The organism is Streptomyces sp. ISL-87, assembly GCF_018614095.1.
Lineage (GTDB): Bacteria > Actinomycetota > Actinomycetes > Streptomycetales > Streptomycetaceae > Streptomyces.
On the sequence record NZ_JAGGOY010000028.1, the window covers coordinates 57672 to 141548 of the forward strand.

An 83877-nucleotide genomic window follows, 5' to 3' on the forward strand; every position below is an offset into this window, starting at 1 on the left:
CCAGCGCGGCGTCGGTCGCGGCCTGCTCACGCTCCAGGTCGAAGTACGCGGCGTCGACCACGGCCTGCTCGGCGACAGCTCCGTAGAAGTCCGAGTCACGCTCGCCGTACAGCTTCGGCAGCGGGTCACCGTCGCTGATCCAGTTTCGCCAGTCCCGTTCCACCTCGGCGAGGTGCCGAACCAGGCCGAGCAGCGACATCGTCGACGGCGGAACCGACTGACGGGCCAGTTGCTCCGCATCCAGGCCCTCGCACTTCATCCGCAGGGTCATGCGGTAGCTCGCCAGGAAGTCCTGCAGCGTCGCAAGCTCGCCGTCCGGACTGACTCCTTCGCTGTTGCGGGGGTCGTCGTCCGGATCGGCCCACATGTCGGGGTAGACGGTTGCCTGAGTCCATCGCGCGGGTTGGTCACTCATGCGCCGCATGTTCGCCTGTGACGGCCCGAGTTCGCCACTGAGTTATCGCTTCGAGGCGACGCCACGGTGGTGCCGCCAGGTGATCCGCCGGACAGGATCGGACGCGACAGGACCGGACGCGAAAGGACCGGACGGGACAGGACCGGACGGGACAGGACCGGATACGACCGGACCGGACCTAGTCCGTGATCCGCTCCAGCAGCCGGACCGTTACGGGGTCGCCCTCCTCCTTGCCGATCGCCTTGCGGGTGTCGGCTGTCACCGGCAGCTTGTGCCTTCCGTCGCCCAGGGCCATGAAGGAGCTCCGGAAGGGATGGCCGTCGATCGTGCCGCGGACCTTGACCAGGCCTCGCGTGCCGAAGAACTCGGTCGACTCGGGCCAGATGACATAGGTCCAGCCGCCCTTCTCCGGGCTCTTCTGCAGGATCGCTGTGAACTGCTCGTCCATGACGGATCGCCTCCGGCGTCACGGGGGCCTGATGCCTCCTCTCCACGGTAGACGGCGACGGGCGCCGGAAATCATCGCGTATCCCCGTGATCCATCGATCGGGAGCTCAGGGGGAGCCGGCCGTCCGGACGCCGAGGCGGCAGCCACAGGCGGGCCGACGGATCGCGGACCAGCTGCTTCGACTAGGGTCGGGGACCGCACACCATGAGCCACCATCGACCACGAGGAGCAGCCGTGAGCCGGCCGGCGTCCACCGTTCTGCAGCAGGAGATCGCCCGGGAACTCCAGGTGTCGGAGACTTTCGACGCACAGCGGGAGATCGAGCGCCGGGTGGCCTTCCTGGCGGAACGGCTCACCTCCACCGGCCTGCGCTCCCTGGTGCTCGGGATCAGCGGCGGGGTGGACTCCACCACGGCCGGACGGCTCTGCCAGCTCGCCGTGGAGCGGGCCCGCGAGGGCGGTCACGAGGCGACCTTCTACGCGATGCGGCTGCCCTACGGCGTCCAGGCCGATGAGAAGGACGCCCAGCTCGCCCTCGGCTTCATCAACGCGGACCGGGTGCTGACGGTGGACGTCAAGCCCGCCAGCGACGCCGCGCTGGAGGCCGCCCTCGCCGGCGGTACCGTCTTCCGGGACGCCCACCACCAGGACTTCGTGCAGGGCAACATCAAGGCCCGCCAGCGCATGATTGCCCAGTACGCGGTGGCCGGTGCCCACGACGGTCTGGTCGTCGGCACCGACCACGCGGCGGAGGCGGTCTCCGGCTTCTTCACCAAGTTCGGCGACGGCGCGGCCGACCTGGTCCCCCTGACCGGCCTGACCAAGCGCCGGGTACGCGCCGTGGCCGACCTCCTGGGCGCCCCGACGGAGCTGGTCTGGAAGACCCCCACGGCGGACCTGGAGACCCTGGACCCGGGCAAGGCCGATGAGGACGCCCTCGGTGTCACGTACGACGACATCGACGATTTCCTGGAGGGCAAGCCCGTCGACGAGCGCGCCTTCGACACGATCGTCCGCCGCTACCGCCTCACCGAGCACAAGCGCCAGCTCCCGGTCGCGCCGTAACGGATCCATCCCGCTCACGCAGGCATGGGGCGGCGGCCTGGTCGCCCCCGTGGACGGCCTGCGGTTCGTCGTCCCCGTCCCCAGCGTGTACGCCCGGCCGAACCCGAAGTACTCCGGGCGCCGGGGCGGGGCCACCTGGCTCAACATGATCAATGACCAGGCGGCGGGGCTGGGCGGGAAGGTGGTGGCGGGCACCGTCCGTGACGAGGACGTGGCCCGCCTCTCGCCGTTCGTGCGGCACCACATCAACATGCTCGGCCGGTACTCCTTCCAGCTCCCCGACCTGCCCGGCGGCCTGCGTCCGCTGCGCGACCCGGAGTCGGCCGAAGACGTGTGACCCCGGTGCGGGCGGCCGTCACCGCCCGGGGCTATCCCCGCGGTGACGCTTGCACTGGTCACCGGCGCGCCGAGCGTGGCGGCGGGTGAGAGCTCCGGGCTGCTGCTGGGCCGACGCTGGGGTGCGCGCGGCCGCCACACCGGTGGCTGCGACGGCCATGGATGGCATCGGCTCGTGGTTCGAGTCAGTCAGCCCGGAGCAGGGCGTGCAGCTCGGCGGTGTCGACGATGTGGGCCCGTGAGGGGAAAACTCGATGGAGCAGGACGTTGTGGACTTCGGTGTCCGGGTCGGCGACGCCGTCGGACAGGACGTATAGCTGGTAGTCGCGGTCGGCCGCGTCCATAACGGTAGACAGGACGACGCCGCTGGTACTGATGCCGGAGACGACCAGAGTGGTGATGCCGCGCTCACGCAGCTGCTGGTCGAGGTCGGTGGTGGACATACCGCCGTGGCGGATCTTGCGCACGACAATGTCGCCGTCCTGGGGAGCCAGGCGCTCGTGGATGGCGGTGGCAGGGTCTTCGTGGTGCATGACGCGGTGTTGGGCCAGCGGGGCGAAAGACTTGTTGATGGCCGGGATCGCGTCCCAGTCGGCCTCGGTGAAGCCGACGCGTACGTAGGCGATGGTGCCGCCGTTTGCGCGAATGTCGGCGATGGCCCCTTCCACGCGACCGAGCAGGGCTTTGGAGTCCCCGCCTTCGGGCAAAAGGGCCAGGATCGCGGGTTGGCAGTCCATGACGAGAAGAGCGGTGTGCGCGGGGTCAAGTGCGGGGGCAGTACTCACGCGAGTGTTCTCCTTGCTTGTGGTGTGCGCATGGTCGACGCGGACGTGCATCGGCGGACCAGCTGCGGGCTTCAGCGGCGAGTGCGGTGTGTCATGAGTGGCTACGGGCCGGTTCCGGCTCGTGCTGCGACGTCTGGTCGTGTCGGGGAAGCAGGAGCGGGGTGGTCAGGATGAGCAGTCCCGCGACCGTGAGAGCGGTGCGTGGGCTGGTGGCGTCGGCGAGCAGCCCGCCGAGCGCGGTGAAGATGGCGATGGACGCCTGCTGGCCGATTGACCAGGCCGACAGGGTGCGGGCGACGAGGTGCTTGGGGGTGTGTTCGAGCCGGTAGGTGGCGAGCACCGGGGTGTACAGGCTCATGTTGGTGATGATTGCCAGCTCGACAGCTATCACGGTGACGAGGCCGACGACGCCGGGGCGGACGAAGGCCAGGCCGATCAGCCAGATGGCGCGCAGGGTGCCGACGGTCCGGAAGACCCTGTGCTGGCCGTAGCGGGCCACGACACGGCGGGCTAGCCGGGAGCCGATGAGTCCGCCGGCACAGGGGGCGGCGAAGGCGAGGCCGTACTGCCAGGGTGGGAACCCGAGCTGGCGAAGGAGGAGCACGGCCAGCAGCGGTTCGGTGGCCATGATCAGACCGGCGACGAGCATGTTGTTGAGGTAGAGCGCCCGCAAACCGGGATGGCCCATGATGTGTCGCCAGCCGTCAATCAATGCGCCTGCCCGGACTGGGCCTTTGTTGGTTGTTTGCGGCGCTTCTTCTCGGCCGTGAATCGCGGTGATGCCCAGCGCAGAGAACAGGTAGCTGAGCGCGTCGGCCACCACGGTGGTGACCGGCCCGAACAGGCCGATCGCCGCCCCGCCCAGCGGTGGGCCGACCGCGATGGAGCTCCAGTTCGTGGACTCGAACCGTGCGTTGGCCACGAGCAGGTCATCCGGCCGGACGAGGGCCTTGAGGTAGGCGCCGCTGGCCGCGTTGAAGGCGATCTTGGCTGCGGCGACCACGGCCGAGGTCACGAGCAGCTGGACGAAACTGAGCCAACCGAAGGCGTAGGCGACCGGGATCGTCGCCATGACCGCAAACCGGGTCAGGTCCATCGCGATCATGACTGGGCGCTTGCGCCGAAACTCCACCCACGGCGCGAGTGGCACCGCGATCAGCGCGCCCACCGCAGGCCCCACCGCGGACAGCGCGGACACCTCAGCGGGGCTGGCATGCAACGCCAGCACGGCGATCAGCGGGAATGCCCCGAACCCCAGCCCGGACCCGTAGGCGCTCACCGCATATGCCGCCCACAGCCAGCCGAACTGCCGGCCCAACCGTCTCCTGCTCACCATGTTCAGCGCGCCCCTTGATGTCCCACCCGAACAAACTGACGTTGACCGGTGAGAGCTAAGCGAGCTGCACAGCAACAGGTCAAACAACTGCCCAGCCAGCAATTCACAACCATCCGTTGTTCACTAAGGTGGGCGGGGTGGATCTCGAAGCCGTACGTACCTTCGTCGCCGTCGTGGAAGCGGGCCAGTTCCAGAAAGCCGCCGCCGACTTGGCGGTCACCCAGCAGGCTGTCTCCAAGCGCGTCGCGACGCTGGAGCGCGACCTCGGCGTGCGGCTGTTCACCCGCACGCCGCGCGGCGCCGAGCTCACCATCGACGGGCAGGCGTTCCTGCCTCACGCGCGGGAGCTGCTGCGCGCCGCCGAGCGTGCGGTCGCGTCCGTTCGCACCGGCCGCCGTCCGCTGCGCGTCGACGTGATCAACTCGCGCGGCGCGGCGTCGGGCCTGATGCGCGGATTCCACCGCGCCCACCCCGAGATCGAGCTCGACGTGCTGATGCTGTTCGACATCGAGCCGACCGTCACCACCATCCGCTCCGGCACGATCGACGCCTCCTTCCGCGCCGTCGCCGCGCCCGGCCGTCCCCTTCCTGAGGACGTGGAGTCCGTCCGGGTGCTCGACGAGCCGCTCCAGCTCCTCACCGGCCCCGCCCACGCGCTGGCGGGCGCCCGGTCGGTGACCCTCGCCCAGCTCGCCGGGCACCGGATCTGGATTCCCGGCATCGTCCCCGGCACCGAGTGGGCCGCCTACTACGACGACCTCGTCGCCGAGTTCGGCCTCACCATCGAGTCGACCGGCCCCAACTTCGGCTCCGACGCCCTCCTCGACACCGTCGCCGACACCCCGGCCCTGGCCACCTTCATGGGCGAGCACACCCGCCTCATCTGGCCCGCCGGCCACGGCCTGCGCCGCATCCCGGTGACCGACCCGACCCCCGTCTACCCGCACTCGCTCCTCTGGCACCGCGACAACCCCCACCCAGCGCTGGCCACCCTGCGCGCCCACCTCGCCGCCACAGCGGCCGGCCACGACGCCGCCGGGACCTGGACGCCGGGCTGGGTGATTCCGCGCTGAACGGCTCCGCGCATTCGATCATCGTGGCCGGATCGACGGACGGTAACCCGGGGGCACACGTGGCCATCGGCACACTCCCGCTCTCCCCCACCGCGAGTTATACGGGAGTTCCACGTGTTCACCGCCGCGGTGCCCCACAGCAGTTCAAGAGCCTCACCGATCTCATCGTCCGCGACCGACGCCAGCGACCGAGCCTCGCCGATGCGGCTGACCAGCGGCGTCGGACTTTGCAACACCATCCGGAGCTTCCTGTTGTGGTGTTCGGCCAGCAAGCTCACCCGGCCCTTCCGACTGCCTCCAGTGCAGATCAGCCGGGCCACAGCGATGCCGCAAAGCGAGCGCCTGGAGCTGATCGGCCGCCTTCTCACGGACCCGAGCCTGCCCCTACGAGCCCGGGTCGCGGGGACCATCGTCCTGCTTTACGCCCAGCCGCTCAGCCGTGTCGTCCGCCTCACGCTGGACGACATCACGCGCGCCCAACAGCAGACCCTTCTCCGGCTCGGCGAGCCGCCGTCCCCAGTTCCCGAACCGCTCGCGGAACTCCTGTTCCGCTGGCTCGACAGCCGGGACAAGGCGAGCCCACCGGTCTCAACCCCCGCCTCCCGCACGACACACACATCAGCCGACGCGATCAGGGCGAGCGCTGCGGAACGTGCGCCGGTAAGCATCCGGAGGCACGCCCACGCTGCGGCTGAAGTGCCGGCGCAAGGTCGTGGCGGTGCCCATGCCGGTGGCCGCGGCGATCGCATCGACGGTGTCGCCCGTGGTTTCGAGGAGTTCCTGGGCCCGGTGGATGCGCTGGGTCAGCAGCCAGCGCAGGGGAGTGGTTCCGGTGATGGCGGTGAAGTGGCGGGCCAAATTACGTGAGCTCATGTTCGCCTGGCGGGCCAGCTGCTCCACGGTGAGCGGCTGGTCGAGGCGCTGCATCACCCAGGACAGCAGGGCGGCGAGGGAGTGGTCGCGGGGTTCGGGCAGCGGGGTGGCGACGAACTGGGCCTGGCCACCGGCCCGGTGGGGCGGGACGACCAGGCGGCGGGCGACCTGGTTGGCGATGGCCGAGCCGTGGTCGAGGCGGATCAGGTGCAGGCACAGGTCCATGGCGGCGGCCTTGCCGGCGGAGGTGAGCACGCGGCCGTTGTCGACGTAGAGGACGTCCGGGTCCACCTGCACGCGAGGGTACTTCGCGGCCAGCGCCGCGGCATGTATCCAGTGGGTGGTGGCGCGCTGCCCGTCCAGGAGGCCGGCGGCGGCCAGCACGAACGCGCCCGTGCACAGGGACGCCACACGTGCGCCGGCTTCGTGCGCGGCGCGTACGGCGTCGACCAGCTCGGCGGGCGGTTCCTCGTCGGGGTCGGCGCACGCCGGGACGATCACCGTATCGGCGCGTGCGAGGTGGTCGAGTCCGTGGTCGGGTTCGAGGCTGAACCGGCCCCCGACCGCCACGGTGGCCGGGCCGCAGACGGTGAAGTCGTACCAGGGATCGACCAGGTCGGAGCGGTCGACGCCGAACACGTCGCAGGCGGCGGCGAGTTCGAAGTGCGGGACGCCGGTTGTGACGGCCAGCGCGACAGTTCTCATGTCCGAAAGTGTACGGGCGATGGCAGTGCTGCCACTCGCTGCCGAAGGCCGGTGCGAGCACGATGGCCTCAGTGGATCATTCGCACAACACAGGGGGATCTGATGGGATCGACTCAGACGGTGGCGGTCTTCGGTGCCTACGGGCACACCGCGCGCTTCGTGGTGGCAGAACTGCTGGAGCGGGGGTTCACCCCGATCCTCTCCGGGCGTGACACCGACAAGCTCCGTGCGCTCGGGGAATCGTTCCCCGGCCTGGAGGTGCGGCCGGCGTCGGTGGACGATGCGGCCTCGCTCGATCGTGCGCTGTCCGGCGCAGCAGCCCTGATCAACTGCGCCGGACCCTTCGCCGCGACGACCGCGCCGGTGATCGAGGCTGCGCTGCGGGCACGGATTCCCTACGTCGACATCGCGGCGGAGGTGGAAGCGGTCGCCGACACGTTCGCGCACTTCGACGAGCGGGCCCGCGACGCCGGGATCGTCGTCGTCCCCGCGATGGCGTTCTACGGCGGCCTGGGCGACCTGCTGGCCACCGCGGCGATGGGCGCATGGGCGCAGGCCGACGAGGTGTCGCTCGCCTTTGCCCTGAGCAGCTGGCATCCCACTGCCGGGACCCGGAAGGCGACCCAGGTCTCACGGCGGCGGCGCGACAACCAGCGCCTCGTCTTCACGGACGGCCGCCTGGAGCTGCGCACCGACCAGGCCCCCACCGGCCGATGGTCCTTCCCGGCACCGGTGGGCGAGCAGGCCGTACTGGAGGAGTTCACCACGGCGGACAGTGTGACCATCCCGCGTCACCTGAAGACCTCAACGCTCCACACGCGCATGACGGTTGAGGCGATCAAGGACGTGTTGGCTCCGGATGCCGCGCCGCCGGTGCCGGTCGACGAGCGCGGGCGCTCCGACCAGACCTTCCTCGTCGATGTCGTCGTACGCTCGGGCGACACGCACCGCCGTGCCGTGGCCCGCGGCCGGGACATCTACGCGATCAGCGCACCCCTCGCCGTCGAAGCGGTCAGCCGCGTCCTTGCCGGACAGGTCAAGAGGGTCGGGGCGGCCACAGCGGGGGAGATCTTCGACGCGCCCGGGTTCCTGGACTCGCTGTCCCCGCACCTGTTGTTCGAGCTGGGCGAGGTCGAATCCGGCGGCGCCGTGCGGGGATCGGCATCAGCGACGCTGCGGCCTGCGGCCGGGTGAGGGCCGGGGGAGACGCACGTCACATTCATTCCTGTCACATCTTGCCCGGCCATTCCGTCAAAGGTGTGTAACCACTAGCAATGGCAGGGGAGATCACCATGGATGCTCGCTTGAACCTCTTCGGTAACCCGGTCGCAGGCCAGTTCCTGCGGTACATCAACTCGGCGGGCAAGGTCCTGGCGGACTCGACGCTGCCGGCCGCGACGCAGGAGCTGGTGAAGCTCCGCGCCAGCCAGATCAACGGCTGCGGTTTCTGCACGGACATGCACAGCAAGGACGCCGCGCACGCCGGGGAGACCTCGGTGCGGCTCAACCTGCTCGCGGCCTGGCGGGAAGCCAACGTCTTCACCGATGCCGAGCGCGCCGCCCTGGAGCTGACGGAGCAGGGCACCCGCATCGCGGATGCGGCCGGTGGAGTCACGGCCGAGGCCTGGGAGAACGCCGCAAAGCACTATGACGAGGACCAGCTCGCCGCGCTGGTGTCCCTGATCGCACTCATCAACGCCTACAACCGAGTGAACGTAATCGTCCAGCAGCCGGCCGGCGACTACCAGCCCGGCCAGTTCGGATAACCAGGAGTCACTCGGCCACGGCGACCCGCCCCGGTCATCACGGCGCACGCCACAGTGCGGCGGTCTGGCTGGATGCCTTCCACACCTCCGGACCTCCGGCCGGGGCGCGCCACACCTGGATCAAGTACTCCTCGACGGGATCGCTCGCGCCGCGCGGATCGCCGCCGTCGCGGTTCCTGCCGTGGACGCGGATGCGGTAGTCGCCGGGGCCGGGAAGGTCCAGCCGGGCCGACGGGTCCACTTCGGTGCCGGTCGTGGCGAAGTCGATGAACGCGGAGGACCATGAGACGGGCACCTCGGCGACGTCCTGCCACCTCTCGGCGTCCAGAGGCGGGGCCTCGTCCCAGAGCTGGGCGGTGACAGCGATCTGGCCGGTCTCCTGCCCGCACAGGATCCGGGCGCTACCGTCGTCCGGGTCGGCCTCGACGAGGCCGTTCAGCGACCACTCGGGCTCGAACTCGGCTACGAGATCCTCCCCCGTGAGGTCGATCGTGCCGGCGTCGACGTGGACGGTGCTGGTGGTGGCGTGCTGCAGGGCGGGCATGTGGGGTCTTCCCCTCGGTTTCGAATCGGAACGGGGCCGCACCCATGGTGGGTGCGGCCCCTGCTCTTTGGGTGCCGGTTCAGCCGAAATGCCGGCGCAACGGTGGGTCAGTCGCTGCCGCAGCCGACCGGCCCCATCGCCTGAGGCGGCGCCACCGCACCCGCGGACTTGAGGACACGGACGTAGAACGCGTCGCCCTCCAGGACCCGCTGACCGTTCAGCGACGCCTTGCGCAGGCTGCCCTCACGGGAGTTGTCGCGCCCGTCGAGGAAGTGGCAGGAGTAGTCCGGATTCCGGCTGGCCCCTTCCAGCGACTGGGCGAACGGGTACTCGTCACAGGCCAGCCCGCTGCCCGGCGGAGGCCGGGGCACATTGCGGCCGCAGGCCACGTCACGGTTCGCGTCGGTGATCGTGTCGTCGAACGTGCGGTGCAGCGGGTACCGGGTACCCGGTTTCCCCCACGGCTGCTGAAGGTTGCGCTGCGCCCAGTCGACGTGCCAGGCCACCGCGTCGACCCGCGGGTTGGCGGTGTCCAGCTCCCACACCGCCGCGATCTCGGGGTACACGCAGCCGCCGTACTGGACGGGAGTGATGCGCGGGGTGCTGTCGCAGCGCGGCCGGAACGTCTCTCCGATGACGGCGCTGCCCTCGTCGTGACGGGGCGCGTCCAGGGTGGCGTACGGGCGGACGCTGTCGTTGACCAGAGCCTTGCCCGGCGACGACACGGTGAACTCGTACGTCCGCGTCTGGTTCGGGAACAGGAACTGTTCACCCGACTCGTTCACGTCGCAGTGGTTGCAGTCTAACCCGACCCGGGCGTTGGTCAGCCAACCCGCCCACGAGGACGGGTCGGTCAGCCGCAGCTCCACCTTGTACTTCGACTCGTACCGGTTGCGGGGGTTCAGGGTGGAGGTGACCTTGGAATGCAGGGTCGCCTTCCCAGCGGGTGCTCCGTTGATCGTGTAGATCACCGGGATCTTCAGGTTCGAGCACGACTCGGTACGGCTGAGCCGGATGAACCCTTCGGCACAGTCGAGTGCCTGGGCGCCCATGTCGCCGTCGGGGGTCGTGAGGGTGGTTGCCTTCTCCGGCGTGCCGAGCTCGATCGCGAGCTGACCCGATCCGGAGTCGTTCGGTCCGGGCGCGGCACCGGCAGGCGTGGCCACTGCCAGCGGTATCAGCAGGGCTGCGCCGATCGCAGCGACTGCCGCGCGTATCTTGCCTAACGATCCTTTACCCATGCGGGTGAGTCCTCCGTAGGTCGAACGGATTGACCCGTGCATGCTGAAACGTTCACTGATGCTCGGTCAACAGGCCGTTGAGATGTACCGAACGTCCTCACGCGAACCCCCCGACGTGCATGCAAAACCCCCACACCGGCAACCCGCTCCTCCGGGGCCGGCAAAGGGGCTTGAGTCTCCACCGGCTGGAGGGTTGAGGATTGACCTCGTGAGCGCCCACACCGAGTTGTTGACCATCGGCCGGCTCGCCCGCCGCACCGGACTTTCGGTGCGCACGATCCGCTTCTGGTCCGACAGCGGCGTCGTCGCGCCGGCCGGCCGCTCGGCGGGTGGCTATCGGCTCTACGACGCCGAGGCCGTCGCCCGCCTCGACCTGGTCCGCAGCCTGCGTGAGCTGGGATTCGACCTGGACACGGTGCGCCGGGTGCTGGCCAGGCAGGTGACGGTGCACGACGTGGCCAGGACGCAGCTGCGGGCGCTGAACGCGGAGATCCGCATGCTGCAGGTGCGGCGCGCTGTGCTGCAGCGGGTCGCTCGACATGGCAGTACGACCGAGGAGATGGGACTCATGCACGAGCTGGCCCGGATGTCCGCCGACGAGCGGCAGCGGATCACCGACGACTTCGTCCACGAGACCTTTGACGGCGTTGACCCCGACGCGCCCGGCGGACACATCGCGCAGACCATGCGCACCATGCCGGCGGAACTGCCCGCCGACCCCACTCCCGAGCAGGTGGACGCTTGGGTTGAGCTGGCCGAGTTGGTCGGGGACGAGGGATTCCGGAATCGGGTACACGAGATGGCCGTGGCCGGTGCGCAGGCAGGGCAGGAGCCCCACGGCCCCGCCCCGACCCGGCGCAGGTCGCGGAGCACGCCGCCGGGCGGTGCTCGAGGGCATTGCTACGGAGTCGGACGAGGGCAAGCAGATCCTGGACCGGATCGTCGACGCGGACCTGCCCTCGGCGGAACGCATTCGGCCGCACCGGCCGGCTCGTCACCAGCGCCGCCCTGATCCTCTTCCTCGCCTTCGCCGCGCTCGCCTCCGGCCCCGGCACCGACCTCAAGACCCTGGCGACCGGCCTCGGCATCGGCATCCTCCTGGACGCGACCATCGTGCGGATGCTGCTCGTTCCATCCCTCGTCTCGCTGTTCGGCTCGTGGAACTGGTACCTGCCGGGCTGGGCGGCCCGTCCGCTGCGCGTACAGCTGTCCTACCCGCACCCGGAGCGGGCGGAGCCCGCTCCGAGGGGACCGGCGGGCTGAATCATCGGCCGCTCCACTTGGTCCCCGACATCCGGACAGGACCGGCACCGTCACGCCGTACGCGTCGGTCGACGGCGAGGAGCAGTGCGGTCGGCAGAGCGCGTCGCAGACGACCGCCCAACGAAGGGATTCCGGCCAGGTCACGGACCTTGGCGCTGGGCTAGCCGGGCGAGTGGCAGGACGACACGGAGATCCAGGCGCGGGCCGATTCGCCCACGGGGACCGGAGTCGGGGCCCGCAGAACGGCATGGTCCGCACGTATCCGCCGAGGTTCTCGTCAAGCCACAGGGCCGGGAGCCGCCTGCGGCGAGCCGGCGCGTCGTCGAAGGCGCGGCTGACGGCCTTGGCGGTAACGTTCATGGGGATCGAGCTCACTACTCGAAAGTCCTGTCCGATGAGTGGCACCACCGAACCAGACGGGGTCGAACCCGGCAGGGTCACGGCCGACGGCTCGAATCCCTTCCCACGGCGCTGGGTGGCGCTGGTGTTCATCTCTCTGGCGCAGCTGATGGTGGCGCTGGACGCCACGATCGTGAACATCGCACTGCCCTCCGCCCAGTCCGAGCTGGGCTTCTCCGACGCCAACCGGCAGTGGGTGATCACCGCCTACACACTCGCCTTCGCCGGCCTGGTCCTGCTGGGCGGCCGCATCGCGGACTACGTTGGCCGCAAGCGCACGTTTATGGTCGGCCTGATCGGCTTCGCCGCCGCCTCCGCCGCGGCCGGCGCAGCGGTCAACTTCGGGATGCTCACCGGCGCCCGCGCACTGCAAGGGCTCTTCGCCGCCGTGCTGGCCCCCACCGTTCTGTCCCTGCTGACCGTGACGTTCACCGAAACCCGCGAACGCGCCAAGGCCTTCGCGGTCTTCGGCGCGATCGCCGGAAGCGGTGCGGCCGTGGGACTGCTGCTCGGCGGGGTGCTCGCGCAATACCTGAGCTGGCGCTGGTGCCTGTACGTCAACGTGCCGGTCTCGGCCGTCGCGGCCTGCGGCGGATGGCTGGTACTGCCCGGCATCCGGCCGGCGGCCAGACAGCACTTCGACGTGCCGGGCGCGCTACTGGCGGCCGGCGGGCTGGTGGCGCTCGTATTCGCGTGCACCGAGGCGATCGGCCAGGGCTGGAGTTCCGGGCTGGTGATCGGGCTACTGGTGGCGGCCGCAGTGCTGCTCGCCCTGTTCGTGCTGCTGCAATCCCGGGTGGAGCATCCCCTGCTGCCGCTGCGGATCGTGCGGGACCGCAACCGCGGCGGTTCGTATCTGTCCATGGCGCTGGCGCTGGCCGGGATGCTCGGGCTGTTCCTCTTCCTGACGTACTACTTCCAGGTCGTCCAGCACTACTCGCCGGTCAAGACGGGATTGGCCTTCCTGCCGCTGATGGCGGCCGTGCAGGTGGGCGCCGGCGGGATCGCCGGCCGACTGCTTCCCCGGGTGCCGCCCCGTGTGCTGGTCGTGCCCGGACTGCTCACGGCGGCCGCGGCCATGGCGCTGCTCACCCGGCTCGACGTCGGCAGCGGCTACGCGGCCCACGTCCTGCCCGCCGAGATCCTGCTCGGCGTCGGCATGGGCTGCACCTTCGTACCGGCCATCAGCACCGCCACCTTCGGCGTCGACCCGCGCGACGCCGGGATCGCCTCGGCCGTGGTCAACGCCGCGCAGCAGGCGGGTGGCTCGATCGGCACGGCACTGCTCAACACCATCGCGGCCAGCGCGACGGCCGCCTACCTCGGCGGGCTACCGCACGGCAGCCCGCCGTCGGCGGCGGCCCTGGTCCACGGCTATTCCGTCGCCGCCGCCTGGGGCGCCGGCATCCTCGCCACCGCCGCGGTGCTCGCCCTCGCGCTGATCAACGCCCCGGCTCCGCACCGGCCGTAAGGCATCATCCGCTTCGAGCTGGCGCCGCTGCGAGGCCGGGTCCAGGGCCGGATCAGGCGCTGCCGATGATGGGGCCCTGCAGCGGGATCGATGCCATGAACGGTAACGCTCACGCCGGACGGGTCATGGTGCTCGACCGACGGCACAGCTGACGCCTCACCCCGGCGACCGAGGGCCGGATGGGGGCGTAGGCTTCGAGCTCGGCGTTCACGGTCACGACGGGCAATCCCTTCGGGCCCCCAGGGGTGCGTTGAGCGTCCCCGGATTGTTGAGGTTCTAGAAGGGTGTCAGTCGTGTTCCTCGACCTCACATGTCTCGGCACCGGCCACCTATGAGCATGCCCATCGGCACCGGGCACGCAAGGGAGCGGCACGCCGACGCTCGGGCGGCCGTGAACCGGACGAAGCCGTCCGAGAGCCCGTGGGGGATCGTCGACCTTCGCGGTCATGCCGAGTCGGACATAAGCCTGTCCTACCCGCACGATGCTGTCGTCATCGTCGCCGGGCTTCCGGGCAGCGGGAAAAGCACCCTGTTGCACAGGTGGTCCCCGGCCGCCGCCATAGTCGACCCGCGTACCACCCGCACCGCCTGTGAGGCGCTGATGCCTTCCTGGCTTCCCTACGCCGTGTACCGGCCGTGGGCACGGCTGAGGCACATGCGCTGGATGCGAGCGGAAATGCGGCGCACGCGTCCGCTGCTCATCCATGACTGCGGCAGCAGGGCCTGGATGCGCCGGTGGCTCGCCCACAACGCCCGTCGTGCCGCGCGGCCCCTGCACATGGTGGTAATCGACGTTGGCCCCCGAGAGGCACTGTCCGGCCAACACGCCCGCAGGCGGCTGACCTCGCGCCGCGTGTTCTCCACCCATCAACGGGGCTTGGCGAGAATGCTGTCCGGTCTCGAACAGGACGGTCTGCCCACGAGCATGGGTCTGAGCTCCGTGGTCCTGCTCGACCGTGCCTCGCGAGAGCGCGCCACGCGGGTGCGATTCAGCCGCGGGCCCTCCAGCGCTGCCGGCAACTGACGTACCACGTAGGTGTGGTGGGACCGGCAGCCCCGCTACCGCGTCGTGGCTGCCGGACCGGCAGGAGATCCGGGTGCGGCCCGTGTCCGGGACCTGCATGCGGACCGCATACGTGCCAGCAGGGGTAGGGGCGTACAAGGGCTACTCATCCCTACCCCCAACTGTGCGCACGGAGCTCCGTCCAGACCTTCCAGCGAGGCCTGCCCGTACTGGTGGCTACGCCTGCTCGCCGCGCCGCGAAGAGCGGCGGATCGCGAAGGTGATCGCGACGACGACCAGGAGAACGATCAGGAGGAAGACGATGACAGCGGCGAAGCCAAACTTCTTGAAGAAGCCACCCTTTTTCTTCTTCTTCTCGCCCTTCTTCTTCGAATCAGAGACGGCGTTCGCGGCCGCGAGCGGGCGAGTGTCCGTGACCGGCGCCGCCACGCTGAGAGATCCGGCCTGAGCCGCCGCGCCGACTGCATGGGTGCTGACGGTTGTTGCCTGCGCAGTCGTCTGGGGGCCCATGAGCAGACCCGCCAGCACGAGAGCCGAGACGGCTCCCACTATTCTGCCTGTCTTCATTCCTTCTCCTGTCGTCAATGGTCTGGCGGAGCGCTTCGCGACCGACCAGATCCTGTTGGACCGTACCCCCGGATACCCCGCGGAGGCTTCGCCGACCCCTCGTGCTGTTCGGCGGCCCGCCCGGCGTAGGTAAGACCATGTCGACTGTCGCACTCGCCCGGTACCGCCCAAACTTCCTGGTCAGCACCCGCGAGGAGGTCCTCACCGCGGGCGACTACCCCGGCGGCCCGCTGTACGCGCGCTACCGTGGCGCTGCGGGCTCAGCGCCGTCGCCCGTGATGCGGCGCCGGACCTGATCCTCCTGGGCGAGACGCCGCAGCAGCTCGAACACCGGCGCGCAGATCGCGAAGACGATGACCGCCCGCTCGGCCAGGGCCACCGGGTCGTCGAGGCCGGCCGCGCGCTCCAGGTCCAGCCGGGCCACCGACTCGGCCAGCCTCGCGTAGGCGGCGAGCTCGCCCGGGGCGTACTCCGCGTCCAGCCGCCGTAGTTCCTTCAGGGCCGCCGTCAGCCCCTTTACATGCGGTGAGGTGCCGGGCGCCTGCCAGTCCAGGGCCGCGAGCAACTCCGCCACCTCGGCCCCAGCAGCCGCGTCGGCCGCGTCGGCCTCGGCCTCCTCCTCGGGGCCCGCGGCGCGCTGGGCCGCCACCGGCACCGGAAGGGCGTAGCTGACAGCTCCGAGGGCGCCCTCGGAGCTGTCGGCCTGGTCGACGGCCCCGAGCACGTCACGGGTGGCGGCGATGGACAGGCCGCCGAGCGTGGTCAGCGCCTTGATCAGCCGCAGCCGCTCCGCGTGCTCCTCCCCGTACTCGGCCAGGGTCGCGGCGGTCGCCCGCCCTGCGGGCAACAGACCCTGCCGCCGGAAGTACTTGATGCTGGCGACCGGCACGCCGGTCCGCCGGCTGAGCTCCGAGATCTTCATACGGCTTCCCTGCTGGTCATGCGGTCAGGTATCCGTCATCGGCGATTGGACACCACAACAAGATACTGCCACTATCCAGTAGTAGCTGGATACCTTCAGTATCCAGTCAAGGAACGCAGCCGCCGCACCGGAGAATCGATGCCTCACCCCACGCCCCCCTCCGTGCTCCGCCGACCCCAGCTGTGGATCGGAACCGGACTCATCGCCGCAGTGGTCTCGATGCTGTTCGCCCTGCTCTACGTCGGTGGCAACGTCAACCCCAGGGGCAACCTGCGCGACCTGCCCGTGGCCCTGGTCAACACCGACAGCGGCGCCGACGTCAACGGCCGCCGCGTCAACCTGGGCGAGCAGGTCGTCTCGGGCATCCAGAAGGCCGCCAAGGGCGCCAAGAGCATCGACTGGCAGATCGTCAGCCGCGAGGAGGCCGACAAGCGGCTGGGCCGGGGCAAGGTCTTCGGCGCCCTCGTCATCCCCAAGGACTTCACCACCACGGTGAACGGGCTCGCCGCCCCGCAGCCCGCACCCCAGGGCAAGGCCGCCCCGCCGACCCTGACCGTGCTGACCAACCAGGCCGCCGGCAGCATCGGCTCCTCCATGTCCTCCCAGGCCGCCCAGAAGGCCGCCCACGCCGCATCCGCCCAGCTCGGCCAGGAACTCCTGAAGCGGGCCGACGCCCAGAAGACCCCGCTCCCGCCGGCCGCCCAGCTCAAGCTGGCCGACCCGGTGACCGTGAACGTCGCCGACGGCCACCCCGTCGGATCCCGCAGCGCCATGGGTCTGAGCGCCTTCTACTACGCGCTGGTCCTGGTCGTCTGCGGCATGCTCGGCGCCAACGTGGTCAACTCCCAGGTCGATACCGCGCTCGGCTACCTGCACACCGACTTCGGCCCCTTCCGCAAGCGCGAACCCGTCCAGCACACCAGCCGCGTACGCACCCTGGCCATCGGCATGGCGCTCATGCTCGGCCTGTCACTGGTCATGGGTACCCTGGTCGAGGTCGCCACGGTCGGCATCCTCGACATGGATGCCTCTCACCTCGGCCTGCTGTGGCTCTACTCGGTCGCCACCATCGCGGTCGTCGGCATCGGGAGCCTGGCCCTGTTCGCCGCATTCGGCACCCCCGGCATGCTGCTGGCCACCATCGTCTTCGTCGCGATGGCCGTCCCCTCCTCCGGCGCCACCGTGCCCGTTCAGGCGCTGCCCGGGTTCTTCCGCGCCCTGGCCGAGTTCGAGCCGCTTCGGCAGATCACCGAGGGCCTGCGCTCCCTGCTCTACTACGGAGCCCAGGCCGACGCGGGCCTGACCCGGGCGTGGGCCTCGATGGGTGTCGCCCTCGTCGCCGCGCTGGTCTTCGGCTTCGCCGTCACCCGCCTCTACGACCGCCGGGGGCTGCACCGCATCCCACGGCCCGATACCGAGACCGGGACCGCGGCCCCCGCCGAGACCCCTGAGCCCCCCGCGTCTCCGGAGGCCGCAGCGCCCGCCACGGCCTGAGACGGCCGCCACGCCCGGATGCTGAACGGACCGCGGTCCCCGTATCCCCTTCACGGGGCGACGGGGACCGCGGTCCGTTTCCCCTTCAGCTTCCCCTTCAGCTTCCCCTTCAGCTTCCCCTCCAGCGCCGCGCCGGGCGGGGCCGCGCAGATGGCGCGGTACGGTCGCCACGGGCTCGGCGCGCAGGGGAGCTGTCAGTGCCCGCCGCTGAAGTTCCACGCTTCGATGTCGCGGTAGTGGATCGGTCCCGGGCCACGGCCGACGTTGCTGCCGACCAAGTGCAGGCGTTCGGCGTGCCATCGGCGACCGCTGAACGCAGCGAGTTCGGTGGCCGCTTTCACCACGCTGGAGGGATCGTCGCGGCGGGATCGGGCCAGCGTCAGATGGGGGCGCAGCGGCCGCTCCTCAAAGGGGACACCGCATTCCTTGACCACGCGGCGGACCTCGGCGGTGAGCAGGTGCAGCCCTTCGAGGTCCCCCTCGATCCCGGTCCACAGCACCCGCTCGTCGAAGTGCCCGCCGCCGCGCAGTGCCAGCTGGAGGGGCCGGCGTGTTGCCACGAGATCCGCGAGCGGCGGCCGAAGGAGTGGAACGGTTGCCACGGGGAGCTCGCCGAGGAACGCCAGGGTGATGTGCCAGTCCTCGATGCGGTTCCACCGCATGCGCGGGTACGCGTCATAGGCGGGCCGCAGCGCCGGCGCCAGCTCTTCCTTCGCGTCGTCGGGCGGGGCAAGCGCTATGAACACGCGGATGGTCGAGGCCTGAATCTGTTCGTTCACGAAGGCCTTAGTACACCACCGGTTGCCGGGACGGTTACAGGCCCCACCTGCATGCGCGCCAGGCGCCCCGGCTGCGTCGGCCGAGCTCACGCTCGCGGTCGGCCGCCAGATCTTTCCGCCGCCGGGCCGGGGCGGGAAGGCCGTCGTCCGCTGACGCGCCGGCCCGGGTGGTCGTCGTCGTGGCTGTCGATCAGGGCCAGGCCGGCCCAGCCGCGGGAGACGAGTACGCGGCGGCCCTGCGCGCGGGCCGCCGCCTCCCCGTCCACCCGGGCGACGTCCCGCGAGGCACGCATCGGCAGGCTGCCGAAGCCCAGCTGGGCGTTCCTCCGGCCGACGTCAGGAGCTCGTGAGGATGACGAGCTGCTGGGTCGCACGGGTCATCGCGACATAGCGGTCGACCGCTCCTTCGACGCCCTTGCCGAACTCCTCGGGGTCGATGAGGACGACCAGGTCGAACTCGAGCCCCTTCGACAGCTCCGGGGTCAGCGACCGGACGCGGGACGTCGCCCGGAATCCGCCAACTCCGGTGTCACCAGTGCTGATGACGCAGGCGATCCCGTCGTCATGTGAGGCGAGCCAGGTGTCGAGGACCGAGCTCAGATCCGACGCGGATCCGTGTACGACGGGGACGCCGCTGCTGCGGATGGAAGTCGGCACGTTGGCGTCCGGGAGCACGGCCCGGATGACCGGCTCGGCTTCCGCCATGACCTCTTCCGGGGTCCGGTAGTTGATGCTCAGGGAGGCCAGGTTGATCCGGTCGAGCCCGATCCGCTCGAGCCGTTCCTGCCAGGACTCCGCGAACCCGTCCCTCGCCTGGGCGCGATCCCCGACGATGGTGAAGCTCCGGGACGGACACCGGAGCAGCAGCATCTGCCACTCCGCGTCGGTGAGTTCCTGAGCCTCGTCCACGACGATGTGGGCGAACGGGCCGGCGAGCCGGTCCGGGTCGGCGCTGGGCAAAGCGGTCCCGTCGATCAGGCTGTCCTGCAGGTCCTGCCCGCGCAGCATCGTCACCGCACCCTCGCCATCGTCATCGGCCTTGAGCAGGTCGTCGATGACGTCGGCCATGCGCGCGCGTTCGGCGGCGACAGCGGCGTTGTGCCGACGCTTTCGTCGTGCGGCCTCCGGGTCGCCGAGCCGCTGCCGTGCTGCGTCCAGGAGCGGCAGGTCGGACACCGTCCAGGCCTGAGCGTCCTTCCGCTGCAGCTTCGAGACGTCATCGCGGCTGAGCCAGGGAGCGCACATCCGTAGGTAGGCGGGTACCGACCACAGGTCTCCGACGAGGTCGGCGGCTTCGAGCATCGGCCACGCGCGGTTGAGGGTCGTGAGCAGATCCGTGTTCTGCCGCAGCGATCGTCGGAACAGCTCAGGCGGGACGTCGTCCCCGCCGTTCTTGTCCAGCAGGATCGTGACCAGCTCCTCCCAGATCTGTTCGCGCGCTTCGTTGTGCGGAGTACCTGGTTCTGCCGCTTCGAACGCCTCGGCCCAATCGTCGGCGCTCAGCCAGATGTCGTCCCAGTGGGTCGATACCGTCATTCCTTCGGTGGGTGGCTCCTCGTAGAACCTGACGGCCGTCTCGACCGCCTTCACCATGTCCGCCGACGACTTCAGCAGGGCCACGCCCCGGTCGGTCTCGATCGCCGCTGTGGCTCCCTCGGCAACGAGGTCCCGCAGGATGCAGGTCTGCACCCCCTCCTCTCCGAGGCTGGGGAGGACGTCGGCGACGTAGGCCAGGTAGGGCCGGTGCGGACCCACGAACAGCACGCCGCCCCGACGGTGACCCAGGCGAGGATCGGAGTAGAGGAGGTGGGCGGAGCGGTGCAGAGCGACGACGGTCTTTCCCGTACCCGGACCGCCGTCGACGACGAGAGCGCCGCGGGACCCCGCGCGGATGATGGCGTCCTGGTCGGCCTGGATGGTGCCGAGTACGTCTCGCATCCGGGACGACCGGTTGCTGCCCAGACTGGCGATGAAAGCGGACTGGTCGTCGAGCGCGGCGTGCCCTTCAAACCCGTCCGCGGTGAATACCTCGTCCCAGTAGTCGCTGATCCGGCCACGCGTCCAACGATATCTGCGGCGGCTTGCCAGACCCATCGGGTTGGCGTGGGTTGCGGCGAAGAACGGCTCGGCCGCGGGGGAGCGCCAGTCGATCAGCAGCCGACGGCCCGCGCCGTCGGTGAGGCCAAGTCGTCCGATGTACACGGGCTCGGGGTTGTCCGCGCTGACGATGCGTCCCAGGCACAGGTCCAAACCGAAGCGACTCAGGGCGCGCAGGCGAGCGGTCAGCCGGTGGATCTCCACGTCCCGGTCCATGGCCTCCCGGCCTTTGCCGCCGGGCGCCTTGCGCAAGTTGTCGAGCCGGTCGGACAGTTCGGCGATCGACTGCTCAAGGCTCTCCGCGATGGCCGCGAAGTGCTGCTCGTCGCCCGCGATCAGCGTCGGGTCGGCCTTGGAGGAGAGGCGGTCTGGAAGGTCGAACGCCTCAGTGGTCAGGAGGTTCATGTCATCGGCTCCCTTCTGGCATGGCTCCGGCGCAGTCCGGCGGCGTACACACCGTCGGCGTACACACCCGCACCTCGGCGCCCGGTGCCCACAACCGCAGGGGAGGTTCCACCACCGGCGTGATGTCACCGCACCACCCATAGACCGACCACAACAAACGCACTTGGTGAATCTCCCATTTCTGCAGGTTCTGGGCCTAGGCCTGCGATTTTGCGGCATGCCCGGGGCCTTGCCGCAAGCCCCCCGGTGCGCTATAAGTTGAGAGTGGCAAGGGATGGGTACTCTCCCTTGTGTCCATCGTCCGCTTGGACGGACACCCTCCTCGCGAAGCCGCGGCACGCGGCGTACGGCGGTACCGCCGGCCCAGGAGGATCTCCCATGCGCCGCAGGAACTCGGCCCCGGCTCGGGCCTGACCTGCTGGCGACGCCTGGCCGAGCCGAGTGCACCGAGGCTGGAGTGACCGCGGTGGCGCCGTGCCCGCCATGCAGCAGCGACAGCACACCGATCGCCCCCCTCCGGATCCGGGCCGGCCCTGGCCTGCCCCGCGGCAAGTTGTGCTTCGGCCACGTCGCCGGCGGCGACAGCACGCACCTTCGACCCGGCTTTGAGGATCTGGCGGAGTGCTTCTCCACCCTGGCACCGCCGTCGCACTCGGCCGTGTCCTCGGTGGATCCCTGGCGCTGGGAACGGGCGTGCACGCGACTGGTCACCGTGGTGGCTGACCGCACCCAGGCCGAGAGCGGCTGGTACAGCCACTGCAAGCATGTCCTCGAATGGTTCCTCGCCTACAACGGCATCGAGGAGGAACGAGCCCGGGAGATCGTGGAGAGCGCGGTCGGCGGCCGGTTCGGCAGCTGGATCGAACCGGACGTCGCCGTGGTCGACGTGGTGAGCTCGCGGTTCGCCCGGACCGTGGGCGGAAACCGATGACCCCCGGGCCCGACCACCAGAAGGACGCCCTCGCTGGTGCAACCGCTGCAGGCCACCCGCTGGGCCGATGACACCGAGGGCGCAACCGACTTGGCGGTGCTGCTCGGAATCCTGATCACCGCAGCAGAGCGCCGCCTGTCCATCGGGAGGCAGCCCTCCGGCGGATGCGGTCACTGGTGGCACAGGCTGTCCGTCGCTGACTGATTGCTGTCGACCGGAAACGCAGACGGACGGGATTGATTCCCACCTGCGAAGGCCCGTGGCCGGACTGTCAGTGGGACCGTTGGCCGGATTGTCAGTGGGGCCGTGCATGATCGGACTCATGACGAACGGCTCCATCGACGCTCTGCGTTCCCTCGCCCTCGAACACCTGTCGCCCGACATGGGCGAGCAGTGGCTCGCTCTCTTGCGCCCGGGGGCGCGCCTTGCCGTGGCGGGCGACTCGGACTACGTGGTTGGCCGGCTCGGTGGCCTGCCGATGTTGCCGGTCGATACGGAATGGCCGGTGTGGGAGGGGCATGGTCCGCTGTCGTTCATCGCGTCGTTCGATTGCGCGGCACTGCCCGTCGGCGCCCTGGACATCGCCCTGCCGGATGCGGGCACGTTGTTGTTCTTCTACTTCGACGGCCAAGTGGACGACGGCGACGCTCTCGTGCTGCCCGAGGACCATGAGAGTTGGGCCGGTGCCCGGGTGCTCTACGTACAGCCCGGGCTGGAGGTGTCCGCCCGGGACGTGCCTGAGGGCCTTGAGGCGTACCCGTCGGTGCCGCTGACCGCGCGGGTGGAGATGACGGCGGCGGAGGCGTGGCATCCGCGGATCCGCGACGCCTTCGCGCCGGATGCCCCGCTGGGACAGCGGTACGACCACCCGGTCTGTTCTCAGGACTTCCTTGATGCCCTGTGGGAGTTCGGTGGTGAGGTGGGCCACCAGATAGGCGGGCATGCCCAGCCGGTGCAGAACCCGGTGGAGATCGAGGTCGCCGTTGCGGTCTTGGACCGTGAGGTGTCTTGGGAGGACCCCCGTCTTTCCGACGAGGTGGGCGGCTGGGTACTGCTGGCCCAGATCGACAGCGAGAACGCTGCGGACATGATGTGGGGAGACTGCGGTGCCCTGTACTGGCTGATACGGCCGCAGGACCTGGCAGAGCGGCGCTTCGACCGAGCCATGTTCACCTGGCAGTGCGGCTGATGACAACCGCACCCCCAGCACTGGCCGTTCAGACGCGCTGTGTCTGCCGACCGAGACGGCCGCGGGGACGGCCGCGGCGGTGGTGGCCAACCTCGGACACTGCCTGACAGCCGGAAACCCCGGGCTGCCGGTGACCGGCACCGGCAGCCCGCGGCCCATGTACGCCTCGGTGCGGACTACGGCAGCGGGTAGCCGCCGGCGCCCGCGTACACCGAGTCACCGACCGGGCGTTCCTGTTCGGTGCCGTCCGAAGGGTGGTTGACGACGGCGTTCTGCCACACCAGCGTGGTGGAACCGCCGCCGTCCATGTTGAGGGCGTCCACCGCTCCGAGGTCCTTCAGGAGCGTGGCCAGCTCCAGCCGGGTGGCGCCCTTGCTGACTTCGGTGTGCCTGCCGTCGACCGTCACCAGGAGGGTGCGGCCGTACCCGTCGGTGCCGACCGCCGTACGGGGCGCCGCGTCGGGGACGTACGGGGAGCCGTCGGCGTTCGTCGGCTGCGTGTAGGCGATCACGCCGTCCCGCATCAGCAGGTCCCCGCCCGCCGTGACGTACATCGAGGGGTCGAGAGCCACCGTGTCACCGAACCGGGTGTCGGTCACGGTCTCGGGGAGCTCCAGCTCGGTGCCGGCCGACGCGTTGGCGCGCAGCCAGCTCGCGCCCTCGCCGATGCCCTGGAGGATCCGGCCGCCAGACGGCACGGTGCGCCCGCCCCGGTTGCCGCTCCGGCAGGTGGAGGCGGCGACGGGGGCCGAGTCGTAGCAGGCGGTGACCTTGTCGTGTGTGTCGAGCACGACCTCGATGCCCTCGTCCGTGCTGATCACTCCCTCCCCGCTCGGGGCGTCGGGGTCGTTGGAGGTGGTGACGAACGAGGTGGTCGGCGTGGACGCGCCGTACTCCGGCGTGAAGGAGACGATCTCGGAGGTGTCCCAGCAGACGCCGTTGCCGTCGATGGTCTCGCCCGAATCCCGGCCCTCGCAGTGGGCGATGCGCCCGGGCAGCCGGTTGATGCCGTCCAACTGACGTGCGGCGACGGTCGAGTTCTTCGGCTTGACCGTCAGAGCGGTGCTCAGCTCGGTGATGTAGGCGCGGCCGTGCTGGAGCACCAGCGCGGAGCCGACCGGCTTGCTGCCCTTGCCCTTGACCGCCTCGCTGACCAGCTTGCCGCCGCGCACCAGGATGCCGCTCACGTCACCGTCGTAGGTGTTGTCCGAGGGGTTCTTGACGTTTCCGTCGAAGAAGGAGCCGTTGACGCCGGCCCGGGGCTGGCGCACCGCGTTGACGGACACGGCCTGCAACATCGAGGAGGTGGTCTGGGAGGTGGACAGTCCGCTGCCGAAGGTGCCCTTGAGGGTCAGGGGTGCCTTGTCCGGGTCGATCACCACTACGTTGACGTTCCACGGTCCGGTGCCGCCCGAGTACGTGGTGCGGGTGACGCCCGGGACACTGGTGTCGACCGTCTTCGTGGAGCCGGACTCCAACAGGGCCAGGGTCAGGCCCGTCTCCGCGGCGGCCACGCCCGGGACGGAGTAGGGGGTGGCCATGACCGAGGCGGCCATGACGAGCGCCACGGCGCTTCTCTTGACGGTGCGCTGCATGCTGCTATTCACGGTCGATTCCTCGGTGGTCAGCACTGGCTCGTCCCGGTGACCAGCTTGTGGGAGGTGAAACCGGCCGCGAACGGCTGCGGGATGACCGTGCTGTCCGACCTGAGCACCACGTACTTGCCGTAGGTCTTGCCGCCGTCGCTCCACGAGCCCGTGAAATTGGCGTCGCGGTAGAAGCAGGCGTGCTTGTCGGTGTAGTTGGCGACCGAGACCACCCGCTCGTTCCACGCCTCGTTGTACACGGCGATGTCGTTCTGCGTCGCGGTCATCGCGCCGCGACCGCCGGGCTCGGTGAACAGGCAGAGGTAGCCGTTGCCGCACCGCTCGAAGCCGGTGAAGCAGCCCGCCTTGGACTTGGCCATCTTGTGGGAGGTGACCTGGTCGTTCAGGTTCGTGCTGGTGTCGGCCAGATTGCCGCGGTAGCCAGGGCGCAGCGCCTGCACAGTGCCGCCGTAGTAGCCGTCCCGGTAGACGCAGGACCAGTACGGGGAGTTGTTGTGCACCGAGGTGACCTTGTCGTCCCACTCGGCGGAGTAGAGCTGGACCGGAGCATCCGGGCCGAAGGACAGCGTCGTGCCCTGGCCGTCGGCGTCGGTGTAGACGCAGAAACGGCCGGTGTCACAGCCCTGCCATTCGGCGGCACTGGCCCGGGAGATGGCCAGCGAGGAGAGCACGAGCGTCACGAGCGAGATGCCCATGACGGCCCATGCCAGAGAGCGTTTCATCGAAAGAACCCCAAAAAATCGCGTGCCAGTTCGACTGACGAGATGGCGTGATCATATCGATCACCGCGGGCGGCCCAGCAGCCCTCGGCCCAGGTGCGCAGGCAGGCGCTCCGTCGACGCCCAGGACCATGCCCGCGGACCAAGTGGCCGTCGGGGACGCGAGGTAGAGGACGACGAAGGCGATCTCAGCCGATTCCGCGACCCGCCCGAGAGGGCTCTGCGAAGCGGTGCATCGCAGCCATAGGGGAGCGGCCGGTCGGCATGACCGGGAAGCGGCTGACCACGCCGGGGTTCGCGCCGTTGGGGTGCCTACCCACGGGCCTGGCCGGCCGGGCATCGCGCCGATGTTCCCGGCGGGTCAAGGTGTAAGGGGCGCGAGCACCTGGTTGTGGGTGTGCTGGTAGATCACAGAGGTACGGAATCCGACGACTTCGCGGCGCTCGGTGAACTTGTCCATGAGGAAGCCATGGAGGTAGTCCACGCTGGGCACGGAGACGTGCACGATCACGTCGTCGTCGCCGCCGGTGACGACGTAGACCGTGCTTACCTCGGGCAGGGCGGCGGCATAGGTCTTGAACGCCTGCACCTCGACGTCGCAGTCGACGAAATCGACCAGGGCATCGCCCAGGTCATCGCCCTCGGCGGCCGGTTCACCGGCGAACGGCACGACTACGACGAGGGCGTGGTCGTCGTGATGGCCGATCCCGAAGGGCACGAATTCTGCCTGGTCCAGTACTACTGACCCGCCGCCAGGCCGCGCGCGGGCCGCGGCGTCGTCATCCTTTGCCAATCGGTCGACCCATCACCAGCGCAGGCCACGTAGGTTCGCGGCATCCAATGATCTTGTCGAAGGCGGCTGGTGGATCTTGCGCCGGCCGGTAGGGGAAGTGCGTCGTGAGCCTGATCAACCTGATGAACACCGCAGCAGACCTCCCGGAAGGGTGGCGCTCCCTCGTGCTGGGGGAGGTGGGTACCGCTTGTGTGAAGGTGCTGAGGATGGACGAAATGCCTGTCGGGGCGGAGAGGCACGAGGCCCCCGAGGCCCTTCTCGTCCTTGAGGGGCAGCTCCAACTCGACGTCAGCGGCCGACCCGTCTCGGTAGGGACGGGCGAGCTCTACATGGTTCCGGCAGGGACAACCCATGCGGTTCGCCCCGGAAGCCGGGGCACCCTCGTGATCGTGGAACTCCGAGAAGATGCCGCCTCGGCCTGACCGCTCACGAGCGCCCGGACAGACCCGACGGCTGTGTGGCGAAGCAGTCCGGGCAACGCCGGAGTCTGCCCGGCGCATGAAGCCGACGGGCGGGCGCCTCGCCGGCCCCGGTCCCGGCCCCGCATACCCTGGTCCCCGTGCCGCCCTCCCGCCTCCATCGCGTCGCCGTCCTCGTCCTCGAGGGCGCGAAGCCCCTCGACGTCGGCATCCCCGCGCAGGTGTTCACGACCCGCGCGAGCATGCCGTACGAGGTGCGGGTGTGCGGCGCGGCGCCCGGCCTCGTGACCGGCGGCGACGGCCTGTCGTACCACGTGACCCACGGGCTCGAGGCGCTCGCGTGGGCCGACATCGTCTTCGTCCCCGGCTACCGCTTCCCGGACCGCGACGACCCGCCGCGGGCCGTCATCGAGGCGCTCATCGCCGCCCACGAGCGGGGCGCGCGGCTCGCCGCCATCTCCACGGGCGCGTTCGCACTCGCCGCCACGGGCCTGCTCGACGGCAAGCGCGCCACGACCCACTGGCACTACGCACGGGCGTTCATGGCGAGGCATCCGCTCGTCCGGCTCGACGAGAACGTCCTGTTCGTCGACGAGGGCAGCGTGCTGACGTCGGCAGGCGCCGCCTCGGGCATCGACCTGTGCCTGCACATCCTGCGCGGCGACCTCGGCGTGGCCGCCTCGAACCACGCGGCCCGGCGCCTGGTCGCAGCCCCGTACCGCAGCGGCGGCCAGGCGCAGTACGTGCCGCGCAGCGTGCCCGAGCCGCTCGGCGAGCGGTTCGCCGCCACCCGCGAGTGGGCGCTGCACCGGCTGGGCGAGCCCCTCACGCTCGACGCGCTCGCCCAGCACGCGGGGGTCTCGCCCCGCACGTTCTCGCGACGCTTCGCCGAGGACACCGGGTACACACCGATGCAGTGGGTCATGCGCGCCCGGATCGACGTGGCCCGCGAGTTGCTGGAGCGTTCGGAGCGGAGTGTCGAACAGATCGCCGACGATGTCGGTCTCGGCACCGGGGCGAACCTGCGGCTGCACTTCCACCGCATCCTCGGCACCACCCCGACCGAGTACAGGCGCACCTTTACCCGGGGCGAATAGCCCGCCATAACCTTCCATCGCCCGCCATCGCCCGCCATCGCCCGCCATCGCCCGCCACTGAGTGGCGAGATCCTTGCGAACCATGGCGATCTCGCCGCTGTCGCGGGCGTGCGCCGGGCGCGAACCTGATGACGAACGAAAGGGACATCGCTCATGACTCGCATCGCCATCAACGGATTCGGCCGCATCGGACGCAACGTGCTCCGCGCGCTCCTCGAACGCGACAGCGACCTCGAAGTCGTCGCCGTCAACGACCTCACCGAGCCCGCCACCCTCGCGCGGCTGCTCGCCTACGACACCACGGCCGGCCGTCTCGGCCGCCCGGTGACCGTCGACGGGAACGTCCTCGTCGTCGACGGCCGCCGCATCGCGGTGCTCGCCGAGCGGGAACCGCAGCAGCTGCCGTGGGGCGAGCTCGGCGTCGACATCGTGCTCGAGGCGACCGGCCGCTTCACCTCGGCCGAGGCAGCCCGCGGCCACCTCAAGGCGGGCGCGCGGAAGGTACTCGTCAGCGCGCCGTCGGATGGCGCCGACGTCACGCTCGCGTACGGGGTCAACACCGACGCCTACGACCCGGCCCTGCACACGATCGTCTCGAACGCCTCGTGCACGACCAACGCGCTCGCCCCGCTGGCGGCCGTACTGGACGACCTCGCCGGCATCGAGCACGGCTTCATGACCACGGTGCACGCCTACACGCAGGAGCAGAACCTGCAGGACGGCCCGCACCGTGACGCCCGGCGCGCCCGCGCGGCTGCCGTCAACATCGTGCCGACCACGACGGGCGCCGCCAAGGCGATCGGTCTCGTGCTGCCGAATCTCGAAGGCAAGCTGTCGGGCGACTCGATCCGCGTTCCGGTCCCGGTGGGCTCGATCGTCGAACTCAACACCACCGTCGCCCGCGACGTGACGCGCGAGGAGGTCCTGGAGGCCTATCGCGCCGCGGCGCAGGGACCGCTGGCCGGCGTCCTCGAGTACTCCGACGACCCGCTCGTGTCCTCCGACATCACGGGCAACCCCGCCTCGTCGATCTTCGACTCGGAGCTCACCCGCGTCGACGGCCGCCACGTCAAGGTGGTCGCCTGGTACGACAACGAGTGGGGCTTCTCGAACCGCGTGATCGATACGCTGACGCTCCTCGCCGCCGGCTGACTCAGAGGTCGTCGAACAGCCTGCGCCAGAAGTCGGCGCGCACGTCGCTGATCCCGTGGCCGGTGTCGCAGTGCAGCTTGCGGCAGTGCCGGGAAGGGCTGCGTCACGGGGCCCGCGCGCGGGCGCCCGGTGCTTCGCACTCATACGGCTCAGCGCATGCGGGGCAGGCGCAGGCTGAGGAGGGTGGTCAGGGCGATCAGGGCGAGCTGCACCAGCAGGGTGGTGGACACCGCCTCGCGCAGGCCTGCCGTCGGGGCCAGGGCGAGGAAGAGGCTGCCGAGCGTGGCGACGCCGAGCGCCAGGGAGGACTGCTGGGCGGTGATCATGACGCCGCTGCCCACCCCCGCGCGGTCGGCGGGGACGTCCGAGAGCATCAGGCGCATCAGCACCGGCAGTTGGAGGCCCTGGCCGAGGCCCGCCAGGGCCACGCCCGGAGCAAGCGCGGCCAGGCCGAGGTCCGGCCAGCCGGACCGGAGCGTGGCCAGCAGGAGGGCGATGCCGGCCGCCTGGAGGACGCCGCCGGCGGTGACGACCCGGCTGCCGAAGCGGGTGACCAGGCGCGGGCCGGCCAGGGAGGCTGCGAAGAAGGCCAGGGCCATCGGTACCAGCGCCAGACCTGCCGTCACCGGGCCCATGCCCAGGCCCTGCTGGAAGGCCACGGCGAGGACGAACATGAAGCCGCTGAACCCGACCGAGAACGGCAGCAGGAGGACCAGGCCGCGCCGCAGCGACTCCAGCCTCAGCAGGCTCGGCGGCACCAGCGGGGTGCGGCCGCGACGGTCGGCCCGGCGCTCGGTGAGGTAGAACGCCGCGGCGGCGACGGGGAACACGCCGAGCGAGAGCCAGGTCCACAGTGGCCAGCCGGCGGCCCGCCCCTCGGTCAGCGGCAGCAGCAGCGAGACCAGCGACAGGGCGAGCAGCACGGTGCCCGGCACGTCCACGGATGCGGGCCGGCCGGCGCGGGTGTCCGGGACGGTGCGCACGGCCAGGACCAGCCCCAGCAGCACCACGGGCACGTTGACCAGGAACACCGCGCGCCAGCCGGTTCCGGCGAGGTCCGCCGCGACCAGGACGCCGCCGAGGATCTGCCCGGCGACCATGGACAGCCCGGCGGTGGCCCCGTACAGGCTCATGGCGCGGGCCCGGCGCGGGCCCTCGGTGGTGGCCTGGATGGTGGCGAGCACCTGCGGCACCATGAGCGCGGAGGCCGCGCCCTGGGCGACGCGGGCGGCGACGAGGCTCCAGGCGTTCGGGGCGAGGCCGCAGGCGAGCGAGGTGACGCCGAAGGCCGCCATGCCGGCGAGGAAGAGCCGGCGGCGGCCGAGGCTGTCGCCGATGCGCCCGCCGAGGACCAGCAGGACGGCGTAGGCGACGCCATACCCGCCGACGACGAGTTCGAGCAGGGCGGGGCCGGCGGAGAGGTCGTGCTCGATGGACGGCAGCGCGACGTTGACGATGAAGAAGTCGATCAGGGGCAGGGCCGCTCCCAGGAGCACGGTGAACAGGCCCGGGCCGCCCAGGTGGGGGGCGGCGGGGCCGGCCGCGGTGGCGGGGGGTGCGGCGGCGGTTCGTACGGGCATGTTGCGTACGGGAGTACCCCGTACAGGCGTGTTGCGTGCGGGAGTGCTGCGTACGGGCGTATTGCGTACGGGGATCTCGGTCACCCCTTGACGGTGCCGCAGCTGCCAGACGGGTACCAGAGTGTCCTTATCCGGGTACCAGGAGTACCTGGCAACAGGATGGGTGGTGCGGCAGGCTGGCAGTATGACCACCGTGGACCCTGGAAACGACGTCCGCCGGCACGAGCTGGCCGAGTTCCTGCGCAGCCGCCGCGAGCGGATCGCCCCCGAGCAGGTCGGACTGGTGCGCGGGCCGCGCCGGCGGACCCCGGGGCTGCGCCGCGAGGAGGTCGCGCAGCTGTCGTCGGTGGGCGTGACCTGGTACACGTGGCTGGAGCAGGCGCGCGACATCCAGGTGTCGGCGCAGGTACTGGACGCGGTCGCGCGGGCGTTGCTGCTCGACGTGAGCGAACGCGTGCACTTGTTCGCGCTGGCCGGGAGCCTGGATCCGGCGCCGCCCGCGGTCTGCCCCAGCGTGACGCCGGCCGTGCGGGCCATGCTCGACCAGCTGGGCCCCATCCCGGCGTGCGTCCAGAACAGCCGGTACGACATCCTCGCGCACAACGCCACGTACGGGCAGCTGCTCGGGGATCTGGACAGCGTGCGGCCGGAGGACCGCAACTGCATGTGGCTCGCCTTCACGGATTCCGAGTGGCGGGCGGCGGTGGTGGACCTGCCGGGTACGCACCGGCTGATGGCGGCGAAGTTCCGGGCGGCGATGGCCGAGCACCTGGCGGAGCCCGCGTGGACGACGCTCCTGGCGCGGATGGAGGGGGCGTCGGCGGAGTTCCGGGAGGTGTGGGCCCGGCACGAGGTGGTGGGGCAGGGTACGAAGGCGAGGCACATCCGCAACGCACACGTGGGCCTGCTGCACCTGGAGCACACCAACCTGTGGCTCGGACCGGGGAACGGGCCGAGGCTCGTGTCGTACGTACCGCTGGACGGGGAGACGCGGGAGCGGCTGGAACGGCTCGAGCGGCTGGCGCGGCCCGAACCGCTCGAGGAATCGGCCCGGGCGGCCGGGGTTCCTGTCGCCGTCTGAGGGGTGGGGCGCCGCGCATCGGAGTGACAAGCTGCCGGGGTCGCCCGGGGGTGCGGCCGTGGCGCGTTGAACCGGTCCGAGGGGGATGGTTGGGTATGCGCGTGCAGCCGAGCGAGATCACCGAGGTCCTGAACCGTCCGATCAGCCAGAAGCTCCTGGCCCGTGACCTGGCCCGGCTGGCCTACATCGCCCAGGACGGCACCCCGCGCGCCATCCCGATCGCGTGCACGTGGAACGGGTCGGCGGTCGTCATGTGCACCGCGAAGAACGCCCCGAAGGTCGCGGCTCTGCGGCACAACCCGGCGGTCGCCCTGACCATCGACACCGAGGTCCACCCGCCGCAGATCCTGCTCATCCGCGGACGGGCCGAGCTGGACGTCGTCGAGGGCATCCCGGACGAGTACCTTGAGGCGTCCGGCACTTACAGGATGACGCCCGAGCAACGGGTCGCGTGGGAGGCCGATGTGCGGTCGCTGTACGACGGCATGGTCCGGATCGCCGTCGTGCCGACGTGGGCGAAGCTGATCGACTTCGAGACGACGCTCCCGAGTGCGGTGGAGGAGCTGGCCCGGCAGCGGGACGAACGCCGACGGCGCTGAGCCCGGCCAGCGGCCCGCAGGAGACCCCGGGTTCTGCCCGCCCGGATGAAATCGGCGGTGAGGTGGACGTCTTGTCCGCGAGGACGGCGGCCGAGGTGTTCCGGGGCCCGCGGAACAGCAGGCCACCTGGCGCCGATTGGCCCGTGGGCCGCCGCGCGCGGCGGTGAAAGACTCAACGTCCGACGCCGCAACCGAGGAGTTCCGATGCAGGTAGCCGTGGTCACCTTCGACGGATTCAATGAACTCGACAGCTTCATCGCCTCTGCACTGATCAACCGCTGCCGCAAGGACGGCCTGGAGGCCTTCATCACCACGCCGACGCCCGTGGTCACATCGATGAATGGCGTCGACGTGAGAGGGCAGCGCCCGATGGACTTCATTCCCGAGGCCGACGTCGTCCTGATCGGGAGCGGGGTGAAGACCCGTGACGTGATCGCCGATGACCGGCTGCTCGCCATGCTGCCCCTGGATCCGGCGCGTCAGCTGATCGGTTCGCAGTGCTCCGGCGCACTGGTGCTCGCGCGGCTCGGGCTGCTGGGCGGCATGCCGGTCTGCGCGGACATGACGAGCCGGCCGTTCGTCGAAGACCTCGGCGTCACCGTGCTGGACTCGCCGTTCCACGCCGAGGGCAACATCGCGTCGGCCGGTGGCTGTCTGGCTTCGCAGTATCTCGCCGCATGGGTGATGACCCGGGTGCTCGGCGAGAGCGCCGCGCGCGGCGCCATCGGCTACGCGGCCCCGGTCGGAGAACAGCAGGAGACCGTCGAGCGCGTGATGAGCGCCGTCCGGGCAGGCGAGCCCGCCCTGCGCTGACACCGGGCACTCCTGGTTGGCCCGGGTGACGCATTAGGTGGCCCGAAGCCGGCTGACACAGCGCGAGGGTCCGACGAGGGCGTGTGCATGCCGACCAAGCCGGATCGCGGTGTTTCACTTCGTGAGCTCTGATGCCAAGGACGTCACCTGTAGGCAGCGAAGGAGACAAGCCGATGGGCAGACACCAGGCGGCGTTCGCGATGAGGGTGCGGCGGTCGGGGCTGGACATGCCCTCACCCTCCAGTTGTAGAGTGAGGGCTCTACAGCTGTAGAGGGTGCCCGAACCGAACCGAGAGGTGTTCCATGCCGAAACGTCACGCGGTGGTGGCCGGGGCCGGAATCGGCGGCCTCACGGCCGCCATCGCACTGCACCGCCGCGGCTGGCACGTCACCGTCTGCGAACGCGCCCCCGAACCCCCCGCCACCGGCGCCGGCATCGGCCTCGCCCCCAACGCCCTGCGCGCACTCGACACCATCGGAGTTGACGCCGCCCGGGCCGCCGGCAGCGCCGTACCCACAACGATGGGCCTGCGCCGCTCCGACGGCCAGTGGCTCACCCGGGCCGGCACCGCGGACATGGCGGCCCGCTACGGCATGCCCCCGATAGCCGTCCCGCGACCGGCCTTCACCGCCGCCCTGGCCGCTGTCCTGCCGCCGGAGGCCCTTCGCTACGGCACCGCTGTGACCGCCGTAGACGACGCCGCGGGCCGCCCGACCATCCGTACGGCGGTCGGCCAGGACTTTCCCGCCGATCTGGTCGTCGCCGCCGACGGCATCCACAGCCCGCTGCGCCGCGCGTACTTCCCCGCCCACCCCGGCCTGCACTACATCGGCGAGACCGCCTGGCGGACCATCGTGGACGCCCCGGACCTCCGGATACCGGCCATGAGTGAGACTTGGGGGCGAGGCGAGCGGTTCGGCGTGACCCCGCTCTCCGACGGCCGGTTCTACCTCTACGCCACCGCAGTCGTCCCGGCCGGCACCCGGTCGGCCGACCCCCGCGCCGAACTCCGGCATCGCTTCGGCTCGTGGCACGACCCGATTCCGGCCCTGCTGGACCGCGTCCGCCGCCTCGACCCCACCGACGTCCTCCAGAACGACCTCTACGACCTGGCCGCCCCGCTCCCCAGCCTGCACCACGGCCGGATCGCCTGGCTCGGCGACGCCGCCCACGCCATGACCCCCAACCTCGGCCAGGGCGGCTGCCAGGCCATCGAGGACGCGGTGGTCCTCGCCCACCTGCTTCCCGCCGGAGACAGCGCAGACAGCACGGACTCCGTCCCGGCCGCCCTCGCCGCGTACACCGCCGCCCGCCGCGACCGCACCGACGCCGTACGCGTCCGCGCCCGCCGGGTCGGCCGCCTGGGCGCTCTCCGCAACCCGCTCGCGGTGGCTGCCCGCGACCTCGCGGTCCGTGCCACCCCTGCACGCCTTGCCCTGCGTGGCATGGACGACCTCTTCAACGGCTTCCGCCTCCCCGCTTAGCAGGGACCCGCTAGGTGACGTGCCGCGTCATCGTCAGCCAGGCCATGCCTCCTGGAACTTGGATTCTGGCGACGGGCCGGACTTCTCGATTCTTGAGATGGCTGTTCAGGGTGTGGCGTGCCGTGGCTGGTTGCCGCGGCACGCCACGTGGGGTGGTGGCAGCTCACAGTCCCCGTCGGTGTGGCTGCCGACCTGGGTCAGCCGCCGTGGCGGTGTCCTCGGTGGCCCCAGGATTCGGTGTCGATGACGTTGCCGCGGTTGTCGCGCAGGGTGGCGGTGTCGCGCTCGTCCCAGATCTGGTGGTTGCGGTCCTGGTAGAGGTCGCGGTGGGGTGTCGCGGCCACGGCCGGTGTGGACCTTGACGCTGGATCGGCCTTCAAGGCGGAAGCCGTGGAAGCGGTAGCGGTTGCCCTGCTGGTCGGTGAGGGTGAAGCCGCTCAGGTCCACGCTGCGACGGCCGGGGTTCTTGATCTCCACCCACTCGGCGTTCAGGGCGCGCTGGGAGGCCCGGGGTTCAGGGGCCTGTAACAGCCGGTTCTACTGATCCCTCGCACGCGTTTGCGTGGACGGTCCTGGCGTGCGAATCCGTGGAGGGCTCAGGCGGGGCGCGGAGTCGGTTGGGGCTGGTGCGGCTCTGCCGTACTCGGCGCGGTGGTGCTGGCGGAGAAGGCGCGGGGGCAGGTTTCGTTGGCGCGTTGGCGGATTGTGGCGTCCTCGAGAACGATTTGGCCAAGGGCCGGCCCCCCCCAGCCGGGCGGACCTTGGTGTTCAGCCCGCCACAGGGCCGCACCCCCGGCGCCGACATGACCGGCACATGGCCGGAGTGGAAAAAGTTTTCCGCAAACGCCTATCGAAAGGCCGTTCGCTGGGAATGCTGCGTGTAATCTCCCGCCTCTGCTCGACGCTCCGTCACCGCGTCGTCCGGGCGGGCCTTCCGTTCTGAGCTCTCGGGAGGTACACGCCATGCAGTCAACCCCCACCCCGCAGCTGGCCCCCAGCCGCCGCGATCTCCTCGCCGGCCTCGGTCTGGCCGCTGCCGCCCCGCTCCTCCTCGGCGTCACCGCCGGCTCGGTATCCCGTAACCGCCCCGCCGACCAGCCCGTCCCGGTCGGCCGTACGGTCCTGCTCCGGGGGGCCGCCCTCGTGCTCACCATGGACCCCGCCTTAGGCAGCGGCCCCCTCGGCTCGGTGGAGAACGCCGACGTCCTGATGCGGAACGGAACCATCGCCGCCGTCGGCACGGCCCTCCAGACGCCGCCTGGCGCCTGGGTGGTGGACGCCTCGGGCAAGCTGGTCATGCCGGGCTTCGTCGACACCCACAACCACCTCTGGCAGGCGGTGATCCGCGGAGGCTGTACCGACGGCAACCTGTTCGGCTGGTTCCAGCGATGCGCCGACCCGCAGCGCGGCCGGCTGACACCCGCGGCGCTCCACAGCTTCGTACGCCTCGCAGCCCTCGACGCCGTCCAGTCGGGCGTGACCACGCTCGTGGACTGGGTGGACATCTTCGCGTACGACCTCATCGAGAGCTACGTACGGGCCCTGGCCGGCACCGGGGTGCGGTTCACCTACGCGATGTTCCCGCCCAAGCCCGACGCGGCGCTGGTCACGAAGGTGAAGAAGGACCTCGTCGACCCGGTCCCGCTCGGCTCCTTCCAGATCGCCACGCACGCGGCGCGGGCACTCCAGGACCTCAACCGCGCACACTGGGAGGCCGCCCAGGACCTGGGAGTCATGCTCAACTCCCATGTCCTGGAACGCCCCGAGCAGCGCGCCGACGATCCCATCGGGGTCCTTACTGACATAGGCGCGCTGGGGCCGCGGCTCCTGATCAACCACGCGATCCACCTGACCGACGACGAGATCGCCGCCGTCGCCGACCACGACGCGCGTGCGGCCCACTGCCCGCTGAGCAACATGCGGCTGGCCTCCGGCGTCATGCGGCTGCCCGAGTTCAGACGACGGGGCGTCAAGGTCGGGCTCGGGCTGGACGGCGGCACCAACGACACCTCGGACTTCCACGCGCTGATGAAGACGGCCATCGGCCTGCAACGCGCCCGCACGACGGACGCCGGGGTCTTCCCGCAGGTGCACGACGTCCTGCGGATGGCCACGCTGGGCGGCGCCGAGGCCCTCGGAATCGCCGACCGGGTGGGCTCCCTGACCCCCGGCAAGCGGGCCGACCTCGTCGTCATCGACCCGGCCGCCCTGAACTTTGCGCCGCGCTTCGACTGGGTCGGCCAGATCGTCTTCAACGGGCGGCCCGAGAACATCGACTCCGTGTTCGTGGACGGACGGGCGCTGAAGTTCGGCGGCCGGCTGGTCGACATCGACACGAACCGAGTCGTACGGGAGGCCGAGGCGGCGGCCACCCGCCTCCGCGCAGCCGGATAGGCCGCCACCAGGAACCTGAACCGCGAAGAACGGCGCAAGCGCCGGATCCTGCCCGTTGTCTCCTTCAAGGGGAGCCCGAACCGCAAGGATTGCAGCCTGGTCTGCTGGCGCCGAGCCGCATCCTGGTTTCCCGCCTTTCCGCCTTCCCGCCTTGGCTTCGTATGCGAGGCCGGAGAGCGGATATCGGTGATTTCTGGCATCGCTTCTTGAGCGAGGTGCTCAGAAATGTTGATGAGGCCTGGCAGCACGTGCAGGTCTCTGCGTCGGCGTCAGCGGACATAATTCGGGCTGTGGACTTGAGACCGGAGCTGTTGCCCCCGCCTGTGAGCCGGCAGCGGCTGGAAGAGCTGAGTTGCGAGATCGACCGGATCGCTGATCTGGTAACCGACCGTCCCGAGGAGGCTGACGAGGCGATCCGGTCCTTCAACGATGCGACTGGTCATTGAATACGTTGCCCTGGACTTCGCCGAGTACTGGGGAAGCAGGGATGTGGAGGAGTCCGCCAGAGAGGCGGCCCGGCCGGCTTGCCCCCGGGTTGCGGACGTCAGCAGGGCAGAGCTCGTCGAGATCGTCCGCAGGGTGCTTGTGGCCGCCCCCGAGTGCGCCTACTACCTGCGGCTGCTCGAAGCGAATGTGGCCCATCCCCGAATCGGTGACCTGATCTTTCATCCATCGGACGCTCTCCAGGATGTGTCTGCGGAGGAGGTCGTCGAGGCGGCGCTGAAGTACCGGCCGATCGCGCTGTGAGCCGCCGGGCCGAGTCAGCCGGCCGCTGCCTGTTGTTCGGCTCGGGCTCGGTTGTGGCGACGGCAGGAGTCGGTGCCGGTTTCGATGATGCTGCCGCCGAAGGCGAGGCGGTCGACGATGGCCGCGCAGAGTCCGGGGGGTCGGTGAAGGCTTTGGACTGGATGCCGGAATGGCCCACGGTCCACGCCCTCGTGGCGGACGACGGCTGAGGTCGCGGAGGAGAGCGGTCGGATGCTGACGACAGCGGCTTCGCTTAGAGGCGGCTCAGGCCGAGGTGAAGACGTCTTCGTGTGCTTCGTCGAGGATGAACCCGTTGTCGAAGCGGACGCGCACCGTCACGCGTGGCCCCTGCTTCTGGAAGGCGATCCACTGGGGCTCCAGGGAGCCGACTTTCTCTTCCAGCTGCTTCCTGCTTTCTGTGGGCATCTCGCGGCCGAAGGCATCGAGCAGAGACTTGAGCCGCTCGTACTCGCGGACGTCGTCGCTCTCATGGTGGTGCTCGACCACCCGCTCGACGGTCCCCTCAGTGCCCGCAGCCAGGGACAGGAACCCGGCGACGAGCCCCGACATCTCAACCGAATCGGTCAGTCTGGTGTCCGCCGCCAGCTTCACCCGCTGGCCTTCCTTCAAAGTCATCGACTTTCCACTCCTCATCTCGTTGTTCGCTGGGTCTCGGGCCCGAAGCGAAACGGGTGCTTGCTGACGATAACCCGGTATCAGGTGACTGCCTGTTCATCCATGTACAGCAGGTAGGCCCCCCAGGGCCCGTACTTTTTCCCAGGGAACGAGGTACTTGCCCACAGGGGGGAGTACGTCCCTCGTGTGGTCTCGGAGTCCGGCCCGTGTCGCCGCCTGTGGTACCGGCTGATGCCGGCGAGGCCCGGCCTCCCTCATGAGCTGCGCGATGCGTTTGCGGCCGACGTGGACGCCTTCTGCGTCTGAGGACGGCGCGCTCGCCGGGTGAGCCGTAGATCCCGCCGGAGTCCTCGTGGACCTGTCGGATCATTCGCGGCCCGGCTCGGCGTCCTGGCGGCGTCGTTCGCACGGACGTGTCTCGGCGTGACGCCACCAGTAGTAGGTGGGGGAGGGGATGTGCAGTTCCCGGAGTACGGGCTCGACCCCCAGATGGGGGGCTCGTCGAGGAGCGCGGTCACTTGGGTCGGGTCGAGCTGCGCGGCGAAAAGGCCGAGGCCGTCCGCACAGGGCCTCGGCAAAGTCACATGATGTCGGTTTGGTGAGCGTCGAGGTCGGCCGCTGCTGGCTGTGATCAGGTTTGCTGGCGAGAGGCGGTCAGTCGGGCGCCGAGTCTGTCCTTGATGTCGGGCCATTCGGGGGCGGTGATGCTAAAGAGGACGGAGTCCCGGATCCAGCCGTCGCGCATCACCATGTGGCTGCGCAGTATGCCTTCCTGGGTCATGTCCCCTGGTGTGGTGTAGCGGCGGGCAGCTGTTCTCTGCCCTGGGTGGTCAGCAACCTGTCGCGGTGCCCGTCGCGTCAAGTGGTGACGGCATGGACCGTCGCGTGCGCCGGGCCAAGAAGCGGTTCGCGAAGAAGGTGATCGTGAAGTGTGGCCGCCGACAACTACGACTTGAACGTGTTCAAACTCTGTGCCAGGGTGCGTCATGCGTTCTTGAGCACCGGTCGCGCACGCGGCCTGCGGAACCCGCTAGGGGTGGAGTGTGTTGCGTTCCTGTCGTACTGCGCTGATCTTGCTCGCCATGGCCCTCGCCCTGACGGCCTGCGGCAGGTTCACCGTCATGCCGCCGCCCGAGGGCGAACCGGTCGTTCTGAAGCCTGCCGAACTTGCGACCACGTGGACCGATGCCGAAGGCGGCACCCTCACGCTGAAGCAGGACGGGACGTTCATCGCCGATAAAGTCTGCATCGCCGTCGGCTGGTACGACGATTTGGCCCTGTCCGGAACAGGCACCTGGAAGCAAGGCTCCAACAAGAAGCAAAGCTTCGTCGGTGTCTCCTTCGACGCCGATCACCCCGAAATGCATGAGCGGCGGCCCGACGCCTACGCCGCCTTGAGGCAAGGCAAGGTCCTGAAGCTCTGGGCCGCCATCGGCGATCCGGACAACGATTATCCGAACTGCGTCCTGACCAGCCCGGCGAGTTGACCCGGCTGCCGCGCGGCCGGGTGACCTGCACATGGTCCGGCATCGCACATGAGCGGTTTTAGTCGATCGTGTCCCCCTGCCGTGATGGAGGGGATCAGCCCTCGGTAGTGCCGGGGAGGGCCTCGGTGTCGACGGTGGCGTAGACGGTGGCCATGCTCTCTTCGGAGAGGTAGCGGCGCGGGAAGGCGATCCATTCATCGTGCATTTCGGCCAGCACTGCGGTGGCCAGTCGTAGGACGGCCTCGGGGTTGGGGAAGACCTGGACGACGTCGGTGCGGCGTTTGATCTCGCGGTTGATCCGTTCCAGCGGGTTGGTGGACTGGATCCTTTTCCAGTGCTGCTGGGGGAAGTCGGCGAAGGCGGTGAGGTCCTCTTTCGCCTCCAGCAGCATGGTTTTGACCTTGGGGAACTGTCTGCCGAGCATGTCGGCGACAGCATCCAGCTGGGCCCGGACTGCCTCAGCGGTGGGCTGGGCGAAGATGGTACGGATGGTCGCGGCGACCATCTCCCCGGTGCCCTTTTCGATCACCGAGAAGACGTTGCGCACGAAATGAACCCGGCAGCGCTGCCAGCCGGCACCGAACATGACCTTGCGGATGGCCTCGACCAGCCCCGAATGGCTGTCGGAAACCACCAACCGCACCCCGCAAAGCCCCCGCTCGCGCAAGCTGCGTAAGCTGGAGCCGGCTCAGGCGATCGGCCTGTTCCGCTACATACTGATCAGGGAAGCCGCCGATCCGACGCTCTCGCGCCGCCAGCGCGGTGCGACGGTCCGGCAGTTGGCGGCGATGCCGCATGTCGATCCGGACGGGCGGTCGGTGCGGATCACCCGGTGGACTCTGGACCGGTGGATCTATGAGTGGAGGCGGGCCGGCTTCGAGGCCGTGGTCCCTCTCCGCGGCAGTCCCGTCCGCGAACCCCACAAGAGTTCACGGACCTGGCGGCTTGGCCTTGAAGAAGGAGACCCCGTAGCGGTCGGCGGCTCAGATCCGCCGGATCATCGGTGCCCAGCGGGGCTGGGCACCGGACCCTCGAACAACGGACCGCGCTTCGCTACACGATGCCCGGCGTGACCGCGACCGAGACCGCCAGCTACATCAAGCACCACCTCGGGCTCGCCGGCCGCAGCGACCAACTGTTCACCGACGACGCCGTCACCCTCATCCACACCACATCCCGCGGCTTCCCCCCCCGCGGTCAACAACCTCTGCCTGCAATCCCTCGTCGCCACGTTCGCCGCCGGCAAGTCCCTCGTCGACGAGAAAGCCGCCCAGTACGCCGTCACCGAAGTCCTCGACTGAGCTACGACTGAGTGTTCCACAAGCGGATGGGCACGTCAGACCCGACGACATCGATGCGTATCTCAGGATGCGGTGTGATCCCGCAATGATGGCTGACCTCGGCGGACCGCTGCCACGCGAAGGCATGGAGGGCAAAGTCCAGCGAGACGTCCACAAGGCGACAGCAGATCTCGACTGGATCAAGATGATCATTCCAGACGCAACCACACCTGAAGTGGTGGCAGGAACCGTGACCATCTGGTCCCACGAAACCGAGGACGGGCCCATTTCAGAGATCGGATGGATGGTCCTGCCCGAATTCCAGGGACGCGGACTTGGCAAACTGGCCGTCCGCACTCTGCTTGAACAGGCCCGAGACGAGGACCGCTGGGGCCTCGTGCACGCATTTCCAGCGACGAGCAACGGCGCCTCGAACGGCATCTGCCGCTCGCTCCACTTTCGGTTCATTGCCGAACGCGATGTGACGTTCGCGGACCGGGTTCTGCGAACCAACCACTGGACAACCAACCCCCTCACCGTCGCCCAACAGAGCCTGGGTCAGCGACCGTCCGCACTGGAAAGGGGCAGTGAAGGGGCAGCTCGCCCGGTCACGCCAGGGTGACCTGCAACCTGCCGCTGGCCAAGACATCGACCACCTCGGTGAACAGGTCGTACGGCTGTCCGCCCGGCGTCAGGACCCGGGACAGTTGCTCGCGCGCGGTGGCGGCATCCCGCCAGAGGAGGGTTGCGGGGGCGGCGTAGCCGAAGGTGCCGCCCAGGCAGTCGGCGAGGGCATTCAGGTTGGCGCCGAAGTAGCCGCCCGGCCCGTTGACCGCCTCGCCGAGTGCCAGGTAGAGGCCTGGGAGATCCGTGATGTGTCGGCCGTCGAGTTCGTACGTGTGGCTGGACGGCCGGTCATGGTGCGCGCGCAGGCAGGCCCTCTCCCGGACGTGGTCCAGCCAGGCCCAGCGCTGCCGGGTGTCGAGGTGGGCCCAGGCGCCGGGCGTCTGCGGCGGTCCGGCGAGCCAACGCTCCCAAAGCGCCCGGGCATGCTCCGGAACGGGAGGGGAGAGTTTGCCTTCCAGTTCGAGGTCGATCAGCTCCGCGCCGTATGCGGACGGACGCCAGGCACTGACGGTGACCCACAGCAGCAGCTCGGAAAACGACTCGCCCCGGTCATCCCGTATCTCCAGGACGGCTTCCCCGAGATCCAGCGACCGCCGGGTGCCCGTCATCAGTGCCCGCCGCAGCTCTTCACCCGGGGCGAGCCCTCGCATGACGAGTGGGGGGTCCACTCGCTTGGGCGGCAGAACACGGGCGAATTCCTTGCAGGTGCCCAGCCACCGCTGTTCGTCGTGCAGTCGGACACGGCCTCGGTGGGCCGTGGGCGGGCCCTCGTAGTCATCCAATCCAGTGAGGACGAGGCTGTCCGTCCCGGGGTGCTGTCCGAGGCTCACGGCATCTTCCAGAAGCCAGGGATCGAGCATCCCGTCCTCCGGCACCAACCACACCCTGCTGCCGACCCAGCCGTGCACCTCGGCTCCTTCCGGAACCCAGCCGAACAGTTCGTATGTCTCCCGCGAGGGTTCCCCGAACAGCCCCTCGACCTCGGCGCAGGCGCCCCAGCCGTGGCCGTGCTCCGTATCGGTCAGCGTGTACCGCGTTCTCCCACCGTGGTCCTCGTTCTCATGCACGGTGGAAATCATGCCCTGGGCCAGGAGAAGACAGCGAAGCCTATTTCTCGCGGTCAGGCGAGGGGGCCGGAACAGCGGAGAGGCCGGAAGCACGCTGGGTCGAGCTCCGCCCGGCAGGTGGCTTGCTGGATGGCATCATCGGCCCCGGCCTGCGACCCCAGCAGCCGGTGCGCGACCGCCTACAGCGGGGGCCCGGTAATCCTCAAAGCCGTCGGTCGGCAAGATTCTCCGTCCATCCGTCACATTCTCCCGTCGGGGTCCGTCAGTGAAGTGACGAAGACCGACAGATGGAAGGACAACACGATGCTGACCAACGTCATGTATGTGACGCTCTATGTGACCGACCAGGACCGCGCGCTCAGGTTCTACACGGAGCAGCTCGGCCTGGAGAAGCGCATCGACTTCCCGAATCCCGGCGGACGCTTCCTCACCGTGGGCGTCCCCGGCAGTCCGGTCGAGATCCTCCTGTGGACGCACGCCGCGGCTGCGGGGCAGCCGGCCGAGGTGCTGCTGGGTGCCACGCCCGGTCCGGTCATCCTTGAGTCGGACGACCTGCGGGAGGACTTCAAGGTGTTCCGCGACCGCGGTGTGACTTTCGACAAGCTGGAGCCGGAGGACTACGGGTTCGGAATTGGCATCGAGGCGGTGGATCCGGACGGCAACTGCATCTCGCTGCGCGAGCGCAGCCGGGCAAGCCGTGGCGATGGCTGACCGTTCGTAGGCCCGGCGTGGCTGGCGCCGGACGGCGCCGGCCACGCCGGGCTCGAAGCGATGATTGCGATGAGCATGACGGTGTTGAACGCACGCCTTAACCCTGACGAGGTGTCCAGCATGCCGATGAAGATCGACTCGATGATCCACGACAGCTGACCGCTGCCGTCGAGGAAGGGGTTGCGGCCGGTGCCACCGTGGTGATGCCGGCGCTACCGGCCGCTGGCTGCGCCTTACGGCCGCCAGTCAGCCTCCAGGTCGTGGGAGTCGGTCTTGGTGAGCTGGGTCAGTGCGGTGCCGTCGGCCCGTACCAGGTAGAGGTGTTCGGGGTCGGCGTCGTCGCCGCCGCCTCTGGTGAAGACCAGGCGGCTGCCGTCCGGGGACCAGGAGGGGTTCTTGTCGTTGAAGCGGGTCGCGGTGATGCGGTGAAGTCCGGTGCCGTCGGGGCGGACGACGTAGAGGTGGGCGAAGCCGGAGGAGTCCACGCGGCTGAAGGCGATCCGGTCGCTGTGCGACCAGTCGGGCGTCCAGTCGTGGGAGCCGGGCCCGGTGACCGCCGTCTGGGCCAGGGTGGACAGCCGGATCCGCATCACCCTGCTGTGGCCGCCCGCGTCCGCGCGGTTGAACGCCAGGTACTTGCCGTCTGGGGACCACGTCGGATGGAGGTCGTCCGCCGCGGTGTGGGTGAGTCGGGTGGCGGGAGTGCCGTCGATGTCGGCCACATAGATCTCGTGCTGGGCGCCGACCGGCTTGGCGTAGGCGATCCGCTTGCCGTCCGGGGACCACGCCGGGTCGGAGGAGCCCTTGGTGCCGGGGACGGCCTTCAGGTCGCCGCCTGTGGTCTTCATCGTCCAGATGCCGTCGATGGCGCCACCGGATCCGTAGCGGACGAAGGCCACCCGCTTGCCGTCCGGGGACCAGCTGGGCATCACGTCGCTGACGGTGGAGGTGTGGGTGAGTTTGACGGGCGTGCCGCCACTGGGGGAGATCGCGTAGAGGTCCTCCGTGGGCGCTGCCGCGGTGTGGCGGGCGAAGACGATCGGGTGGTCCCCCGCCGCCCCCGCGTCTCCTGCGGCGCCGAGGGTCAGTGGTGCGGCCATGGCGATCGCCGTGGCGGTCACCGCCGCCCAGCGGCGCCGCGTTGTGCCGTTTGCGCCGGTCCTGCCGATTCTCCGAGGTTTTCCGGCGGTTCTGCCTTCGCCGGTGCGGTGTTGTTGGCGTGTCAAGGTGTCCACCCCGATTTCTCCCTGCGGCCTGCTGCGGGCCGCTCCGGCCCGTAAACATCCCACCGATGGGGCTCTGGGGGAAGCAACGGCACCTGGCGATACGAGCCCTGTGACATGTTCCGTACATTGCTGTCACATGCGCTGTACGTGCGAGTCGGTCGGGACGTGGCCCGCCGGTGCGGAAGAGCCGGCCGCAGGTCACGTCATCCCAGGAACCGCCCTGTGGCCCGTGTGTCCGTTCGGCGGGGCCTGGCTCACTCGGCGCCGGCGGGCTGGCGGGTGTCGAAGTCCGAGAAGAGGGCCGCGGCCACGTGCTGGGTGTCGGCGTATTCGATGACGGAGGTGATCTTTCCATCGCGGACGGTGTAGATGCCGATGCAGCGGTTGTCGTAGGTGCCGCCGTGGACGGTCTTGGCCCTGGAGGTCCATTCGGCGACCACGCGGTCGCCTTCGGCGATCGTGCTGACCAGTTCGACCTCCAAGGTGCCGGGGACGAGGATCGGCCCCATGCCGCCGAGGAAGTCGTTGATGATCGCGTCGCGGCCGTGCCACACCTTGGAGATGGGCAGGTCGCCCGGGTAGTGCCAGGTCGCGTCCTCGGCGAAGCTGTCGTGGATGACGTCGGCGTCGCCGTCGCGGACGGCCTCGACGTAGCGGATGACGACGGCCCTGGGGCCGGTGCTGTTAATGGTGGTGCTCCTTCGGCGGTTGTTGTTTCCGGTCGTTCGGATGTGATTCAGGACAGAGTGAGGACGGCTTTGCCGCGGATGCGGCGGTCGCGCAGGTCAGTGAGGGTGGTCGCGGTGTCGGCCCAGCCCGCGACACGGCCGATCTCGGGGTGCAGGCGGCCTTCCGCGGTCAGCCGGACGAGCGCCGCCAGGTCCTCGTCGAGGCTGGTGTCGGCGTCGAGGTAGTGGAAGTGGCGGATGACGGCCGACTCGGGCCCGGTGAAGAAGTCGAAGAAGTCGAGCGTCGCGGGGGTACGGCTGGCCTGCCCGAACCAGATGAGCGTGCCGCGCTTGGCGAGCCGCGCCAGAGCGAGGGGGAGGGCCGGGCCGCCGGTCGACTCCAGCACGACGTCGTAGGGGCCACGGGCGTCGGCGACGTCGTGGACGATGTCGGCAGCGCCGAGTTCGGCAAGCCGGGTGCCGCGTTCGGTGTTTCGGGTCACGGCGGTGACCACGCCCCCAGCTGCGGCCGCGAGCTCGGTGACGTAGTGGCCCACGCCTCCGGACGCACCGGTCAGCAGGACGCGCCGTCCCAGCACCGGCCCCGCGGCCCGCAGCAGCCGCAACGCGGTGAGCCCGGCCAGCGGCAGCGCCGCGCCTGCGAGCGCGCAGACGGCGTCCGGCAGCACCGCGAGCGCGTCGGTCGGCACCGCCACGTACTCCGCCCAGCCGCCCGCCATGGGGTGGCCGACGACCCGCGTGATCCCGGCCGGTCCGCTGCCGTCGGCGGCCGGCTGCACCACCAGCCCCGCGATGTCCTTGCCGGGGCGCTCGCCGGGGACGGGCTTTTCCAGCTTGAACGTCTCACCCCGGTTGACCGAGAACGCCTCGACCTTCACCAGCGCCTCGTTCGGGCGCGGTGTCGGCTCGGGGACGTCGGCGAACACCACCGGCTCGGCGGGATCCCCGGTCGGTATGAGGGCTTTCATCGTTGTCATCTCCTCGGCGGGCTTCTGGGGTCACGCGCTGGTGTGGCGTCTGGGACCATCCGACCGGGCGGGGTGGTGGCTCGGCCAACAACGAATCCGCCCGGCCGACAACGGGCGGTTGTCGCATAGGGTCAGCGGCATGGATCTCGACCTCGCCCTGGTCCGCGCGTTCGCCACGACCGCCGGGACGCTGCACTTCGGGCGGGCCGCCGAAGAGCTGAACACCAGCCAGCAGGCGTTGTCCAAGCGCATCGCGCGGCTGGAGGAGCTGCTGGCCGTCCGCCTGTTCGAGCGTGAGGGCGGCACCCGGCTGACCGAAGCGGGCGAGCGGTTCCTGCCGGCCGCGCGCGAGGCGCTTGCGGCGGGCGAGCGCGCGATCGCGTCGGTCACCGGCGCCGGGCCGGTCGTACGCATCGACACGTGGGGACACCTGTACGCGCCGTTGCGCACCGTCGCCCAGGCGGTGCAGGCGCTCGGCCCGGTGCGGCTGGAGCCCGGCCCCGGACGCGACTGGCCCTCAGTCGCGCAAGCACTGCTGCGCGGCGACACCGACCTGGGCTTCGGCCGGGTGCATCCGCTGCCGGGCGGCCGCGAAACGGAACTCACCCAGCGGCTCGTGCGGCTGGAACCCGTCGACGCGGTGGTCGGCCCGTCTCACCCGCTTGCCGACGCCGACGCACTGCGCCCGGCCGACCTGCGCGACAGCACCCTGTGGTGCCCGGCCGAACTGACCCGCCTGGACTTCCTCCGCCGCTTCGCCGACGAATTCCGGATCACTCGGCGACAGGACGGCCCCAACCTGGGCCTGGACCACCTCGCCGAGCACATCCGTACCGACGCCGCGTGCTTCACCCTCTTTCCCGCCGACGCGCCGCTGCCCGACCACGCCGGTCTGCGCTCCATCCCGCTCGTCGAGCCGACCCCGCTGTACGCGTGGTCGCTGGCCTGGCGCGAGTCCTACCGTCACCCGCTGCTCGACACCTTGCTGCGCGGCTTCACCGAAGCCGGCCGCACCCGGCGCTGGCTGGACTACACACCGCAGCGCGACTGGCTCCCCGACACCGACCACGCGAAACTGACGGTTCGCTCCGGGCCGGGGCTCAGCGTGGCTTACAACGGCTGACCCGCCCGACCAAGACGTCCTCGCCGCACCCGACGCCATGCGATTCGGGGAACCCGGCGTTCCCGCAACGACATGCGACGGCCCATCCCACCCGGCGGGGGCGAAAAAAGGGTGAACCGCCGGAGCATATCCGGTGATCACTCGCTGAAAGATCGAAATTTACGGGCGAGCTTCAACTGTGTTGGGTACAGTGCCTTTGCTGCGGGACAGTTGGATGGCATGCTTCAACTGCGGGGGGCTGGGACAGATATGGGCTTATCCACCCTTGATCGTTTTGACTTGAACGCTACGGAGATCGATCAGCTCGAAGAGCTGGTAGGACGTCTGTGTGCCGAATACGACGAGGCGAACGGCATCGAATTCGTGCGACGGGCCGCGGAGCTCTCGGTGCAGCTGCCCGAGCGACTGGTGGGCTTCCTTGAGGGATTCCGTCGCGAGAGCCTGACGGCGGCTGTCGTCGTGTCCGGGTTCACGGTCAGTGACGAGGCGATCGGTACGACACCGCCCCACTGGCGTGAACGCTCTCGGGCGACACCGAGGGAAGATGCGTACCTGACCCTGCTCACTTCGCGCCTCGGTGACCTGTTCTGCTGGAAGTCGCTGCAGGACGCACGCCTGCTCAACGACGTCGTGCCGATCGCGGGCGACGAGAGCAGCCAGACCGGTCACGGGAGCAGAGTCGAGTTCGACGTCCACTGCGAGGACGGCTTCAACGACTTCCGGTGCGACTTCCTGGGCCTCATGTGCTTCCGCAACCAGGAGCGCATCCCCACGACGGTCTCGCTGATGGACGACATTCGGCTCGGCGCGGCGGACGAGAAGGTCCTGCGCCAGGAGCGGTTCGTCCTCTCGCCCGACTCGGAGAACGTCAGGAACGCCTCCAGCCTCGGTCAGACCGGTCCGCGGCTAGTGTCCCTGTTGAACGGGGATGCCGACTCGCCCTACGTACGTGTCGACTGCCGCGAGTACATGAAGACCGTCGACGGCGACGACGAGGCGAACCTCGCCATGACGAACCTGCTCGGCGAGTTCCGCCGGGTCCAGCAGGCGATCGACCTCGATCAGGGAGACGTCTGCCTGATCGACAACTTCCGCTGCGTACACGGCCGGCAGCCGTTCCAGCCCAAGTACGACGGATTCGACCGCTGGTACCGCAAGGCGCTGGTCACGCGTGATCTGAGGAAGTCCCGCACGCTCCGCTCGTCGGCTGCCGGATACATCATCGATATGACGAGGTATGCGTAGTGGCATAGCCCACGCGTGCGACGGGACTCCGTCCCCGGCGCGCATGCCCCTGGGACAGGACTCACCGAGCCGCATCGCACGCTGGAGGAAACATGGCTGAACTTCGAACCGGCGGAACGCACGTACTGCTAGTGACCCCGTTCCTGCCCAACCGCGAGCGGGATCGCGAGTCGCTCGCGTCGCTGATCGAGCACGTCCTCGACGCAGGCGCCGACGGTGTCATCGCGTTGGGGACGACCGGCGAATTCTTCACGATGTCGGCGGCCGAGCGCGCCGACGCGATAGACGACGTCGTCGAACTGGTGCGCGGGCGGGTGGCGGTCACGATCGGTGTCGGATCCGACAGCACCGCCGAGGCGGTGAAGCTCGCCCGGCATGCGCAGTCCGCCGGCGCCGACTGCGTGATGGTGTTGCCGCCGTTCTACTTCGCGAAGTCCGCGGAAGCCCAACTGGCGCACTTCGCCGCCATCGCGGAAGCCGTCGACATCCACGTGATGATCTACGACGGGGCCGACGGCATCGAGGTCGACGCGGCAACCATCGCCACCCTCGCGCAGGAACTGGACAACGTCAGGTACGTGAAGATGGCGCTCCCGGCGCCGCAGCGGATCGCGGCGCTGCGCCGCCTCGCGCCGCAGGTCACGGTGTTCGCCGGTGACGACGCGACGCTCGTTCCCGCGCTCCGTCTCGGTGCCGCCGGCAGTGCCATCGCCACCGGCAACTTCCTGCCCCGAGAAGTGATCACGATTCACACGGCGGCAAACTCCGGCGACTGGGAAAAGGCGTCCGAGGTGTTCGCGAGCAATCTGCTGCACGGCGTTGCCGCCACCGCGAACCCGAAAGTCCAGTTCATCGCCCGGATCAAGGAGGTGCTGGTGGCGCAAGGCGTCATCGCGCATGCGACCGTCCGGCCACCGCTCGCACAGCTGGGACCCCACGACAAGGCGGACCTGCTCGCCTCGGTCCGAGTAGCGGGGATCCTGTAGCCGAATGCGGAATGTGACAACGGAGACGACATCGTTGCGTAAGTTAGTGATATTCGATCTGGACGGCACTCTGATCGATTCGCGGCGCGTCATGACGAGTTCATTCCGTCTTGCGTACGCGCAAACCGTCGGACCGGGCGAGGCGCCGGTCGGGGAATTCCTCAAGCGGCTGGGGCAACCGTTCCCGGACATCCTCAACGAGCTCGGACTACCCGGCGAGATGTACGAGGTCTTCCGCCAACTGTCCTCGGCGCGCGTGGCTGACGTCGTCACCATTCCCGAGGCGATCGAGGCATGCCACCGGTTACGGGCCATTGGTGTCGACTCGGCCGTGATCACGGGCAAGGACCGGCGCCGTACCGAGGAGATCCTGGCCCACCTCGCGATAGGCGACCTGTTCTCAGGTCTCGTAGCCGGCGACGACGACATGCCGGGCAAGCCGGCGCCCGACGGCGTCCTGGCACTGTGTGAGCGTCAAGGCGTGGCCCCCGGCCAGACCGTCGTCGTGGGAGACTCGTGGGTCGACATCGCCGCCGGTTTCGCCGCCGGTGCCCGCACCGTGGCGTGCGGTTGGGGGATGGGAACCAAGGCCGAACTGCGCGGGGCCCAACCGGACGTGTACATCGCGCATCCGACGGAACTCTTCGGGTGTCTGCACGGCATGTTGGCGCAGCGCAACGTACCGACCACAAGTGACTTCGCGTCGTGAGGCCAACGTCTCCTTCCGGCGAAGTGCCCTCGGCCGCCGGACCCCACCACGAGGCGAGCGCGCTGATCGATGTCGCGCCGGCAGGTGTCGCGGAACCACGGCTCTCCCTGACCCCTGTACAGCACGGCGTCCTGTTCGACACGGCCCGCGACCCGGATGCGGGCCTGGGCGTCGTCCAACACGTGTTCCGGGTCACCGGCGCGCTCGACCGTGATGCGCTCGGCGCTGCCTGGCAGGCATTGGTCGACGAGCACGAGGTCCTCCGCAGCGAGTTCGGCTGGGACGAGTCCGGCAAGCCCTACCGGACGATCCGGGCCGAGGTGATCGCCCGGCTGGAGTGGTACGACTGGCCGCAGGCAATCGAGGTCGAGGCAGAGCTGGAACGCACTCTCCAGCACCACCGGGAGGCCGGCGCCGGTCTCGACACCGCTCCCGGGGCGCGCCTGTTCGCCGCCCGCCTCGGCTCCGAGAGCCACCTGCTGGTCTGGACCTCGTCACAGGCCCATCTCGACGGCCGCAGCCGCGGCCTGCTGGTGGCGCGGCTGCTCGCCGGATACGCGGCCCGGACCCTCGCCGAACCGCCTGCCGCGGCATCGGAGGCGGTCCCAGCACAACCCCGGCAGCGCGTGGGCGGACAACTCGCCGACGACGGGTTCTGGCGAGAGCAGTTGGCGCAATCGGACGAGACGAACCCGTTTCCGACCATCACCGAACCGCACGGGGCTCGTTCCGCGGAAACAGCGGAGAGTGCCGGTATCGCCGAGCACGCCGTCGCGCTGGGCGCGGCCGAGATCGCCGCATTGGAGACCTTGGGCCGAGTACACGGCAGCCACGCCGTCGTCCACGCGGTGTGGGCCTTCGTGCTGAGCCGCTACACCCGCAGCCGGACCGTCCTGTTCGGATCCACCCGCCCGAACGGCGCCGCCGAAGGCGTCGCGGCGGGCATGGCACTGGCCACGCTTCCAGCGCTCCTTCAGGTCGAGCCGGACGACACGGTCATCGGCTTGGTGACCCGCGCCGCGGAGCACCTTCGCACGATCGACGAGCACGGCATGACACCGCTTTCCACGGTGCAGGCACTCGTCGGACGCCCCGGCGTCCCGCTGTTCGACACGGTTGTGGTGTGCGACAGCGGAACTGCCGCACGCACGGCCGTCGCCGGCATCGAGGTCGTACTGCACAGCACCTCGCGGCGCATCGGGTTCCCGGTCGTGCTCACCTTCGACGACGCCGCGTCGCCGGTCGTCCACGTCGAGTACGACCTCAGCCGACTCGACGGCGCGGCCGCGGCAGACCTGGCCACGGCCTTCTGTACGGTGCTGCGCGCGTTCGCACTGGATTCGGCCGCGCGCCTCCACACCATCGGTCTGCTCGACCCGTCGGCGAGTCAGGAACTCGTCGAGGGCACTAATCCGCCGCCCATCCCGCCGTGCGAGACGACCGTGGTGGCGACGTTCCTGTCCGAGGCAGCGCGTCGGCAGGCACACACTGCGATCGTGTGTGGCGACGAACGCGTCGGGTATGCCGATCTCGCCGCGCAGGTGGAGGCGCTCGCGCGCCGGCTGGTCGCAGCCGGGGTCGGTCCTGAGACCGTCGTCGGCGTCTTTCTCGAACGCAGCCCCCGGCTCGTCGTCGGACTGCTGGCCGTGTTGCGTGCGGGCGGGGCCTTCCTGCCGCTGGACCCGGTACTCCCCGATCGCCGGACCGCATTCGCTCTGCGCGATTCAGGCGCCCGCGTCCTGCTCACCGAGGACCTGCTCGCCGCTCGCGGCGCCGCGCTGGTGCCCCCGAGACGCGGCATGCGGACGGTCAACCTGGATATCAGCGAAGGCGATTGGGCGACGCTCGCGTATACCTCGGCCGTCGCCCCGATGCCGGACGCGGCCGATCTGGCGTACGTGACTTACACGTCGGGGTCGACGGGGGTGCCCAAAGGCGTCGCGATCGATCACCGCTCGCTGGCGACCAACACGCGCAGTGTCGCGCAGTCCTACGCGATCGGCTCCGACGACGTCGTCGCCCAGTTCTCCTCGGTCAACTTCGACGCCGCGCTGGAACAGATGTTGCTGCCGCTGACGACCGGGGCAACCCTCCTGCTGCGCGGACCCGACCTGTGGGACCCCGTCGAGCTGCTCGGCATCCTGCAGACCGAGGGCGTCACAGTTCTGGAACTCACCCCTCAGTACGGCTACGAGCTCGCACTGTCGCTCTCGCGCGAAGTCTCGCTCGCACCGGACAAGCTGCGGCTGCTGATCCTCGGCGGCGAGGCCGTCGCCACGGCCGAGCTCGCGCGCTGGCGACAACTCGTACCCGATCTGCGTCTGGTGGTCGGTTACGGGCCGACCGAGGTCACGATCACGACCAGCGGGTGGACCTATGAGCCCGCGCAATGGGCAGGGGAGGTGGCGCTGCTCGGTCGATTGCTCGCGCATCTGCGTGCGTACGTGGTGGACGAGGAGCTGCATCCCGTTCCGCTTCGCGTGCCCGGCGAGATCTGCCTCGGCGGGATCGGTGTGGCCCGCGGCTATGCCGGGCAGCCGGGCATGACCGCCGCGAGCTTCGTTCCCGATCCCTTCGTGGATTCGCCGGGCGTCCGCATGTACCGCAGCGGCGACATCGGCGCATGGCGCCCGGACGGCAACCTTGTCTTCACCGGCCGCGCGGACGAACAGGTCAAGATCCGTGGCACCCGCGTCGAGCCGGGTGAGACCGCTGCGGCACTGCGCCGCCAAACCGGCGTCGCCGCTGCCGCAGTGCTCGTCGTCCCGGGTAGGGACACGCGCGAGCCGTCCCGGCTGGTCGGCTACGTCACACCGGCTGATCCGGCTGCACCACCGGACCCCGAGAAGCTGCGGGTCGAGCTGACCGCCGAGCTGTCCGCGGCTGCCGTCCCGTCGAGCATCGTCGTGCTGCCCGCGCTGCCGCTCACAGCCAACGGAAAGCTCGACCGCGCTGCGCTGCCGCTGCCGATGGCCCAACCGTCGTCCGCTCGCCCCGCGTCGGCCGGATCGGCTTTCGAGCGCTTACTGCGCGAGGTCTGGGCGGCGGTGCTCGGCGTGCCGGAGGTCGGGCCCGATGACGACTTCTTCGCCCTCGGCGGGAACTCGCTGGCGATGCTGCAGGTCTCGGCGCGGGTCAAGCAGCGCGCCGGGTACGAGATACCGTTGCGCCAGTTCTTCCGGCACACCACGGTGTCGTCCCTGGCCCAGGCACTCGACGGTGGGCACGGGCGCAAATGACCGAATCATTGGCGCCGAATGCCCTGCCGCGCGTCGGCGCAGAGTACGACGACTTCCCTGCCTCGCCGGCTCAGGCACGGCTGTGGGCGCTGCAGCGGTTCTTCCCGCAGATGGCGGTCTACAACTTCTCCATCGTGCTGCGATTCGACGACGACCTCGATGTGCCGGCGCTCCAACAGGCCGTGGACGCGTTGATCGAGCGGCACGAGTCGCTGCGGACGGTGTTCGTCTCGGCCGGCGGACTGGTGCAGCGGGTCCGACGCCCCGGGTCGGCGCGAACGCGGTGCGCGGTCGAGGTCGTGGACGTGAAACCGGACGAGTCCGGAGAAGTGCTGCAGTCGGTGCTGGACGCCGCCGATGCGGTGTGCCGCAGGCAGTTCGATCTCGGGGACGGTCCGCTCGTGCGTGCGGCGGTGCTGCGCGCATCCGGCATCAACGTGCTCGCGCTGATCGTCCACCACAGTGTCATCGACGGCTGGTCGGGGCCGATCGTGATCGACGAGCTCGCGGCGTTCTACCGCGCGGCGTTGACCGGCGAGCCGGTGAGTCTCGATCCGCTTCCCGTGCAGGCGGCCGACATCGCGATGTGGGAGCACGGCCGGCTCGACGCGGCACGCCGCTCCCGGCTCGTCGGCTTCTGGCGGCAGCGGCTCGCGGGGCTGCCGGGGCTGAACCTGGTCAGCGACCGGCCGCGGCCGGCGACTTCGGCCTTCACCGGCACGCGGCACACCGCGACGGTGCCCGCGGCGACGGTGCGCGCCCTGCACGCTCTGTGCCAGGAGCACCACGTCACCACCTACATGGCGTTGCTCGCCGCCACGTCGGTCGTGGTGGGCCGCTGGGCGCGCCAGGACGACGTGCCCTTGCTGGCGCAGGTCGCTCAGCGCCCGCTGCCGGCGGCGCAGTCGGTGGTCGGCTTCTTCGTCAACGGTGTCGTCGTCCGCACCGGTCTGGACGGGCAGCCCACCTTCCGCGAGCTGCTCGACCGGGTGTGTGACGAGTTCCTCGACGCGCTCGAACATGCGGACCTGCCCTTCGACGAGGTCGTACAGGCGCTGAATCCGCAGCGCGAGATGAACCGGAACCCGTTGGCACAGGTCGCGGTGAGCTTGGAGCGGGCGGACCGCCCGGCCGAGTTCGCCGGATTGCGGGCGACACCGGTCGACGTACACCTGGGCACCTCGGTGGATCTCGACATCCTGTTCGAGGAGAACGGTGCCGACAGCCTGAGCGTGACGGTGCTGGCCGACAGCGAACTGTTCGACGCGCAGACCGCCGCCGAGCTAACGGCTTCCTTGACCACCGCGCTGACCGGACTCGTCGAGCAGCCGGACCGCCCGGCGCTCGACGTCGAGCTCGTCGACCCCGCCCGGGCCACCCTCGCCGCCGATGAGACGAGCAGCGACTACCCGTACTCGTCCGTGCAGGCGTTGTTCGAGCAGCAGGTCGCACGTACGCCCGAGGCGCCCGCGGTGTACCACCCGGACGGCGTCATGACGTACGGCGAGCTCAACGCACAGGTCAACCGGCTGAGCCGAACTCTGCGTGCCCACGGCATCGAGCTCGAGACCCCGGTCGGCTTGTGCATGCAACGCTCGCTCGACCGCATCGTCGCGGTGCTGGCGATCCTCAAGGCCGGCGGTTGCTACGTGCCGATGCCGGCGGGCGACCCGGCCGAGCGGCTGCGCGTGCTGGTCGCCGACAGCGGTGTCGAACTGGTGCTCACCGACGACACGAGCGCCGCGGCGTTCGAGTGGTGCGACCGGGCGGTCCCGTGGGCGGACCTGACCGAGCGGGCCGGGCACGACGTGGCCGACCCCGAACCGCTGGCCGGCGGCGCCAGCCTCGCGCACATCATCTACACGTCCGGCTCGACGGGTCGGCCGAACGCCGTTGCGGTCGCCCAGCACTCGCTGGCGCGTCTGGTCCGTGGTTCGCTCTACCACGAGTTCGGACCGGCGGACGTGTGCCTGGAGCTGTCGCCGCTGACCTTCGACGCGTCACTCGTCGAGCTGTGGGGTCCGCTGCTCAACGGCGGCGCGATCGCCGTCGTGCCGGAGGACAACGGCCGCCTGGGCCTGCTCGACCAGCTGCGCGCCGGACTGCACGCCTATCCGGTCACCATGGTCCAGCTGATCTCGCCGCAGCTGGGGCTCGTCGTAGAGAACGCGCCGGAACTGCTGAGCCGGCTCGACACCGTGTTCGTCGGCGGTGACGTCCTGTCGCCGCAGACAGCGGCCCGGGCCCGTGCGCTGCAGGGCGGCAACGCGACCCTGCTCCACATGTACGGGCCGACCGAGAGCACGCTGTTCGCCACCTACGAGGAGATTCGCGAGGTCTCCGCCCCGCACGGGCGGCTGCCCATCGGCCGCCCGATCGGCAACACCACCGCCTACGTCGTCGACGAGGGCGGCAATCTGGTACCGCCGTGCGCGCCGGGCGAGTTGCTACTCGGGGGCGCCGGCCTGGCGCGCGGCTACGCGGGGCAGCCGGCACTCACCGCGAAACGCTTCGTGCCCGACCCGTTCTCCGGCTCGCCCGGTGCGCGGCTGTACCGCACCGGCGACCTCGTACGACGCCTGCCGGACGGGCGGATCGAGTTCCTCGGCCGGGTAGACCACCAGGTGAAGGTCCGAGGGCACCGGATCGAGACCGGAGAAGTGGCCACAGCCCTGCGCTCACATCCGCAGGTCGCCGACGCCGTCGTGGTCGTGCGTGCGGATCTGCCGGGCGGACCGGACCTCGTCGCCTACGTGGTCGCAGAGCCGGCCGGTGCTGCGACCACCGAGCAGTTGCGGGCACATCTGCGCCAGATCCTGCCGCAGTACATGATCCCGGCCGCCTTCGTCCCGCTTCCCGCCCTGCCGCTCACGCGGCATGCCAAGCTCGATCTCGCCGCCCTGCCCGCGGTCGTCCCCGCCGCCGCCTCCGCCGAGGCGCCGCGCTCGGACACCGAACGCGAGGTCGCCTCGCTGTGGCACCGCCTGCTCGGCGTCGAGGAGCTCGATCGGTCGCGGACGTTCTTCGACTCCGGCGGCAATTCGCTGCTGCTCATCCAGCTCGCGGAAGCGATTGCCGCACGGTACCCGGAGTGTGGGCTCAAGATCGGCGACCTGTTCGAGTACACGACAATTGCCCGTCTCGGCAAGGTCCTGGACGAACGACGAGAAGCAGGGAGGCGGTCCCAGTGACCCCGAGGGAACCCATTGCCATCGTAGGAGCGGCGTTACGACTGCCCGACGCCGATTCGCTGGACGAGCTGGCGGCCAATCTCGGTGCCGGTCGCGACAGCGTCCGCCCCGTGCCGGCCGACCGGCTCGCGCTCAGCGGTGAGGAACCGGGTGCCGAACGACAGCCGCTCGCGCCGCTGGCCGGGATCGAGCACTTCGACCACGAATTCTTCCGGATCTCGCTTCGCGAGGCCCAGCTCATGGCACCGGAGCAGCGCATCGCGCTGCAGCTCGCCTGCGCTGCCATCGAGGACGCCGGCTACGCGCTCGGCAGCTTCCGCGGCACCAAGACCGCCGTCGTGCTCGCCGGCGGTCCGTCCGACTACCCGGATCTGATTCCGGAGGGCGACGACGAGCTGCTGACACTGCTCGGCACGGGCACGCCGTCACTGTGCGGCCGGATCGCATACCTGCTCGGTCTGTGCGGGCCGGCCATCGTGCTGGACACGGGTTGCTCGGCCGGGCTGGTCGCCGTCGACCACGCCGCGAAGCTGCTGCGCGACGGGGATTGCGAACAGGCACTGGTCGGCGCCGTGAGTGTGCACAGCACCTTCCCGCCGGCGGGCGATCGCGACCGCTACGCCGAGGTCGTGGCCACGGGCGGGCGCAGCCGCGCCTTCGACGCCGGTGCCGATGGCGCCGGTGACGGCGAAGGCGGGGCCGTCTTCGTGCTCAAGCTCCTCTCGGCGGCGCAGCGCGACGGCGACGACATCCGGGCGCTGATCGTCGGCAGCGCCGTCAACCACAACGGCGACCGGTCGAACGGGCTGAGCGCGCCGAGCGCGGCAGCCCAGTCCGAGCTCATCACCTCCGCCTGGGAGCGGGCCGGGCTGAAGCCGGCTCAGGCCGGTTACATGGAGGCGCACGGTTCCGGCACCCGCCTCGGTGACATGATCGAAATCGACGGGTTGCGCCGTGCGCTGGGCCCGCTCGACGCCCAGCCGGTGCCCGTGGGTTCGATCAAGACCAACATCGGACACCTTGACCGCGCGGCCGGGCTGGCCGGGCTCGCGAAGGTCGTCGCGCAGTTGCGGCACGAGACGATCTACCCCTCGCTGCACTTCGAGTCCCCGAGTCCGGTGATCGACTTCGCGACCGCGCCGGTGAAGGTGGCCACGAGCTCGACACCCTGGCCGGCGACGCAGTCGCGCTACGCGGGGGTCAGCTCGTTCAGCATGTCGGGCACGAACGCACACGTCGTGCTCACCGGGGCGCCACAGCCGCCCGCCGACCCGGCGTCGTCGGCCGGCCGCGGGGTGGCGACGCTGTCGGCCCGTTCGTGGCCGGCCCTCGCCCGGTACTGCGAGGCCCTCGCGGAACACCTCGGCCAGCCGCAACGCGGGACCCCCGGCGACCTGGACGACGTACTGCACGTACTCAACCGCGGCCGCGACCACCTGGCGTGTCGGGTGGGGCTGGCCGTCGACAGCCGGGCCGAGCTGATCGCAGGGCTGCGCGCGGCGGCCGGCCGGCTGGCGGACCGGACGAACGAGCCTCCTGCGCCGGTTCGCCGCGTGGTGTGGACCTGCCCGGACGCCGACACCATCGACGCCGGCACCGCGCAGGCGGCGGCGAGCTGGCCCGCGTTCGCGCACGCCGTCGCCGAGTGCAACGAGAAGGCGCCGACAGACCTGGACGCCGCCGACCTCGAGTGGTTCGGGCGGCAGTACGCAGCCGCGCGGCTGACCGCCTCCCTCGGAGTCCCGTTCGCACACGCCATCGGGACCGGTCGTGGCGCGCTCGTCGCGCTCGCGGTCAACGGCGATATCGAGCCGGCCGACGCGCTGCGCCGACTCGCGGACGGCGATGTGCCGGACTCGGCCGAACCGGCTGTCCCGGCGTGGTTGCGGTTCGAGCAGCTCGTTCTTGCCGGGCCCGGCCCGGCAAAGCCGATCTTCGACGAGCCGGCCGGGTCCGTCACGGTTGCGTGGGCCGGAGCGAACGTGCTCGACACTGTCGCCGCTCTCTACGAGGCCGGTGTGGACATCGTGTGGGACGAGTCGTACGCCGGGCACCACCGCCGACGGGTCGCGCTGCCCACCTATCCGTTCGAACCGACTCGTGTGTGGATCCGCGAGCCGGCCGCCGCCACCGAGACGTCGCCGGACGCAGGTGAGACGTGCGACGTCGCTGCGGCGTCCTGTGCGCTCGAGGTCGAGCAGTGCGCCCTCGACACCGGCGAGATCGACCCCGTCGCGGCCGAGGAAGGACCTCTCAAGGCCGACGAGTACGAACGCGCGGTGCGCGCCGTATGGGGCGAGATCCTCGGAGTGGCCGACGTCGCCGCCGAGGCCGACTACTTCGATCTGGGTGGGACCTCTGCGATGGCCCTCCAGATGCTGACCACCATGCGCCGTCGCTTCGGCGTCCGGATGAAGCTCATCGACCTGTACGAGACCCGCACGGCCCGCGACTTCGCCGCTCGAGTGGCCGGTCTGCGCGACGAGGCGACCGCACAGGCAGGGAGTCAGGGATGACGGAGCGGATGTTCCACGTGGTCGTCAACGCCGAGGAACAGCACTCCCTGTGGCCGGTCGGGCGTGACCTTCCGGCCGGGTGGTCGGCGGTCTCGGGACCGGACACCGAGTCGGAGTGCCTCGCCTACATCGAGGCGGTGTGGACGGACATCACTCCCCGCAGCGTGCGTGACAGGCTGGCCGAACAGAGGGGGCGACGGTGACCGCAGCGACCCGACCCGGACAGGGGCCGCGGGTAGGGGTGATCGGCGCCGGGGTGATGGGCACCGGCGTGGCTGAGGACTGCGCACGCGCCGGATACACCGTGGCTCTCGTCGACGTGTCCGACGAGCGGCTGCAGGCCGCCCGTGACGCCCTGCGCCGTGCGGGACTGGTGGACCGGCTGCGCAGCCCGCAGGCCGAGCACGACAACTGGCTGGAGCGGATCGGCTTCGGTACCGACGACGCGCAGCTGGCCGGCTGCGAACTCGTCGTGGAGAACGTCACCGAGGACCCCGATACCAAGACGGCGGTGCACCGCCGCCTCGACGACCTGTGTCCCGGAGTCCCGGTCATCGTGAACACCTCGGTCATCCCGATCACCTGGCTCGCCGGACGCACCAGTTCCCCTGAGCGCTTCGTCGGCGTGCACTTCATGAACCCGGTGCCGGCCAAGCCGCTGGTCGAGGTGATCCGCGGTGAGCAGACGTCGGACGCAAGCGCCGAGGCCGTGCTGGATTTCCTGCGCTCGATCGGCAAGGACTGGGTTCCGGTCGCCGACTCACCGGGTTTCGTCTCGAACGCCATCTTCATGACGGTGATCAACTCCGCCGCCGAGCTGGTCGAGAAGGGGGTCTCGGACGTCGCGGGGGTCGACCGCGTGTTCCGCGAGTGCTTCGGCCACCCGATGGGCCCGCTGGAGTCCGCCGACCTGATCGGCATCGACACCGTCGTGCGATCCCTGCGGATGCTGCAGAAGTTCGTCGACGTCGAACGCTACGAGCCGAGCTGCGGCCTCACCCGGCTCGTCGAGGCAGGTCGGGTCGGACGCCGGGTCGGTGACGGTTTCTATCAATACGCGAGTGGACGAGCGGGAGCACGATCGTGAGCATTAACCTCAGCCCCGACGGCGTCAGCCAAGAGCTGTGCGACTTCCTGCACGACACACTGCGCCAGCCGGTGCAGGTCGACGACGACATCTTCGCCCTCGGCATGGCGAACTCGATGTTCGCTCTCGAACTGATCGTCTACATCGAGAGCAGGTACGGCCTCACACTGGAGGGCGAGGACCTCACCCGCGACAACTTCCGCTCGGCACAGGCGATGTCACAGCTGGTGATGAGGCGTTCGGCGGCGGTGGGCGACGAATGACGAACGCCTACCAGCAGGAGGCGGACCTCGTCCGGTTCGCGTCCCGGGTCGTCGCGCCCCGGGCGGCCGAGTCCGACCGCAGCGCGACCCTCGACCGGGCCGTGATCGACGAACTCGCCGCCAGCGGGCTGCTCGGGGCGGCGATACCGAAGGATCACGGCGGGCTCGGCTTCACGGACACCCACTTCGGTGAGCTGTGCGCGGCCGTCGGCGCCTGGTGCACCTCGACCCGGGCACTCCTCACCGTCCAGGACATGGTGGCCGGCGCGTTGCTGCGCAGCGGCAGCCGCGCGCAGCAGGAGAAGTGGCTGCCAAGGCTGGCCCGAGGCGAGGCGATCGCGGCTTTCGCCCTCACCGAGCCGGATGCCGGCAGCGATGCCGCCGCCGTGGCCGCGCCCCTGACCGAGGCGGGTGACGGTTGGCTCCTGGACGGGACGAAGAGGTGGGTGAGTTTCGGGGCGATCGCCGACGTCTGTCTCGTCGTGGCTCGCGCCGCGGGCGGGCCGACCGCAGTGCTGGTCGAGCGTGGCGCGGCCGGGATGAGCGTCGAGCCCATCGGCGCACGTTCGCTCGGGATGCGGGCGGCCATGACGGCGAACATGACCTTCGAGTCCTGCGTCGTCGGACCGGAGAACATCGTGGGCGCGGTCGGAGCGGGATTCACGTTCGTGGCCGGCACGGCGCTCGACCGCGGCCGGCACAGCGTGGCCTGGGGCAGTGCCGGCCTCGCCGAGGGCGTCCTGCGCGAGGCGACGCGCCACGCGAGCCGACGACGCCAGTTCGGCGCCGTGCTGACCGATCACCAGCTGATCCGGGCGCTGTTGAGCGACATGCTCGTGCGCGCGCGATCGGCCCGGCTTGCCTGCCGGGCTGCCGCCGAGGCGCGTGAGCGGCGCGATGCGGACGCGACGCTCGATACGGTGCTGGCCAAGTACACATCCGCCCGAACCGCGTTCGACAACGCCGCTGCGGCCGTGCAGGTGCTCGGCTCGCGCGCCTGCGAGTCCGGCACACTGGTCGAACGCATGTACCGGGACGCGAAGGTCCAGCAGCTCATCGAGGGCACCGATCAGCTCGCGCAATTGCAGCTGTGGGAGCTCGCGGTCCGCGACGAGCGCCGCCACGACCGCGTGGTCGCGTCGTGATCGGGCTCGGCGCCATCGACGTGTGGCTTCCGCAGAAGCGCATCGCGGTACCGGAGCTGGCGGAGCTGGAGACCCTTTCCGGGGCGCAGCGGCAGGCCGTCGCGGCCTTCGGCATCGACACGGTCGCGGCCGCTGACGGGCGGTCGGCGACCGACCTCGCCGTGGAGTCGGTGCGGCGTCTGCTCGCACGGGACGACGTCGACGCTGCCGGCATCGGGGCGCTGCTCGTGGTGGGATCGCGCGCGCCGGACTATCTGATGAGTCCGGAATCGACGCGGATCGCCCGCGAGGCCGAGCTGGACGTCGGGCTGTCGTTCTCGGTCTCCGACCTGGGGTGCGTGTCGATCTCGGCCGCCCTGCTCACCGCCTCGGCGCTGTTGTCCGCGACGCCGGACTGGTCGAGCGTGCTGATCGCGCACGGTTGTGTTCCGCCCGGCACGTCGCGGCTGCGCCATCCCGTCACCGTCAACGGAGATGCCGGCCTGGCCGTACTGGTACGGCGCCAGCCACGCCTGCGGATCCTCGATGTCGCCATCGAGACCGACGGCAGCTACTGGGACCTGTTCCGGGTCGACTACCGCGACGTTCCGTCGGAGCAGTGGCGCGAGCAGTGCACCGACCTGACCCGGTACTCCTTCGAACTCGCGTTGCAGAGCCGCGCGCGGCTGCGCAAGCTCAATGAGCTCGTACTCACCCGGCAGGGCCGTACCTTCGCCGATGTCGACCACGTGGTGATGCAGAACGTCTCCATGGGGGCGTTCCGGTTCTACGAGGAGATCTTCGACGTAGAGATCGCCCGTGCCTGCTACGACAACCTGCGCACCCTCGGCCACCTCGGGTCGGTCGACATCATCGCGAATCTGGCCGCGGGGGTAGACTCCGGCGAGTTCGCCGAGGGAGACCTGATCCTTGTCATGAACAACAGCCCTGCTGCGGCATGGAGTTCGATGTTGGTGGAGATATGACGGCCCAGGACCCGGCACCGTTCGTGAAGTGCGTTGTGTGGGATCTCGACGACACACTGTGGCGCGGGACGCTCGTCGAGGGCGACGACGTCGTTCTCGACGAGGCGACCGTGGAGGTCCTCCGTACGCTCGACGAGCGCGGCATCCTGCACTCGATCGCGTCGGCCAACGACGCCGATGCGGCGATGGCCGCTCTCGAACGCCTCGGCGTGGCCGAGTACTTCCTCGTCCCGCAGATCGGCTGGGGGGCGAAATCGCTGTCGGTGCAGGCTGTGGCGGACGCGCTGAACATCGGCGTCGACTCGCTCGCCTTCGTCGACGATCAGCCGTTCAACCTTCAGGAGGTCGCGCACTCGCTGCCCGCGGTCCGCTGCCTTCCGGCCGACATGATTCCGCAGCTGGCCGGGTTACCCGAGTTCAGTCCGCCGGTCAGTTCGGAGAGCGGGTCGCGGCGGGCGATGTACCGCAGCATGCACACGCGTGACGCGGCCGAGCGCGACTTCGACGGGCCGCCGCAGCAGTTCCTCGACGGCCTCGGGATGGTGTGCACGGTCGCGGCCGCCGAGCCGGACGACCTCGCCCGCGTCGAGGAACTGACCATCCGTACGCACCAGCTCAACACCACCGGAATCGCCTACGGCCGCGCGGAGTTGCGCGCGCTCGCATCGGCGCCGACCCATCGGGTGCTGGTCGTCGGCCTCGAGGATCGTTACGGGGTGTACGGAACCATCGGGCTCGCCCTCCTCGCCGTGGGCGACGACGGCGACTGGACGCTCGAACTGTTCCTGCTGTCCTGTCGCGTCCTGACCCGCGGCGTGAGCTCGGCGTTGCTGGCCGGCCTGGCCGAAGTCGCGCGGGAGCAGGGCTGCGTGCTGCGGGCCCGGTTCCGGCCCAACGACCGCAACCGGGCGATGAATGTCGCGCTGCGCTTCGCCGGGTTCGAACAAGTCGCCGATGACGACGGCACCCTGTTGCTCGAACATCGCAAGCAGATCAAGGCCCCGAGCCACATCGACCTGCGCGGCCTGTCGCAGGCGATCGGCGCAGTCGCCGTCGAAAGCGGTGGGCACTCATGACACGGCCGACGGCCCACCGAGGCCGCGCACTGACCAAATCCGAACGGGGGCGGTGCCGGCTCTCGGCACTGCACCGGTCGGCATTCCCGGAGGAACGGACATGATGCCGAAGGGTTCACTGCTGCGCGACCGAACCTTCGTGAAGTTTTGGTCGGGCCAGGCCGTCTCCCTGACCGGTTCGGCCATGATCCCGGTGGTGATGCCGCTGATCGCAGCGATCGCCTTGCACGCCAGTGGTCTGGAGGCGTCGGCCGTGTCGGCCGCCTCGCTGCTACCGGGCATGCTGTTCATGCTTCCGATCGGCGCGATCATCGAAGATCTGCCGAAGCGGCTGGTGATGATGTGGGCCGACCTCGCCGAGTCGGCGGCGCTCGTCGTCGTGCCGGTGCTGTGGTGGGCCGACCTGCTGAGCATTCCGGCGCTGTGCGCCGTCGGCTTCCTCGCGAGCACCTTCGGCATCGTCTCGCAGGTGGCGAACCAGGCGTTGACGCCCTACCTCGTGCGCAAGGACCAGCTGATCGAGGCGAACGCCAAGCTCACGCTGGCGGAGTCGACGGCCACGAGTGCCGGTCCGGCGGCAGCGGGCTTCCTCGTCGCACGGCTGGGCGGTCCTGCCACACTCGGCATCGCAGCCATCGGCAGCTTCTTCAGCGCTGCGACCCTGGCTGTCATCCGCCCGCAGGAACCGCCGCCGGAACGATCCGGGCCGGAGCGCAACCTGTACCGCTCGATCCTGGCCGGGCTGCACTTCATCAAGGGCAACGCGGTCCTGCGCACGCTGATGGCCATCAACGCCGTCGACAACTTCTTCCTCGCCTGGATCCAGGCGATCCTGACCGTGTACCTTCTGCGTTCGCTGCACTGGGACAGCGAGGCGATCGGGTTGGTGCTGGGGATCGCCGCACTGGGCGGCGTCATCGGGTCGCTGTGCGCGAAGCGGCTGCACGACCTGCTGGGCACCTCCCGGCTGCTGCTGCTGGCGGTGAGCGCCGGCGCACCGACCGAGGCGGTCGTACTCCTGCTCGAGCCGGGCTCGGCCGGCAAGGTGATCGCCTGCGCGGCACAGTCGGTGGCCATCTTCTTCACGGTCTGCTATTCGGTCACCTCGCGCACGCTCCGGCAGATCGAATCGCCGGACAACATGCGTACCCGCATCACCGCCGCGCACCGGTGGGTCAGCGTGGCCCTCCTGCCGGTCGGCGCTCTCCTGGGCGGTCTGACGAGCTCGGCGCTCGGCCTCTACGGCGCGATCGCATGCGGCTGTGCCGGGCTCGTGGTGGCGCCCGCGCTGGCGTGGGTGTCACCGCTTCGCCATGCCGAGAACGCGTCGAGTCCGCAGGTGGTCAAGACCTCGTGATCCAGCGACTCGTATTCGGAGAGGACGATCCCTCGTGACCTACCGCACCGAGTTCTTCCACACCTACGACGGGTTGCGGCTCGCCTACCACGTCATCGGGTCTGGGCGGCCGCTGATCGTACTGCCCACCGGCCCCGGACTCACCCCCGACTACCTGGGCGATCTCGGTGGACTGCCGGCGCGGACGTCCCGGTCGCTGGTGTTCCTGCAGCTGCGTGGTTCCGGAGTGTCCGAGGTGCCGGACGACCCGGCCACCTACCGCTGCGACCGGATGGTGGAGGACGTCGAGGCGCTTCGTCACCACCTCATGCTCGAACGTATGGACCTGATCGCACACTCCCAGGCGGGCGACCTGGGACTGATGTACGCGGCTCGCTACCCCGAGCGCCTGACCAGCCTCGTCCTGGTGACGCCCGTGATGACGGCCATCGGCGTCGAACCGTCGCCGGACGAGATGCGTGAGTCCATGAAGCTGCGCGAGAACGAACCGTGGTACGAAGCGGCCGCGGACGCGGTGATGCTCGCGCTGGACGGCGACGAGAGCCTGGAACTCCGGGCGAGTTACGTCCCGTTCTTCTACGCCCGCTGGGACGAGGCGGCGCGGGAGCACGCCGCGCTGAACTCGGACCGCGCCAGCAGGGTGGAAGCCGGGTTCATCGTCGACGGCATGTTCACCCCGGAGGAGACGCGCCGCGCCCTGCACGAGATGGCCGCCCCGGTATTGATCTTCGTCGGCGAGATGGACCTCGCACCGACCGTCGAGCAAGCGGGCAGAGCGATGAAGCTGTTCCCCGACGCGCACCTGGTCGTACAGCCCGACACCGCGCACATGCCATGGGTGGACGATCCGGTCTGGTTCTGCAACGAGCTGACCCGGTTCCTGAACACCGCGGTCGACGCACGGTCGTAGGATCCGGGATCTTCAAGGCGGACACGTGGGCTCCGATCACCACGGTGATCGGGGCCGATCGGGCTCAGATCCGGCCGAAGACCCGCAGCAAGTACTCCTTGCGGTCCATCGGGTTGGTGTCCGTGCGGCGGCGGGCCGGGGCAGGGCCGGGGGCCGGCTGGAAGCTGTCCAACCGGGTCGACAGGATGCCCTCGCCCTGACTCAGCCCGGGCAGCCTCTGCTCGAACTCCTGGACGGTGCGGGCCGGGATGGTGCCGTCGACCAGGCAAGTGCTGCCGTATGCCTTCGTCGTCTCCGGCGTGGCGCCGCACTCCACCAGATTCAGCAGCGCGGTGCTGATGTTCTCGGCCGGCACCTCCAGTTCGAATCTGTTCACCGGCTCGAACACTTGGGTACCCGCCTGTTTGAGCGCATCCATCAGCACCAGCGGGGTCACCTTGCGGAAGTCACCCGCCGCACTGACCGGGCTGGCGTACCCGGTGCGGGTCAGTGTCACCAGGATGTCGAGCACCTCCCACCCGTACAACCCCTGCTGCAGGGTCGAGCGCACCGCCTCCTCGATCGCCTTGTGGAAGGCGTGCGGCAGTGAGCCCAGCTCGACCGACCGCCGGAAGACGACACCCGAGTCCGGCTCGCCGGGCTCCACCCGCAGCCCGACCGTGGCCCAGAAGAAGGTCCTGTTCCTGAGGTCGATCTCCTCCACCGACTCGCCGACCCCGATGGGCCTCTCCACGCAGATGGTCCGTGTGCCCTCGAACTCCACGTCCAGCTTGTAGTCCTCGGCGAGCGTGGCCTTGATGACCTCCTTCTGCACCTCGCCGTACAGCGAGACCGAGACTTCCTGCTCGTCATCGTTCTTGCGGACGTTGATGAACGGGTCCTGGTCGGCCAGCTGCAGCAGGGCCTCGTAGAGGTCGGGCATTGCCCCCGGCCTGGTCGCCCTGATCACGGTCTCCAGGCTCGGCGGCGCGAACAGATGCCGCCCCCGCAGCCCGTCGCCGGTTCCGAGCTGATCCCCGATCCGAATGCCCTTGAGCCCCCTGACCTTGGCGATGTCACCCGCGGACGCGTGCGCCTCGATCACCTCGGAGCCCCGGTGGAACACCTCGACCACGGTCGGCCGACCGGCCAGCTCGGTGATGGTGCCGTGCCGATCCTGCCGGTAGAGGCCGATGTTGGTGCGAGCCCTGAGCACACCCGAGTGCAGGCGCACATAGGCGACCTTCTCCCCGGCCCATCCGCGTTCGATCTTGAACACCGTCCCGCGCAACCCGGCGTCGGACCGGCCGGGAGCAACCGGAAGCAGGCTGGTGATCCCGTCGATCAGCCCGGTGATGCCGGTGCCTGCCACGGCCGAACCGAAGAACACCGGGCACAGGAGTGCCTCGCGGGTCTGCCGGGCCAGCTCGGTGGCGTAGTCCTGCGCGACCAGCACCGGCTCGTCGGCGAGGTAGCGGGCCAGGAAGCCGTCGTCGTGCTCGGCGAGCACCTCGGTCAACTCGGAGGCGAAGTCCTCCTCCGAGACGCGGCGGGCCACGGCGTGCGCCTGCCGCGTACCGATCTCCTCCACCCTGGTCATGGGGACGAGGGAGGGTGCCAGCTCGGATCGGATCGACTCCAGCAGGTCCTCGTAGCGGGCCCCCATGCGGTCGATCTTGTTCACGAACAGGATCACCGGCATGCGCATCTTGACCAGGGTGCGCATGAGCAGGCGGCTCTGAGCCTGTACGCCCTCGACCGCCGATATGACGAGCACCACTCCGTCGAGCACGCCAAGGGCCCGCTCCACCTCGGAGATGAAGTCGGGGTGACCGGGTGTGTCGATCAGATTGACCTTCACCTCGCCGACGGTGAAAGACACCACTGCCGACCGGATGGTGATGCCGCGCCGGCGCTCGAGTTCGTGCGCGTCGGTCTGGGTGTCGCCACGATCGACGCTGCCGATCCGGTCGATGACGCCGGCGGTGTACAGCAACCGCTCGGTCAGGCTGGTCTTACCGGCATCGACATGTGCCAGGATTCCGATGTTCACGCTTGTCATGACGTGCTTCCCCTAGTTCTTCGGTCTTCAGGGAAGGTCGGCCGACGCGCCTGGGTGCGTCTGCGTCGTTTCGTCCATGTGGTCCAACCAGGCGGCGATCGTCGCGATGGTGGGCATCCGCCTGAGGTCGTCGACGCCGAACTCGACGTCCATCATCGTACGGATGCGGTTGGCGAGCCGGGCGACGGCCAGCCGGTCGCCGCCGAGGTCGAAGAAGTCGTCGTCGATGCCGATCTCGACGTCGGGACGGCGCAGACTGTCGGCGAACAGCTCGGCGAGCAGTGCCTCGGTCTCTCCCCGAGGACTGCGTGCACGCGTGTGCTGCGCACTGCCCATCGGTACGTCCGGCTGCGCGGCGCCCTCGCCGAGCAGTACCACGAGGTGCGCGGCGAGCGCCTCGACGGTCGAGGCCTCGAACAGGTGGCGGTCGTACTCGATGACGCCGGACAGGCCTGTCGGCCCGTGCTCGGCCGACGTGTCGGCGAACGTGATGGTGAGGTCGAACTTCGTCGTGCCGGTGTCGACCGGCACGACGACGCAGTCCGTGCCGGCGAGCGTGAGCCGGTCCGGCGGACCCTGGTTGAAACCGATCATTACCTGGAACCCGGCGCTTCGGCCGAGGTCACGCCGCAGGTTGAGCGAGTCGACGACGTGGTCGAACGGGATCCGCCCGTGAGCGAACGCATCGACGTCACGGCGGGCGAGCTGTGTGACCAGCTGCCGGAAGGTGGGGTCGCCCGACACGTCGGCCCGCAGGATCACGGTGTTGACGAAGAACCCGACGACGTCTTCGAGCTCGGCCGCATCGCGGCCGGCGATCGGGACACCGATCGGCACGTCGGTCCCGGCCCCGAAGTCACGCAGCAGGACGGACACGGCCGCGTGCAGGGGTGCGAAACCGGTGGCACCGCACGTTCGCGCGAGTTCGAACAGGTTGCGACGCACGTCCGCGCCGACCGCGAAGGTGACCCTGGCGCCGATGTGCCGGTCCTCGTCCGCCGAACGGGGATGGTCGGCCGGGACGACCGCGTCGGCGGGCGCATCGGCCAGCGCCGCGGTCCAGAAATCAAGATCGGCCTGCATCAGCGGATGCCGGGTCCCGTCTCGCCCGGCGAGCAGCCTGCGCTGCCACAGGCTGTAGTCCCCGTACTGCACCGGAAGCTCCGACCACGCCGGCACGGCGCCCGCGCGGCGGGCGGCGTAGGCCTCGCTCAGGTCACGCAGCAGCGGACGCATCGACCACTCGTCCGCCGCGATGTGGTGTACGAGCAGCACCAGCGTGGCTGTCGGTGCGGTCGACTCGGTGCGGAACAGCCAGCTCCGGACGGGCACGGCGACGGTCAGGTCGAAACAGAACCTGCAGGCGTCGTCGACGGCTGTCGCCAGGTCGGACTCGGCCACCTGCTCGACCGTCAGGCAGGGCGCGAGGTCGTCCGGATCGAGCACCCGCTGGAACGGTATGCCGTCGTACTCGCCGAACACGGTGCGCAGGCTCTCGTGCCGCGCCAGCACGTCCGCCAGCGCATCGGCCAGCGCGGACGTGTCCACCGGTCCGGTCAACTGCCAGACCAGCGGGATGTTGTACGCGGCGTTCGGGCCGTCGAGTCGGTGCAGGAACCACAGCCGGGCCTGGGCGGAGGACAGCGGAACGCGCCGGGGCCGCGGCATCGGGACCAGCGGCGGCAGCGTAGAGCTGGGCCCGGCGTCGATGAGCCGGGCCAGGCCGGCGACGGTGGGGGAGCCGAATATCGCCTGGACGCCGATCTCGGCGTCGGCTGCCGCGCGGATGCGGTTGGTCATGCGGGCGGCCAGCAGTGAGTTCCCACCGAGGTCGAAGAAGTTGTCGTCGACACCGACCCGCTCGTGGTGCAGCGTCTGCGAGAACAGCTCTGCCAGCATCCGCTCGGTCTCGGTTCGCGGCTGGGCGCTCGGCGCCGGACGGTGCTCGGGGATCGGCTGCGCGGCCAGCGCCGTCCGGTCGAGCTTGCCGTTCGACGTCATCGGCAGGCGGTCGAGGAACACCCACGCGTTCGGCACCATGTGGGCCGGCAGCTGGCGCTCGACGTGCGCGCGCAATTCCGCCTGGTCGGTCTTCGGGCCGGGCTGGGCCACGATGAAGGCAACCAGCCGCAGTTGCGCACTGCTCGTGTCCTCCTCCTCGTCCCTGACGGGCCGGGCCAGCACAGCGCACTGTACGACGGCCGGATGCGCTGCGACGACGGCCTCGATCTCGCCGAGTTCGGTCCGGAATCCGCGGATCTTGATCTGCTGATCGGCACGACCGACGTAGTCCACACCGCCGTCGGCGCGTCGGCGGACAAGGTCGCCGCTGCGGTACATGCGCGTCCCGGTGCGCACGTGTCCGGATGGATCAGCCGGATCGGGGAACGGGCAGGCGACGAAGCGCGACGCCGTCAGGCCGGGTCGGCCGTGGTAGCCACGTGCCACGCCGGGACCGGCGGCGTAGAGCTCGCCGATCTCGCCGTCCGGCACCGGTTGCAACCGCTCGTCCAGGACGTGGACGCGTGTTCCGAGGATCGTCGACCCGATCGGCGTCGGCTCGTCAGCGGGGAGCAGCGGCTCACTCATCGTCACGCAGACGGTGGTTTCGGTCGGTCCGTAGATGTTGTAGAACTTTCGGCCCGGTGCCCATCGCCGGACCAGTGCCGGCGACAGCACCTCACCACCGGCGATCAGCACCTCCAACACGCCGCCCGGGATGGGGACCTCGCCCTCGGGCGGCGTGATCGCGGCCAGTGCGGCCGGGGTGACGAACGAGTGCGTCACGGCCAGGCGCACGAACACGTCGGCAAGGTCGTCGTGTCGGCTGCGCGGAATCACCAGGGTCGCGCCGTGCGCGAGCGCCAGCAGAAGCTCCAGCACCGAAGCGTCGAAGCTAGGGGAGGACTGCTGCAGCACGCGGCTGCCAGGTCGCGGGTCGGCGGCCATGGTGAACTGACGGCACAAGTCGGGCAGTCCGCGGTGGGTGACCGTGACCGCCTTCGGCCTGCCGGTCGAGCCGGAGGTGTAGATGAGGTACGCGGGATGGTCAGGGTGGAGTGGGACGGTGCGGTCGGAGTCCGTGAAGGACCGCTGCGTCAGTGGTTCGCCCGTGGCGGTCGCAGTGCCCGTGTCATCGAGTACCAGCGTGGGTCCTGCGATAGCCGCGCCGGCATCGCCGGGTGGCACGATCGTCATGGCCGGGGCCGCGTCGGCGAGCATGAACTCCAGGCGCAGCGCCGGGTAGTCCAGATCGAGCGGCAGGTAGGCGCCGCCGGCCTTGGTCACGGCCAGCACGGCGACGACGAAGGCGGTGCCGCTCGGCAACGCGACGGCGACGATCGACTCGGGCCCGATACCGCGGCGGCGCAGCTCCCAGGCCAACCGGTCGACGCGGGCCGCCAGCTCGGCGTAGGTCAACTCGGCCAGACCGTGCGCGCGTTCGTGCCGCACCGCGACGGCCTGGGGTGTCCGCGCCGCCTGTGCCTCGAACAGGTCGGGCAGACAGGGTGATTTCGCGGCCTCGGAGTCCGGTACCGAACCGAGGCGACGCGGCCGGTCGTCGGTCCACTCACGCTCGACGAAGTCCAAGCAGGCGGACATCAGGCCGTCGAAGACCGGGCGCCAGCCCGGCGGGATCGGCACGTCGGCCGGCCAGAGGCTTTGCTGCTCGTCGTCGTTGACCAGCACCAGGCACGCGGCGTCCGGATCGTCGAACGGGTTCATGCATCACCTTTTCTACGTCAGGTACTGGTCCGCGCGCCCCGTCGCGGACCCTACGACGACCGCGGCGATCACGAGATCGTCGTCGAAGATGTAGCGCCCGGACAGCTCCCGACGGGTCCGGTCCGCGGCAAGGAAGCGTCCGACGAAGCTGCGCCGCGTAGGCTCGAAACGCACTTCGACGTCCTGGAAGTCGAGTCGGCGGCGCGCCGTCGGGTACCAGGCCTTGTAGATCGCCTCCTTGGCGCAGAACGCGAGCGTGGGCCAGGCCAAGGCGGGTCCGTCGCGCTGGAGGGAATCGAGGTGGAGCGCCTCGGTGGGGCGCAGTACCAGTTCGGCGACACCCGGTGCCAGATCGCGGTTCGGCTCGGCATCGATACCGAGTGCGACGACATCGCGGTCCTCGGCCACCGCAGCGGCACGGTACCCGTCGCAGTGGGTGATGCTGCCGACGACGCCGTGCGGCCACACCGGCGCGCGGTCACTGTCGCGACCGACCGGAACGGCCGTTCGGCCGAGTCTGGCCAACGCCTCGTGTGCGCAGCGCCGGGCGGTGAGGAACTCGCGGCGCCGGCTGTCCACGACCCCGACGATGAGACCGGTCTCGGCCGGGAACTCGTAGAGGGGCTCCAGGTCGCCGAACGCCTCGGCCGTCGATACCCCGGCCGGGACGACCGTCGCGAGTCTGCCGGCAGTCGAGAGCAGCTCAGACATACTCGATCCAGCGCGCCGACTCGATCCGGTCGATCAGCTCGACGAGTTGCTCGTGCGTGTCGACCTGGCCGGATATCGTGGCGACCGCGGACTGGGTGCCCAGCCGCCAGTCGACGTCAGCACCCACCTCGGTCAGCACTGTCACCCGCCCGACTCCCGGCAGCGTCCGCAGCGGCGTGATGTCACCGATCGCGGCGACCCGGCCGGCTTGCATCGGTGGCGTGATCAGGTAGCGGAAGGTGATCGCGTCGCCGCCCAGCACGTCGGGGCGGGACAGGGGACGGCCGAGCGCGGCCGCGACGGCGAGGCCGACGGGATCGCTCGTCGCCGAGCGGCGGGCGAGGTCGTCGGTCCAGCCACCGAGCCGTCCGTTCACCTCGATCACCCGCGGTCCGTCGGCGGTCAGCTTGATCTCGACCTGTGCCATGCCGCCGCGGATCCCGACGGCGCGCACCGCGCGACCTGACAGCTCGATCAACATCTCGATCTCGTCCGCGGGCAGGATCGACCGCGCGCCGTACCCGCCGCGTTCGCGGAACGGCGGGGCGAGGGCGAACTTGCTCGTGACGAAGACGGGGACGACGTCCTCGCCTTCCACGACGCAGTCGACGGCGACGTAGTCGCCCCACGGGTGCGGGGTAGGTCGTCCGATCAACTGCTCCTCGAGGAGCAACTCGGGCTCGAGTGCGAGCAGACCGGTGACGACCTCGCGGGCCTCGGCGGGATCCTCCAGTGCCAGCGTGTTGCGGCTCGCCGCGCTGACCACCGGCTTGACGATCGCAGGCAGCCCCACAGCCGCGAGCGCGGCGTCCACGTCGCCGGGCGAGCGTACGGTTCGTGCGCGCACGGCCTCCACGCCGGCCGCGCGCAACGCCTCGCGCTGCAGGTCCTTGCGGGTGATCGCAGGCACCGCCGATATGTCGTGGTGGGTCAGCTTGAGCGTGACAGCGAGCTCGGCGGTGCGGCCGAGCTGGTACTCGCTGAAGGTGACGATCCCGGCCGGCTCGTATTGGCGCAGTTCGTCGACGTCGTCCAGGTCGACGACGACGCCGAAGGCCTCCAGTGCCGGCGTCATCTCGCGCGCGTGGGGCGTGTCGGCGACCGCGAACAGCAGCGTGCAAGCGTGCGCGCGGGCTGCTTCCGCGATCCGCTCCGGGCCTGCGCTGCCGTCGTCGTAGACCACCAGCAGGACCTGCTTACCCGCCACATCCACCTACCTCGGAAAGTGTCGCCCGGATTGTCGGCGGCATCGTCTGCAAGTCGCGCGCTTGGGCGACCCGCACGCATCCCGCCAGCCCGAGAGCGTCGCGTAACTCGCGCTTCAGTAGCTCCAGCGTGTGATGGACCCCCGCCTCGCCGCCCGCGGCCAGCCCCCAGATCACCGGACGGCCGACGAGCACCGCATCGGCACCCAGCGCGAGCGCCTTGAGGACGTCGACGCCGGACCGCACACCGCCGTCGAGCAGGACCGTGCACCGCTGCCCCACCGCCGCCCGTACCGCGGCCAGGCACTCGATGCTGCCGACAGCGCCGTCCAACTGTCGCCCGCCGTGGTTCGACACCACGATGCCGTCGACACCGCAGTCGACCGCGCGCCGCGCGTCTTCGGGGGAGAGGATCCCCTTGAGTACCAGCGGCAAGCTCGTACGGGCACGCAGAGCCTCGATGTCCGCCCAGGTCAGCGAGGGGCTCAACAGGTCGGCGGTGTGCGCTGCCACGGTGGAGCCCAAGGGCGGCCGCACGGTGTCGGGCAGGTTCGCCGCGACGACGTCCGGGCCGACCGCGAAATTGTTCCGGATGTCGCGCAGCCGACGTCCCATCCACGGGACGTCGACGGTGACGACGAGGGCGTCGCATTTCGCCGCCTCGGCACGGCTCACCAGTTCGTCGCGGGTCCGCTCGTCGCGCAACCAGTAGAGCTGGAACCAGACGGGTGCCCCTTGTGCGGCGATGGCCTCGATCGAGTGGCTGCTGAGCGTACTGATGGCCAGAGGCACCCCGCATGCACGTGCAGCGCGCGCCGTGGCCAGCTCGCCGTGGGGGTGCACCAGCTGGTGGTAGGCGACCGGTGCTATGGCGATCGGCGCCGATGTCGTTCGCCCGAACAGGGTCGTCGAGATGGCGCAGGCGGATACGTCACGCAGTGCCCGCGGAACGACCCGGACGGCGTCCAGTGCCGCGCGATTGGCCGCGAGCGTCAGCTCCTGCCCTGCTCCGCCGACGACGAAGTCCCAGACGTCTGACGGTAACTGACGGTGGGCCAGCTCGACGACATCGGCCATGTGCAACGCGCCGGCCAGGCGCTGCGCGGTGCCCGAGTCGAGCTGTGGACTCTCAGGACGAGGCGACACGTTCGCCCTCGACCGCCTCGTACAACGCCTTGATGTTCGAGCTGCCGAAAGTTCTGGCACCGCGCCGCTCGATGACCTCGAAGAACAGCGTGCGCCGCGGATGGGTCGAGCGGGTGAAGATCTGGAACAGCTGCCCGCCGTGGTCTTCGTCGACGAGGATGTTCAGCTCGTGCAGGCGTTGGACGGCGTGCCGGGGCGAGGGCACGCGATCGGGTAACCGCGCGTAGTACGCGTCGGGCGTGGAGAGGAACTTGACGTCGCGTTCGGCCAGCGTGGTGACTGCGCGGACGATGTCGTCGACGGCCAGGGCCACGTGTTGCACGCCAGGACCGCCGTGTCCGGACAGGAAGTCGCTGATCTGCCCGGTCGCGGCACTCGGGTCGGGCGCGAGGATCGTGAACGTCACCGTGCGCGAGGCGCTCTGGACGACCTTCGACAGCATGGCCTGCGCACCGATGACGATGCGCTCGGCGAATATCTCGTCGAACCCGAACGCCCGCTCGTAGAACTCGACCGTCGAGTCGAGTTGTCCCAAGGAAACGATCACAGCGAAGTGGTCTGGCGCGACGACCTCGTAGCTGCTCGTGTCCTGTGCCGACGCACCCTCGGTCTCCCGATAACCGACCGGGATGCCGTTGCTCGGCTCTTCGCGCTGCAGCAGTGTGTGTACGACGTCGCCGAAGCCCGCGACCTTCGACACGAGCGCGACCTCGGCCTCTTCAGGGTCCCAGGGTTCGACGAGGCCGGTTCCGCCCGCCGCGACGACGGTCTCGTAGGCCTGCCGGACGTCGGGGGCGCGCATGGCGATGTCGACGACTCCGTCGCCGTGCGATTTCACGTAGTCGGCGGCCGGATGGTCGAGGGAGGTTGCCTCGGTCAGGACCAGACTCATCCCGCCATGGCGCAGGACGACTGATCGAAACCCCGTCTCCGGTGACCCACCGACGGCGACACGCCTGAAGCCGTACTGGTCGCACCAGGTGCCGAGCGTTGCGCCGAGGTCCTCGACGTACATCTCGATGTAGTCGAGATCGAAGCTGCCCCGGTCGCGTCCAGTGGTCATCAAGCTCCTCGTGTTTCGCGTCGTGTGGGGGTGCGTTCCCGACCGGCAATGGCGCGAGCTGCCGCAGGACCTCTGACCCGGCCGCGCAGCGGCGCCCCAAGGACCACGTTCCGACGGTAACCCATTGGCCTTGGGAATTCAGTTATTTCCCTTGAGACGAGGCCCAGTTGAAGAACCTTGCCGACTTCGAATGATTGGCTGGAAATATTTGATCGTCGCCATGTTTCACGACTTCGGCAAAGACCGGGTGAGGGCAGTGAAGACCGTCGGCCGGTACAGCCTGCCGAGCGCTGCCGGGACGCGGGCGGGAGCTGGATGCTGGAAGCCAACTCCGCGCAGCAGTCGTCTAGTTGGATCCGCATCCTTCCTGCACGGCTGAAGGATCGGGGTTAGTCTGTGCCGGTGCCGGGTGAAAGCAGGGTCAGAGGGCGTGGAGACGCGGTGGGCAGTCCCGAATCGGAGACGGCCGACCCAGGGCTCGACGTGCAACGCGATGTGCAACTAGACATCGAATTGGCCTCACTGCACGAATCGTTGATGGACCCGATGATGTCATCGCTGGTGTTCCTCAACGAGGTGGCGAGCCGCTTCCCGGACAGCATCTCCTTCGCTGCCGGCCGCCCGGCCGAGGACTACTTCGACACCGCCGACATCGCCCGCTACATCGAGATCTTCACCAACCACCTGCGCGAGCAGCGGGAGATGTCCGAAGCAGAGGTGCGGCGCACCCTGCTCCAGTACGGCCGCACCAACGGGATCATTCACGACCTCGTCGCCCGGCAGCTGGAGATCGACGAGGGCGTCCGAGTCCCGGCCGAGTCCATCGTCATCACCGTCGGGGCACAGGAGGGCATCTTCCTGGTGCTGCGTGCGCTGCGGGGCACGCAGCGCGACGCGGTGCTCGCCGTGGCGCCGACCTACGCCGGCCTGGCCGGTGCCGCCCGACTGGTCGACTGTCCGGTCGTACCGGTTCGCAGCGGCGACGGCGGGATCGACCTCGCCGATCTGCAGAGCACGATCGACGCGACGCGCCGCCGCGGTCTGCGTCCGCGCCTGCTCTACATCGTGCCGGACGTCTCGAACCCGACCGGAATCAGCCTGGATCTGTCGACCCGCCGCCGGCTGCTCGAGATCGTCCGTACCGCGGACCTGTTCGTGCTGGAGGACAACGCGTACGGCGTCTTCGCCGGCGGCGGGCGTCGGCTGCCCACGCTGAAGTCGCTGGACGAACAGCGTCGAGTGATTCGCGTCGGCTCGTTCGCCAAGACGGTGTGGCCGGGGGCCAGGGTCGGCTACGTCGTCGCAGACCAGCTCGTGGGCGAGCGGGCAGCCGGGGCCGGTCCCGCTCGCGCGACGCTCCTCGCCGAACAACTCGGCGTGATCAAGAGCATGTTGACCGTCAACACCTCGCCCATCACCCAGGCCGTGGTCGGCGGCGCCCTGATCGCGCACGGCATCAGCCTCTTCGCGGCGAATGAACGCCAGATCGCGATCTACCAGCGCAATCTCGCGCTCATGCTCGACGGCCTCGGCCGCCGCTTGTCCGGCACGCCCGGCGTTTCGTGGAACTCGCCCACCGGCGGTTTCTTCCTGTCGCTGGGCGTCCCCTTCCGCGCCGATGAGGCGCTGCTGGAGTGGTCGGCACGGGAGCACGGCGTCCTGTGGACCCCGATGTCGAACTTCTACACCGACGGCGGCGGGGCCAACCACCTGCGCCTGGCGTTCAGTCAGATGGATCCGCCGACCATCGACGAGGGTCTGGACCGCCTCGCCGGTTTCATCCGTGCGGCGGCCGCGTCGAGCAAGGGCCCGGAATCATCCGGCACTTCATAGCAGCGGCGAGCCGCCGAGCCGGGGCGTGCGCCCCAACTCCCCGTCAGCGCAAGCTCGTTCTTGTAGGGTTTGACCATGACGATAGCCTCAGGCGCATCCGATGACATCTCTGCCGCTCAGGTCCACGAAACCATTGCCCGGCACATGCTCGCCGACGGCTACGAACTGGTGCTCAACCTGGAGGCCTCCCGCGGTTCGCAGTTGGTGGACGGCCGCACCGGTACTGCCTACCTCGACTTCTTCAGCTTCTTCGCCTCGTCGGCGCTGGGCATGAATCATCCGGCACTGGCCGACGACGACGCGTTCGTCGCCGAACTGGGTCGCGCGGCCGTGAACAAGCCCAGCAACTCCGACCTCTACTCCATTCCAATGGCGCGCTTCGTCGACACCTTCGTCCGCGTGCTGGGCGACCCGGCGTTGCCGCATCTGTTCTTCGTCGACGGCGGCACGCTGGCCGTGGAGAACGCGCTCAAGGTGTCCTTCGACTGGAAGAGCCGCTGGAACGAGGCGCACGGCATCGACCCGTCGCTCGGTACGAAGGTGCTGCATCTGGAGAACGCGTTCCACGGCCGCTCCGGTTACACCCTGAGCCTCACCAACACGTGCGACCGGAACAACGTCGCGCGGTTCCCGAAGTTCGACTGGCCGCGTATTCCGTGCCCGTCCATCAACGGCAACGCCGATGTCGTCGCCGCCGAGCAGGTGGCGCTGGCAGCTGCTCGCCGCGCGTTCGAGACGAACCCCCACGACATCGCGTGCTTCGTCGCCGAGCCGATCCAGGGCGCAGGCGGCGACAACCACTTCCGGCCGGAATTCCTTCAGGCAGTACAGGCGCTGTGCCGTGAATTCGACGCGCTGTTCGTCATGGACGAAGTACAGACCGGCGTCGCCATGACCGGCACCGCCTGGGCCTACCAGCAGCTGGGTGTGCAGCCCGACGTCGTCGCCTTCGGCAAGAAGGTGCAGGTGTGCGGCATCATGGCCGGCGGACGCGTCGACGAAGTCCCCGACAACGTCTTCAACGTCTCGTCGCGGCTGTGCTCGACCTGGGGCGGAAACCTGACCGACATGGTGCGCGCCCGACGCATCCTCGAAGTCATCGAATCCGAGGACCTCATCAACCGCGCGGCCGAGCTGGGCAAACACCTGCAAACCGAGCTTGCCGCCGTCGCCGAACGCCACGACGTCGTCACCGACGTGCGTGGACGCGGCTTGCTGTGCGCATTCACGCTGCCGACGTCGCAGATGCGGGACACCGTCGTCGCGCGGTTGCGGGAGCACGAGCAGGTGATCGTCCCGGCGTGCGGACCCAGCAGTGTGCAATTCCGCCCGGCCCTGACCGTGTCGGTGGAAGAGCTGGATCACGGCGTCGCAGCTCTGGACCGCGTGCTCACAGCACTGACCTGATCGAGCCGCCGGGGCCCGCCCGAACGGGCTCAGGCCGGCCGCGAAGGAAGAGGTGGCCTGGTGCGTATTCGCGAGGAAGGCGGTGAGCGTTTGTCCGGGAGGTGCCGAGCTTCCTGGGCATGGTCGGGGACGTGAGCGGCAAGTCGGTTCTCGACCTGGCGTGCGGCACCGGGTTCTACAGCAGGGAGTTCAAGCGGCGCGGCGCCACGGATGTCTTCGGTGTCGACATCTCCGTCGAGATGATCGCCGCCGCGCGGGAGATCGAGCAGCGTGACCCGCTGGGTGTGAGCTACGAGGTCGGTGACGTGGCCGAGCTGCGGCCTCTCGACGAGCGCTTCGACATCGCGGTGGGAGTGCAGTGCCTCAACTACGCCGAGGACATCGCGGCGATGGAGCGGATGTGCCGCAACATTCACCGGAACCTGGTGCCGGGTGGAGAGTTCTTCGTGCTCGCCCAGAAGCCCGACGACCGGTTCGACTCTCCGTCCCTGGACAAGTACGGGTTCCGCTGCGAGCCGACCGGCGAGGAAATCGAGACGGGTCCGCGGGCGCGGGTCACGGCTCTCCTCGACCCGCAGCCGATCAGCATTGTCACCACGGCCCCGCGCCGCGAGGTCTACGAGGACTGTCTGCGGGCGTCCGGGTTCAGCGAGGTGAAGTGGGTTCCGCTGCAGGTGTCCGAAGCCGGCATCCGTGAGTTCGGCGAGGACTTCTGGGCGGACCTCCTCGCGAACCCGCCGCTGGAGATGCTGCGCTGCCGTGCCTAATTGGCCGACTGGCCGGACGTCGAGTACGGTCCGCCCCGCGGAAGACCTCGGTCCGCCGACGCCGCGGCGTGGGGACCGGCGGGCGGGCTGGCGCCGGGTGGACAATGACGAGATCCACAAGATCAGCGATGTCTTCGCCGCCCTGGTGGCTGTCGAGCGCATCGCCGGCCGTGTCCGGCAGATCCTCGGCTCCCAGGTGTACGTCCACCAGAGCCGCATCAACCTCAAGCCGCCATTCCGCGGCAGCGGGTTCTACTGGCACTCCGACTTCGAGACGTGGCACTCCGAGGACGGCCTGCCCCCGGATGCGAGCCCTGTCGGTGTCGATCGCCCTGACCGACAACCAGACACCAACGGCGGCCCCGTGATCACGCCCGGTTCGCACCGCACCTTCGTCGGCTGCGTCGGCGCCACCCCGGCGCCACCCCGGCGCCCGCTCAGCGACCTGGTTCGACTGCAACCGCATGCACGGCTCCGCCGACAACATCACCCCCTACCCCCGCAGCAACCTGTTCGTCGTCTTCAACAGCGTCGACTACACCCCCGGCGAGCCCTTCGCCGCTCCCGGCCGCCGCCCCGCCTTCGTCGCCGCACGCGACTTCACGCCGCTCTGACCCCCGATCACAGGAGGCCACCGCCGCCGCAAAAAATTTTCGCGGACTCCTGTCACATCTTGGTGAGCCGGCCCGTCAGTGCTCTGAAAGCGCCGAACAGGCCGACGTAAAGGAGTGCAGTCATGACGAACACCCCGATCTCCAGGATGCCGAACCCGGCCGAGTTCGTGCCGGAGCTGAGCGACATCAGCGCCGCTCTCTTCAGGGCCACCGGCAACCGCTCGGTACCGCGCACCACGATGAGCCTGGTGCACCTGCGCGCCGGACAGATCGTCGGCAACACCTACCTGACGATCCTGAACACCGCCTTCCTGCGCAAGGCGGGGGAGTCCGAGGAGCGCATCACGGCCGTCTCTTCCTGGCAGGACGCCCCCTACTTCACCGACGCCGAACGCGCCGCCCTCGCGCTGGTGGAGGCCACCCTCCAGCCGGCGCCGCACGGCCGGGAGCGGGTCACGGACGACCTGTACGCAGAGGTGGCCAAGCACTACGACGAGAAGGCGCTGGCCACCCTCACCATCGCGATCGGCCAGATCAACTTCTTCATCGCCCTGGCCGTCATCGGCAAGCCCGCCCCTGTCACCTCTCTCGCGGACGAGCAGTGGGACTGACCTGACCCCGCTGTCACTGAGGGCCGGCCCTCACGCTGGGTCCGGCGCCCCAGTGCGGCCGACCGCCGCGCAGTGGAGGTCGTCATCACCGACCAGGGGCGCCAGACGATCGATGCGCTCTTTCCGCGTCTTCTTGGGCGAGAGGCGGAGCTGCTGGCCGGTCCCGGTGAGGACCGTGATCACGTGGTGGTCGCGCTCGGGCGCCTGGCGGAACTCTTCCGCGCGGCCGGCCCCGACCACTGACGGCCCGCAACCCCCACCCCTTCCCCGCGCTGCTGCCACCGGCAAGCACGTCTCCTGCGTCGACCGATTCCACAAGAGCAGGACTCCTTCATGTCGAGCGAGCGATTCATCAAGCTTCTGCCGGGCGAACGCCGAACGGGCCGGGTCGCCCTGCCGGCGCCCGTCCAGATCAAGGCGCGCACCGAGGAAACCGAAGGCCGCCTCTCCCTACTGGAGGTGACGTTGGTCAAGGACGTCCCCCGGCATACCCACCACGTCGCGGACGAGATGGTCTACGTCCTGGAAGGTGTACTCGGCGTGCACTTCGACGGGGAGGACTTCACCGTCCCCGCCGGGTCCTTCGTCCTTCTGCCGAAGGGCGTTCCGCACGCGTTGAGCCGGGCCGCCGGCACCACGCCCCGAGTGCTGCAAATCTCCTCGCCCGGCGGCTGGGAGTGCTACCTGGAGGACCTGCTCGAAGCCGGCCCTGGCGCCGCCGACAATCCCGATGGCACGTTCAACCCCGCCCTGCTCAACCCGATCGGCGCGCCGTACGGCATCGAATACGAGGTGTGAACAGCGCCCCCGACGCGGACACCAGGCGGCCGGATGATGGGCGGTCAATGCCTCTGGTGGGTCACCGGATGGATATGCCTGTCCGGTTGGTGAGCGCTGATGCGATGTGGGACCGGATCGAGCCGCTGATGCCGGCCGATCCGGTCCCTGGACGGCGGTGGGCCGACCACCGGAAGCGCTGCGCGGGTGCGGCGCGCGTTGCGGGCCCCCCGTCTGGGGGTGTGGCAACGGCAGGTGAGCCAGCGTCTAGACCAGCACCTGGACTCGGAGCAAGTCGTCTCCTTCCGCGTTCCGAACATGGACGCCTTGGGCAGTCGTTGCCGGCCTTGGGGTTGGGAGACCACCTCGGCGGCGCTGGCAGCCGATCATGCTGAAGCCCGACTCGGCCGGGGCACCGTAAGACGGGCCTGCGGCATGATGCGCCTGTGGACTTCGAGCCGTACCGGGGTGAGTTGATGGCGCTCTGCTACCGGACGTTGGGTTCGTTCCACGAGGCCAAGGATCTGGTGCAGAGACGCTGCTGCGTGCCTGGAAGGCCCAGGACCGGTACGACCCGGCGCGTGCGTCGCTGCGGACCTGGCTGTACCGGATCGCAACGAATGTGTGCCTGACCGCGCTGGAGGGGCGTGGGCGGCGTCCACTGCCGTCCGGGTCGGGGGTGCCGAGCGACGATCCCGCGGCGCCACTGGTGCCGGAGATGCCGCCAACCGGCACTACCACCACACCCGCATCCCGCTCGCACGCCGCATCCCGCTCGCACGCCGCCTCCCGCGGCTGCGCCGCTACACGATCGGCCGCGGCATGGTCGCCGTCCGCGGCGGCTTCCCGTACTACCTGGTCGCCGAAGTGGAATGGGACACGCTGGACGAACTGCACACCGCGTACGCCTCACCCGAGGGGCGCACCGCCGCGGCCGACGCGGCGAACCTCCAGGAGCTCGCCCCTGTCCGCAGCATGATCTCCACCGTGGACGAGAGCGTGCTCGCACGTCTGTCGCCCGCCTGAGACCCGGGCCCACGCCAAGCCGCTTCCCACCGCCATGGCTTACGCGGGAGACGACCGCGCCGCGAAGACCGTGGTCGCTTCCCTGATCGAAGACACTGGCTTCACCCCTCTGACCTTGGCACTCTCGCGGCCTCCTCGGCACTCGATCCCGGCGGCGCACTCTTCGCGGGTCTCTACACCGAGGCTGACGCACACGCCCTCCGGAGGCGCCTACCGCCTCCAGACGGGCCACCATGGCCGCGCGGGCTGGGACGGCCTGCGGTCAGCTCCAGCCGAGCCGGGAGTACAGGCGGCCCTAAGAAGGAGCGCCCTCAGTTGGCGAGTTAGCTGAAGGGCTAACCGTCGACGGCTCGTGGGTGCGCGGCCCGCGAGCCCGCGTGTCACGCGTAGCTGAGGATCACCATCAGCGCCAAGCACTCCGCGAGGAGTTGTGCGATCAACGCCACCCGACGGATCCGTGCCGCGGGCGTGACCAGCGCGATGACACACGCCATAGCGCCCACTCCGACGCCCCACACGAACAGCTCCCCGGGCAGTGGTGAGCCGCACTGCTCCCCGTACGTCACGCAGCGCCCCGCGCGCTCGGAGGAGAGGGTGAGCACGCTGGCTGCCAGCGCGGCAGGCACGAAGAGGGCGGCGGCCAGGAAGGACCAGAAGCGGCTGCTGCGGCCGCCGAAGCCGGTGCGGTCCGCGGCGCGCATCTCCTCGGTTGCTGGCATTGACCGGGGCTCTGTTGTGTTCATGCCCCGATCAAACGTCAGCTCCCCGGTCCGTCGCAGCCGTCCGCGTACTCATATCGCGGATGCGAGGTACTCAGAGGGCGTTAAGTCCCT

The 83877-nt window shown here is 69.7% G+C and carries 78 protein-coding genes and 10 pseudogenes (1 of these 88 cut by a window edge); 54 read left to right on the forward strand and 34 right to left on the reverse strand.

Annotation, left to right across the window (positions count from 1 at the left end; genetic code table 11):
• A protein-coding gene (locus tag J7I97_RS10355) for a DinB family protein (protein ID WP_214933066.1) crosses the window boundary here: on the reverse strand, window positions 1-424 show its 5' portion. 146 nt of this gene lie to the left of the window's left edge; only the first 424 of its 570 coding nucleotides appear in the window; its start codon is at window positions 422-424; its stop codon lies off the left edge, out of view.
• Window positions 425-593: 169 nt separating this feature from the next.
• The gene (locus tag J7I97_RS10360; RefSeq protein ID WP_214933067.1) at window positions 594-863 is read right to left on the reverse strand and encodes a DUF1905 domain-containing protein; all 270 of its coding nucleotides are present in this window, start codon (window positions 861-863) and stop codon (window positions 594-596) included.
• A 234-nt stretch (window positions 864-1097) separates the two neighbouring features.
• On the opposite strand from J7I97_RS10360, the gene nadE reads away from it, so the two are divergent.
• Window positions 1098-1928 carry an ammonia-dependent NAD(+) synthetase gene (nadE, locus tag J7I97_RS10365; protein ID WP_308363816.1) on the forward strand — a complete coding sequence of 277 codons (831 nt, stop codon included), beginning with the start codon at window positions 1098-1100 and terminating at the stop codon, window positions 1926-1928.
• 4 nt (window positions 1929-1932) lie between these two features.
• Window positions 1933-2265, forward strand: a pseudogene (locus J7I97_RS40215) (Tn3 family transposase); the annotation flags it as partial.
• A 184-nt stretch (window positions 2266-2449) separates the two neighbouring features.
• On the opposite strand, the gene J7I97_RS10380 reads toward J7I97_RS40215, so the two are convergent.
• Both J7I97_RS10380 and J7I97_RS10385 read right to left on the reverse strand, forming a co-directional pair.
• Complete coding sequence (locus J7I97_RS10380; RefSeq protein ID WP_308363814.1) at window positions 2450-3049, reverse strand: cysteine hydrolase; 600 nt, start codon at window positions 3047-3049, stop codon at window positions 2450-2452.
• Window positions 3050-3140: 91 nt separating this feature from the next.
• Entirely contained in the window at window positions 3141-4385 is a 1245-nt protein-coding gene (locus J7I97_RS10385) for an MFS transporter (protein ID WP_214933202.1), read from the reverse strand.
• A gap of 137 nt (window positions 4386-4522) precedes the next feature.
• On the opposite strand from J7I97_RS10385, the gene J7I97_RS10390 reads away from it, so the two are divergent.
• Window positions 4523-5458, forward strand: a complete 936-nt coding sequence (locus J7I97_RS10390; RefSeq protein ID WP_214933077.1) for a LysR family transcriptional regulator — start codon at window positions 4523-4525, stop codon at window positions 5456-5458.
• A 101-nt stretch (window positions 5459-5559) separates the two neighbouring features.
• On the opposite strand, the pseudogene J7I97_RS38320 reads toward J7I97_RS10390, so the two are convergent.
• Window positions 5560-5664, reverse strand: a pseudogene (locus J7I97_RS38320) (site-specific integrase); the annotation flags it as partial.
• A gap of 412 nt (window positions 5665-6076) precedes the next feature.
• Entirely contained in the window at window positions 6077-7036 is a 960-nt protein-coding gene (locus J7I97_RS10395) for a helix-turn-helix domain-containing protein (RefSeq protein WP_214933079.1), read from the reverse strand.
• 102 nt (window positions 7037-7138) lie between these two features.
• Between J7I97_RS10395 and J7I97_RS10400 the strand changes: the two genes are divergently transcribed.
• Window positions 7139-8230, forward strand: coding sequence for a trans-acting enoyl reductase family protein (locus J7I97_RS10400; protein ID WP_214933081.1), 1092 nt, complete (start codon window positions 7139-7141; stop codon window positions 8228-8230).
• 98 nt (window positions 8231-8328) lie between these two features.
• Entirely contained in the window at window positions 8329-8802 is a 474-nt protein-coding gene (locus J7I97_RS10405) for a carboxymuconolactone decarboxylase family protein (RefSeq protein ID WP_214933083.1), read from the forward strand.
• Window positions 8803-8839: 37 nt separating this feature from the next.
• Here J7I97_RS10405 and J7I97_RS10410 read toward each other — a convergent pair whose 3' ends face one another.
• Together J7I97_RS10410 and J7I97_RS10415 are read right to left on the reverse strand one after the other, a co-directional pair.
• Entirely contained in the window at window positions 8840-9346 is a 507-nt protein-coding gene (locus tag J7I97_RS10410) for a hypothetical protein (RefSeq protein WP_214933085.1), read from the reverse strand.
• A gap of 107 nt (window positions 9347-9453) precedes the next feature.
• Window positions 9454-10512 (reverse strand): hypothetical protein, encoded by a 1059-nt coding sequence (locus tag J7I97_RS10415; RefSeq protein WP_214933087.1) that lies wholly within the window; start codon window positions 10510-10512, stop codon window positions 9454-9456.
• A gap of 283 nt (window positions 10513-10795) precedes the next feature.
• Between J7I97_RS10415 and J7I97_RS10420 the strand changes: the two genes are divergently transcribed.
• The 5 genes and pseudogenes from J7I97_RS10420 to J7I97_RS10435 all read left to right on the forward strand — a co-directional run bounded on the left by J7I97_RS10420 (window position 10796) and on the right by J7I97_RS10435 (window position 14744).
• Entirely contained in the window at window positions 10796-11599 is an 804-nt protein-coding gene (locus tag J7I97_RS10420; protein ID WP_308369424.1) for a MerR family transcriptional regulator, read from the forward strand.
• Window positions 11599-11703 (forward strand): annotated as a pseudogene (locus tag J7I97_RS40220) (hypothetical protein); the annotation flags it as partial. The gene J7I97_RS10420 and the pseudogene J7I97_RS40220, both read left to right, overlap by 1 nt.
• A gap of 3 nt (window positions 11704-11706) precedes the next feature.
• Window positions 11707-11850 carry a hypothetical protein gene (locus J7I97_RS40225; protein WP_374195458.1) on the forward strand — a complete coding sequence of 48 codons (144 nt, stop codon included), beginning with the start codon at window positions 11707-11709 and terminating at the stop codon, window positions 11848-11850.
• Window positions 11851-12244: 394 nt separating this feature from the next.
• Entirely contained in the window at window positions 12245-13720 is a 1476-nt protein-coding gene (locus J7I97_RS10430; protein WP_214933089.1) for an MFS transporter, read from the forward strand.
• Between the two features lie 337 nt (window positions 13721-14057).
• Window positions 14058-14744 (forward strand): AAA family ATPase, encoded by a 687-nt coding sequence (locus J7I97_RS10435; protein WP_214933091.1) that lies wholly within the window; start codon window positions 14058-14060, stop codon window positions 14742-14744.
• Window positions 14745-14960: 216 nt separating this feature from the next.
• On the opposite strand, the gene J7I97_RS10440 is transcribed toward J7I97_RS10435, so the two are convergent.
• Both J7I97_RS10440 and J7I97_RS10445 read right to left on the reverse strand, forming a co-directional pair.
• Window positions 14961-15311 carry a hypothetical protein gene (locus J7I97_RS10440; RefSeq protein ID WP_214933093.1) on the reverse strand — a complete coding sequence of 117 codons (351 nt, stop codon included), beginning with the start codon at window positions 15309-15311 and terminating at the stop codon, window positions 14961-14963.
• 241 nt (window positions 15312-15552) lie between these two features.
• A complete protein-coding gene (locus tag J7I97_RS10445) occupies window positions 15553-16233 on the reverse strand; it encodes a MerR family transcriptional regulator (protein ID WP_214933094.1) in 681 nt (226 codons plus the stop codon).
• Window positions 16234-16371: 138 nt separating this feature from the next.
• Here J7I97_RS10445 and J7I97_RS10450 point away from each other — a divergent pair, with 138 nt between their 5' ends.
• Window positions 16372-17727, forward strand: coding sequence for a YhgE/Pip family protein (locus J7I97_RS10450; RefSeq protein WP_214933096.1), 1356 nt, complete (start codon window positions 16372-16374; stop codon window positions 17725-17727).
• Between the two features lie 194 nt (window positions 17728-17921).
• On the opposite strand, the gene thpR is transcribed toward J7I97_RS10450, so the two are convergent.
• The 3 genes from thpR to helR all read right to left on the reverse strand — a co-directional run bounded on the left by thpR (window position 17922) and on the right by helR (window position 21008).
• Window positions 17922-18506, reverse strand: coding sequence for an RNA 2',3'-cyclic phosphodiesterase (thpR, locus tag J7I97_RS10455; protein WP_214933098.1), 585 nt, complete (start codon window positions 18504-18506; stop codon window positions 17922-17924).
• Window positions 18507-18592: 86 nt separating this feature from the next.
• Entirely contained in the window at window positions 18593-18799 is a 207-nt protein-coding gene (locus tag J7I97_RS39880) for a hypothetical protein (protein WP_214933100.1), read from the reverse strand.
• 43 nt (window positions 18800-18842) lie between these two features.
• The gene (gene helR / locus J7I97_RS10465) at window positions 18843-21008 is read right to left on the reverse strand and encodes an RNA polymerase recycling motor ATPase HelR (RefSeq protein ID WP_214933102.1); all 2166 of its coding nucleotides are present in this window, start codon (window positions 21006-21008) and stop codon (window positions 18843-18845) included.
• A 715-nt stretch (window positions 21009-21723) separates the two neighbouring features.
• On the opposite strand from helR, the gene J7I97_RS10470 reads away from it, so the two are divergent.
• The 3 genes from J7I97_RS10470 (at window position 21724) to J7I97_RS10480 (ending at window position 23128) form a co-directional block, all read left to right on the forward strand.
• Window positions 21724-21939: a hypothetical protein gene (locus tag J7I97_RS10470; RefSeq protein ID WP_251058673.1), complete on the forward strand. Its 216-nt coding sequence runs from the start codon at window positions 21724-21726 to the stop codon at window positions 21937-21939.
• A gap of 36 nt (window positions 21940-21975) precedes the next feature.
• Window positions 21976-22143, forward strand: coding sequence for a hypothetical protein (locus J7I97_RS10475; RefSeq protein ID WP_214933104.1), 168 nt, complete (start codon window positions 21976-21978; stop codon window positions 22141-22143).
• Window positions 22144-22261: 118 nt separating this feature from the next.
• Window positions 22262-23128 (forward strand): YwqG family protein, encoded by an 867-nt coding sequence (locus tag J7I97_RS10480; protein WP_214933106.1) that lies wholly within the window; start codon window positions 22262-22264, stop codon window positions 23126-23128.
• A 176-nt stretch (window positions 23129-23304) separates the two neighbouring features.
• Here J7I97_RS10480 and J7I97_RS10485 read toward each other — a convergent pair whose 3' ends face one another.
• The 3 genes from J7I97_RS10485 to J7I97_RS10495 all read right to left on the reverse strand — a co-directional run bounded on the left by J7I97_RS10485 (window position 23305) and on the right by J7I97_RS10495 (window position 26085).
• On the reverse strand, window positions 23305-24735 hold the full coding sequence (locus J7I97_RS10485; protein ID WP_214933108.1) for a phosphodiester glycosidase family protein: 1431 nt from the start codon (window positions 24733-24735) through the stop codon (window positions 23305-23307).
• Between the two features lie 17 nt (window positions 24736-24752).
• Window positions 24753-25457 (reverse strand): peptidase inhibitor family I36 protein, encoded by a 705-nt coding sequence (locus J7I97_RS10490; RefSeq protein ID WP_214933110.1) that lies wholly within the window; start codon window positions 25455-25457, stop codon window positions 24753-24755.
• Between the two features lie 358 nt (window positions 25458-25815).
• Window positions 25816-26085, reverse strand: a complete 270-nt coding sequence (locus J7I97_RS10495; protein WP_374195456.1) for an Lrp/AsnC ligand binding domain-containing protein — start codon at window positions 26083-26085, stop codon at window positions 25816-25818.
• On the opposite strand from J7I97_RS10495, the gene J7I97_RS38330 reads away from it, so the two are divergent.
• The 4 genes from J7I97_RS38330 to gap all read left to right on the forward strand — a co-directional run bounded on the left by J7I97_RS38330 (window position 26023) and on the right by gap (window position 28915).
• Window positions 26023-26199, forward strand: coding sequence for a VOC family protein (locus J7I97_RS38330; protein WP_374195457.1), 177 nt, complete (start codon window positions 26023-26025; stop codon window positions 26197-26199). The two genes, J7I97_RS10495 and J7I97_RS38330, sit on opposite strands and share 63 nt — an antisense overlap.
• Window positions 26200-26453: 254 nt before the next feature.
• The gene (locus tag J7I97_RS10505) at window positions 26454-26669 is read left to right on the forward strand and encodes a cupin domain-containing protein (protein ID WP_308363798.1); all 216 of its coding nucleotides are present in this window, start codon (window positions 26454-26456) and stop codon (window positions 26667-26669) included.
• Between the two features lie 137 nt (window positions 26670-26806).
• Window positions 26807-27763: a GlxA family transcriptional regulator gene (locus J7I97_RS10510; RefSeq protein WP_214933114.1), complete on the forward strand. Its 957-nt coding sequence runs from the start codon at window positions 26807-26809 to the stop codon at window positions 27761-27763.
• 153 nt (window positions 27764-27916) lie between these two features.
• Entirely contained in the window at window positions 27917-28915 is a 999-nt protein-coding gene (gap, locus tag J7I97_RS10515) for a type I glyceraldehyde-3-phosphate dehydrogenase (protein WP_214933116.1), read from the forward strand.
• Window positions 28916-29064: 149 nt separating this feature from the next.
• On the opposite strand, the gene J7I97_RS10520 is transcribed toward gap, so the two are convergent.
• Window positions 29065-30495 (reverse strand): MFS transporter, encoded by a 1431-nt coding sequence (locus J7I97_RS10520; protein WP_214933206.1) that lies wholly within the window; start codon window positions 30493-30495, stop codon window positions 29065-29067.
• A gap of 184 nt (window positions 30496-30679) precedes the next feature.
• On the opposite strand from J7I97_RS10520, the gene J7I97_RS10525 reads away from it, so the two are divergent.
• The 4 genes from J7I97_RS10525 to J7I97_RS10540 all read left to right on the forward strand — a co-directional run bounded on the left by J7I97_RS10525 (window position 30680) and on the right by J7I97_RS10540 (window position 34473).
• Window positions 30680-31576 carry a helix-turn-helix transcriptional regulator gene (locus J7I97_RS10525; protein ID WP_214933118.1) on the forward strand — a complete coding sequence of 299 codons (897 nt, stop codon included), beginning with the start codon at window positions 30680-30682 and terminating at the stop codon, window positions 31574-31576.
• Window positions 31577-31677: 101 nt separating this feature from the next.
• The gene (locus tag J7I97_RS10530; RefSeq protein ID WP_214933208.1) at window positions 31678-32175 is read left to right on the forward strand and encodes a pyridoxamine 5'-phosphate oxidase family protein; all 498 of its coding nucleotides are present in this window, start codon (window positions 31678-31680) and stop codon (window positions 32173-32175) included.
• Window positions 32176-32379: 204 nt separating this feature from the next.
• On the forward strand, window positions 32380-32988 hold the full coding sequence (locus J7I97_RS10535; RefSeq protein ID WP_214933120.1) for an AraC family transcriptional regulator: 609 nt from the start codon (window positions 32380-32382) through the stop codon (window positions 32986-32988).
• Between the two features lie 303 nt (window positions 32989-33291).
• The gene (locus J7I97_RS10540; RefSeq protein WP_214933122.1) at window positions 33292-34473 is read left to right on the forward strand and encodes an FAD-dependent monooxygenase; all 1182 of its coding nucleotides are present in this window, start codon (window positions 33292-33294) and stop codon (window positions 34471-34473) included.
• Between the two features lie 197 nt (window positions 34474-34670).
• On the opposite strand, the gene J7I97_RS39885 is transcribed toward J7I97_RS10540, so the two are convergent.
• The gene (locus J7I97_RS39885; RefSeq protein ID WP_308363841.1) at window positions 34671-34817 is read right to left on the reverse strand and encodes a hypothetical protein; all 147 of its coding nucleotides are present in this window, start codon (window positions 34815-34817) and stop codon (window positions 34671-34673) included.
• 52 nt (window positions 34818-34869) lie between these two features.
• A pseudogene (locus tag J7I97_RS39890) lies at window positions 34870-34950 on the reverse strand (lamin tail domain-containing protein); the annotation flags it as partial.
• A gap of 486 nt (window positions 34951-35436) precedes the next feature.
• Here J7I97_RS39890 and J7I97_RS10550 point away from each other — a divergent pair.
• The 3 genes from J7I97_RS10550 to J7I97_RS10555 all read left to right on the forward strand — a co-directional run bounded on the left by J7I97_RS10550 (window position 35437) and on the right by J7I97_RS10555 (window position 37614).
• Window positions 35437-36867, forward strand: a complete 1431-nt coding sequence (locus J7I97_RS10550; RefSeq protein WP_251058676.1) for an amidohydrolase family protein — start codon at window positions 35437-35439, stop codon at window positions 36865-36867.
• Between the two features lie 206 nt (window positions 36868-37073).
• On the forward strand, window positions 37074-37313 hold the full coding sequence (locus J7I97_RS38335; protein WP_251058677.1) for a hypothetical protein: 240 nt from the start codon (window positions 37074-37076) through the stop codon (window positions 37311-37313).
• The gene (locus tag J7I97_RS10555) at window positions 37297-37614 is read left to right on the forward strand and encodes a hypothetical protein (protein WP_251058678.1); all 318 of its coding nucleotides are present in this window, start codon (window positions 37297-37299) and stop codon (window positions 37612-37614) included. The genes J7I97_RS38335 and J7I97_RS10555 overlap by 17 nt, the downstream gene beginning before the upstream one ends.
• 14 nt (window positions 37615-37628) lie before the next feature.
• On the opposite strand, the pseudogene J7I97_RS10560 reads toward J7I97_RS10555, so the two are convergent.
• The 3 genes and pseudogenes from J7I97_RS10560 to J7I97_RS10570 form a co-directional block, all read right to left on the reverse strand.
• Window positions 37629-37751: pseudogene (locus J7I97_RS10560) on the reverse strand (AAA family ATPase); the annotation flags it as partial.
• 127 nt (window positions 37752-37878) lie between these two features.
• Complete coding sequence (locus J7I97_RS10565) at window positions 37879-38250, reverse strand: hypothetical protein (RefSeq protein WP_214933124.1); 372 nt, start codon at window positions 38248-38250, stop codon at window positions 37879-37881.
• 631 nt (window positions 38251-38881) lie between these two features.
• Window positions 38882-39031 (reverse strand): hypothetical protein, encoded by a 150-nt coding sequence (locus tag J7I97_RS10570; RefSeq protein WP_214933126.1) that lies wholly within the window; start codon window positions 39029-39031, stop codon window positions 38882-38884.
• A gap of 301 nt (window positions 39032-39332) precedes the next feature.
• Between J7I97_RS10570 and J7I97_RS10575 the strand changes: the two genes are divergently transcribed.
• Window positions 39333-39737 (forward strand): hypothetical protein, encoded by a 405-nt coding sequence (locus J7I97_RS10575; RefSeq protein WP_214933128.1) that lies wholly within the window; start codon window positions 39333-39335, stop codon window positions 39735-39737.
• A 94-nt stretch (window positions 39738-39831) separates the two neighbouring features.
• Here J7I97_RS10575 and J7I97_RS10580 read toward each other — a convergent pair.
• Window positions 39832-40413, reverse strand: a pseudogene (locus J7I97_RS10580) (transposase); the annotation flags it as partial.
• Between the two features lie 632 nt (window positions 40414-41045).
• Here J7I97_RS10580 and J7I97_RS10585 point away from each other — a divergent pair.
• A complete protein-coding gene (locus J7I97_RS10585) occupies window positions 41046-41639 on the forward strand; it encodes a GNAT family N-acetyltransferase (protein WP_285441196.1) in 594 nt (197 codons plus the stop codon).
• Here the strand turns inward: J7I97_RS10585 and J7I97_RS10590 are convergent.
• Window positions 41626-42723, reverse strand: a complete 1098-nt coding sequence (locus J7I97_RS10590) for a barstar family protein (protein ID WP_214933132.1) — start codon at window positions 42721-42723, stop codon at window positions 41626-41628. The genes J7I97_RS10585 and J7I97_RS10590 overlap by 14 nt on opposite strands.
• A 291-nt stretch (window positions 42724-43014) precedes the next feature.
• Between J7I97_RS10590 and J7I97_RS10595 the strand changes: the two genes are divergently transcribed.
• Window positions 43015-43422, forward strand: a complete 408-nt coding sequence (locus J7I97_RS10595) for a VOC family protein (protein WP_214933134.1) — start codon at window positions 43015-43017, stop codon at window positions 43420-43422.
• A 233-nt stretch (window positions 43423-43655) separates the two neighbouring features.
• Here J7I97_RS10595 and J7I97_RS10600 read toward each other — a convergent pair whose 3' ends face one another.
• The 3 genes from J7I97_RS10600 to J7I97_RS10610 form a co-directional block, all read right to left on the reverse strand.
• Entirely contained in the window at window positions 43656-44543 is an 888-nt protein-coding gene (locus J7I97_RS10600; RefSeq protein ID WP_214933136.1) for a PD40 domain-containing protein, read from the reverse strand.
• A gap of 359 nt (window positions 44544-44902) precedes the next feature.
• Window positions 44903-45388 (reverse strand): nuclear transport factor 2 family protein, encoded by a 486-nt coding sequence (locus J7I97_RS10605; RefSeq protein WP_251058693.1) that lies wholly within the window; start codon window positions 45386-45388, stop codon window positions 44903-44905.
• Window positions 45385-46305 (reverse strand): zinc-binding dehydrogenase, encoded by a 921-nt coding sequence (locus J7I97_RS10610; RefSeq protein ID WP_214933138.1) that lies wholly within the window; start codon window positions 46303-46305, stop codon window positions 45385-45387. Before J7I97_RS10610 ends, J7I97_RS10605 begins: the two co-directional genes overlap by 4 nt.
• A gap of 139 nt (window positions 46306-46444) precedes the next feature.
• Between J7I97_RS10610 and J7I97_RS10615 the strand changes: the two genes are divergently transcribed.
• The 15 genes from J7I97_RS10615 to J7I97_RS10685 all read left to right on the forward strand — a co-directional run bounded on the left by J7I97_RS10615 (window position 46445) and on the right by J7I97_RS10685 (window position 66117).
• Window positions 46445-47428 (forward strand): LysR family transcriptional regulator, encoded by a 984-nt coding sequence (locus tag J7I97_RS10615; protein ID WP_214933140.1) that lies wholly within the window; start codon window positions 46445-46447, stop codon window positions 47426-47428.
• Between the two features lie 279 nt (window positions 47429-47707).
• Window positions 47708-48673 carry a TauD/TfdA family dioxygenase gene (locus J7I97_RS10620; protein ID WP_214933142.1) on the forward strand — a complete coding sequence of 322 codons (966 nt, stop codon included), beginning with the start codon at window positions 47708-47710 and terminating at the stop codon, window positions 48671-48673.
• 92 nt (window positions 48674-48765) lie between these two features.
• A complete protein-coding gene (locus J7I97_RS10625; protein WP_251058680.1) occupies window positions 48766-49659 on the forward strand; it encodes a dihydrodipicolinate synthase family protein in 894 nt (297 codons plus the stop codon).
• A 13-nt stretch (window positions 49660-49672) separates the two neighbouring features.
• Window positions 49673-50368, forward strand: coding sequence for an HAD family hydrolase (locus J7I97_RS10630; protein ID WP_214933146.1), 696 nt, complete (start codon window positions 49673-49675; stop codon window positions 50366-50368).
• 23 nt (window positions 50369-50391) lie between these two features.
• Entirely contained in the window at window positions 50392-53607 is a 3216-nt protein-coding gene (locus J7I97_RS10635) for a non-ribosomal peptide synthetase (protein ID WP_214933148.1), read from the forward strand.
• Window positions 53604-56798, forward strand: a complete 3195-nt coding sequence (locus tag J7I97_RS10640; RefSeq protein WP_214933150.1) for a non-ribosomal peptide synthetase — start codon at window positions 53604-53606, stop codon at window positions 56796-56798. The genes J7I97_RS10635 and J7I97_RS10640 overlap by 4 nt, the downstream gene beginning before the upstream one ends.
• Window positions 56795-59314 carry a beta-ketoacyl synthase N-terminal-like domain-containing protein gene (locus J7I97_RS39895; protein ID WP_214933152.1) on the forward strand — a complete coding sequence of 840 codons (2520 nt, stop codon included), beginning with the start codon at window positions 56795-56797 and terminating at the stop codon, window positions 59312-59314. The genes J7I97_RS10640 and J7I97_RS39895 overlap by 4 nt, the downstream gene beginning before the upstream one ends.
• A complete protein-coding gene (locus J7I97_RS10650; RefSeq protein WP_214933154.1) occupies window positions 59311-59517 on the forward strand; it encodes an MbtH family protein in 207 nt (68 codons plus the stop codon). The genes J7I97_RS39895 and J7I97_RS10650 overlap by 4 nt, the downstream gene beginning before the upstream one ends.
• A complete protein-coding gene (locus J7I97_RS39900) occupies window positions 59514-60401 on the forward strand; it encodes a 3-hydroxyacyl-CoA dehydrogenase family protein (RefSeq protein ID WP_308365175.1) in 888 nt (295 codons plus the stop codon). Before J7I97_RS10650 ends, J7I97_RS39900 begins: the two co-directional genes overlap by 4 nt.
• Window positions 60398-60664, forward strand: a complete 267-nt coding sequence (locus J7I97_RS10660) for an acyl carrier protein (protein ID WP_214933156.1) — start codon at window positions 60398-60400, stop codon at window positions 60662-60664. The genes J7I97_RS39900 and J7I97_RS10660 overlap by 4 nt, the downstream gene beginning before the upstream one ends.
• Entirely contained in the window at window positions 60661-61809 is a 1149-nt protein-coding gene (locus tag J7I97_RS10665) for an acyl-CoA dehydrogenase family protein (RefSeq protein ID WP_214933158.1), read from the forward strand. Before J7I97_RS10660 ends, J7I97_RS10665 begins: the two co-directional genes overlap by 4 nt.
• Window positions 61806-62774 carry a 3-oxoacyl-[acyl-carrier-protein] synthase III C-terminal domain-containing protein gene (locus tag J7I97_RS10670; RefSeq protein WP_214933159.1) on the forward strand — a complete coding sequence of 323 codons (969 nt, stop codon included), beginning with the start codon at window positions 61806-61808 and terminating at the stop codon, window positions 62772-62774. The genes J7I97_RS10665 and J7I97_RS10670 overlap by 4 nt, the downstream gene beginning before the upstream one ends.
• Before the next feature lie 23 nt (window positions 62775-62797).
• Window positions 62798-63850 carry an HAD-IIIC family phosphatase gene (locus J7I97_RS10675; protein ID WP_308369418.1) on the forward strand — a complete coding sequence of 351 codons (1053 nt, stop codon included), beginning with the start codon at window positions 62798-62800 and terminating at the stop codon, window positions 63848-63850.
• 52 nt (window positions 63851-63902) lie between these two features.
• Window positions 63903-65207, forward strand: a complete 1305-nt coding sequence (locus tag J7I97_RS10680; protein WP_214933163.1) for an MFS transporter — start codon at window positions 63903-63905, stop codon at window positions 65205-65207.
• Between the two features lie 34 nt (window positions 65208-65241).
• Window positions 65242-66117, forward strand: coding sequence for an alpha/beta fold hydrolase (locus J7I97_RS10685; RefSeq protein ID WP_308365181.1), 876 nt, complete (start codon window positions 65242-65244; stop codon window positions 66115-66117).
• 64 nt (window positions 66118-66181) lie between these two features.
• Here the strand turns inward: J7I97_RS10685 and J7I97_RS10690 are convergent, their stop codons facing one another.
• Genes J7I97_RS10690 through hppD form a run of 6 tightly spaced genes read right to left on the reverse strand, consistent with a single transcriptional unit; the run spans window position 66182 to window position 76009 of the window.
• Entirely contained in the window at window positions 66182-68158 is a 1977-nt protein-coding gene (locus tag J7I97_RS10690) for a translation factor GTPase family protein (RefSeq protein ID WP_214933167.1), read from the reverse strand.
• Between the two features lie 27 nt (window positions 68159-68185).
• Window positions 68186-71884 (reverse strand): non-ribosomal peptide synthetase, encoded by a 3699-nt coding sequence (locus tag J7I97_RS10695; protein ID WP_214933169.1) that lies wholly within the window; start codon window positions 71882-71884, stop codon window positions 68186-68188.
• A gap of 12 nt (window positions 71885-71896) precedes the next feature.
• Window positions 71897-72595 carry a 4'-phosphopantetheinyl transferase gene (locus tag J7I97_RS10700; RefSeq protein WP_214933171.1) on the reverse strand — a complete coding sequence of 233 codons (699 nt, stop codon included), beginning with the start codon at window positions 72593-72595 and terminating at the stop codon, window positions 71897-71899.
• Window positions 72588-73778 (reverse strand): acetyl-CoA carboxylase biotin carboxylase subunit family protein, encoded by a 1191-nt coding sequence (locus tag J7I97_RS10705; RefSeq protein ID WP_214933173.1) that lies wholly within the window; start codon window positions 73776-73778, stop codon window positions 72588-72590. The genes J7I97_RS10700 and J7I97_RS10705 overlap by 8 nt, the downstream gene beginning before the upstream one ends.
• A gap of 13 nt (window positions 73779-73791) precedes the next feature.
• Complete coding sequence (locus J7I97_RS10710) at window positions 73792-74877, reverse strand: alpha-hydroxy acid oxidase (protein WP_214933175.1); 1086 nt, start codon at window positions 74875-74877, stop codon at window positions 73792-73794.
• Window positions 74878-74929: 52 nt separating this feature from the next.
• Window positions 74930-76009 carry a 4-hydroxyphenylpyruvate dioxygenase gene (hppD, locus tag J7I97_RS10715; RefSeq protein WP_214933177.1) on the reverse strand — a complete coding sequence of 360 codons (1080 nt, stop codon included), beginning with the start codon at window positions 76007-76009 and terminating at the stop codon, window positions 74930-74932.
• 441 nt (window positions 76010-76450) lie between these two features.
• On the opposite strand from hppD, the gene J7I97_RS10720 reads away from it, so the two are divergent.
• From J7I97_RS10720 to J7I97_RS10760, 11 genes and pseudogenes are all read left to right on the forward strand, one after another.
• Window positions 76451-77842 carry a PLP-dependent aminotransferase family protein gene (locus tag J7I97_RS10720; RefSeq protein WP_308378344.1) on the forward strand — a complete coding sequence of 464 codons (1392 nt, stop codon included), beginning with the start codon at window positions 76451-76453 and terminating at the stop codon, window positions 77840-77842.
• 75 nt (window positions 77843-77917) lie between these two features.
• Window positions 77918-79249 (forward strand): L-lysine 6-transaminase, encoded by a 1332-nt coding sequence (gene lat, locus J7I97_RS10725; RefSeq protein ID WP_214933180.1) that lies wholly within the window; start codon window positions 77918-77920, stop codon window positions 79247-79249.
• Between the two features lie 131 nt (window positions 79250-79380).
• Window positions 79381-80016, forward strand: a complete 636-nt coding sequence (locus tag J7I97_RS10730) for a class I SAM-dependent methyltransferase (protein ID WP_374195455.1) — start codon at window positions 79381-79383, stop codon at window positions 80014-80016.
• Window positions 80017-80161: 145 nt separating this feature from the next.
• Window positions 80162-80347: pseudogene (locus tag J7I97_RS40230) on the forward strand (phytanoyl-CoA dioxygenase family protein); the annotation flags it as partial.
• A 100-nt stretch (window positions 80348-80447) separates the two neighbouring features.
• A pseudogene (locus J7I97_RS40235) lies at window positions 80448-80630 on the forward strand (ectoine hydroxylase); the annotation flags it as partial.
• Window positions 80631-80752: 122 nt separating this feature from the next.
• A complete protein-coding gene (locus J7I97_RS10740) occupies window positions 80753-81241 on the forward strand; it encodes a carboxymuconolactone decarboxylase family protein (RefSeq protein WP_214933186.1) in 489 nt (162 codons plus the stop codon).
• A 72-nt stretch (window positions 81242-81313) separates the two neighbouring features.
• On the forward strand, window positions 81314-81484 hold the full coding sequence (locus J7I97_RS10745) for a hypothetical protein (RefSeq protein WP_214933187.1): 171 nt from the start codon (window positions 81314-81316) through the stop codon (window positions 81482-81484).
• A gap of 90 nt (window positions 81485-81574) precedes the next feature.
• On the forward strand, window positions 81575-82039 hold the full coding sequence (locus tag J7I97_RS10750; RefSeq protein WP_214933189.1) for a cupin domain-containing protein: 465 nt from the start codon (window positions 81575-81577) through the stop codon (window positions 82037-82039).
• Window positions 82040-82113: 74 nt separating this feature from the next.
• Window positions 82114-82215: pseudogene (locus J7I97_RS10755) on the forward strand (IS5/IS1182 family transposase); the annotation flags it as partial.
• A gap of 279 nt (window positions 82216-82494) precedes the next feature.
• Window positions 82495-82733: pseudogene (locus J7I97_RS38340) on the forward strand (sigma factor); the annotation flags it as partial.
• Window positions 82643-83044 (forward strand): EthD family reductase, encoded by a 402-nt coding sequence (locus tag J7I97_RS10760; RefSeq protein WP_214933191.1) that lies wholly within the window; start codon window positions 82643-82645, stop codon window positions 83042-83044. The pseudogene J7I97_RS38340 and the gene J7I97_RS10760, both read left to right, overlap by 91 nt.
• Before the next feature lie 380 nt (window positions 83045-83424).
• Here the strand turns inward: J7I97_RS10760 and J7I97_RS10765 are convergent, their stop codons facing one another.
• On the reverse strand, window positions 83425-83763 hold the full coding sequence (locus tag J7I97_RS10765; RefSeq protein WP_214933193.1) for a hypothetical protein: 339 nt from the start codon (window positions 83761-83763) through the stop codon (window positions 83425-83427).
• Window positions 83764-83877 lie beyond the last annotated feature (114 nt).

Bases quoted from the DNA above. Each gene is read 5' to 3' on its own strand.
- J7I97_RS10385 (WP_214933202.1), bottom strand. From the start codon at position 4,385: ATGGTGAGCAGGAGACGGTTGGGCCGGCAGTTCGGCTGGCTGTGGGCG.
- J7I97_RS10520 (WP_214933206.1), bottom strand. From the start codon at position 30,495: ATGCCCGTACGAACCGCCGCCGCACCCCCCGCCACCGCGGCCGGCCCC.
- J7I97_RS10640 (WP_214933150.1), top strand. From the start codon at position 53,604: ATGACCGAATCATTGGCGCCGAATGCCCTGCCGCGCGTCGGCGCAGAG.
- J7I97_RS10505 (WP_308363798.1), top strand. From the start codon at position 26,454: ATGGACGAAATGCCTGTCGGGGCGGAGAGGCACGAGGCCCCCGAGGCC.
- gap (WP_214933116.1), top strand. From the start codon at position 27,917: ATGACTCGCATCGCCATCAACGGATTCGGCCGCATCGGACGCAACGTG.
- J7I97_RS10400 (WP_214933081.1), top strand. From the start codon at position 7,139: ATGGGATCGACTCAGACGGTGGCGGTCTTCGGTGCCTACGGGCACACC.
- J7I97_RS10615 (WP_214933140.1), top strand. From the start codon at position 46,445: ATGGATCTCGACCTCGCCCTGGTCCGCGCGTTCGCCACGACCGCCGGG.
- J7I97_RS10550 (WP_251058676.1), top strand. From the start codon at position 35,437: ATGCAGTCAACCCCCACCCCGCAGCTGGCCCCCAGCCGCCGCGATCTC.
- lat (WP_214933180.1), top strand. From the start codon at position 77,918: ATGACGATAGCCTCAGGCGCATCCGATGACATCTCTGCCGCTCAGGTC.
- J7I97_RS10535 (WP_214933120.1), top strand. From the start codon at position 32,380: ATGCAGGTAGCCGTGGTCACCTTCGACGGATTCAATGAACTCGACAGC.
- J7I97_RS10690 (WP_214933167.1), bottom strand. From the start codon at position 68,158: ATGACAAGCGTGAACATCGGAATCCTGGCACATGTCGATGCCGGTAAG.
- J7I97_RS10700 (WP_214933171.1), bottom strand. From the start codon at position 72,595: ATGTCTGAGCTGCTCTCGACTGCCGGCAGACTCGCGACGGTCGTCCCG.
- J7I97_RS10555 (WP_251058678.1), top strand. From the start codon at position 37,297: ATGCGACTGGTCATTGAATACGTTGCCCTGGACTTCGCCGAGTACTGG.
- J7I97_RS10490 (WP_214933110.1), bottom strand. From the start codon at position 25,457: ATGAAACGCTCTCTGGCATGGGCCGTCATGGGCATCTCGCTCGTGACG.
- J7I97_RS10565 (WP_214933124.1), bottom strand. From the start codon at position 38,250: ATGACTTTGAAGGAAGGCCAGCGGGTGAAGCTGGCGGCGGACACCAGA.
- J7I97_RS10740 (WP_214933186.1), top strand. From the start codon at position 80,753: ATGACGAACACCCCGATCTCCAGGATGCCGAACCCGGCCGAGTTCGTG.
- J7I97_RS39880 (WP_214933100.1), bottom strand. From the start codon at position 18,799: ATGCGTGCCTCGCGGGACGTCGCCCGGGTGGACGGGGAGGCGGCGGCC.
- J7I97_RS10665 (WP_214933158.1), top strand. From the start codon at position 60,661: ATGACGAACGCCTACCAGCAGGAGGCGGACCTCGTCCGGTTCGCGTCC.
- J7I97_RS10410 (WP_214933085.1), bottom strand. From the start codon at position 9,346: ATGCCCGCCCTGCAGCACGCCACCACCAGCACCGTCCACGTCGACGCC.
- J7I97_RS10445 (WP_214933094.1), bottom strand. From the start codon at position 16,233: ATGAAGATCTCGGAGCTCAGCCGGCGGACCGGCGTGCCGGTCGCCAGC.
- J7I97_RS10395 (WP_214933079.1), bottom strand. From the start codon at position 7,036: ATGAGAACTGTCGCGCTGGCCGTCACAACCGGCGTCCCGCACTTCGAA.
- J7I97_RS10440 (WP_214933093.1), bottom strand. From the start codon at position 15,311: ATGAAGACAGGCAGAATAGTGGGAGCCGTCTCGGCTCTCGTGCTGGCG.
- J7I97_RS10480 (WP_214933106.1), top strand. From the start codon at position 22,262: ATGACGAACGGCTCCATCGACGCTCTGCGTTCCCTCGCCCTCGAACAC.
- J7I97_RS10360 (WP_214933067.1), bottom strand. From the start codon at position 863: ATGGACGAGCAGTTCACAGCGATCCTGCAGAAGAGCCCGGAGAAGGGC.
- J7I97_RS10610 (WP_214933138.1), bottom strand. From the start codon at position 46,305: ATGAAAGCCCTCATACCGACCGGGGATCCCGCCGAGCCGGTGGTGTTC.
- J7I97_RS10625 (WP_251058680.1), top strand. From the start codon at position 48,766: ATGGCTGAACTTCGAACCGGCGGAACGCACGTACTGCTAGTGACCCCG.
- helR (WP_214933102.1), bottom strand. From the start codon at position 21,008: ATGAACCTCCTGACCACTGAGGCGTTCGACCTTCCAGACCGCCTCTCC.
- J7I97_RS10765 (WP_214933193.1), bottom strand. From the start codon at position 83,763: ATGCCAGCAACCGAGGAGATGCGCGCCGCGGACCGCACCGGCTTCGGC.
- J7I97_RS10430 (WP_214933089.1), top strand. From the start codon at position 12,245: ATGAGTGGCACCACCGAACCAGACGGGGTCGAACCCGGCAGGGTCACG.
- J7I97_RS10710 (WP_214933175.1), bottom strand. From the start codon at position 74,877: ATGGCCGATGTCGTCGAGCTGGCCCACCGTCAGTTACCGTCAGACGTC.
- J7I97_RS10525 (WP_214933118.1), top strand. From the start codon at position 30,680: ATGACCACCGTGGACCCTGGAAACGACGTCCGCCGGCACGAGCTGGCC.
- J7I97_RS10650 (WP_214933154.1), top strand. From the start codon at position 59,311: ATGACGGAGCGGATGTTCCACGTGGTCGTCAACGCCGAGGAACAGCAC.
- J7I97_RS10595 (WP_214933134.1), top strand. From the start codon at position 43,015: ATGCTGACCAACGTCATGTATGTGACGCTCTATGTGACCGACCAGGAC.
- J7I97_RS10540 (WP_214933122.1), top strand. From the start codon at position 33,292: ATGCCGAAACGTCACGCGGTGGTGGCCGGGGCCGGAATCGGCGGCCTC.
- J7I97_RS10450 (WP_214933096.1), top strand. From the start codon at position 16,372: ATGCCTCACCCCACGCCCCCCTCCGTGCTCCGCCGACCCCAGCTGTGG.
- J7I97_RS10575 (WP_214933128.1), top strand. From the start codon at position 39,333: ATGGCCCTCGCCCTGACGGCCTGCGGCAGGTTCACCGTCATGCCGCCG.
- J7I97_RS40225 (WP_374195458.1), top strand. From the start codon at position 11,707: ATGCTGCTCGTTCCATCCCTCGTCTCGCTGTTCGGCTCGTGGAACTGG.
- hppD (WP_214933177.1), bottom strand. From the start codon at position 76,009: ATGACCACTGGACGCGACCGGGGCAGCTTCGATCTCGACTACATCGAG.
- J7I97_RS10405 (WP_214933083.1), top strand. From the start codon at position 8,329: ATGGATGCTCGCTTGAACCTCTTCGGTAACCCGGTCGCAGGCCAGTTC.
- J7I97_RS10695 (WP_214933169.1), bottom strand. From the start codon at position 71,884: ATGAACCCGTTCGACGATCCGGACGCCGCGTGCCTGGTGCTGGTCAAC.
- J7I97_RS10570 (WP_214933126.1), bottom strand. From the start codon at position 39,031: ATGACCCAGGAAGGCATACTGCGCAGCCACATGGTGATGCGCGACGGC.
- J7I97_RS10750 (WP_214933189.1), top strand. From the start codon at position 81,575: ATGTCGAGCGAGCGATTCATCAAGCTTCTGCCGGGCGAACGCCGAACG.
- J7I97_RS10435 (WP_214933091.1), top strand. From the start codon at position 14,058: ATGCCCATCGGCACCGGGCACGCAAGGGAGCGGCACGCCGACGCTCGG.
- J7I97_RS10590 (WP_214933132.1), bottom strand. From the start codon at position 42,723: ATGATTTCCACCGTGCATGAGAACGAGGACCACGGTGGGAGAACGCGG.